This is a genomic window from Sphingomonas sp. BE123 (genome assembly GCF_031456015.1).
Taxonomy (GTDB): Bacteria; Pseudomonadota; Alphaproteobacteria; order Sphingomonadales; family Sphingomonadaceae; genus Sphingomonas.
In genome coordinates, this window is record NZ_JAVDTW010000002.1 from 1 (window position 1) to 110,248 (window position 110,248).

Below are 110,248 nucleotides of genomic sequence, written 5' to 3' on the forward strand. Positions count from 1 at the left end.
CGCACCGTCTAACCCCTTGTTCCGGGGCGAACCGTGCGCCTGGTTTTTGGTGACCAACAAAGCGTTCCGTCTGGAGCACCGCGTCGGTGGAGTGGCTTCTATGCCCGGCTTCGGATTCGGTCAACAGGGATTTTGCATTTTTATTGCGCTTTGCCTGAAAGTCGCGGAAATCTGCGGTTTACGGCGCATAAACCTGTCGCTGCTAGTGCCGTGGCATGACCGAATCAGCCGCCGAATCGCCCGAAACGGGCCGTGAATCGCTGCGGCGACAGGTCCGCAGCGCCGTGATCTGGCGATCGGGAACCCAGATTCTGGGACAGATCATTGCCTGGGGATCGACCTTTCTCGTCATCCGCCTGCTTGATCCCAGCGACTATGGCCTGTTCGCGATGACTCAGGTGGTGCTCGTGCTGCTCAACCTGCTCAACGGCTATGGCCTTGCCGGCGGGCTGATTCAGAAACCCGAAGTCGACGACCGCACGATCCGCCAGCTGTTCGGCATGCTGCTGCTGCTCAATTTCGGGCTCGGCGCGCTGCAGTTCGCCCTCGCCCCGCTGGCCGCGGCCTATTATCGCCAACCGATCGTCGCCGATCTGCTGCAGGTGCAGGCGCTGCTCTATATCTTTACCCCGTTCATTGCCTTTCCCTATGCGCTGCTGTCGCGCGCGATGGATTTTCGGCGTCAGGCACAGGTCAATCTGCTCTCCGCCGTCGCCGGCGCGCTCGCGGCCGTCGCCGGCGCCTATGCCGGGCTTGGCGTATGGACGCTCGTGCTCGCACCGATCGTGTTGTTCGGCACCCGCGCGATCGGCATGACCTGGGCAGCGGGCGCGCTGATCTGGCCGAGCTTCGACTTTCGCGGCGCCGGGGAAATTGCGCGCTTTGGCGGACTCATTGCCGCGGGTCAGTTCTTCTGGTTCCTGCAGAGCCAGTCGGATGTCTTCATCGCCGGGCGCAGTTTCGACCCGCACTGGCTCGGCATCTATACGACCAGCCTGTTCCTTGCGCAGATCCTGGTGTCGAAGTTCATTCCGGCCCTCAACGAAGTCGCCTTCTCAGCCTATGCGCGCATGCAGGACGATGCCACGGGCAGCGCAACCGCCTTTGCCCGTTCGGTCCGGCTGATCATGGTCGTTGCGATGCCCTTCTATCTCGGCCTCGCCGCGACGGCCGAGCCGCTGGTGCACGTCGCGTTGGGCGAAAAGTGGGTCGAGGCCGCGCCGATCGTCCAGATTCTCGCGCTCGCCATGCCGTGCATGACGCTTCAGGTCCTGTTCTCCCCGGCCACCGATGCGCGTGGACGGCCCGGGCTGGGCGCGCAGAATGCGGCGATCGGCGCGCTGCTGCTCCCCGCCGCCTTTCTGGTCGGGGTAGGCTGGGGCGTGACCGGGCTGGCCTGGGCGTGGGTGGCAATCTGGCCGCTGTTCCTGTTCGTCACCGCAGCGCGCAGCCTGCCCGTGCTCGGCCTGTCGTGGCGGGCGTGGAGCAATGCGGTTGCCCCGCCCGTATCGGCGGCGGTCGCGATGGCCCTGATCGTCGTGCTGGTCGACCGGGTGCTGCCGCAGCTCGCGCCGCTGCCGCAGCTGGCGCTGCTCACCCTTGCGGGCATCGCGGTGTACGCTGCGTGGCTGTGGATCTTCGCGCGCGGCACCGTGGACGATGCGATCGCGATGATCCGGCGCTAGGCCATCTGGATATAGGCGCGCATCTGGTCAGCCTCCGCCTCGATCTTCTCGATCCGGTATTTGACCAGATCGCCGATCGAGACAAAGCCGATCAGGCTGCCATCCTCGATCACGGGCAGGTGCCGGATCCGCCGCTGCGTCATCAGCGACAGCGCGGCCAGCACCGACTGGTCGCGCGTCACGCTGATCGCCGGCGCGGTCATGCCGCTGCGCACCGGCTGGTCGAGCGCCGCCGGCCCGGCGCGGTCGAGGCAGTGGATCACGTCGCGTTCGGAAAAGATGCCGACCACCCGGTCGCCCTCGACCACCGGCACCGCGCCGATTCGCTTCTCGGCGAGCAGGGCCACCGCATCGCGCACGGTGGCATCGCCACCGATCGTCACGACATCGCTCCCCTTGCCGCCCAGGATTGCCGCGATTGTCATCGCCAGACTCCTTCTTCGCGTTGAGGCGGTTGAGAGTCCCACGATTCGTCCCCAAATGAAAGGGCATGGAGCCGAATCTCGACAATCCCGATTATGCCCGCCTCGCCTGGCGCCGCTACCGCCGCATCTTCGGCTTTGTCGGCCTGTTGTCGCTGGGCTCCGCGATCGTCGCGGTGGTAGCGCTCTATCTGGCGGTGGGCGAGTTCCAGCTGCACGCGTCGATCGCGATGGCGATCGGCGTCGGGCTGTCGATCCTGCTTGGCGGTGCGCTGATGGGACTGGTATTTCTGAGCTCGGGCACCGGCCATGACGAGCGGTCGCGCGACGTGACGGGGCGGAAACCCGATTAACGCTGTCGCGGATCGGGGAGCCGGACCTGATAGGTCAGCGTCTGCGATCCATTGGCCGGCACCGTCACCGCCCACAGATTGAGCCCATCCTTCTTGCCCAGCTTGACGCTGGTCCCGCGCATCAGCGCCGGATCGATGTCGAACTCGCCCTCGAACCGAACCGGGAACGGGTTGGCGTTGCGCACGACGAGTTCAAGGTCATAGCGCTGCGGCTTGGGCCGCTGCTGCTTCAGTTCGACCGTGACATTGGCGGTCGCCGGAAACTCGATCTCGACCTCTTCGCCGATCGCCTTGTCGTCGGTACTCGATTCGTCGATCAGCAGCGACCGCTCGCCCTGCCGCTCGAACAGCGCAACCGGCCCGGCCGGGAGCGGCAGGCCCAGCCCGTCACTTTCCTTGTTGAGCGCGCGCACGATCAGTTGCGGGTCCGATGCGTCCGACAACCCGATCTCCGCCTGATACACGACGCGCACCGGCACCGCGTCCTTGGCCAGCATCGCCACCTGCTTCTGCGCCTTGGCGGCGACAGTGGTGCGGTCGGGAATGCGATAGGCCTTGAGATCGCCAAGGTCCTCCTGCTGCGCCATCCGGACACGCGCGCCAGTCACGACCACTTCAGCCGCCGCCATCGGCGCGGCCATCATCGGCGGCGGGGGTGGCGGCGCCGGCGGCGGGGGCGGTGGCGGCGGGACCGGCCCAGCCCCTTCGGGCAGATAGCAGCGGAATTCGAACGGATCGGCATCCTCGAACGGGTTTGCGGTCCGGCCCGTCGTCCGATTGACCTTGCCCGCCACCACCATCGTCTCGGCATTGGCGAAACTGGTCATGTCGGTGCTCGCCAGTGTGACCCATGCGAACAGGTCCGCGGTGCGCTGCCCAGCGCCAGTGCCGCCGCCGTCGCGCAGCGTGGCGACATAATTGGCCTGCCAGTCAAAACCCCAGGCGAGGTAGGACAGGGTGATCGTCGCGGTGCCACCCTGTGGCGATTCGGTCTCGACCGACAGCGTCGGCTTGGCCGACAGCCCCTCGGGCACGCCGTCATAGGCGATGGCATCCTCGGTCGGGCCGCAATTGAGCACCTCGATCCCGCGCTCGGTCTCGACGATCGCGGCGCCCGCCGGACCGGAGCGAATCACCGCCCGCTCCTCGACCGTCCTGCCATCGCGCGTCCGGCGCAGCGTCACCGGCCGGGCAAAGCCGCGCCGATAGAGGCTCCCCGCGGACAACAGATCGCCGTCGAGATTCTTCTCACGCACCCCGGCGGGCAGGCCGGTGACGATCGCGCTTTCGGGCAGGATGCCGGAGGCAACCCCTTCGAACCGGATCACCGCGCGGCCCGCCGGGATCTTGACCGTCCGCGTCTCGGTGATCAGCGCATAGCCGCCGAGCCAGTCGAGATCGATCTTCTCATCGGCATCGCGGTCGGGTGCGCGATAGATGGTGACGCCGACCGCATCGGGTCCAGCCGATGTCTGCACGCTTTGCGCATGCGCACCGCCGGCCCCGCCCAGCAGGGACGCAACGAGCAACAGGGCGGCACGCCGCACCGGCGCGCCTCAGTAACGCGTTTCGAAGGTCGCGGTCAGCACCGCCTCGCCATTGGCGGGGACGCTCACCTTCCACAGCGCTTCATCGGCGTTGATTCGCTCGCTTGCCTGGGTTTCCTCGAGGATCCGCGTATCCTTCCACCAGCTGTCGAGCCCGCCCTGCGACAGCTCGACCACCACCGGCTCGGCGCGGGCGTTGGTCAGCGTATAGACCATCGTCGTGCGCCACTTGTTCGATCCCGCGCGCTCGCGCGTCTGCACCACCGACTTGACCTTCACGTCGAACGCCTCGCCGGTCTTGATCGCCAGCCGCGACCCCATCGGGGTGTGGGGAATTGCATTCTCGCCGATGAACTGCGGCGCCCCGCGCGCGTCGCGCATATAGATGCGCACCGTCCCGGCGGGCAGCGCATCGCCAAGGCCGCCCTCCTTCGAGGACGAGAAGCGCAGCACCGTGTCGACACTGCGCGGCTGATCCTGCCGGCCAAGCCACGGGTTGCGATAGGCATAGGCCTTCGCCGCCGGCGCACCTGCCACATCGAGGAAGCTGACCTGCTTCTGCTGGCGCTGCGCGATCGTGGTGCGGCCGGGGATCGGATAGACATAGAAGTCGCCGATCCGCTCGCGGCCCGCCGTCTCGGTCCCCGGCACCATCACCGACCCCATGCCGCGCCCACCGCCGCCAACCGCGCCCGCGACCAGCAGCGTGTTGGCGTTGGTGTAGGTCGTGCCGCTGTTGTTGGTGAGCGTCAGCCAGCCTTGGACATCGATCTTGCCGGCCTTTTCGTCAAACAGCGCGACATAGTCGGACTTCCAGCCCATGCCATAGGTCAGGTAGCTCAGCGTCACCGGCCGCGATCCCGCCGCATCGGCATCCAGCGTCACCGACAGCGTCGGGCGCGCGCGCAACGATGGCGGCAGCGACGGGAAGATCACCCGGTCCTCCCTGCCCAGCACCTCGATCCGCCCGCCGATCTCGACCACGGTGCCGTCATTATAGGCGAGCACCTTGGCTGGCAGGTTCTGACCGTTGCGGACGACCGTGACCGTCTGGCCGACTGCCTTTTCCATCAGCGATTCGGGGGTGAGCAGGTCGAAATCGAAATTCTGTTCGACAATCGTGGCGCCGGGCGCCGCGATCGTCACGGTTTCGGGCCGGATCTGGCCGGACACATCGGGGAAGTCCTGCTTCGAGGTGCCGGCGGGCAGGCGCAGTTCACGCTTGTCCTGCACCAGCGCCAGATTGTTGTTATAGATGGTGACCGCCACCTCGCCCTGCGCCGATTGCGCAGCGGCAGGCGCCACCGCCAGCGGTCCCGACAGCGCGACTCCCGCCACAAGCGTCAAGCTCAACCGCCGCATCGCATCCCCTTTCGATCTGGTCGGTGCAGCATCGCCACCCGGCCCGCCATGTCAACGGTCAAGCTGCCCGCCAATGACAAAAGGCCGGCCCGTAAGCCACGGACCGGCCTTTGCTTTTGCTGGATCAGCGGACGAAGCGGGTCACTCCGCTGCGGCTGGTTCGCCTTCGTCCTTCTTGACGCGGCGGCGGCGCGGCTTGACCTCGACCACCTCGCCCTCGACGCCCAGTGCCGGCGGGAGGACCGCGGCGATATCGCCGCCATGGCCCGAATCGCTGCTCACATCGTCGCGGCGCGGACGGCCACGGCGCGGGCGGCGCTCTTCGGCCGGTGCCTCGTCCTCGTTCGCGGCGACCGGCGTTTCCTCGCCCTCGACGCCACGGGGCTGACGCTCGCGGCGCGTGTCGCGGTCGCGATTGTCGCGGCCTTCGCGATTGTCGCGGCCATCGCGCTCGCGGCGCGGGCGGCGATCGCCGCGCTCGCGATTGTCGCGATCGTTACGCATCTGACGCTCGGGCTGCTCGTCGCCCTCGTCGCCAGTCTCGCCGTCCTGGCCGCGCGCGCCCTCTTCGCCCTCGAACTCGTCCTCGTCGCCGTCGAACTCGTCGCGTTGGCGGCGCTGCTGCGGATTCTGTTCCTCGAAGCGCGAGCGCGTCTCGGCCAGTACGCGGAAATAGTGATCGGCGAACTGCAGGTAATATTCGGTATTCACCCGATCGCCCGCCATCTGCGCGTCGCGGGCCAGGTTCTTGTATTTCTCAAGCAGCTGCGCGGCATTGCCACGTGCGCGATTGTCGATGCGGTTGCCCGAATTGGGGTTGCCGCCGCCCTGCTGGCGCTGGCCTCCACGGCCGCGACGGCGACCGTTGTTCGCCTGACGATTGTTGATCAACGTCTGTGTGTCCTGTCCTTACTCAATCCGCCATCGGTCAAACAGCGATCCCGGATGCGTGTTACACCGCGCACCGTCACGGCCCTTCGGACCGAAACGGCTCCCGCATGGCTGCCGGACAATCAGCAGCGCACATGCCTTGATTTGGGTCGGCAAACCTTTTCAACGATTTAAGTTGCTGGTGCCTGCCCCGGGCTCATCCTTAGCCCGCGTGGCAACAATCTCCAAGCCTTATATTGGTGCAGCGCACCGATAGTTCAACTTTGCGGCATTTTGGCCGCGATCGCACGCGGGCGTCCGCCCAGATCATGGTGGAGGACCGGGTCGAGCCCCGCACCACGCATCAGCGCCGCCACGGACGCTGCTTGCGTCCAGCCGATCTCCAGCACCGCGATCCCGCCGGGCACGATCAGTCGCGGCAGGTCGGGGACGATCCGGCGATAATCGTCCAGCCCATCGGCGCCCGCAAACAGCGCCCCTGGCGGTTCATGGTCGCGCACCTCCGGCCCCAGTTCCTCGGAAACGCCGATATAAGGCGGGTTGCACAGGATCAGGTCGAACTGCCCATCGACGCCGGTAGCCCAGTCGCCGCGCCGCAGCTCGACCCGTTCCGCAATATTCAAAGTCCCAGCGTTGCGTCGCGCATAGTCGAGCGCAGTATCGGACGCATCGATCCCCAACCCATGCGCCTCTGGCCACTCGGCGAGTGCCGCCAGCAACAGCGTCCCCGGCCCCGTCCCCAGGTCCAGTACCCGCTTCGGCCCCGCCCTTCCCGCAAAATGCGCCACCGCCACCTCGATCAGCGTCTCGCTGTCCGCCCGCGGCACCAGCACGCCCGGCCCGACCCCGATCTCGACCGTCCAGAACCCCCGTGACCCCGTGATATAAGCAACCGGTTCGTGGTTCAGCCGCCGCGCGACCAACGCGTCGAAGCTGGCCGGAGCAGCGTCGTTCAAACGCTTGAGCAGCAAATCCTGATGCGACACGCCCAACGCATGCGCCATCAACAATTCGGCATCGAGCCGCGGGGTGGCGGACGCAATCCGCGCGGCGGCATCGGCAATCGCCGCTCTGACGGTCATAAGCTCCCCTTCAGGCGAGGCGCTTGAACTGGGCACCGTCATCCATCCAGCGCCGCCAGCCGCTCCGCCTCGTCCTCGGCCACCAGCGCGCCGATCAGCTCGTCCATCTCGCCCTCGAGAATTTCCGGCAACCGGTGGAGCGTCAGGTTGATGCGGTGGTCGGTCACCCGCCCCTGCGGGAAATTATAGGTGCGGATCCGCTCCGACCGGTCGCCCGACCCAACCATCGACTTGCGCGCGCCGGAGCGCTCGCTCGCCAGCCGCTCGCGCTCCAGTTCATACAGCCGCGTGCGCAGCACCTGCATCGCCTTGTCGCGGTTCTTGTGCTGGCTGCGCTGATCCTGCTGAATCACCACAAGGCCCGTCGGGATATGCGTCAGCCGCACCGCCGAATCGGTCGTGTTGACGTGCTGCCCGCCCGCGCCCGACGCGCGATAGATGTCGATGCGCAGATCCTCGTTGCGGATCTCGACATCGACCTCTTCCGCCTCGGGCAGCACCGCCACCGTCGCCGCCGAAGTGTGGATACGCCCGCCGCTCTCGGTCACCGGTACGCGCTGAACGCGATGCACGCCGCTTTCGAACTTGAGCTTGGCGAACACGCCCTTGCCAGCGACGCTCGCGACCACTTCCTTGTATCCACCCGCTTCGGAGGTGGAGGCGGAGATCAGCTCGACCTTCCACCCCTGCCGCTCGGCATAGCGGGTATACATGCGCAGCAGGTCACCGGCGAACAGCCCCGCCTCGTCCCCGCCGGTCCCGGCGCGGATTTCCAGCATCGCCGCGCGCTCGTCCGCCGCGTCGCGCGGCAGCAGCGACAGCGCGAGCGCATGTTCGGCCCGCCCCAGCGCGGCCTCGTTCGCGCGCAATTCCTCCGCCGCCATCGCGCGCAGCTCAGGGTCGGCCTCACGCGTCATCGCCGCCAGGCTCACCGCCTCGGCGCGCAGCCGCCGCACCTCACCCGCCGCCGCCGCGACCGGCTCCAGCTCGGCATATTCCTTGGACACCGCGACAAAGCGATCCGACGGCAGATCGCCGGTCGCCATCATCGCCGACAGTTCATCCCGCCGCGCCTCGATCTGCGCGATCCGCTCGGGGGAGATGCGGGTCATGCGATCTTGAGCCGCAACCCGATCTCGCGCCCGTACGCGAGGTCCTGCTTTTGTCCGTTCACGTCGAAGAGCTCGAAAATGGCTTCAGCTATTGCCAATTGCTGCTCGCCACCTAACACCCAACCGCTCCGGGTATTTCGCAAGCGCAGTTTAGCGCATTCGCCATCTTCGATGAGGTTTGCGTTGATCGCGAGTGCCGCAGTGGCATTCAGTTTGATGGCCTTATCGAACCGCTTCTTCACCGATCCGCTGGCGACGATCTCGGTGGCCAACCCTCGACGCCGAAGTTCTGCTAGGATGCGCTGACCCTGCGTAAGCAAATCATCGTCCTCAACAACGATAACCACCGACGGAGCCTCGAATTCGGGTGCCTCCAGCAGCATGCCCAACCGCTCGATCCCCGCAGCCCAGCCCACACCCGGCGTATCCGGCCCGCCCAGATTGCCGATCAGCCCGTCATAGCGCCCACCGGCCAGCACCGTGCCCTGCGCACCCAGCCGGTCGGTGACGAACTCGAACGCGGTGTGGCGGTAATAGTCCAGCCCGCGCACCAGCCGCGCATTGCGCGTCCACGCCACGCCCGCAGCGTCCAGCCCGCTGGCCACCGCCTCGAAAAACGCCCGCGCTTCGTCGGTCAGATAGGCATCGATATCCGGCGCCGAATCCGCGATCGGCCGGTCGCGCGGGTCTTTCGAATCCAGGATCCGCATCGGATTCTTCTCGAGCCGCGTCAGGCTGTCCTCGCTCAACTCCCCGCGATGCGCCTCGAAATGCGCGACCAGCGCCGCGCGCCACGCCTCGCGCGTCTCGGCATCGCCCAGCGTGTTGAGCTGCAACGTCACGCCCTCGGCGATCCCCAGCTCCTTGAGTAGCTGGTCGGCCATCGTCAGCAACTCGACATCGGCCTGCGGTTCCGCCGCGCCGATGATCTCGGCGTCGATCTGGTGGAACTGGCGATAGCGCCCCTTTTGCGGGCGTTCGTAACGGAAAAGCGGCCCATGCGTGGTCAGCTTGAGCGGCGCATATTGCTGCCACCCCTCGGTGATGTACGCCCGGCAAATCCCCGCGGTGAACTCCGGGCGCAGCGTCAGCAGCTCGTCGCCACGGTCCGGGAAGGTATACATTTCCTTCGACACCACGTCCGACGTCTCGCCCATCGACCGCGCAAAAACGTTCGTCGCCTCGAACACCGGCACCTGAACCTGCTGGAAGCAGTACAGCCGCCGCACATGCTCGAACGCCGCGACTACGCGGGCGAAGCGGCGCTGTTCGTCGCCAAAGATATCCTGCGTGCCGCGCACGCGCCTGGGGGTTTCGATCCGTGCCATTTGGGGCGGCTATCTATTGGCAGCGCGAGCGGAACGCCAGAGGCGGTTTCGCCGCCCCCGCCAATCCACTATAGGCGCGCGCCATGACCTCCACCCCCAAGACCTATCACGTCAAATCCTTCGGCTGTCAGATGAACGTCTATGACGGCGAACGCATGGCCGAGTTGATGGCGGCGCAGGGCATGACCGCCGCGGCCGACGCCGACAGCGCCGACCTGATCGTCCTCAACACCTGCCACATCCGCGAAAAGGCGACCGAGAAAGTCTATTCGGACATCGGCCGCGTCCGCAAGAACGCCCGCCTCGCTGATCGCGCCGCGCCGATGATCGCCGTCGCCGGCTGCGTCGCACAGGCCGAGGGCGAAGAGATCGCCCACCGCGCCAAGGTCGACATCGTCGTCGGGCCGCAAGCCTATCACAACCTCCCCGATCTGGTCGCCCAAGCCTCGGCCCAGGGCCGCGCGATCGACACCGACATGCCGGCCATCGCCAAGTTCGGCGCGCTCCCCGCCCGGCGCAAGACCGGGCCGACCGCGTTCCTGACGGTGCAGGAAGGGTGCGACAAATTCTGCACCTATTGCGTCGTGCCCTACACCCGCGGAGCCGAGGTCAGCCGCCCGTTCGACGCGATCGTCGACGAAGCCAAGTCGCTGGTCGACGCCGGCGCGCGCGAGATCACTTTGCTCGGCCAGAACGTCAATGCATGGGACGATGACGCCGGCACCGGCCTCCACGGCCTGATCACCGCGCTCGACAAGATCTCTGGGCTGGCGCGCATCCGCTACACCACCAGCCACCCCAACGACATGAAGGAAGGGCTGATCCGCGCGCATGCAGAGGTCGAAAAGCTGATGCCCTTCCTCCACCTCCCGGTGCAGGCGGGCAATGACCGCATCCTGAAGGCCATGAACCGCAGCCACAGCCGCGATTCCTATCTGCGCATCCTCGACCGCGTCCGCGCCGCCCGCCCCGACATCGCGCTGTCGGGCGACTTTATCGTCGGCTTCCCCGGCGAGACCGAGGCGGAGTTCGCCGATACGCTCAGCCTGGTCGATGCGGTCGGCTATGCCCAGTGCTTCAGCTTCAAATACTCCCCCCGCCCCGGCACCCCGGCGGCGGACATGGACGGCGCAGTACCGGAAGCGGTGATGGACGACCGCCTCCAGCGCCTGCAGGCCGCGCTCAATCGCGATCAGGCCGCGTTCAACGCCGCCAGCGTCGGCAAGATTTGCGACGTGCTGATCGAGCGCAAGGGCAAGCTGCCGGGGCAGATGCTCGGCAAATCGCCCTGGCTGCAATCGGTGCATCTCATCACCGACGCAGCGATCGGCGATCTGGTGACGGTGCGGATCGAAAGCGCCGGGCCGAATTCGCTGGCGGGCGTGGCGCTGTAAATTCCTCCCCGGCACGGGGAGGGGGACCGCGACGCGAAGCGGCGTGGTGGAGGGGGCCCGAGGCAAGGGACTCCCTTGTGCCGGGCCCCCTCCACCAGCCTGCGGCTGGTCCCCCTCCCCGTTCCGGGGAGGATTTGGGATGCCCATCTGGACACCGCCCATCCACTCAGCCACCTTCATCCGATGCACCTGACCTCGACCGCGCGCCTGTTCGCGCTCGCCGCCCCGCTCCTTCTCGCCACCACCGCGCTGGCTCAGCAGGCCCAGGACCCCGGCCCGAATGCCCCGGTTTCCTACGAACTCAGCTTCGACAATGCCGCGCAGCGTGAGGCGCGGATCGCGGCCACCTATCGCGATCTCAGGCCCGGCGCGGTCGAGTTCCGCATGGCGCGCTCCTCCCCCGGCCGCTACGCGATCCATGAATTCGCCAAGAACGTCTATTCGGTCTCGGCCAGGGACGGTGCGGGCCGCGATCTGAAGATCGACCGCAGCGATCCGTATAGCTGGCGCGTCAGCGGCCATGACGGCACCGTCACCTTTGCGTACACGCTGTACGGCGACCGCGGCGACGGCACCTACACCCAGATCGACCAGACCCACGCGCATCTCAACATGCCGGCAACGCTGATCTGGGCAGCCGGCTATGACGACCGCCCGATCCGCGTCACCTTCCGCCCCGCCGACCCGAAGTGGAAGATCGCGACCCAGCTCGCCCCGGTAACGGGCAGCGCCACGACCTTCTGGGCGCCGCACCTCCAATATCTCCTGGACAGCCCGACCGAGCTGTCCGACCATCATCTGCGCGAATGGACGATCAGCTCGGGCGGCAAGACCCAGACGATCCGCCTCGCCGTCCACAGCGCCGACACGCCCGAAACCATCGACGCCTATGCCGAAAAGGCGAAGAAGGTGGTCGCCGAACAGATCCGCATTTTCGGCACCGCGCCGGAGTTCGACTTCGGCACCTACACCTTCATCGCCGATTATGTGCCGCAGATCAGCGGCGACGGGATGGAGCATCGCAACTCCACCATCATCAGCCAGCCGCGCACGCTGGCAGCGGGGAATTTCGCCCAGCTCGGCACGCTCAGCCACGAATTCATTCATGCCTGGAATGTCGAGCGGTTGCGCCCGGCCGAGCTGGAACCGTTCGACTTCACCCAGGCCGATCCGACGCCGTCCTTGTGGTTCGCAGAGGGCTTCACCCAATATTACGGCCCGCTGGCGATCCGCCGCGCGGGTGAAATGCCGCTCGACGCCTATCTCGCCAGCCTTGGCGGGACGCTCGACTTCATCGTCAACAACTCCGCGCGCCGCTATGGCTCGCCCCAGGAAATGAGCCTGCGCGCACCCTTCGTCGACGCTGCCGCGTCGATCGACCCGGTGAACGAGCGTATTTTCGCCTCCTATTACCCCTATGGCGCGGTCGTCGCGCTCGCGCTCGACCTGACGCTGCGCCAGCGCGGCAGCGATCTCGACGCCTATATGCGCCACCTGTGGCAACGGCACGGCGCGGCACAGCGCAACTTCGCGCCGGTCAAACCCTACACCCCCGCCGATCTCGAAGCGGGCCTGGCCGAACTGACCCGCGACCCGGCCTTTGCGAAGCAGTTCTTCGACGCGCATATCCGCGGCAGCGCCCTGCCCGATTTCGCGCCGCTGCTCGCCCAGGCCGGACTCGTGCTGCGCCCGGCCGACGCCAGCCGCGCCTGGATCGGCGCGACCAACGTCACCGGCGGCGGTGACGAACCCGTCCGGCTCGGCGAAATCCCCGTCCCCGGCAGCCCGCTCTACGCCGCCGGCCTGACACGCGGCGACACGATCACCGCGCTCGACAGCCAGCAGATCGCCAGCCCCGCCGATTTCCGCGCCGCGCTCGCCGCGCTCAAGCCGGGCGAGCCAGTGACCATCGCCTTCACGACGCGCGCCGGGCCGGGCAGCGTCACGATCACTCCGGTTGCCGATCCCAGGCTGACGATCGTCACGCTGGAAAAAACGGGCGGCCGACCGACTGCGGCGCAGCTGGCCTTCCGCCGTGCATGGCTGGGCAACGACTAGGGCATCCAACTGTTGCCCGGCTGCGTCACCCCCGGCGTCAATCGGCATCGAGGGCAGCATTTCCGCTGTCCTACGCGCCCCGGCTCTGCCATTCTCGCACCACGACATGCGAAACGGAACCTCCGCGCTGCACACCGGTTCGGCCCATCATGGCCCGCTGTCGCCCCACCACGCGCATTTCTGTCAGCTTTGTCGGCCAATGCTGACCGCGATCGACGCGCAATATTGTGACATTCCAGCCAGCGAAAGGACAGCATGAGCCGCAAGCCAGTCCCAGCCCAGCAGGGTCAGCGCGCCCGGGTGGAGGTCAATTTCGATCGCCCCCAGCTGCTTCCACAACTGTTCGGCGAATATGACAGCAATATCCTCGCGCTTGAGGAGCGGCTCGGCGTCTATATCCACGCGCGCGGTCAGCGCGTGGTGATCGAAGGGAGCGCCGAGGCCGTCGCCCATGCTCGCGAAGTACTGATCGAACTGCACAGCCGCGTGATTCGGGGCGAGGCGATCGACACCGGGCTGATCGACGCGGTGATCGCGATGGCGACCGAACCGCTGCTGACCGGCATCGTCCGCGCCGAGCATGACGAGGGCACCGCACCTCCGATCATGATCCGCACGCGCAACAAGACGATCGTCCCGCGCTCGCTGACCCAGACGACCTATATGCGCGCGCTGATCTCGAACGACATCATCTTCGCGCTCGGCCCGGCGGGCACCGGCAAGACCTATCTGGCGGTGGCGCAGGCGGTGGCGCAGCTGATCACGGGATCGGTCAAGCGGCTGATCCTCTCCCGCCCCGCGGTCGAGGCGGGCGAGCGGCTCGGCTTCCTGCCCGGCGACATGAAGGACAAGGTCGATCCGTATCTGCGTCCGCTCTACGACGCGCTCTACGACTGCCTGCCGGCCGAACAGGTCGAGCGGCGGATCGCGAGCGGCGAGATCGAGATCGCCCCGATTGCCTTCATGCGCGGCCGCACCCTCGCCGACGCCTTCGTTATCCTGGACGAGGCGCAGAATACCACGCCGATGCAGATGAAGATGTTCCTCACCCGCTTCGGCCAGAACAGCCGCATGGTGGTGTGCGGCGACCCCAAGCAGACCGACCTGCCCGGCGGTCCCTCGGCAAGCGGCCTCAACGACGCGGTCAACAAGCTCGAGGGGATCGAGGGCATGGCGTTCGTCCGCTTCGGCATCGGGGACGTCGTCCGCCACCCGATCGTCGGCCGTATCGTCGACGCGTATGAGAACGAGCATGCTTGACGTTGCCGTCCAGACCGAACCCGGTTGGCCCGAACTCGACTGGGACATGATCGGCGCAAAGGCCGCTGCCGCGGCGGTGGCGCAGACGCCCTATGGCTATCTCACCACCAGCGACGCGGCGATCGAGATTGCAGTGCGTCTGACCGACGATGCCGAGGTGCATCAGCTCAACGCGCAATATCGGCAGAAGGACAAGCCGACCAACGTTCTCTCCTTTCCGATGATCGAGCCCGACCTGATCGAATCGCTGACCCAGAACAGCGACGATGGCGAGGTGATTCTGGGCGATATCATCCTTGCCCATGGGGTGTGCGCCCACGAGGCCGAGGAAAAGGGCTTCACGGTGGAGCAACACGCCACGCACCTGATTGTCCATGGGGTCCTGCATTTGCTAGGCTACGACCATCAGGGGGATTCCGAAGCCGAAGCGATGGAATCGATGGAGCGCGCAGCGCTGGCAACCTTGGGGATCCCTGACCCCTATCTGATACGCGAGGATTGAACTCTAGGATGGCGGACGGTTCCAGTAGCAACGGGAACGGCGACAGTAGCGGCGAAGGCGGGATATGGCGCGGCCTGCGGACCCTGCTGTTCGGCGGCGAGGGTGAGGAAACCCTGCGCGAGCGGATCGAGGACGCGATCGACGAGGCGGAGGAGGACTCCGACGGCAAGCAGGCCAAGGGCGACCTGTCCCCGCTCGAGCGCAAGATGCTCCGCAATCTGCTGCACTTCGGGGAGCGCGACGCCGGCGATGTCGGCGTTCCGCGCGCCGACATCATCGCGGTCGACGAAGCGACCAGCTTTGCCGAGCTTGTCCAGATTTTTGCCGAAGCGGGCCATAGCCGCCTGCCGGTCTATCGCGAGAAGCTCGACCGGGTGATCGGCATGATCCACGTCAAGGACGTGTTCGCCGTCCTTGCCGCCGGTGCCGGTCCGCCCGCCAAGATCACCGATTTGATGCGCCAGCCGCTCTACGTGCCGCAATCGATGGGAACGCTCGACCTGCTCGCGCAGATGCAGGCCAGCCGCACCCACCTTGCCATCGTTCTCGACGAGTATTCGGGGACTGACGGTCTGATCACGATCGAGGATCTGGTCGAGGAAATCGTCGGCGAGATCGACGATGAACATGACGATGCACCCGAAGCCCTGTGGGTGCCGCTCGAGACCGGTGGCTGGGACGCGGACGCCCGCGCCGAGCTGGAGGATGTGGCGGCGGCGATCGATCCGCGGCTGGGCGAGGTCGAAGAGGATATCGAGACGCTGGGCGGTCTCGCCTTCGTCCTGGCGGGCCATGTGCCGGAGGCGGGCGAATGCCTCAAACACCCCAGCGGCTGGACGCTCGAGGTGCTTGAGGCCGATGCGACCCGCGTCCGGCGCCTGCGCCTGCATCCGCCCGAAGAACTCGTCGAAGCTGAGGATTGACCATTGCGCCGCAAACTCCTGATCGCCGCCGCCGCCATCGCCGTCATCGGCGCAGGCACCTACTGGTTCGCCTCACGCCCCGATGTTGCGCAGTACAGCCTGGCGGAGACGAGCGGGGTGCGGCCCAAACTGGCCGATCCGCGCGCGCAGACGATCCCGACGGTCAAGATCGCCGATGCGGTCGGCTGGCCCGCCGGGGCCAAGCCGGTCGCCGCAAAGGGGCTGGCCGTCAACGCCTTTGCCGCCGGGCTCGATCACCCGCGCTGGCTCTACCGCCTGCCCAATGGCGATGTGCTGGTTGCCGAAAGCAATTCGCCGCCGCGTGAAGAGGGCGGCATCACCAACTGGGTGATGAAGCATCTGATGGGTCGCGCCGGCGCGGGCGGCGCTTCGGCAAACCGCATCACCCTGCTCCGCGATGCCGACGGCGATGGCGTGGCCGAAGCGCGGTCGGTGTTGCTGACCGCGGACAACGGGCTCGATTCGCCGTTCGGCATGGTGCTGGTCGGCGACATGCTTTACGTCGCCAATCACAATGCGCTGATCCGGTTTCCCTTCCGGCCCGGGGTGACCAAGATCACCGGCAAGGGCGAGAAGGTCGTCGACCTGCCCGGCGGCGGCAATCACTGGACCCGCGATGTGATCGCCGGACCTGAGGGCAAGCTGCTGGTCAGCGTGGGCTCCGCCTCGAACATCGCCGAGAAGGGGCTGGAGGTCGAAAAGAACCGCGCGACGATCCTGGAGGTCGATCCGCAGGCCAAGCGCTTCCGCGTCTATGCCGGGGGACTGCGCAATCCGATCGGGCTCGCGCTCCACCCCGATACGCAACGCCTGTGGACCGTGGTCAATGAACGCGACATGCTCGGCTCCGACGGCCCGCCCGACTATCTGACCCAGGTGACGATCGGGCAGTTCTTCGGCTGGCCGTGGAACTATTGGGGCGGCTATGTCGACAAGCGCGTCCAGCCGGAGCGCCCGGATCTGCGCGAGTATAGCGCGCGGCCAAGTTATTCGATGGGCCCGCACACCGCCCCGCTCGGGCTGACCTTCGCAACCGATGTCAGGCTCGGCGACAGCTTTGCCGAGGGCGCCTTTGTCGGCCTGCACGGGTCGTGGAACCGCGTGCCGGCGGCGGGCTACAAGGTCGTATTCGTTCCGTTCGGCGAGCGCGGATTGCCCGTTCCCGATGCCAAGCCGGTCGATGTGCTGACCGGCTTCCTCGACGCCGAGGGCAAGGCACAGGGCCGCCCGGTTGGGGTGACTGCAGACCGCACCGGCGCGCTGCTCGTGGCGGACGATGTCGGCAACACGATCTGGCGGGTCAGCGCCGCCGCGCCGCGCGCTCAATAGGCCGCGGCGAACTGGGCGGGAGGGGTGCGCCACGCCTGTTCCTGGCCAGGGGGACGCAACCCGCCCCACGCGTCACCCTGCGCCGCAACTGCATCGCGCGCACGGACTTCGGCGAGATGATCGGGGACGCCGCCGGGTCGGGCCAGCGGCATCATCCCGGTGACGGTGTAATGCCCTGCCACGGTTCCGGCGCACCCGCCCATCGCCGCAACGGCCAGCAGGGTAAAGGCAATGACGGGCCAGGGTCGCGGCATCACGGGGTCCTCCTCTTGCCCCGTTCAACCACGCCGCCGCGCGCCGGTTCCCTCAGCGCAGCAGCTTGGGCGCTTCGCGTTCCAGAATGTCGCGGACCTGACCGCTGAACAGCGACAGCATCATCGGCAACTCCACCACGGCATGAACATGCGTGTCGCCGACTTCCAGGCTGGTCGACACGCTCTGCCCCATCGCCGTCACGGTGAAATGCAGCGTATCGCCGTCCCAGCGCTCGCCGCTGGTCACGCCGCCGGGGAACAGCGATCCGATCTTGTCGACCCCTCCGGCAATGCGCTGGCGGGCTCCCTCGCGGCCGAGCGTGTGGGGGATGTCGACGGCAACCGGCTTCGCCATGGCAATTCCTTGTGTGAACGTGGAGCGCGATGATAGGCGCGACGCTTGTATCTGTCACGGTCAGGCCCGATAGCGGGCGGCGATGCCTGCCCTGCCCCGTCCCCGCCTGATCGCGCTGCTGACCGGCGCCGTTTCCGCCACCGCCTTTGCCCCGCTCGACTGGTGGGTGGTCGGGCTGGTGTGCTTCGCCATCCTGCTGCGGCTGACGCATGAAGCGCCCAGCCTGAAACAGGCGCTGTGGCGCGGCTGGCTGTTCGGGCTTGGCCATTTCACGGTCGGCAACAACTGGATCCAGCACGCCTTTACCTATCAGGACAAGATGCCGGCCGAGCTCGGCTATGTCGCGGTGATCCTGCTCTCGCTCTATCTCGCCATCTATCCGGCGCTGGCGATGGGGCTGGCCTGGCGCTTCGGGCAGGAACGCAAACTCGACCTCCCCTTCGTGCTGGTCGCGGGCGCGGCGTGGATCGTCGCCGAATATCTGCGCGGGGTGCTGTTCACCGGCTATCCGTGGAATCCGCTCGGGGTGATCTGGCTGCCGGTCCCCGGCGTGGCGCAGACGGCGAGCTGGGTCGGCACCTATGCGCTGTCGGGTCTGACGATCCTGGTCGCGGGCGCCCTGCTGCTGGCCAGCCAACGGCACTGGCGCTTTCCCGCCATAGTCGCGTTCACCGTCGCGCTTCTGGCGCTGAGCGGGATCGACCTTCAGGTGACGCGTCCGGCCAATGAACCGGTTCGTCCGATCGTCCGCGTGCTCCAGCCCAATGTCGGGCAGGAAACGGTGCTCGACGGCAGCTACGCGCAAAAGGCGCTGAGCGAGCTGATCCGACTGTCCAACGACACCGCCACCATCCTGCCCGGCGGGCCGGTTCCGCGCCTGATCGTCTGGCCCGAAGGCACCGTCGATTACTGGCTGGAGGAAGGCTATCCCGCCGCCTGGTACGCCAAGAACGATCCCCGCACCGTTCGCGCGATGATCGCGCAGACGCTGGGGCCAAGGGATATCGCGCTGGTCGGCGGCACCGGACTGTTGTTCAAGGGGGACGACAAACTCGACGCAGCGACCAATTCGGTGTTTGCGATCGATCCCAGCGGCGCGATTCTGGGCCGCTACGACAAGGCGCATCTTGTCCCCTATGGCGAATATCTGCCGATGCGCACGATCCTGCAGCCGCTCGGCCTGTCGCGGCTGGTGGCGGGCGAGATCGATTTCGAGCCCGGCCCGGGCCCGCAGACCATGACCGTCCCCGGCTTCGGCAAAGTGGGCATGCAGATCTGTTACGAGATCATCTTCTCCGGCCAGACGGTCGAATCCGCCAATCGGCCCGCCATTCTGTTCAATCCGTCGAACGACGCCTGGTTCGGTGCCTGGGGCCCGCCCCAGCATCTGGCGCAAGCACGGATGCGCGCGATCGAGGAAGGGCTGCCGATCCTGCGCGCCACCCCGACCGGTATCTCCGCGATCATCGACGCGCACGGCCGCATTGTCGCTGCGGCAGGCATGGGTGAGGCAAAGGCGATCGAGGCACCGATGCCCGACGCGCTGCCCCCGACGCTGTTCGCGCGGATCGGGAACCTGATGGCGGGACTCGTCGCGGCGCTGCTGCTCGCCATCGCCATTGCCTTCCGCCGCTTCGCTCGCTAGGGCGAGCGGCATATAAGGAAAGCTTTATATCAAGCCCATTTTCCCGTCAGGCATGGCAACGGCCTGACTTATTTTGAGGAAGACCATGCGTTCCACTTATCTCTTCACGTCCGAATCGGTTTCCGAAGGCCATCCGGACAAGGTTTCCGATCAGATTTCCGACGCGATCGTCGACCTGTTCCTGTCGAAGGACCCCGAAGCGCGCATCGCGTGCGAAACCCTGACGACCACCCAGCTGGTCGTGCTCGCCGGCGAAATCCGCTGCAAGGGCGTGTACGAAAACGGCGAATGGGCCCCGGGCGCGAAGGAAGAGATCGAGAAGACGGTCCGCGATACCGTCAAGCGCATCGGCTATGAGCAGGACGGCTTCCACTGGGAAACGCTGCGCTTCGAGAACAACCTGCATGGCCAGTCGGCGCACATCGCGCAGGGCGTCGATGCCGGTGAGAACAAGGACGAAGGCGCGGGCGACCAGGGCATCATGTTCGGCTATGCCGCGAACGACACCCCGGACCTGATGCCGGCGACGCTCGACTATAGCCACAAGATCCTGGAGCGCATGGCCGCCGACCGTCATTCGGGCGCGGCTCCGTTCCTGGAGCCGGACGCGAAGAGCCAGGTCACGCTGCGTTACGAAGGCAGCAAGGCCGTTGCCGCGACCGCAATCGTCGTCTCGACCCAGCACGCCAAGGGCTATGACCAGGGCGAAAAGGAAGCCGAGCTCAAGGCCTATGTGAAGAAGGTCGTTGCCGACGTGATCCCCGCCGAGCTGCTGAGCGACGCGACCGAATATCACATCAACCCGACCGGCAGCTTCGAAATCGGCGGCCCGGACGGCGACGCCGGCCTGACCGGGCGCAAGATCATCGTCGACACCTATGGCGGTGCAGCGCCGCACGGCGGCGGCGCGTTCAGCGGCAAGGACCCGACCAAGGTCGACCGTTCCGCGGCGTACATCACCCGCTACCTCGCCAAGAACATCGTCGCGGCGGGCCTCGCCCAGCGCTGCACGATCCAGCTGGCGTACGCGATCGGCGTGAGCAAGCCGCTGTCGCTCTATGTCGACACGCACGGCACCGGCACCGTCGGCGATGACAAGATCGAGGAAGCGATCGGCAAGATCGAAAAGCTTGGCGGCCTCACCCCGCGCGGCATCCGCACGCATCTCGGCCTCAACAAGCCGATCTATGCGCGCACCGCGGCCTATGGCCATTTCGGCCGCAAGCCCGAGGGCGATTTCTTCCCGTGGGAGCGCACCGATCTGGTCGAGGATCTGAAGGCCGCACTGGCCTGATCCTGCGAATCACGCAGTGAAGACAAAAGGGGCGATGGTCTTCGGACCGTCGCCCCTTTTTTCGTTTTGGGCTTGCGGCGCAGCGATTTGCGGTCAGGATCGGGGGAAATCTCTGGAGACGCAGCATGATCGTTCGGCTTGCCCTGTCCATCATGTTGCTGGCGTCTCCCGCACTCGCCCGCCAGGAGCCGGCCCCGATCGCCGCCCGCGACGGGCAGGCGTTCAAGCACAAGCATAGCGGGTTCAGCTTCCCGCCCACGCTGATCGGCCTCAACCGCTCCCAGGGTCTGGAGGTGGTGGCGCCGCAGCTCGATCTCTTCTTCCACTATCGCGCTGACGACGAGAGCGAGGAGATCTCGGTCTATGTCTACCGCATGACCTCCGGCTCGGTGCCGCTGTGGTTCGACGTGTCGCGCAGCGTGGTAGAGGCGCGCAAGGAAACCGGCAGCAAGGCCGCATGGGGCCCGCCTGCCGCATTCACCCCGCCCGGCCAGGCCAATGGCTCGGCGCTGCAATTGGGTTGGACGATCACCGGCAGCCGCCTGCGCAGCACCACGCTGACCCTGATTCCCATGGGCGAGTGGTTGGTAAAGATCCGCCATTCGTCAATGGCGCATGAGGTCGCCTCGCTCCAGCGCCGGACGGCGGAGGCGGTGGCGGCGCTGGGCTGGCCGAAGCGCATCGCGGCGGCGCCCGATGCTGCCGCGATCGTCGCCTGCACCGACACGCTCGTGCTGAGCGGCGAGGCCAAGCCGGTCAAGCAAAGCGGTGCGGGAACGCTGGTCGAAGCGCTGCTCGCGCAGATGGCGGGGAACCCGACCGACCGCAAGAAAGCCGCCAATCCGATGAAAGAGGCGCCACTGACATGGTGCGCCGATCGCATGGCGGACAGCCCCGTGGGCCTGTACCGGCCACAGGGAACGCGGGATCGCTATCTCCTGTCGCTGTCGGACTCGGGCATCGCAATCCGGGCGGAGCCGTCCGCCGCGTCGGCGCTGCTGGCCGATACGCAACAGCCGGCCTGGTCGGTGACCCTGCTCACCGCTGCAAAGGCGTATAATTTCGCGCGGCGCGACCGGCTTCCGCTGCCCGGTCAGATCGATGCGATCCTGAAGGAAAACCCCTTGTCCAGCGTCTCGACATGGGGAGACCGGCAGATCAGCCTCGACAGCGGGGCAATGAAATAGCACCGTCCACAGGCCCTACGCAAAAATCCCTAGCAGAGTTAACCATCGTGCGCGCGCCCGTTCTAGAAAGATCGGGTGGAGACGCTCATGCAGACAGTAACGACGCCGGCGCCGGCCAAGACCGAGCCTGATTTCAACCTGACCATGGCTTTCCAGCCCGTGTGGGACGCGCGGCTGGGCGAGGTCTACGCCTATGAGGCGCTCGTGCGCGGGCCGCAGGGCGAAGGCGCGCGCGAGGTGATCGACGCGATCCAGCCCGGAGACCGCTACGCCTTTGACCAGCAGTGCCGCGTGGCCGCGATCAAACAGGCTGTCGCTGCCGGGATCCTCAAGACCCCTGCGCTGCTGTCGATCAACTTCTTCCCCGACGTGATCACCGACCCCTTTGCCGACAGCGCACGGACGATGCGCGTCGCCAAGGAAACCGGCCTGCCGCCCGAACGGCTGATGTTCGAATTTGCCGAACATGACCGGCTTGACGGGTGCCGCATGGCCGAAACGATCGAAGCGCATCGCAAGATGCACATGCAAACCGCGTTCGACGATTTCGGCTCGGGCGATGTCGGCCTGGCGCTGCTCTCGCGCTTCACGCCCGACGCGATCAAGCTCGACCCCGTCCTGGTCCGCGGTCTGTCGTCAAGCTGGTCGCGGCGGCTGCTGGTCGAAAAGATGATCGAGATGGCGCGGTTGCGCGCGGTCCGGCTGATCGCCGAGGGCGTGGAAACGCGGGCCGATTACGACAAGCTGCTCGCGCTCGGTGTGCGCTACTTCCAGGGTTATTACATCGCCCATCCGCGCATCGGCGTGCTCGAACAGCCCCGCTTGCGGCCTGCCGCCTGAACCGCCCGCCCCTTGCCCAAGCGCGCGGCCTTCGCCAAGGGGCTGGCGATGAACGATCCGAGCACCATCCGCCGCCTCTATGGCCGCGCCAAGGGACATAAACTGCGCGCCGGCCAGCAGGCGCTGGTCGACGATGCCCTGCCGCGCGTCGCGGTGCCAGCCGAAGGCCCGCTCGATTCGCGCCGCCTGTTTGGCGACGACCGTCCGCTGGAGGTCGAGATCGGCTTCGGTGCTGGCGAGCATCTCGCCGGCCAGGCCGGGATGCGACCCGATCATGGCTTTGTCGGCTGCGAACCGTTCCTGAACGGCGTGGTCGGCGCGCTTGGCCATATTCGTGACGACGGGCTGAGCAATGTCCGGCTGCACATGGGCGACGCGCTCGACGTGATCGAGCGGCTGCCCGATGCCAGCCTCGATCGCGTCTATCTGCTGCACCCCGACCCGTGGCGCAAGGCGCGCCATGCCAAGCGCCGGATGGTCAATCACGGCCCGCTCGACCTGATCGCGGCCAAGCTCAAGCCAGGCGCTGAATTCCGGCTGGGCACCGACGATCCGACCTATTGCCGCTGGTCGATGATGGTCATGAACCAGCGGCGCGATTTCGTCTGGCAGGCGCGCGAGGCAAGGGATTTCCTGACCCGCCCCGACGACTGGCCCGAAACCCGCTACGAGCGCAAGGCGCGCCGCCAGGGGCATGAAGTGTGGTATTTCCGGTACCTGCGCGTGTGACCGGCATGGCTTGACCACCGCCCCCGGCTCGTGGCAGGGCACCTGCATCGCGCCAGACGCGATCCGGCCGGCATGGGCGGGTATAGCACAATGGTAGTGCAGCAGCCTTCCAAGCTGAATACGCGGGTTCGATTCCCGCTACCCGCTCCAGCCCGCCCCCTCGATCCGGCACATTTACCCCGATTGTGCAGTGCACTATGGTCAGGTGCGATTCGGGGGAATCAATCACATGGTCGACGCAGAGAAGTTCGTCCTGTCCTATGTCTGGCTGCTGGCGCTTGTGGCCGGTGGCGTGCTGGCGGCAGGGTTGATGTGGCGCGCGCGGGCGAAAACGGCGCGGCGCGAGCGACGACGGACGCGCAACATTGCGCGGCAGCGCACTTGGGATTGGCTGATGATGCGGCGCAATGTGAAGCGCCTGACTCATCACAGCGGCGGCGATCAACCCTGACGCAATCGGCAGGGGGTGGTGGAAGGGACTGGATTCGAACCAGTGTACGCTCACGCGGGCAGATTTACAGTCTGCTGCCTTTAACCACTCGGCCACCCTTCCATGCGGCACGCCGAAGCGAGTGCGCGCCAATGCCGAAGCGCGGCGGCGCTGTCAACGCCTTGCGCACGCGGGTTGTGACGCCTAGCGTAATTTCGTGAGCCAGAGGCCAAGACGCGGGCAGCGCCCCCAATCCGGATCGAACAGCAACCGCCCCCGTTTCTGGGGCCGCCACGCCGTGACCGCGGCGCTGGCCAATCCCGAACGCCGCGTGCGCAAGGTCTGGGGGACGCGGGAGGCGCTCGCCGCGCTCGACCTGCCGCCCGTCCTGCCGATCACCTATGCCGATGTCGCGGATCTGGCGCGGATGGTGCCGTCGGACGCGCCGCATCAGGGCATCGTGATCGAAGTCGATCCGCTCGAGGAAATCTGGCTGGGCGACCTGCTGGAGCAGGGTGCGAACGATCGCCGCCCGCTGCTGGTGCTCGACCACGTCACCGACCCGCACAATGTCGGCGCGATCCTGCGCTCGGCTGCGGCGTTCGATGCGCTCGGCATCGTGACTCAGGACCGGCACGCGCCGCCCGAATCGGGATCGCTGGCACGCGCCGCATCCGGAGCGCTGGAACTGGTCCCATGGGTGCGCGTGGTCAACCTTGCCCGCGCGCTGGACGAGATTGGCGAAGCCGGTTTCTGGCGCATCGGCCTTGCCGGCGAGGCGAGCGGCACGCTGGCCGAGGTGATGGGCGATACCCGCCCTGCGCTGGTGCTGGGCGCCGAGGGCGAAGGCATGCGGCACAATACTGCGGCGCATTGCGACGAGCTTGCCCGGCTGCCCATCTCGCCCCGGGTCGAGAGTCTCAACGTGTCCAACGCAGCCGCCATCGCGCTATACGCAGCTATCTCGCGCTGACCCGTCCGGTCGGCGTGCAACGGGGGGAGTAACGCCATGTTCGACCGGTTCAGAGGGTTTGCCCTTGCCATCATCGCGCCAGTGCTGCTGGTCGGCTGCGCGTTCAGTCCGGGCAAGTTCACGTCGACGCTGACCATCCTCGCCGACCGCAGCTTCACCTTCAGCTATCAGGGTGAGGTCATCGCCGTCGACATTGCGGGCCAGATGGCCAAGGGCATGGGTGACGCGTTCAAGGGCATGGGCGAGGACGACGAAGACGCGGCGGACGGGAAGCGCAAGAAGACCGCAGCCAGCCTGATCCGCGCTGGCTGGCAGGACGACGACGCGGCGATCGACGGTGACGATGCCGATGATGCCGCCGAGCGCGAAGCCAAGTTCAAGGCAATCGCCGAAGCCCTGACCAAGGAAGCCGGCTATCGATCGGTCACGTACAAGGGCGACGGCGTATTCGTCGTCGACTATCAGATCAGCGGCAAGCTGACCCATAACTTCCTGTGGCCCTATAATCTCGACGCGGAAGTCATCTTCCCCTTCGTCGTGATGGAATTGCGCGGGGCCGACATGGTGCGGGTGAAAGCGCCTGCATTCGGCGACAGCGAATCTCCGGGCAAGGGCAAGTCGGACGATGCCCGCAGCAAGCTCGACGGCACCTTCACCCTCGTCACCGACGGCGAACTGGTCAGCCAGAATAATGAGGACGGCGCCAAGCTCGACGGGACCCGCCGCACGGTGACGTGGAAGGCGAGCCCGCTGACCAAGGATGCGCCGATGGCCGTGGTGAAGGTCGCGCCGCGGCCCTGAGCGGCCGTTGCGGCGCCCGGCCGGTGCAGCCGCGCTGCACCGGCCTGCGCGATCAGTCCTCGGCCGCGATACGGACCTTCAGCCCGTCGAGCGCGCTGGTGAACTGCACCTGGCAGGACAGGCGCGAATAGGCGTTGCGATCGGACGAGCTGTCGAGCAGGTCGTTTTCGTCCTCGCTCATCGGCGGCAGTTTGTCCGCAAATTCCGGGTCGACATGGATGTGGCAGGTCGCGCACGAGCAGCAGCCGCCGCACAGGGCGAGCAGTTCGTCGAACCCATTGTCCCGGATCACTTCCATGACGCTCAGGCCCACCTCACCTTCGACTTCGCGTTCTTCTCCTGCGCGCGTGACGACGATAAGCTTGGCCATGATCTTCTCCTCCGTATTCCGCGCCCATGCCGGGGAACGGCGCAGCTTTCAAGGATTCGCAACATGGGGCTGACTGCCGAACAGCTGCGCGAGTCGCTGGATGCAATTGCAGCGCGCGAGCCGCTGATGGCCGCAGCCGTCGCGCGCGTCGGCTATCCCGAGCCGCGCATCCGCGCGCCGGGCTATGAAACCCTGTTGCGCACGATCGTCGGGCAACAGGTCAGCGTCGCGGCAGCGGCGTCGATCTGGGCCAAGCTGGCGGCAGGAATCGGCGACCTGACCCGGCCCGACATCGTTGCAGCCGCGCCCGACGACGCGCTCCGCGCCGCCGGCCTGTCGCGGCAAAAGGCGAGCTATGCCAAGAGCCTCGCCGAAGAAGTGGCGAGCGGGCGGCTCGACCTTGCGGCGTTGCCCGCCGATGATGAGGACGCGATTGCGCAGCTGGTGCGGGTCAAGGGAATCGGGCGCTGGTCGGCGGAAATCTACCTGTTGTTCGCCGAGGGCCGCCGCGACATCTGGCCCGCCGGCGATCTGGCGGTGCAGATCGAGGTCGGACGGATCATGGGCCATGCCGAACGCCCGTCGGAAAAACAGACCCGCGCGATCGCCGAAGCCTGGCGCCCGCACCGGGGTGCCGCCGCGATTCTCGCCTGGCACCATTACAAGGCCGATATGGCGGCGATCTAGGCGAGCTTGCCGCCCTCGACGTGCAGAACGCGGGGGCAGCGCGACAGCGTTTCGATGCGGTGCGCGACGATCAGGATCGCCGGGCGCGGCTCCAGCGCGGCGAGCCGGTCGAGCACCGCCGCCTCGCTCGCTGGATCGAGTGCAGCGGTGGCTTCGTCGAGAACCAGCAGGCGCGGACGGCGCAGAATCGCGCGCGCAATCGCCAGCCGCTGGCGTTCGCCGCCGGACAACAGCGCGCCGCGCTCACCGATGATCGTATCGAGCCCGCGGGGCATGGCGGCGACACGCTCGGCCGCACCAGCAATGCTCAGCGCCTCCATCAGCATCGCGTCATCGATGGTCGCATCGCCCCAGTCGAGATTGCGCCGCACCGTGTCGTGGAAGAGAAACGCGTCCTGCGGCACATAGCCGATCGCCTGCCCCCACCCGCCTGCCGCCAACCGCACTCCACCGACGGTGACGCGCCCGGACTGCGGAACCAGCAGGCCCGAAATCAGGTCGATCAGCGTCGTCTTGCCCCCGCCGGACGGCCCGGCAATGCCGACCAGCTCGCCCGGTTCGATCTGCAGCGATGCGTCGAGCAGCCCGGCGCCCGACGGGTGGGCATAGCTGACGCGATCCAGAACGACCGGACCGGGCGGCAGTGGCACGGCAGCCCCGCGCGCGATCCCGGCCCCGCCCAGATCGGCCAGCGCCGACCGCACCGCGCCATAGCTGGCGCCGAGATGGAGAAGCTGCTGCGACGCCTGCTGCAACTGCATCGCCAGCGGCGCCATGCGCGAAAAGATCAGCGCAAGCACGACCAACACGGTCGGCGGTACCTGCGCCAATACGCCACCCGCAAGCACCGCGGCGGCGGCAAAGGCGGTGCCGATCCCGAACCAGGTTCGCGCGGTCGATTGCGCGACGATGAAACCGCGTTGCTCGAGCGCCGCCGCGCGCTGGGCGGAATCGAATTCGCGGGCAAAGCCGCTGCTTGCGTCCTGTGCAGCTGACGCCTTGAGCCCGGCGAGGAACGATGTCGAGCTGCCCATCAATGCCCGATTCTTGTCGACCATGCGCGCGCCGAGTGCGGCGCTATTGCCGCTATGGCGGTTGACCAGCAGCGCCAGCAGGCCAAGTCCGCCAAGCGCCGCGAGCGCGAATAGCGGCGCGAGGGTGAGGGCGACGCCGAGCTGGATCACGATCATCGCGCCGGCCACGAGCGACTGTGCCATGAAATGCGCGGCGACCCCGATGCGGCCGATATCGGCGGTCAGCAGGCTGGTGATCCGCGCATGCTCCACCCCGGCCAGGCGTTCCCAGGGTGCCGCCGCCAGCGCGTTGACGACCTTGCTGCGCAGATCGAGCGTGTAGCCGGTCTGGACATCGAACAGTGCCAGGTCGCGGCGCCGCAACACCAATGCCCGCAGGATCATCACCAACACGAATGCACTGACCAGCACCACCAGCCGCGTGCGCGAATCGCTGCCCAGCCATTCGACCACCCACGCCATTCCGTCACCGGGGGCAACGATCAGTCCGATCAGCGGCACCAGCAGCGCGAGCCCGAGCCCCTCCAGCACTGCTCCCGCCGCCACCCATGCGACGGCGCCGGCGCCCCGGCGACCGGCCTGGCGGACCAGACTGGCAGCAAAAGCGACCGCCTGGGCGGTGGCGGACGCGGCGGTGGGCGGGGAGGCGGCGTTCATGCACGTGCTTGTGCCGCGCTTTGCACAAAGGGCAACCGACTTTGCGCGTGACGGGGTGGAATCGCGCGCGCTGCTGCGCCATGAGGGAGATCAGCGAAGGAGACCCGTACCGATGAAGACCCGCGCCGCCGTTGCATTCGAGGCCAAGAAGCCGCTCGAGATCGTCGAGCTGGACCTGGAGGGCCCCAAGGCCGGTGAGGTGCTGGTCGAGATCATGGCGACCGGCATCTGCCATACCGACGCCTATACGCTCGACGGGTTCGACAGCGAGGGCATCTTCCCGAGCGTGCTGGGCCATGAGGGCGCGGGGATCGTGCGCGAGGTCGGCGCGGGCGTGACCAGTGTCAAGCCGGGCGACCATGTCATCCCGCTCTACACCCCCGAATGCCGCCAGTGTAAGTCGTGCCTCAGCGGCAAGACCAATTTGTGCACCGCGATCCGCGCAACCCAGGGCAAGGGGCTGATGCCCGACGGCACCACGCGCTTCTCCTACAAGGGCCAGCCAATCTATCATTATATGGGCTGCTCGACCTTCTCGAACTTCACCGTCCTGCCCGAGATCGCGGTCGCCAAGATCCGCGAGGACGCACCGTTCCAGACCAGCTGCTATATCGGCTGCGGCGTCACCACCGGGGTCGGCGCGGTGATCAACACCGCCAAGGTGCAGGTCGGCGACAATGTCGTCGTATTCGGCCTTGGCGGCATCGGCCTCAACGTCATTCAGGGCGCGCGGCTCGCCGGGGCGAACCAGATCATCGGCGTCGACATCAACCCCGACCGCGAGGAATGGGGCCGCAAGTTCGGCATGACCGACTTCCTCAATTCGCGCGGCATGAGCCGTGAGGATGTCGTGGCGCGGATCGTGGCGATGACCGATGGCGGTGCGGATTACACCTTCGACGCGACCGGAAACACCGAAGTCATGCGGATCGCGCTCGAGGCATGCCACCGCGGCTGGGGCACCAGCATCATCATCGGCGTGGCCGAAGCCGGCAAGGAAATCGCCACCCGCCCGTTCCAGCTAGTCACCGGCCGCAACTGGCGCGGTACTGCGTTCGGCGGGGCCAAGGGCCGCACCGACGTGCCGAAGATCGTCGAGATGTACATGACCGGCAAGATCGAGATCGACCCGATGATCACCCATGTCATGGGGCTGGAAGAGATCAATACTGCGTTCGACCTGATGCATGCGGGGCAGAGCATCCGCAGCGTCGTCGTGTTCTGAAATCATAACAGGGGAGAGGAAACCATGTTCAGCCACATCATGCTCGGCGCGAACGACGTCGAAGCGTCCAAGGCATTTTATGACGCGACGCTGGGCGCGCTCGGTGCCCGCGCCGGGAGCGTCGATCCGAAGGGCCGCGCCTTCTACATGCACAATGGCGGCATCTTCATGCTGACCAAGCCGCTGGACGGGCAGCCCGCGTGCCACGCCAATGGCGGCACGGTCGGCTTTGCCGCCACCAGCCCGGAGATGGTCGATGCGTGGCATGCCGCCGGCCTCGCCCATGGCGGTACCGCGATCGAGGATCCGCCCGGAATCCGCGAGAACGCCTTCGGCGCGCTCTACCTCGCCTATCTGCGCGATCCGGCGGGGAACAAGGTCTGCGCGATGTATCGCGTGCCCAAGGAAGGCTGACGGCGCATGGGGATGGAGACGGTTTCGACCAACCGGGCGCACGGCGGTACACAGGGTGTCTATCGCCATGACTCGACCGCGACCGGGACGCCGATGACCTTTTCGGTCTTCATCCCCGACCATGCGCCGGGCGCACGCCTGCCGGTGTTGTGGTACCTTTCGGGCCTCACCTGCACCCACGCCAATGTGACCGAAAAGGGCGAGTACCGGGCCGCCTGCGCCGAGCATGGCATCATCTTCATCGCCCCCGACACCTCACCACGCGGCGATGCCGTGCCGGATGATGAAGCCTATGATTTCGGCAAGGGCGCGGGATTTTACGTCGATGCCACGCAAGCGCCCTGGGCGACCCATTACCGGATGCGGTCCTATATCGAGGATGAGCTGCCCGGGCTGATTCTGCGCGAATTTCCAATGGCAGACCTTGGCCGACAGGGCATTACCGGGCACTCGATGGGCGGGCACGGCGCCCTGACCATCGCGCTGCGCAATCCGGACCGCTTCCGTTCGGTCAGCGCATTCGCGCCGATCGCGTCGCCCCTCTCCTGTCCGTGGGGCGAAAAGGCGCTGAATGGGTATCTGGGCGCGGACGACCGCACCGCATGGCGCTCCTATGATGCCTGCGCGCTGATCGCGGACGGCGCCCGGTTGCCCGAACTGCTGGTCGACCAGGGCGACGCCGACACATTCCTCGACAATCAGCTCAAGCCCGCGCTGCTCGACGCCGCGTGTCGTGCGGCCGGCATTCCCCTCACCCTGCGGATGCAGCCTGGCTATGATCACAGCTATTATTTCATCTCGACCTTCATGCCCGACCATGTCGACTGGCACGCCGAACGGCTGAAGGCGTGACGCAGCGCTTCGACGCGGTCGTCATCGGGGCGGGCCATAACGGCCTGACCTGCGCCTTCTACCTTGCCCGCGCCGGTCTAAAGGTCTGCATCGTCGAACGCCGCGACATCGTCGGCGGCGCAGCGGTGACCGAAGAGTTCCACCCGGGCTTCCGCAATTCCACCGCCAGCTACACCGTCAGCCTGCTTCAGCCGCGGGTCATCGCCGACATGAAGCTGGTCGAGCGCGGCTATCGCGTGATCGAACGGCCGATCTCGAACTTCTTCCCGCTCGACGGCGATTATCTCAAGCTCGGTGGCGGTGTCGATCGGACGCGGGCGGAGTTTGCGCGCTTTTCAGCCCGCGATGCCGCCGCGCTCGACGGCTATGAGGCCGCGCTCGAGCGGGTCGCAAACCTGTTGCGCAACATGGCGCTGAAGGCACCGCCCAATGCCGGGGGTGGAATCGCCGCCCTGCTCGCAGCGGCGGCGCAGGGGCGAGCGGTCGCGTCGCTGCCGATCGAGGCGCAGCGCGATGCCCTCGCTCTGTTCGTCCAGTCCGCGCGCGAATTTCTCGACGGGTGGTTCGAAAATGACCACGTCAAGGCGGCCTTCGCGTTCGACTCGGTGGTCGGCAACTATGCCGGACCGTCGGCGCCGGGCTCGGCCTATGTCCTGCTGCACCACGTCTTCGGCGAGGTGAATGGCAAGAAGGGCGCATGGGGCCATCCGGTCGGCGGGATGGGCAGCATTACCCGGATGATGGGCGAGGCCGCCGCTCAGGCTGGCGTCGTGATCCGGCTGGAGTCCCCGGTCGAACGGGTACTCGTCGATGGCGGCCGCGCCGTCGGGGTCAAGCTGACCAGCGGCGAAGAGATTGCAGCGAAGACGGTCGTCGCCAATGTCGGCCCCGCCCTGCTGTTCCGCCAGATGGTCGATCCGAGCGACCTGCCGGAGGATTTCCGGCGACGCATCGCCGAGTTCAAAACCGGGTCGGGCAGCTTCCGGATGAACGTCGCGCTGTCACAACTGCCCGATTTCTCGGTGCTGCCCGGCACCGATGCCGAGCATCACCGCAGCGGCATCATCATCGCGCCGACGATGGACTATATGGACAAGGCGCATGAGGACGCGGTCCGTTACGGCTGGTCCAATGCGCCGGTGGTCGAAATGACCATCCCCTCGACCGTCGACGACAGCCTTGCACCGGCGGGATGCCACGTCGCCAGCCTGTTCTGCCAGCACTTCGCTCCGGTCCTGCCGCATGGGCGCAGCTGGGACGACGAGCGCGAAGCCGCTGCCGACGACATTATCGATACGGTCACGCAGCACGCCCCCAATTTCCGTGACTCGATCATCGCGCGCCAGATTCACGCGCCCACCGATCTGGAACGCAAATTCGGTCTGATCGACGGCGACATCTTCCATGGCCGCATGTCGCTCGACCAGCTCTGGGCCGCCCGCCCGGTACTCGGCCATGGCGATTATCGCGCGCCGGTTGCCGGCCTGTATCTCTGTGGTGCGGGCAGCCATCCGGGCGGCGGCGTCACCGGAGCGCCGGGCCACAATGCAGCGCGGGAGATTCTGAAGGACCGCAGCCTGTTCGGGCGGTTGCTCCGCCGCTGACGCGCCAGATCAGTCGAATACAGCCTCGTAGCGGACCGCGCCGGTACGCGGCTCCTGGCTGCGGGGGACGAGGAACAGGCACATCGGGCCGAATTCGGGATGCGACACCCAATAGGGTCCCTGCGCCAGTCGCGCACCCGCCGGACCGCGAAAGAACATCGAATAGGGCATGCGCCAGGCCGGCGAGGTCATGCGCGGCCAGGCGGCCTTGACCTCTTCCAGGATCAGCTGCTGCTGGACACCGCCGTCGTCCACGGTGAAGCCGTCGCCGATTGCCGCGCAGGCATCGCGCGAGCTTGGCAGCGATAGCGAAGGACGCAGCCCCGACATCAGCGACGTGCTCCGGGCAACGCAGGGCAAAGAAAGGGGACGCAGGCGATCACCCGAGAACTCCGTTAATGGTGAAGGCCCGGACTCACCCCTCCGGACAGCACGGAAGATATCGTGATCGGGTGCGAACCGGCAATGCGGGGATTTTGCGGATCGCGCGGTTAACCACGCGCCGGTGCGGCAGGCCGCGCGCCCCTTCCGCTTGCCCGCACGGCTTCCTAATTGTTCGCGATGACCGATGCCACGCTGCTGCCCGATCGCGCACTGATTCGCCTGTCCGGCGACGATGTCCGCGGCTTCCTTCAGGGACTGGTGACCCAGGATGTACAGCATCTTCAGACAGACGCGCCGCTTTGGGCCGGGCTGCTGACGCCACAGGGCAAGGCGCTGTTCGACTTCATCCTGTGGGCGGACGAAGCGGACATTCTGATCGACTGCGAGGCGGCGCAGCGCGACGCGCTCATTCGGCGGCTGTCGCTGTATCGGCTGCGGCGACCCATCACGATCGCTCCGGTGGACGGCTATGTCCATTGGGCACCGGCGGAAGGGCGCGGCGTCCCCGATCCGCGGCTCGCCGCGCTCGGCTGGCGGTGGCTGTCAGACGCGGCGGCCGCACCGGCGATCGACTGGACGGCGCATCGCCTGCGTCTCGGCGTCACCGAGGGGGTCGGGGAACTGGGGCAGGACAAGACGCTCTGGCTCGAATGCAACGCCGCCGAACTCAATGGCGTCAGCTTTACCAAGGGCTGCTATGTCGGCCAGGAGAATACCGCGCGGATGAACTGGCGCGCGAAGGTGAACCGGCGACTGGTGGTTGCGCCGCTGGGTGAAGCGGGCGAGCGCACCCGCGCCGTCTATCCCGAGCTCGACCTGATGGTCGAACACCGCCGGATCGATGCCTTGGGCGACGCCCTGATACCCGACTGGCTGGCCGCCGCGCTCGCCTCAGATCCCTGACCATTCGAGGCCGCCGGGGAGCGGCGCGCCGGCATAGTCCAGTTGAAGCACACGCCGTCGGCGTGGGATGACGGCTGCCTCGGATGCGTGAAGGATCGGTGTGGCATAGGCCCAGATATCACCCGCGCGTGCGGTACAGCGATGGACCCCGCACTGCGCGACCACCGATCCGATCCGATCCTCGCGAATCACGCCCATGCGATGCGAGCCCGGCGCGATCAACAACGGCGCGTTGTCGCGGGGAACGTCGTCGAGGTGAACGCGCAGCGTCACCATCCGCGCCAGTACCGCGAACGGCGGCGCGACATGGACCAGGCCGCTCTTGACCGTCCATGGACCGAACCCGGCCACGTCGACGCGCGCGCGGACATTGATCGTGCGGTCCTGATGCCATGCCAGCGACCAGTTGGTGGTGGCGGTCTTGTCGAACAGGATGGCGCGGACGGGGAGCACGCGCCTTCCCGCAACACGCTGCGCGCACTGCCCGATCGCGCTCGCCGCTCCGGTCAAGTCGGCAAGTGCCGGGATCGCATGCAGCCGCAAACCGGGGCGGTCAGTGGGGAGTGCGGCCAGCGCATGCTGGAGTGGATTGAGGATCGCGATAGCGGCGCCCGCGATGCGCTCGGCGCCGTGATCGGCGAAGCGCATCGGATCCTCCGGCGGCGGCGATTCGGTGCCCATCGGGCCTGGCGAGTCGTGCATTCACGAAACAGACCAGCCAGCTCGGTGCAAAGCAAGGCGTCCTGATGTCGCGACGCCAGCGCAAAGAAAAAGGGAGGCCGGTTTCCCGACCTCCCCAAATCTTGTCGATCCACAGAGTGGACCGCGCGGCTTACATGCCCGAACCCGGACCGTAAGTGATTTCCACGCGGCGGTTCTGCAGTTCGCGCACGCCGTCGGCGGTGTCGACGCGCGGACGGCTTTCACCGAACGCTTCCGTGCTGATCACGCCATCGGCAATGCCACGGCCCGACAGGTACGAACGGACCGACTCTGCACGACGCTGCGAGAGGCCGACGTTGTAGCTGGCTGCGCCCGAACGGTCAGCGTGACCGGCGAGCATGACCTGCGCGTTGCCGCAGCTCTGGTATGCCGAGATGGCGTTATCCAGGATGCCCGCTGCTTCCGGCGTGATGTCCGACTTGTCCCACTCGAAGAAGACAATGTAAGGCCCCGGGGTGCACGTCGCCACCGGCGGCGGCGGCGGAGGCGGCGGGGGAGGCGGCGGAGGCGGAGGCGGCGGCGGCGGCGGCGGAGGCGGCGGCGGAGCAGCCGGCTCACCGAAGTTGAAGGTCACGCCACCGAGCAGGCTGTGCGAACGGAAGCGACCGTCGAAGGTGCGACCGGTCACATCGACCAGGCGGACATTGTCCGCGTTGAAGAAGCGATACTTCAGCGACACGTCGATGTTGTCGCTGACCGGCTGGCGGAGACCCGCAATTGCCTGCCATGCGAAAACGGTGTCGGAGTCGTCGAGGAACGCGCCGCGGGTGGTGAGCGCATAGTCAGCCTTGACGCGCGCCACGCCCGCACCGCCGCCGACGAAGCCCTGCAGGCCATCGTCTTCACCGAAGTCGAGCATACCGTTGATCATGAAGCTGAGCGCCGAGGTGGTGCCACCAGCATAATCGAACCGGCCGCCAGCGATGTTCGCGAGAGCGCCGCTTGCGTTGTAGTACGGGGTCGAGACCGACGAACGATACGCATCAACCGACGCACGACGATAGCTGACTTCAGCTTCGGCACGGAAGCCGCCGAAATCGTAACCGATCGTGCCGCCGACGTCCCAGCCAGCTTCGCTATCGACGGTCGCGGCGGTTGCCACGGTGCCGATGTCATAATCGATGTCTTCGACGATCATCGCGCCGCCTTCGACGCCCACATACCACGCGTCGTCGCGTGCGAGGGCGGGCGTGGTGAGCGCGGTCGAAGCAAGTGCCAATGTTACGGCAAGCTTCCGCATCTTAATCCCCTTTCTTAGGTTGCCACTTCGGACAGCGCTAACCTCCTAACCTCTGGAAAGTTTCCGCGCAAGCGAACAAAATCCGGGGACTGTTGCCGGAACGTCACAGTTCGGTGGCAGCGATAAGCCCGTGCGCCCGCATTGCATCGAGGATCGCGACGATCGCGCTGCGTGCCTCGGAATCGGTCACGGTGCCACCCGTCGGCGCGGCGATCGCGGCGCCCCGATCGCCCAAGACCTGCACCCCGCCAATGTCGATCCGCGCGGCGGCGATCACCCCCGTCTGCCATGCGCCCGCGTGATAGCGCGCCGTCACCCCAAGGCTTTCCACCCACACGCACAGACCCGGGCGCGGCACTGCGAAGCGCCAGCCGCCATCGGTCCAGGTCGCGACCGCGCCGGGGTGATCTGCCCATGCGCCCGACGGTGCCGGACCGACGACCCATGCCGCGCCCGGAACCGGATCGGCCGGCGGCGTCTCGATCCCGATCGCGACCACGGCAGGGTGCAGCAGCGAATCGATCTGCGTGAGTGCCTCATTGTGGAACATCTCCTTTTGCGATTGCCCTGCATGCAGCAGGGGCAGCGCGAATCGGGCGGTCTCGGTCATGGCGTTACTCCATCGGGTCCAGGGTCAGGGTGGCGGGCGGTGACAGGCCCCGGTCGCCCGCCTGCCGCACTTCGAGTCGCGCCGCGCCGCGTCCTTCCAGAAACCAGTGCGGCGCCGTGCTGATCGCCTCGAAGCTGGCACCGGCAGGATCGGTCACGCGGATCTGATAGCGTTCCGCGCTCTCGCCCAACGGGGCGTCGGTGCCATCGAGCCAGTCCCAGCCCGCGCGGCTGCGTCGCGTCCAGTGCACCCATCGCCCGCCGTCGCCCGGCCGTACCGTCAGCGCTACCGGCGCGAGCGGCGCAGCCAGCCGCCCGGTGAGCGTCACGTCCGCCTCGACCGGCTCGGCATCGCCGACTCCGGTCGCCATGACCGTGAGCCGTGTTCCCGCGCCGCCGACCACCGGCACCAACGCGACTCCCGCCGGCTCGATCAGGACGAACCGATCGCCGGCCACCACGCTTCCGATCCGGTCCTCTGTCCCGCGCCGTCCGCGCCACAAATGTGTGAGCAACCACCGGCCCGCCCCCAGCGGCTCGGCGCGCGCGAACTGGATCAGCTCGTCGCCGATCATCGCCAGGTTGGCACCGCTATCCAGCGCGGCCGACGTCGCATCGTTCAGCGTGCCGGGGTCGGTGTCGAGATCGACCACCAGCTGCGACCTGCGATCCTCGATCAGTGCGCTCGCGGCGGCCGGGGGCACATGAACCCGCCCGATCACCGCCGGCGCCGCCGTCGTGCCGACCGGCTCCCAGCGCGCACCCGCGTCGCTGCTGACGGCGAGTGCGGCGCTGCGCCACCCCGCTGTCGATCCACCTGCGGCAATCGCGATTCGCGCGCGATCGCCGGACGGTTCGGAAATGTCGGGCAGCTCGAACACCGACAGGATCGTCGCACCGCGTCGCCGGTCGGGCGCCGGATGTACCCTGCCGGGGCTCGCCGGACGCGGGGCGGCTGGCCCCGCAATCGGGATCAGGGTCAGCGCGACCCCGTCGACGTCCAGCGTCGTCTCCGCAACGCGCCACAGCCCCGCCTCTCCCGCGACGGTGACCCGGCTGCCCGGCGCGATCGCCAGCCCCGTCCAGCCGGGTCGCAGGCTGCGCCGCGTCCGCCCGGCGGCAGCCCGCAGCAGCTCATCGGCAGCGATCGCCTTGGCGTCCGACGCGGGCAGCGCTGCGGGCAGGGCAATGCGCCGCTCGCCCGCCGCCCCGCTCGGCGACGTCGCGACCTGAACCCCCAGCTGATAATCGCGCGCGGGATCGTAATGGCTGATGGCAACGCGCTGCGGCACGCGGTCGGCGGCGTCGATCGTGCGCGCCGCACCCGCACCGGCATCCGGGTCGGCGACCGCCGTGGCGGCGCCAACGCCGCCAACCAGCCGCAGCCGTCCCGCCGCGATCGCGGGCCAGCAACCCGCCGCATCGATCAGCGGCGCCACCGCCCCGCGCAGGGTTTCGCCATAGGCCGAATAGCCGCCGATCGGGCGCGTCGCGTCCCCGGCACCGATCGCGCCTCCGCTCACCGCCTCGACAATCTGTCCGGCGGGGACCGGGCCGGCATCGGCGATCACCTCGAACGACAACGACGGGATCCGGTTGCCGAACGCCTCAAGCTCGAGCCCCTCGAACACGGCATAGGCGATGCCGCGATGCGCGGGCGTCAGCGCGAGCCCCTCGGCCGATGCGATCAATGGATCGGGCGGCTGATCGTCGCCGCCCAGGTGCAGGCGGAACCCGGTACGCTCCTTCCAGTCCCCCGCGGCACCGCGCAACAGCTTGCCATCCGCCCAGATGCGACCGATCGCGTGGATCGGACGCGCCGACAGCGCGACCGCGAACGATGCCGAGTAGCTGTAGCGCGTCACCGTCGGCTGTCCCTTGCCGCCATCGCGATGGCGCTGCTCGACCAGATCGCTCGCCCAGATCACCGTCCCGGCAACCCGCAAGGTGCCGAACAGCTTCGGCACCGGCGTACCATAGCTCGATGTCTGGACGCTCAATTCGGTCAGGCGCGGCCCCTCGCGGCCCTTGGGCTTGAACAGCAGCTCGCGGTCGATCACCTGCCCGGCCAGCGCGCCGATCAGCGATCCGACCGGCCCGAACAGGCCGCCGACCGTGGAAAGCACCAGCGTCGCCATCTCAATCCTCCCTTTGACGCCAGCGCGCCAGCGCGGGCCAGGGTGGATCCCCCGGCCGCTCGACCACCCGGCGCAGCGCCGCATCGGCGTGGATCACGCCCGCTTCGCTCGTCACGGCAAAATGCAGCTGCCCCGCCCCGGCATCGAACAGCACCAGATCGCCGGGCCGCGCATCGGTGACGCGCAGCAACCCCGTGCGGTCGACCGCATCGATCACCGCTGCCGGTCGCCCGCCGCGCAGCGCATAGCTGCGCGGCACGCCGACACCGAATGCCAGCCCGGCAAGCCCGACACAGTCGACGCCCAGTTCAACGCACCGACCATGCACCCGGAATCGCGACCCGATCGCGCCGCGCGCGCGCTCCAGCGGAGTCATTCGCCCGGATACCGCGTCAACAGGTCGATCCCGGGCAAATAGGGCTCGCCACGGAAATTCGCGGCGTTGCCGAACCGCCCGGCACAGGTCGCGATCGACTTGTCGCAGCCCTCGCGGATCTCCAGCATCGCGCCGGTCGCAGGAAAGCGCGGCGGCTGCCACAGCCGCACCGCGTTACCGGCCGAACGCGCCACCGCATCGCTCAGCCCGCTATTGCTCCCGGTCAGCCAGCATATGCGCCCGCCACCCCATCCGTCGGGCACCGGTTCGACCGTATCCAGGGTCAGGGTCGCACTTTCAGCTGCCACGACCCGCACGATTTGCCGTCGCGCCGCCATCGCCACGCGGCACCGTTTGTCGCCCAGCTCGGCGCGGCATTCGGGCGACGTCACCTCGACCGCCGGTGCATCCAGTGCTGCGGCCACCCCGCGCAGCTCTGCGCTCAACATGCCATCCCGCGTCTCGACCGCGCCGATCGTTCCATTGGCCAGCATGATCGGCTCTCGCGGTGCGGTCCAGTCGACCGCAAGCAGCGCGATCCGCGCGCCATCCCATCGCCCGGCGAGCAGATCGGCCTCGCTGATCGCCGCTCCGGTCAGCGCGCCGGTCACGTCCATGCTGTCGGCATCCAGCCCCGCCCCGCGCCGGATCGCCGACGGCGTCATCCCCGGCGCGGCGCGATAGTGGAACCCATCCACCGCCAGATCGCGGTCATGCGCGGTCAGCCCGATCGCCACCCCATCCCGCCGCTCGATCCGCCAGCAATAGGCGATCGTGGCGAGGGGCTCGTTCAGCCAGTGCGCCGTCATGCCTCACGCACCTCGACCAGGGGCACGCTCGGTGCCGCCCCCGCCATGAACGTCGCCCGGTTCACGCTCAGCGAGTCCTCGGCAAAGCGCACCGGCACATCGAACCGGAACCCCGCCGTCACCACCGCGCCATCGCCGGGCGGTTCGTCGAGCACGACCACGCCGCCTGCATCCACCGCAAATGCAGCCGTCTCGACTCCATCGACGGCCACGCGCACGCTCCCCGCCACCGGCCGGGTGATCCGCCGCGCGACATCGCCATAGGTCTTCACCAGCGCGAATGCCTGCCGCGCGCCATCGCCCTCGCCCAACAGCTGGTCCGTCGCTTCCGGTGCTCCGTCATCGTTCGAGCAATTGTCGAACGGATCGCGCAGCCGGAACGCGCGCGCCGGCCCCATCCGCGCCCGGAAAAAGTTCAGCAGCGCCCGGATATCAGCCTCGCTCCGCACCCCCGGCCCGACATCGTACCGCGTTCGCGCCTGCGCCCAGGCGGCGTTGCGCGCTTCATGCCCGCCCGCGCTCGTCAGGATCGCGGTCGACACCTCCGGCGCCGCCTCCGCCTCTCGCCCCAGCGCGATCGGGAACAGCACATCGTCGAACGCCTGCATCTCATCCTCCTGATCGAATGTGACAAAGCCGTCGCGGATCACCTGCGGCAGCGCCCAGATGAACGTTGCCGCGACGCCCCGCCGCCGCGCTGCATCCGCCGCCGCGGCGATCCCGCGCCACTGCTGCGCGTCCTCCGGGTTCAGCACGAACCCCGCGAAATAATGCTGCTTCTCAACCGGATAGCCCAGCCGCGCCTCCGCCAGCGCCACGCCGCGCGCGCTCGCCACCGCGTTGCCCGCCGCTGCCCAGTCATAATCCTCCAGCTGCAGCACATCGAACGCCGGGTACGCCCAACCGACCGGCAAGTTCGCCCGCATCGCTTCGGGCGCCACGCGATCCAGCACCGTCGGCAGATAGGCGAGCAGCAACAGCTCCGCCTCCGGAGCCGCGTCGCGTACCGCCGTTCCCAGCGCAGCGGTCGAAGCGGCCAGCAGCACCCCCGCCGCGTCCAGCACATCGGTGTCCGGATCGCCCCGCACATTCTGCTCCGCCGGATCGCCCAGCGCCGCCCGCGCCGCATCGTCATGGATGCACAGCCGACCATCGGCCATCACCCACCACCATGGCTCGCCGACCTGAAACTTGACCGCCAGCCCCGCGTCCAGCGCGATCCCGACAAACGCCGTCGCCACCGCCTGCAGATAGCCCATCGCCCCGGCATGCGCGGGCGACAGCAGCGTCGAGGGCGGTTCCCACCCGGTCAGCGCGGGGGATCCATCCGCCGCCCGCTGCTTCCAGTCGCCCCAGCAATGCGCGTCGAACAGCTCATAGGACAGCGACCAGATCACGCCGAACCCGAGCGCTTTCGCCCGCGCCGCAAAATCGGCATGCCACGCGGCACACGGCACATTCAGCGCCCCGCCGCTCAGGCTCGCATAATAGCCCCCTGACGCGGCCTCGAGCCGGAAATAATGGCTCATCCCGACATAATGGACGATGTCCCCGCGATACCCCAGCTGCAGCGCATTGCGCAACAGCCGCGCCGGGGTGATGTGATAGCTGTCGTCATAGCCCGAACAGATCGACAGCCCATGTTCGGGCACCACCACATCGCCGATCGCCAGCACCGCCCCCGGCCCCGCGACCGCGATCTCCGACAGCTCGACCCACCCCGCGGCCGGCACCGCCAGCGCCGCGTCCGCACCGCTATAGCCGGGCGGGACCAGGCTCACGAACATCCGGTCGACATCGCCCGCCCACACCGGATCGGCTTCATCCGGCAGCACGAACCCGCCCGCAACGCTGGCAAGGTCGAGGCTGACGACGCAATCCTCCGGCGTCCCCTCGGCATAGTTCCACAGTCGCACATACCAGGCGCGCGGAACCCCCGCCGCATCGCGCCCCTCGATCGTCAGCACCGGGCCATTGACCGCATCCAGCGGCATCACGCCTTCGGACCGCCAGCGAAAGCGCAACCGGCACCCGCGATAGTCGCGGCTCGTCTCATAGCCGAGCAGCGGGTGGTCATGCCGATCCACGCTCTCCCAGATCAGCCCCGCCAGATCGTCCTGCCGGTAAAACACCGCATCGACGCGCAAGGCATCCGGCGCGGTCGTCACCACGCTCGCCATCATCGGCCGCGGAAAATTGACGGTCCAGTAGGCCGGATCAAAGCGCGAGATTACCCCCGCCGCCTGCACCGTCCGCGCGGACGCCAGCCAATATGCCATATCCTTAGCCCCTCCCCTTCAGGGGAGGGGTTGGGGTGGGGCCGCGAAGTCTCACCGAGACCAACGCCCGCCACCCGCAACCCCTCACTCAACCCCCGCCAGCGCCGCCTTGACCGCTCGCGCCACCTGCCGCCCCGATTGCCGCAGCGCTCCGGCAGCCTCGCCGCCGCCCGGCGCGTTGATCGTGATTGCCACCCGCACCTCGCGCCCGCCGCCCTGCAGCGGCACCTCGACCCGCCCGCTGCTCGTCGGCACGAACAGCTCGGGCCCGCGCTCGCCGACGATATAGCCCCGCCCCGGCGCGACCGGTCCGCCCGTCGCGCGTCCGGGCAGGCCGAACAGGCTGCCGATCGCCGCGCCAAGTCCGCCACCACCGCCGCCACCACCGAACAGCGACGACAGTCCCGCGCGTACCGCTTCGGCCGCAATCTCGCTCAGGATCTGCGACGCCACCCGCTGCAGATCCTCGAACCCCAGTTTCCCCGTCCGCGCCGCCCGCAACAGCGCCTGCTCGACCCCGCGTCCGGCGCGGTCCGCCCCGGCCTGTAACGGCCCGTCGATCGCGGCACGCATTTCCGCCACATCGCGGGCAAAGCCCCGCGTGTCGGCGCGCACGCGCACCATCATCTCGTCCAGATCCTCACCCATCGGGAAACGCCTCCATCAGCTGTGCGATCGTGTCGCGATCGGGCGGCACGACGTTGTCGCCAGCCACCGCCCGCACCAGTGCCGCCAGCTCGGCCGGGGTCGCAGTCCAGAACAGCTCCGGCGCCCAGCCGAACGCCACCCCCGCCTGCCCGGCGAGCAGCGCGGCGCGCTCCGCGAACCTCATCGCCCGGCCAGGATCTGCCCGATCAGCACGCGCAGCGCCGGTGTCGCGGCGGCAAGTCCCCCCGCCGCGACCCCGTCGGCGAACGCCTCCCGGGTCAGCCCCTCGGGCCGCTCCTTCAGACAATGCCAGAACAGGGCGACCATCTCGCCCAGCGCCAGCCGCCCCTCGGCGGCACGTTCGACCAGCGCGAACAGCGGCCCCACTTCCTGCTCCGCCGCCACCAGCGCGGAAAAAGAGGGCCGCAGCACCAGCGCGACCCCCGCAACCCGCAGCATCGCCTCGCCCCGCGCCGGATTGGCACTCACGCCGACACCACCGGCCCGGAGCTCTCCAGGTTCAGCGTGTAGGACCGCTCCCCATTGAAATCCCCGGCATAGTCCAGTCGCGTGACCAGGAACCGCCCGGTCATCGTCTCGCCGCTCTCGAAGCTCAGCCGATAATCGTCGATCACCCCGCTCAGCGCATTGCCCCGGATCCGCGTTTCCGCCGCCGAGCCGGTAAACACCCCGGCCGCCGACACGCTCACCGATCGCACGCCGGCACCCGACAGCAGTTCGCGCCACGCGCCTGAATCCTTCGACGTGATCGCCACCGCCTCGCCATTCACGCTCAGCTGCGTCGTGCGCAGCCCCGCCACCGTCGCATAGGCGACCGGCGCGCCGCCATCGCCCACCTTCAACAGGAACGCGCTTCCCTTCTCCACCGCCATCACTGATCTCCCTCACTCGCCCGATTTCAGCATCCGCAACCGCCACTCGCTCGTCGCGCTCCAGCGTCCCTCGCCCTTGCGCTCGATCCGCCCGCGCAGCAGCACTCGGCTGGCGAGTTGCCACCCGCCCCCCATCGCGCGCGGCAGCCCTGTCATCGCCAGCTCGACCTCACCGGCCAGCCGCCGCAGCCGCGCCGGGCTCTCCCCGGCATCGTGCAGGCTCACCACGACCCGCGCCTCGCGCCCGGCCCTGTCCTTGGTGCCCCAGTCGCTCAGCAGCGCCTCGCCGATCACCGCATGCGGAGTCGCCGCGCGCACCGGCGGCGCATCGAATATTCCCGCCAGCTCCTCGGCGAGCGGGACATGCGCGTTCAGCGCCGCCTGGATCGCCTCGGCCAGCACCGCCGCCGCGCTCATCGCACCGCTCCTGCGCCCAACCGCATCACCCGCCACGGGCGCCACAGCGCCGTCACCGCTGCCGGCGGCGCGCCATCGCCATCCATGCGCAAATGTGCCGCCAGCCGCAAAATCCCGTGCCGCACCGGCTCGGGCACCGCGTTCCAGTCGCCAGCGCTGCCCGCGGTGTAGGTCACTGCGATGCGCCCGACGCCAGCGGCGCAGCGCACCCAGCCCCGCCCTGCCGCATCGATATCGATGCCATGGGTTTCCGGCGCCAGCGCGACGGTGCTGCCATCGGCTGTCACCGCCTGCACCGCCGTCACCGCCCGCACCGGCACGACGCTCAGCGCCTGCCACTCTGCGCGCGCCGCCAGCGTCTCGCGCAGCGTCCGTTCGAGCAGCGGCGCGCCGATGAACCGCTCGCACAGCTCGCTCGCAACGCGCAGCTGCGCGGCCAGCGCGGCATCGTCATCGACCCCGTCGATCCGCAGGAACGCGCGCAGCTCGGCCAGCGCCACCGGGGCCGCCACCGGCGGCACGATCGTCTCGACCATCACCGCCGCTCCACCCGGACGTCCAGCGAACGCGCGTCGCGCCGCCCGTCGCTCCACGTCACCTGGTTAGTCAGCCGATACACCATGCCTGGATGCCCGCCCTCGACGGTTGCAGCACAGCGCGATCCGCTCACCGCCTCCGCCACCACGGTCAGCCCGCCATCCTGCGCCGGCGCGACCGTCCAGCTGCTCGCGTTCAGCCCGGCTGCACCGGCAATCGCGGCCCAGTCGATCGCATAATCCAGCGCAGCCGCCGGATCCTTCAGGAAGATGCCCATCTCTCGCCCCCTCTTCAAAAAAATGAAGGGGCGGTCCGACAGGACCACCCCTCCACATTCCCCCCGGCCGGCGAAGCGTTCAGCTTGCCCGCGCCTCCGGCGGCACCGCCCGCGCGCGATAGTCCGGCTGGCGATCGCCAGCCGCCGCGCGGGCCGGGCGGGCCCGTGCGGGGTTCAGCGGTGCGCGACCCTGCGCCACCGCCTCGTCATCCGCGATGCCGGCACGCGCCACGCGCCGGTCGGATGCGGCCACCGCAGTGACGGCGCGCGGGGCCATCCACGCGGCATGCCCCCGCGCCGCTCGGCGCCCCGGCCCGGCGATCGGCCCGCCGGCAATCGCCCGTGCGCCGATCGCCGCGCGCATCAGCTCACCACCGCACGGTCGGTGACCCGGCGCCAGTCGGTCCCGTCGGAAAACACCGGTACCGCGCCACCGCTTTCATTGGTGCAGAACGCCATCGCGCCCGCGCCCACCGTCGCTGCATTCGGCAGTCCGGTGACGCTGTGGCTCGGCAATTTGGGCGGCTTGGCGAAATAGGCGACGTTGATCGTCGGATCGAACTCGACGAACAGGTTGCTGGCATTGCCGACCGAGCGATAGCTCTTCTCGATCTTCAGCTTGTCGCCATCGCTATTGTCATAGCCGATGGTAAAGCTGCCGCCGCCGCCATTGTTGGTAAAGCCCAGCAATGCATCGGACCCCGTGCCGTTGAGCACCTGCAGATCCAGCATCGCGCTGCCATTGGTGTTGTACACCACCTGCGTCAGCTTGCCGGTGACCGATCCTTGCGTGAACTGCGCGTTGAAATCGCCACCCGTGATCGTCGGGATATAGACGCGGATCGCCGTCCCGTTCGCCACCCCGCTGGTCAGGTTGAGGACAAAGCCGGCATTGTCGCCCGACGGCGTCGGCTGGGTCGGCGTCACCAGGTACAATGCCCCCCCGCCCAGGTGATGATTGTCGAACTGGTTGCGATAGGGCAGCGGCAGATAGGAAGTGCCCGCCGCATTCTGCTGCTGCGCGACCGCGCGATTGTTGGTGCCGAACAACAGCCACGGATGCGGCTTGCCGGTGCCATTGTCCTTCAGCTCGACCTCGTTGCCGACCGCCCCCAGTCGGATATTGATGCGGTCGTCGCCCATGCCGCTGGTAAAGCGGTAATTGTTCGCGCGCATCGTATAGTCTGCGCCGGCCCCGTCCCAGTCGCTGACCAGGTGCGGCACCGTCCCCGAAAACAGCCGATACTCGTTGTTCGGGTCGCTCGCCGGGAACATCGAGCTGTGAAACTCGACGATGAACGGATCGCTCGGCGCGCCCTGCGCGAACTTGCTCTCGATCCGATAGGATGCCGACGGCATCTCGGTATTCAGCGGGGCAAAGGCGTTGGTCTGGTTGAACCCCAGCGACAGGACGGTGTTGTAGTAACTGGGCTGGCTGGTCGGGCCGTTGGTCGCCAGCGATCCGTTCTGGATCAGGCGCAGATTGACCGCGTCATTGCCGCCCTGGCTGTTGGTCATGCCCGACACCGGCGCCTGCTGGTCGATCAGCAGCTGGCTGAAGATGCCGCTCTCCAGCACGGGCGGATCGAGCACCACCCCGTCGACATTCGCCATCGCGTTGAGGAAATCGCTCACCGTGCCCGTCGCATTGCCGGGCATCGCCTGCCACGCCGCGAACACGTCATGCGCCTGCACCGTCTCGTAGAATTCGGCGGCAACGGTCAGCGATACGGTCTTGGTCCCCGCCGGCAGATCGACGGCGCTGGTCCCGTCCGACGAGATGATCGGCTCCCGCACGATCGTCCCGCTGGTAAAGGTGCCGATGCCGACCTCGAACACGCTCGCATCCGCGGGCGCGCCGTCGATGGCATAGTAGAACCGGTCGCCTTCGCTCAGTACCGATGCAAAGCTGCGCGATCCGGTCACCGCGCCGCCCGGCGTGATCGCGCCGGTTCCGGTCGTCGTGGTCGTTTCCTCGACCAGGTCTGCGTAAATCAAATCAGCCATTTATGTGCTCCTGCGGAAGAATGTCGGAACTGGCCGGGGCGCCCGCTTCGCCCCGGCCCGACGGTATCAGGGGTGCAACGAACCGCAGAATCGCGATGGTGTCCAAGCTGAAAACCGCGTTTCGTCGCGCCGCATCAGGATGCGGCGAACTTGATCAGCTTGATCGCCTCGCTATTGGTCACCGCGCCGCCGACGCGCTTGGTGGCATAGAAGTGCACGAACGGCTTGTTGCTGTACGGATCGCGCAGGATCTGCGTCTCGCCGCGCTCGGCGATCAGATAGCCGGCCTTGAAATTGCCGAACGCGATCGACAGCGAATTGGCGGCGATGTCGGGCATGTCCTCGGCCTCGACTACCGGATAGCCCAGCAGCGTGGCCGGCTGTCCGGCGCTCAGCGACGGCTGCCACAGCAACGCGCCATCGCTCGTCTTGAACTTGCGGATGCGCGCCAGCGTCGCCGAATTCATGGCAAACACCGCCCCCTGCCGATAGGGCGGCCGCAGCGCCTGGACGAGGTCGATCAGCACCTCCTCCGGATTGGCCGCGAACGCGCCCGCCGCGCCCGAAAGGACATGCTGCAACGTCCCGAACGCGCGGACGTCATCGCCGGTCGCCGCCGTGGCATAGGTCAGGAACCCCTTGGGCTTGTTGGTCCCGTTGCCGTTGACGAACGCCGCCCCCTCGGCCCGCGCAAATTCGCGCGCAATCTCGTCGGCCAGCCACGCTTCGACATCGAACGCGCCGTCGTCGAGCATCGCCTGGCTCGCCGCCGGATTGGCGAACAGATCGCCCATCGGCGGCGCGATCTCGTTGAACACCGGCGTATCGGTCTCGTCGCGCGCCGCCGTCTCGCTTGCCCAGCCGGATTCGGTCCCGCCCGATGCGACCAGCTTGCGATACCCCGCGCTGCCCACCGTCACGACATTGGCGATGGCGCGGATCGGCGACATGCTCGCCAGCGTCGCATCGACCAGGGCGTCGATCTCGCGCGGCACGGCATAGCCGCCCTCGGCCCCGCTCGCCCCCGACAGCGCCTTCATCTCCAGCGCGCCGCTCCCGGAGCGCAAAAACCCCTCGAACGCCGCACCGGTCACGGACCGCGCCCCACTCAACATCGGCCGCGCCACCGGCACCCCAGCCGCTTCCACCGCCCCGAACGACTGTTCGAGGACATCCGCCTTCGTTTCCATAGTTTTCTCCATGCCAAGAAAATCCTCCCCGGCACGGGGAGGGGGACCATCGCAACGCGATGGTGGAGGGGGCCCGCGTCCGGCGAACCCCATCGTCTCAGAAAATCATCAAACAGAGCGTCCGACGCGCCGCCACGCGGGCCCATCCGCGATCCTGTATCGTTAGGACCGCAACGCACCGCCTGTCCGGGAATTCCAAATGTCCAAACGATCGAACAAAAGCTGGATGAGCGCCGGGTTCGACGCCTGGTCACTCGGCTGGGAATCCGCCGCCGTCATGGGGCTGCGCGCGACCAAGATCGCCCAGGGCGGTCCCGAAGCGCAGCGCGAAGCCGAACGCATGGTCTCCGAAAAATTGACCGCAGCGTACGAGCTGCAACTGGCGATGATGACCGGCGCACTCGGCATGAACCCGGCCACCACCACCCGCAAGGCGCTCGCCCACTATCGCCGCAAGGTCCGCGCCAACGCCCGCCGCCTCAGCTAATCGGCAGCCCCCACCGCATGCACCCGCGCATGGGTCTGCATCGGCCGCGCGACCAGGCTCACCTCGCACAGCTCGAGCTGCTCGATCTCGCGCCACCGCCCCTGCCGCGCCTTGACCGTGCGATACCCAAAGCTGAGGCCAGTTACCGCACCCTGCGCCACCAACGCCGCCAATTCGGGCGCATCGATCCGGCCCGTCACCCGCAACCCGCGCGCATCCTCGCCAATCGCCTCGATCACGCCCACCGGTCGCCCACGATGCTGCCACAGCAACGGCACCCGCCGCACCCGTTCCCCGAAGGCCCCCGCACGGATCACATCCCCACCCCGGTCCGGCACATCGAACACCGCGGCATAACCGGCGAAGCGTATAGCCCTGCCCCGGACTCGATCCGGGGTCACTTCCCCACGCCCCAGAACCCAAGCTTCACCGCCAGCCCCACGACCAGCAGCGCGAGCAGCATCCGCACGACCCATCCCGCCACCGCCTTCACCGCCGACCGCTTCGCATCGCGCCACGCCTCCAACAGCTCACGCAGCTCGCCCATGTCCTTGCCGGCATGCGGATCGTCGAGCCCCAGCCGCGCCAGCGCCCGGCTCGCGCCCAGCTCGCCCGCCTCCTCCGCCACCGCACGCAGCGTCGCCATGTCAGCCCCCTCGGCGGACCCCTGCGCGATCAGCTGCGCCAACAGCTTGCCGTCAACCGGCGCGCTCATGCGCCGATCCCCAGCATCGCGCGCTTCTCTTCGGTGGTCAGGAACTCCGCCGCGCTCACGCTGCGCCACAGCCGCTCGCGGTCCTCGGCCATCGCCGGCACCTTGTCGATCGCGACCCACAGCCGCGCGTCGGGAAACCATGGCGCCAGCCCCTGTGCCAGCTCGGTCAGGATCTTGTCCGCCAGCGGCAGGATCGTCATCCGCCACACCGCCTTGTTCGCCTCGCGATAATTCGCATAGCTATTGTCGCCGGGCAGGCCGATCAGCATCGGCGGCACCCCGAATGCCAGCGCGATCTCGCGCGCCGCCGCCGCCTTCAGCCCGACAAAGTCCATGTCCGCCGGGGTCAGGCTCATCGCCTGCCACTTCAGCCCGCCCTCGAGCAGCATCGGTCGCCCGGCATTGGCCGCGCCAGCAAAGCCTGCCTCCATCTCCCCCTTCAACCGCTCGAACTGCGTAGGGCTAAGCGCACTCCCGTCCCCCGGCTCGTACACCAGTGCCCCCGAAGGGCGCGCCGCATTGTCGAGCAGCGCCTTGTTCCACCGCGTCGCCGCATTGTGGATCGCGATCGCCCCCGACGCCGCGCCCAGGCAGCCCAGCCCATAATGATCGTCGACCGGGTGGAACGCCTTCAAATGCACGACCTGCGGCCGCCCCGCCGCATCCTCCGCCGCGATCATGGTCACGCTGCCCCCGACGCGGTAGCGATAGCCGACCGGCCATCCCCCGGCATCGGTCTCTACGCTCACCCGCTCGGGCCGCAGCGCGAACAGCTCCGCGACGCCCCCCGCGCTTGTCCCCAGCAACTGCACATAGGCATTGCCGTGCAACAGCAGCTGCGCCGCCAGCGTCGCGCCCAATTCCTGCCCCTGCGAACGCGCGGTCACCAGCTTCAGCAGCGCGGCATCGCTTGCCTCAACCGGAGCCCCCGCCACCCCCTCGGCCACGATCTTCACCGCCCGCTGCGCCACCGGATTGGCGGCATAGCCCGCCCGGACCTGCGCCTCGTAACTCTGCGGCCACTCGCCCAGCACCGCGCCCGCGCCCTGCCCACGCGCCAACACCGGACGCGAAGCATCGCGCCCGGACTTCCGCCCGAACCATTTCATAATTGATCTCCGCTAAAACTCCCCTCCCGCTAGCGGGAGGGGCTGGGGGAGGGCGCGCGCGTCTGCGCGCCTAAAAGGCTCTGTTACCGCTTCGTGCCGAACCAAATCACGTGGCGCGGCCCCTTGCCATTCTGCCGCGCCCGCACCTGCACCTCTTCCACCGCAAACCCCGCATCGCGCATCCGCCGCGTAAAGGCCGGGTCCGGCCCCGCCGACCACACCGCCAGAACGCCACCGGGCGCCAGCGCCGCGCGCGCCTTCTCCAGCCCGCGCATCGTGTACAGCCCGTCATTCGCGTCGCGCGTCAGCCCGTCCGGCCCATTGTCGACATCCAGCAGGATCGCCTCCCAGCTCCCCCGGCTGCGCGCAATCTCCGCGCCCACATCGCCCATCACCAGCTGCGTGCGCGGATCGTCCAGGCACCCGTCGGCCAGTTCCGCCATCGGCCCGCGCGCCCACTCGATAATGCCCGGCACCAGCTCGACCACGCACGCCCACCCCTTCGGCCCCAGCCGCTTGAGCGCCGCGCGCAGCGTGAACCCCATGCCATATCCGCCGATCAGCAGCCGCGCATTCGCCGGATCGCTCAGTCGGTCCAGCGTCATCTCCGCCAGCGCTTCTTCCGATCCGCTCATCCGACTCGACATCAGCTCGTTGCGCTCGAGCATGATGATGAAGTCACGCCCATGCCGCACCAGCCGCAACGGCTCCCCGCCCGGCACCTCGGCCACGCCGATCAGCTCTCTCGGGGTCATCCTATTCTCCTGTGCTTCGGTGCCAGCCCGCTCCCCCACCCGGCCACCCACGCCAGTATATCTTGATGGGTGGCCGGGTGGGGGAGCGGGCTGGCACCGCCATGGGCCGTCAGGCCCACGAAAACGCCAAAACACTCTCGCCCTCGAGCAAGCCCGAGGCATTGAACCGCCGCTCCGCAATCCGCCCGCGCCCCAGATGATCCACCGTCACCACCGTGCTGCACCGCGTGCCATAGACCGGGTTGCGGATGAACACCGGCGAATCCACCGGCTCGAACGGATCCGGCTCGTACCGCTCCGCCGCCCCCGCCGGCCGCTCGTCCGCCAGCACCGCGAACAGCGGCTCCAGCGCCGAACTCCCCGCCTCCAGCCAGGCGCGCAGCCCCATCTGCACCCGGATCGTCTTGGGCCACAGCGTATCGAACAACCCGTTCGACAGCCCATGCATCCCCGGGCTCAGCGGCCGCCGCACCGGATCGGGCCGGTTCGACAGATACAGCGGCCCGTCGCGATCCACCGCGATCAGGTTGAACGGATTATAGGCGTTCAGATCCTCCGGCTCATGCCCGGCCAGCATATCGGTCACCAGCGCCCCGCGCGACAGCTTGCCCGGATCGGCAACCTCACCCCGCACATTGGTCACCGCCGCCAGCCGCCCGGCCTCATTCACCGCCAGCCAGGTCCCCCCGGCCTCCAGATCGCGCCCACCGATCACCGGTCCCTTGGCCATCCAGCGCGCCAACGGCGCCGTCGCCCGCGCATGCCGCTCGTCACGGTTCCCCGCAGCGACCAACACCCAATTGGGATGCATCCCCCACGCCAACGCCAGCACGCACATGGTGCGGGCTTAGCGGGGGTGGCGGTCGACAGCTAGGGCGTATCGACATCGCTGACGGCAGGGACTCGAACCCGCAACCTCCGGTTTTGACCGGTGTTCCAGCCGATTGAGCTACGTCAGCAAGTACCAGCGTCGCGAATAGCGGTCCATCCGCAAACGACCCCAAAGCTGCCGTAGCGGCGGACTGACGTCACTAAGGCATTCGTGGCGCACGCTGCGACGGGCAATCCTTCATTCTGAGGACCATGCGATTAAACTCATTGGCCCTGCTGCTCGGCGACCAAAAGGTCACATATATGAAATGGATAGCGGCGCCTCGGAGTTGCCACCAGCTTACGCCTGCCACTCCTTGTTCAAAGTTTATCGCCTTGGCGACGAGCACATCTTGGTGCTCCCTTGCGAATTCCCCGCTGGCAATGCGGTCGCGATCCCTCGCGGCGAGACAGATCACGTCAGGACCGAGCCGGTCCAATGCTCGATCGACCCAAACGACGCCCGCTAGCGCGGATCCAGCACACGCCAGAACGAACAGGCCTCCGACTAGAACGAAGCGGCGCATAGCATCTCCCGATAGCGCTTATGTGCGAAGGAACGTCCGCTAACCACCCAATAGCTGACGGTTGAACCGTAATTGCGGCAATCGCTCATCATCGCCCAACCACCCTAAGTCCCCCGCACCCCCACCTCGCCCTTCCACCCGAACACCAGCTCCCACGCCGCCCATACCAGCGCATCCGCCCGATCCGGCGAGCGCCCCGGCCCCGCATACTCACCCCCGCGCACCAGCCCGCACAGCTCATCCTCCAGCGCCGCGAACGCCTGCGCATGCCGCACCTGCCGCCGCTCGTACAACGCCGCCACCGGCTCGGCCCGCGCCGCCTTGCCCCGGCTGGCATGGACCAGCCGCACCGGCATCGCCACCGCTGCCGCGCGCAGCACGCTTTCGACCATGTCGCCGCCCTGGTTCTTCTCCGCCACCACCCGGTCCGCGCCGTGCCGCGCCGCGCACGCCGCCACCGCCTGTGCCCAGCCTTCGGGCGACAGGCCGGCGACGCTCGCATCCTCCAGCACCGCAAGCCGCCCCAAGCCGTCCAAAGCCACCGCGACGATCCCGCACGCATCGCCCTCCGCGCTCGCCGGCGGATCGACCCCGACCACCACCCGCACCGGCTCGCCGACCGTGACCGCCCGCGCCGCCTCGATCATCGCGCGCGTCCACAGCGCGCCGGGCACATCGCTCAGCAATTCGCCGTCCAGCTCCTGCCGTCCCAGCCGCGTGCCGCCATATTCGGCCTCCATCGCCGCCACGAAGCTCGCGGGCAGGTGCGGATTGTCCCGCGTCGCCCCGCGCGTCTCGACACAGCTTGGCAGGGCCATCACCCGCCGCATCAGCCGCGTCGGCCGCGGCGTCGTCGTCACCAGCACGCGCGGCCGCGCGCCCAGCCGCAATCCCATCGTCAGATTGTCCCATGCCGCATCGCCCCGGCGTCCCCATTTGCCCAGCTCATCGGCCCAGGCGGCATGATGCTCCGGCCCGCGCAGCCCCTCGGGCGACTCCGCCGAATAGGCAAAGCCGATCGCGCCCGACGGCCAGTGCAGCTCGCGCGCGCTCGCCTTCCACACCGGTTGCCGGTCCGACCGCGCCGTCGCGATCAGCCCCGACTGCCCCTCGATCATCACCCGCCGCACTTCATCCAGACTCGCCCCGACCAGCGCAAAGCGCCCCTCGGGTTCATCCAGCGCCAGCTGATTGACCCATTCGCTCCCCGCGCGCGTCTTGCCGAATCCGCGTCCCGCACGGATCAGCCACACCCGCCAGTCGCCCGGCGGCACCAGCTGCCCGCCATGCGCCCACAGCGTCCACCGCGCGAGGAACTCGCGCCGCATCGCGCGCGGCATGCCGCGCACCGCCTCACCACGTTCGCGATCGGGCAGCGCGATCAGCCGGTCGATGATTTCGGTGACTGTTGCATCATTTGCCATCGGACATCGCCTTCGATTCCGGCGCATAATCGATCACCGTATCACCGGTCGGTGCGGGCGCATCGGTCCCGGCATCCTGTGTCGGCAACGCCATTTTGCCCGTCTCCAGCCGCGCCGCCCACTCCGCCTCGCGCGCGCGCCGCAGCTCGATCGCCTTGAGCCTCTTGAGCAGCATCGCGTCGGTGTCGTCCGCTTCGGCAAACTGCCGTTGCCTGCCGCCCCGGGACGGCTTCCCAGTGGCATTGCGCTGCTTGGTCAACAAGCCGATCGCCGTCTCAAGGTCTATGTCGACCCGATCCTCATCCGGCCCGATATCGATCTGGCCCCGGGTCTTCCCGGCCAGAACATGGCCGACCACCATGGTTTCCAGCATCTGATAGCCCAGCACCAGCGCCTCTGCCCATGCATCGGCAAAACCGGGATCGCGCCTGCGCAGGCGATAGACTGCGCTCTTCAGTACTCCGGCGACCTCCGCCGATCGTGCCACGTTGCATGTCGCCGCCAGGTGATCGAGAAATGCCTCACGCTTCGCCTTGGTCCAGCGAATGGCTCCATGTCGCGACATAACGCATCTCCCAAACGCAAATCGGGCCGACAGGCGTCGCCGCCCCGGCCCGACTTCACTCAATTTCCAATTGCCCGAAGATTGCGTTCAACGATCCGATCGCCGCGACTCGCAATTCTTCAGCGTTCCTGTTATGTACCGAATGAGCGTGACGATGTCAAGCACTTTGTTCCCATTTGGTTCGTGAAATCGCTCATCGCCGGTTCATCGCGCCTGTGCCATGCTCCACCTATGACCCACCGCCGCGCCCTGCTCGCCCCGCTGGCCCTGCTCGCCACCGCCCTTCCCGCCACCGCACAGGACGCGCCCCCGGCAGCGCCCGCTGCGCAAGAGGCCCGCATCCCGTTTCCGTCGCTGATCCGCGATTTCCGCGCCGACGGCCGCGACGCGATCTATCTGCGCGCCGGCCGTCAATGGTATCGCGGCACCTTCTTCGCCCCGTGCCAGGAACTCCCCTGGGCCTGGCAGATCGCCTTCAAACCCTCGGGCGGCGCGGGCGGCATCGACCGTTTCTCCAGCATCATCGTCCCCCGCGAAGGCGAATGCCGCTTGGCGTCTTTGGTCAAGATCGACGGCAAACCGCCGGAAAGCGCGAAAAAGCCGGCCAAGCCGAAGGGCTAGGCCTGTCAGCTGGAGCATTTGGCGCACGGGCCGAACCTTCTCGTCACCCCGGGCTTGACCCGGGGCCAGGCTTCGTCTGCCGCCAGTGCCGCGCCATGTCACAGATAGCGCGACGGCCGAACCGAACGCCTCGCACCAGATCCTCCTAGCCGAACACAAAAATCAGCAAGAATAGTATCGCGCCGACGCTGATAGCTGTCCGTGCCCGCTTGGAGGGGCTCTCCGACCGCGCGCCTGGCGGCAGTGGCAAACCGCCACTGTTTCGCCGCTGCAGTTCCTCGCGATGGATGCGCGCCAGCACAATCCCGGGGTCACCTTCGGGCTCCAGCCGACCAGGCCCCCCGTAGAGGAGCGGCACCTCGGTTACCAAGTCCCGCTCCAGACTTTTGGCGGCACGCGCGCGCCGTTCGAGGCTGGCCGTAAATTCCTCAGCGTTGCGGGGAGAGTCCATCACAACGTCGCCCTATGGGGCACTCGGTCCAACAGCCTGCATGGGTCCGGGATGCACATCAGCATGATGGCATCGATACGTCGCCCCGCTTATCAATCTGTGAATGCCGACCATGGTCGGGACCGGCCTACCCCCGCGCCGCCGCCCAGGCCGCGACCTCATCCTCGCGCCGCCGCACCACGCGCAGCGCGCCCGCAGCACCCGTCGCCGGGTCGATCGCGATCACCCCGTCCCATTCGAACGTCGCATTGCCTGCGATCGTCACTGCATCGCCGCCCGCCGGACCCTCGGCGCGCGCGCGCACGCGACCGCCGGGGTTGAATACCGTCAGCCATTCCCCGAACGGCAAGCGCCCGGTCAGCCCGGCGGCATGGGCCGACGCCGCCATCGCGCTCCCACAGGCATTGGTCAGCCCCACGCCGCGCTCGAACGTCTGCACGAACAAATCCGCGCCGCGCACCTCGACAAAGCTCACATTGGCCCGATCGACCAGCAGCTCCGGCCCCGCCTCGCACCACTGGCCCAGCGCGACCAGCTCATCGACGTCCACTTTGTCGACAAATGCGATCAGATGCGGGTTGGGCATTGCCAGCGCGGTGAAGGCGCGCGCGCTTGGCAGCCCCGGAATCACCGCCTCGACCACCGGCTCCGTGACCCGGATGCCCACCGCCGCCGGATCGGTGGCGACCGGCCCCACCGTCTCCCGCACGGTATAGACGCCCGGCGCCAGCTCCGTGTCGCGCGCGACCTGCGCCCCGCTCGCCTTCAACCGCACCCGCGCCGCGTCCAAGCCCAATGCCTCGAATCCGGCACGCGCCACGCACCGCAGCCCGTTCAGGCACGTCTCCGGTTCGGACCCATCGCTGTTGAATACGCGGAATCCAAAGTCGGACATCCCGTCCCCCGGCGTCAGCAACAGGATTCCGTCCGCCCCCACCGGCCCCGCCCGGTCGCTCAGCGCCTGCGCAATCCGTGCCCAGCGCGCATCGTCCAGCTCAAGATCGCAGGCATTGATCAGGGTGAAATCATTCCCCGACCCGTGACATTTGGTGAAGTGCAATTCCATGTCGCCACCACTACGCCAGCCCCGCGCGCGCGCAACAGCACTTCGTCTTGCCACCCGCAAACCCGCACTGGCGCAGGTCCGGGCAAGCTGCCACAAGGTCCGCGATGGACGGCATCCTGTTCCTCGCCGTGGTCGCACTCGGCATCGTCGCGATGGCGCAGGGTCAGCGGTTGCGCGCCCTCACGCGGCGGGTCGAGTGGCTCGAAAGCTCCCCCCGCGCACAGCCCCAGCCGACCCGCGCGGCGGAGCCCACTTCAGTTGCCGAAATCGCACCACCGCCACCGCCGCGCCCCGCCCCCGCTGCCATCACCGCGCCGGTCAAACGCGCCGAAGTCCCGCAGTCACCGCCAGCCCCCACGCCCGAGCCGAAACCCGACCGCCCCAGCCTCGAATCGCTGATCGGCGCGCGCCTCCCCGTGTGGATCGGCGCGGTCGCCCTGGTTGTCGCCGGCTTTTTCCTGGTCCGCCACGCCGTCGAGATCGGCCTGCTCACGCCCGGCGTCCGCACCATCCTCGCCGCCCTCTTTGCCGTGATCCTGGTCGGCGCGAGCGAGGCGGCCCGCCGCGTCCCCGCGCTCGCCGAAGACCCCCGCATCGGGCAGGCACTCGCCGGCGCGGGCATCGCCAGCAGCTACGCGACGCTCTACATCGCCGCTGCGCTCTATCACCTGATCGGCCCGCTTCCCGCCTTCATCCTGATGATCGGCGTCACCACGCTCGGCCTGTTCCTCGCGTTGCGTCACGGTCCGCCCACCGCCGTGCTGGCACTGGCCGGGGGCTTTGTCGCCCCGCTCGTCGCCGGGTATGACGCCGCCGGAATCGGCCCGCTGCTCGCTTATCTCGGCCTGTTCACTGCCGCGCTCTTCGGCCTGGCGATTCACCGCGGCTGGGGCTGGCTCGCGCTCGCTGCCACGCTGGTCGGCTTTGGCTGGATCAATTTCCTGCTGATCGCGCTGGAGTCAAGCCACCTCACCGGGCCTGCCGCCTTCGTCATCGCGCTGGCGCTCGCCGCCACCCTCGCCCTCCCGCGCGCTGGCGTCACCAACGCATGGCTGCGTAGCGCCCCGCTGGTCGCCGGCCTCGTTCAACTGCTGATCTTCGCGCCCGCGCTCACCTTCGACGGCTTTGCGTGGAGCTTCTACCTCGTCCTCGCCGCCGCTGCCCTGTTCCTCGCCGCGCGCGATCCGCGCCATCTGCCCGGCGCCCTCGCCGCGCTCGGCCTGTCGCTGGCACTGCTCATGGCCGCACTCATCGCGCCCGATCATGGCGCGACGTTCGTCGCGGCGCCGGTGCTGGCACTGCTCTTCGCGGCGCCCGGCCTTGCCCTGCTTGAGCGCGCGCGCAGCTGGGCGATCCTTGCACTCGGCGGAATCGTCGGCCCGGTCCTGCTCACCAACCTGCTGGAGCCAGCGCGCCTTGCGGACTGGCAGTGGGCCGCGCTCGAACTCGCCGCCGCCGCGCTCGCCGGTACCGTCAGCTGGCGCCGCCGCACCGCCACCGACCGCCACGACCCCGGCCTGATCGGCGGTGCACTCGCGGCAGCGATCCTGTTCGCAACCGCCCTGGGCCAGCTGGTGCCGTTCGCCTGGCTGGGCAGCATCTTCGCGCTCGCCACGCTCGGCGTCGGCCTGTGGGCGCGCCGCACCGGCGATCGCGCACTGCTCACGCTGCCCGCGCTCGGCATCGGCGCGATCCTGATCGCCGCAGCGCAGCCGCTGGCCAGTTACCTTGTGCTGCTTGCCAAATCGCTCGCTGGCGAACCGATCCTGGTCCCGTCCCTGCCGCATCTCGCCAACGCGGTCCGCGCGCTGCTCCCGCTGATCGCCGCCATCGCGCTGCTGAGCCCCGATTCGCGGCAGTTCGGCCGATTGCGCAACGCCGCGCTCGCCACTGCCGTCACCGCCGCACTGCTGCTGCTCTACCACCTCGCCAAGCTTCCGCTCGCCATCGGCAGCGACGCCCGGTTCGAAAGCCTCGGCTTCATCGAGCGCGCGGCGATCACGCACGCGCTGTTCGCGGCCGCCGTCGCGCTGCGTACCCGCCTCCCCGCCCTTGCACTGCCGCTGTTCGGGCTCGCGCTGGGGCGCCTGGTCTGGTTCGATCTGATCGTCCTCAACCCGGTCTTCGTCGCCCAACAGGTCACCTTCTTCCCGCTCGCGCTGCACCTCGCGCTCGCCGGTTTCTGGCTCCACCGCTTCCTGCCCCAGCCGCTGGCGACCCGCGCCGCCCTCGCCGCCGCGCTGCTCGCCACCCTCGCGGCCGTGCGTCAGGCCGCGCATGGCGGCATCGTCGCCGGCCCGATCGGCACCGGCGAGAACTACGGCTACTCCGCCGCCCTCCTGCTGCTCGCGCTGGCCGGACTCACCCTCGGCATCCGCTCCGCCAGCCGCGATCTGCGCCTCGCCGGCCTCGCGCTACTGACCTTCGTGACGATCAAGGTCTTTCTGGTCGACGCAGCAGCGCTCGACGGCTTGCTCCGCATCCTCTCCTTCCTCGGGCTGGGTATCGCGCTGATCGGAATTGGCTGGGTCTATCGCCGCTTCCTCGCCGCGCGACCGAAAGCGTCAGTGGCGGACGCCTGACCCGGGCGGCATCCTGGCCTCACACCAACAGGAGGCCCAGATGACCAAGATCGTCCATATCGTCGACCCCGCCGACACCGACATCGACGCCGCACGCGCCATCGCGCTGTCGGGCGAACTCGCCAGCTACGCCCGCGCCGCGCAGGACCCGCTGGCGATGGTCGAAGCCGCCAAGCTGCTCGCCGCCCTTCCCCGCGCCGTCTTCACCCCCGGCGCGACCACCGCCGCCGCGCTGTACGCCGAAGCGCGCCTGCTCGCGCGCAGCGATCCGGCGATGCTGGCCGAGATCGATGCGGTGCAATATGGCTATGCCCGCCCCACGCGCGGCACCTGCTATGCTGCCGACAGCTGGGTGGTCGGCTATCGCGGTAATGGCATCGGCCTGTCCGCAACGCCCGCACCGCAGGTACGGTTTCGGGTCGGGGCGCCGAACTGGGCCGCCCCCCAGCCCGTTCGGGTGGCCTGAGCGATGCGCGCGCTGCTTCACGCCATGGCCATCGCGCTCTCCCTCGCCGCGGTCCCGGTGCGCGGCGAAGAGCGGCCGCGCCCCGTCACGGGTGCCGAGATGCGCGCCGAGGCCCGCGCGCTCGCGGCCGGCGACCCGCGCCTGCTGGCCGAGGTCGAGGCGGCGGAGGCCGAATCGATGCGCGGCGTCCTGGGCGCCGGGCCCAGCTCGATCCGCCAGACCGTTCCGGCTGGTGCAACCTGGTCGCTGACCATCGCGCGCACCGCCGACGCCGCCGCGACCATCGCGGTTCGGCGCATCGGGGCCAGTCCCCTCGCGCTTACCATCTTCGACTCCGCTGGCCGCCCGCTCTGCACCGACAGTCACGCGGGCGCCTTGCTCACCTGCCGCATTCCGGCCGGCGCGGACCCGCTGGTCGCGCGGGTGGCCAATCGCGGGGCAGCGGCAACGGACATATTGCTGCTGATGAACTAGGCCGTCACGGCAGGCGGTAATGGTCCGCCAGCCGGTCGAGTGCCAGGGTCAGCACCAGCCGCCCCGCCCGCGCCGGCCATGCCAGCGCCTTTTCCGCCGCCGGCACGCTTTCCCCGGCGCAGATCACGCGCCACAGGATGTCCGCGAGGCCGCGCCCCGCCGCCGCGATTGCCGCATCGAAGCGCTGCTTGGCGGCAATCTGCGCTTCGGTCGGGTCAAGCCGGTCGCCGCGGCTGCTCCCGCGCGGGCCGCGCGGCGCAGCGTCCCACCGCATCGTCACCTGCGGACCCAGCGCCGCCATCTCGTAATCGTCCCGCAGCCGTTCCCCGGCCTCGAACTGGCGCGCATCGACCAGCTGGCGCGACCGCAGCCACGCCAGCGGCGATTCGGCATCGTTGACCGTGACCCGGCGCCCGGTTCGCCGCGCGGGCCGATGCCGCACCACATGACCGTCCTCGATCGTCCGCTCGACCAGTTCGCGCATCCGCACCTCCTCCATTGCTGCGAATCGGACTTGCCAGCACGGCACGGTTGTAGGAAAGACAATTAACCGCATCGGTTATATGGAGCCGTCGATGATCACTGCGATCCGCGAAGTGCGCCGCGCCAAGGGGCTGACGCTGGAGGAGGTCGCACAACGCTGCGTGCCGCCAACCACCGCACAGACGATCGGGCGGCTCGAAACCGGCACCCGCACCGTCTCGATCGTGTGGCTCAACCGCATCGCCGCCGCGCTGGGGGTCGATGCCGCCGATCTGGTGCGCTTGCCCGATCGTCCCGACATCCCGGTCGCAGCCAGTCTCGATTCCGCCGGCGCTCAGGCGCTTCGCCGTCCGGCCACGGTCGTTCCACCGCTGGCCGAGCCTGATCTGGTGGCCATCACCGTTACGGGCGGCATCGGCGATTATCGCGCGGGCGACGAAATCTGGTGCCGGCGCCTCGCCCCTGCCGCATTCGGCCAGGCGCTCAACCGCGACGTGCTGGTTCCGCGGCCCGCGGGCCGGTTCCTGTTCGGCCGGCTGATCGCGCATGAAGGCGGCGGTGGGCGGCTCAACCTGCTCCCGCTCGGTCCCGGCGCGCGGCAGCAGGTGGTTGCCGATCCGCCGTGGATCGGCTGTGCGGTGCGGCTGGTGCGCACGCTCTGACGCCCGCGTACTTTCCCGCATCTTGCACAGTCCGCGACGGCGGCGCATGCTCGGCCCCATCCTTTTAGGGGAGGGATGCCATGCGTTTTCTGACTGGAGTTGCACTTGCGCTCGTGGCCGCGTCGCCGGCGATGGCCGACGACTGGGATTTCGTGCTGATCAACAGCACCGGAAAGCCGATCAAGACGGTCGAGGTCGCGCCGTCGGGTACTACCGACTGGAAGTCGGGCCTGGAGGCCGAGGGCGAGCGGCGGCAGGCGGTGATCAATCCCGGCGCCCGCGCGACCGTGCGCCTCGACAAGCCGGCCGGCCAGTGCCGCTACGACATTCGCGCGACCTATGCCGATGCCAGCACCACAGTCTTTGCCGGCGCCAATATCTGCGACAACAGCTACATCACGGTGAAGCTGGTCGGCGGCAAGCCGGCCATCACCGCCAACTAGCTGCCGGCGGCGATTGACAGGCGGGGCGGTTAGGGCAAGCACGCGCACATCGCGCCCGGTGCGGGCGTTTGTTCGGAGTGTTTGTCGATGACCCCGTCTGTCGGACGCCGCGCCTTTGCTGCCGGCCTTGCTGCAACCGCCTTTGCCGGGCTGGCGCGCATTCCGGTGCTGGCACAGGCCCGCACCGCACCCGGCTATGGCGCGCTGCGCCCCGATCCGGCGGGGCTACTCGATCTGCCCGACGGGTTCACCTATCGGGTGATTTCCCAGCTTGGCGATCGCATGGACGACGGCTTTGTCGTCGGCGACCGCGCCGATGGGATGGGGTGCTTTGCGCTCGACCGGAACCGGGTCGTGCTGGTGCGCAATCACGAGTTACAGGTGCGCCATCAGGCGACCGGCCCGTTCCGCCACGGCCTGCCCGGCAGCATTCCCAGCTATGATCGCGACGCCGATGGCCGCCCCTTGCCCGGCGGAACCAGTACGCTGGTCTATAATCTCCGCTCGGGCCGGGTCGAACGACAGCATCTCAGCCTCGCCGGTACGATCCGCAACTGCGCCGGGGGCGTCACCCCCTGGGGCAGCTGGCTGACCTGCGAAGAGGACATGACCCGCGCCGGCAAGGGCGTCGGGCGCGACCATGGCTGGGTGTTCGAAGTCCCGGCGCGCCACCGCGGGCTCGTCGATCCGGTCCCGCTCACCGCGATGGGCCGGTTCAACCATGAAGCTGCGGCGGTCGATCCGCGCACCGGCATCGTCTATCTGACGGAAGATCGCGAGGACGGCCTGTTCTACCGTTTCCTGCCCGATCGCCCGGGCCAGCTGGCGCGCGGCGGGCGGCTGCAGGCGCTGGGCCTGCGCGATCGCCCTGCAGGCGGGGACACCGCGAACAAGGGCCGCCACGACATCACGCCCGGCGCGTGGAAGTCGGTCCGCTGGATCGATCTCGACGGCGTCGACGCGCCCGACGACGATCTGCGGCTGCGCGGCCATCGCGCCGGCGCCGCCCGCTTTGCCCGGGGTGAAGGGATCCACTGGGGTGAAGGCGAGACGTTTTTCTGCTGCACCTCGGGCGGGGCGAAGGGCCTTGGCCAGGTGATGCGCTATCGCCCGTCACCACACGAAGGTCAGGCGGGCGAAGCGGATCAACCGGGCATGCTGCAGCTGTTTGTCGAATCGGCCGATCCCGGCATGTTCAACTATGGCGACAATCTCACGGTCGCACCGAACGGCCATCTGATCGTGTGCGAGGATCAATATACCGACATTGTCGACAATTTCCTGCGCGGAATCACCCCGGACGGCGCGCTCTACCCCCTCGCCCGCTGCCGACTGCAAACCGAACTGGCCGGTGCCTGTTTCAGTCCGGATGGCACGACCCTGTTCGTCAACCTGTACAGCCCGGCCAAGACGCTGGCGATCACCGGACCCTGGGCTGACGTCCGAACTTGAGCCGGCACTAATGCGCGCCGCTTGTCACGCGTCGGCGCGCGCGCTAGGTCAATGTAACTTTATATCTTGAAGGATCCCTTCGTGACCGCTCGCCTGTTGCTTCTTGCTCCCCTGGTTCTCGCCACTGCCCCCGTATCCGCGGACGAAGGGATGTGGCTGCCGAGCCAGACCGAGGCGATCGGGCCCGGCATGCGCGCCGCCGGTCTTGAACTGGATCCAGCCACGCTGGGCGACCTCAACCGCGCGCCGCTCAACGCGATCGTCTCGCTCGGCGGCTGCTCCGCCGCGTTTCTCAGCGATCAGGGGCTGATCGCGACCAACCACCACTGCATCTACGGGTCGATCCAGTATAACAGCTCGGCCGAACGCAACTATCTGCGCGACGGCTTCCTCGCCCGCGGCCTGGGCGAGGAGCTGCCTGCAGCGCCCGGCAGCCGGGTCTATGTGATCGAGGATCTGCGCGACGTGACGCGCGCCGTGCTGAAGGGCGCAACCACGCTTTCCGGAGCGGCGCGCAGCGGGCGGATCGAAAGCAACCGCAAGGCCCTGATCGCCACATGCGAGAAGCAGCCCAACCGCCGCTGCGACGTGCGTGCCTATTTCGGCGGCAAGCATTATTTCCTGCAGCAACAGCTTGAGATCCAGGATGTCCGCCTGGTCTATGCCCCTGCTGGCGGGGTCGGCAATTTCGGTGGCGAGATCGACAATTGGCAGTGGCCGCGCCACACGGGAGACTTCGGTTTCTATCGCGCCTATGTCGCGCCGGACGGGTCGTCGGCGCCCTATTCCAAGGACAATGTCCCCTTCCGGCCCAAGGCGTGGCTGCCGGTGGCAAAACAGGGCCTGAAGGAGGGGGATTTCATCATGGTGGCGGGCTTCCCCGGCACCACCGAACGGCACCGCACCGCTGCCGAAACCCGCTTCTATTTCGAGACCCTCTACCCGCTTCAGCAGCGCCTGCTCGCTGACTATTCGGACGGGATCAAGGCCGCCACCGCCGCGTCGCCCGAACTGGCGATCCGCTACGCGTCGATCCTCAAGGGTACGGACAATTACAAGAAGAAGATCCTGGGCCAGCTCGCTGGCGCCGAGACGATCCGCCTGATCGAACGCAAGGAGGCCGATGAGGCCGCCTTCCGCGCCTGGGTCGATGCCGACGCGACCCGGCGTCAGCGCTGGGCGGGGGCGATCGCCGCGCTCGATCGCGCTGCGAGCGAGGCAAACGCCACCGCCGTCGACGGGCTGCGCCGCGCCCTGCTCAATCGCAGCCAGCTGTTCACCAGTGCGACGCGCGCCTATCGCTGGTCGCTTGAACGCGCCAAGCCCGACGCCCGGCGCGCGCCCGGTTATCAGGACCGCGATCGCCGCGCGACGGTCGACGCGCTGACCCAGGTCGAGCGTCGCTTCGATCCAGCGGTCGACCGCGCCCTGTTCGAACAGGCGCTTGCGGAATATCGCCAGCTCCCCGCGGCCGCGCGCAATCCGGGCTTCGACGCAGCGCTCGAACAGATCGGGCTCGACGCGCTCTACCGCGACACCCGGCTCGGCACGACCGCCGACCGCCTCGCGCTGCTCGACCAGTCGGCCGAGGCGCTCAAGGGCTCGTCCGATCCGTTCGTCCGGCTGGCGGTCGCCGCCTATCCCGATGCGGCCGCGCGCGAGGCGGCGGCGGACGCGCGCGCCGGCGATCTGCAGGCGGCACGCTCGGCCTATATGGAGGCGCGCATGGCCTATGCGGCGGCACAGGGCCGCACGCTCTATCCCGACGCCAACGGATCGCTGCGCTTCAGCTATGGTCAGGTCACCGCGAAGAAGCGCGACGGCATGGCCTGGTCCGCCTTCACCACCGCCGAAGGCATTGTCGAAAAGCAGACCGGCCGCGATCCGTTCAACGCGCCACAGCGGACGATCGACCTTATCAAGGCCCGCGACTACGGCCGCTACACCGCCCCCGAGCTGGGCACGTTGCCCGTCAACTATCTCGGCACGGTGGACATCACCAATGGCAATTCGGGATCCTCGACGCTGAATGCGCGCGGCGAATTTGTCGGGCTGGTGTTCGACGGCACGATCGAAGGGATCATCTCCGACTGGTGGTTCGATCCGGCGATCACGCGCTCGATCCATGTCGACAGCCGCTACATGCTGTGGACCATGGCCAAGGTCGACGGCGCCCAGCGGCTGCTCGACGAAATGGACGTGCGCTAGGCCGGCGCCCGGGCCGCCGACCGTGCCCGACCGCGCGTGCGGGCGGGCGGAGCGGTGGCCCGCGCGACCTGCTTCAGGCGGTCGCACAGCCAGGTCAGTCCGCGATCCATTGCGCGCGCGCTGTGATACTGCATCATCTCGCGCATCAGCGGCAGCGGGAAAGGCGCCTCACGGATCGCTAGTCCCAGCGCGGGCGCCAGCTCGTGTGCCAGACGTTCGTGCATCAAAGCCAGCCGCGTGGTCCCGGGCAGGATCCAGGGCACTTGCGAGAACGCCGCGCATACCACCTCGACCCGCCGCTGTTCGCTCAACCCGCGCAGATAATTGTCGATGAAGGTCCCGTCGCGCGACACGCTCGTCGCGACATGCCCGCTGGAAAAATAGGTCTCACTGTCCAGCGGGCGCTGCATTGCGGGGTTGCTGGCACATCCGACCACGACATGCCGCTCTTCGAACAGCAACTCGCGGGGATGCACGGGGCTTAGAAACTGTTCGGGCGAGATCAGCAGGTCGATCTCGCCATCGTCGAGCATCGCGAGAATGTCGGACCGTGGCAGGTTGATCTCGATCTGGATGTGCGGCGCTTCGCTGTGCAACTGGCGCAGTGCCGGACCGATCAGCACGGTGGTGATGTAATCCGACGCGACGATGCGGAACCGCCGCTGCGATTGTGCCGGATCGAAGCGGGTTCCGCTCGCCAGGATCGCGCGCATATTGCGCAACGCCGCCGCGATGTCGGGCGCCAGCGACAGCGCCGCCGGGGTCGGCACCATGCGCTTGCCATGCTGCACCAGAATCTCGTCCGCCAGCGCCTCGCGCAGCCGCTTGAGCGCCGCGCTCATCGCCGATTGCGTGAGGTTGAGCCGCTCGGCCGCCCGGGTCACGCTGCGCTCTTCCATCAACATGTCGAACGCGATCAACAGGTTGAGATCGAAATGGTCCAGCCGCATGCATCAATTCCATTTGTGCGAATGCATAGAAACAATTCATTATGATAATTGATCAGTTTTGACCATCCTCAATGAAGAGATGCGCACGCCAAGATGCGCGACTGGGAGGTTGTCTGATGAAAAAATTGCTTCTTGCGGGCAGCGCGATTCTCGCCGCCCCCCTTTATCCCGCTTTTGCCCAGGAGGCGCCGCCAGCGCCCCAGGCCGACGCCGCGAGCGAGAGCGGGGAAGGTCTGCAGGACATCGTCATCACCGCGCAGCGCCGCTCTGAATCGCTGCAGCGCGCTGCGGTTGCCGTGACCGCCGTGACCGGCGACGACCTCGCCCAGTCGGGGATCACCGAAACCGCCAATCTCGGCAAGCTTGTCCCCTCGCTGGTGGTTCAGCCGACCGGCGGCACGACCAGCTTCTTCCTGCGCGGTGTCGGCACCAACTCACAGAACTCCTTCTCGGAGAACGCCGTCGCGTTCAACTTCAACGGCGTCTATGTCGGCCGCCCGACCGCGCCTGCCGGCGTCTTCTATGATCTCGAGCGGGTCGAGGTGGTCAAGGGCCCGCAGGGTACGCTTTATGGCCGCAACGCCACTGGCGGCGCGATCAACGTGCTGCCCAAAAAGCCGGTGCTGGGCGATTTCGGCGGCGAAGCGCTGCTCGAATATGGCAATTACGACAGCAAGAAGGGCTTCCTCGCGCTGAACGTGCCGATCGGCGACACGGTCGCACTGCGCGTCGCCGGACAGATCGTCGACCGCGACGGCTATATCTCCGACGGCTATGACGACGACAAGGGCGAAGCGGTACGCGCGTCGCTGCTGATCGAACCGTCCGACCGCTGGTCGATGACCCTGGTTGCCGACTATTACAACCAGCATGGCAAGGGTGGCGGCGCAGTGCTGTTGCCTGAGGCGCGTTACACCGTGCCTGCGCTGGAGGACCGCGTCAGCGTGTCCGATCCGCGCGCGCATGCCGCGATCCGCCAGCTCGCTTCGACCCTGTTCGCCCCGCCCTTCTGCGGCGGCCCGGGCAACTTCGTGAACAGCGGCTGCGTCGCGCTGCCTGGCACGGATGGCTTTCTCGACAATGAATTCGTCGGGGTGAGCGTGACGATCGTCGGCGATCTCGGCTTCGGAACGCTGACCGTGCTCCCTGCCTGGCGCCGGTCGGACGTCAAGTTCCGCACCTATCTGCCGGGCTTCGCCGGCGATATCACCGACCTCGCCGAACAGACCTCGATTGAAGTGCGGCTCGCTTCGAACGAGGATGGCCGGCTGCGCTATGTCGTGGGCGGCTTCTATTTCGGTGAGAACCAGGCGACCGAGAATTTCTTCCGCCAGGGCAATATCTCGACCACCCGCTTCACCCCGCGCCTCAATACCGAGAGCGTCGCGGCGTTCGGCCAGCTGACCTTCGACCTCAGCGACAGCCTGCGTCTTGTCGCAGGTGGCCGGTACACGCGCGAGGACAAGAAGCAGTTGACCTCGACCGCGTCGGGCGGCCTGCCCGGCCCGATCAATCCGCCGCTGAGCGTCCCGTTCACCGGAGACCTGAGCTTCGAGAAATTCACCTGGAAGGCGGGCGTCGAGTTCGACGCGGGCCCGGCATCGCTGGTCTATGCCAATGTCGCGACCGGCTTCAAGGCGGGCGGCTTCTTCGTCGCGCAGCCGCCGAACAACACGTTCCGCCCGGAATCGCTCACTGCCTATACCTTCGGCGCGAAGAACCGCTTCCTTGACAACAAGCTCCAGCTGAACTTCGAAGCCTTCTACTGGGATTACAAGGACCAGCAGGTCACCTATGTCGGCGGCATTCCGACCGGCAGCGGCGTGTTCTCGCAGGGGTCGATCACGGTCAATGCGGGCAAGTCGCACATCTATGGCGCCGAGCTCGAAGCGCGCTTCGCGCCCAGCCGCAACGACCTGTTCAACCTCAACGTCCAGTATCTCAAGGGCAAGTATGACAGCCTGCAGACGGCGAATTTCTCGCCAACCGGCGCGCCGGTGACGACGGGCTGCACCACCCTGGGCAGCCGCGCGGCCAATCCGGGGATCAACAACGCCCGCTTCTACGACATCGACTGTTCGGGCAAGCCGACGGTCAACTCGCCCGAATGGGCGATCAATGTCGGCTATGAGCGGACGTTCGAGCTGACCGGCGACCTCGACTTCATCGCCGGCGCGCGCGCGAATATCGAGAGCAGCCGCTTCATGAACTCCAACTACCGCCCTGAGGAAAAGCAGGACGGGTTCGTGATGGCCGACGCCTTTGTCACGCTGCGCAGCCAGCAGGGGTGGAGCGTCACCGGCTTCGTCAACAACCTGACCGACGAGGAGGTGCTGGCACGTGCGGGCACCCGCCCGATCCTCGACTTCCCGGTCGGCACGCTGCGTCCGCCGCGTACCTATGGTGTCCGCGTCGGGTTCGACTTCTGATGCGCGCGTTGCTTCTGGGGCTGGCGGTGGCGGCGGCACTCGCGGCAGCGTCCGCGACTGCGCAGCAAGCGCCGCCCCAGGGCGATGCGTTCATCACCCTGGGCACGATGGGCGGGCCGGTGGCGAGCCGCGACCGGTCCCAACCCGCCAATGCACTGGTGCATGACGGCCGCGTCTATCTGGTCGATGCCGGCGACGGCGCGGTCCAGCAGCTGACCAAGGCGGGATACCAGCTGCCCCGCGTGCGCGCGGTGTTCCTGAGCCACCTCCACACCGACCATACCGGCGGCCTGTCGGCGGTGCTGGGGCTGCGCAACCAGACCAATGTGGCAGAGAAGCTGACCGTCTATGGCCCGCCGGGCACGCGCGAGCTGGTCGCGGGGATGGTCGCATCGATGCAGCCGGCGGCGAAGGTCGGCTATGGCATTCCCGGGCAGCCCTGGGCGCCGCCAGCCGATACCGTGACCGTGATCGAACTGACCGATGGTGACAGGATGGTGGTCGACGGCATGACCGTCACCGCTGCGCAGAACAGCCATTACGACTTCGCGCCCGGCAGCGTCGAGGACCGGAACTACAAGTCGCTGTCGCTGCGCTTCGACCTGCCCGGGCGGTCGATCGTCTATACCGGCGATACCGGGCCGAGCGCGGCGGTGGAGAAGCTGGCCAAGGGCGCGGACCTGCTGGTCAGCGAGATGATCGACATGGCCGCGACGATGGCGACGGTCGCGCGCAATTCGCCGAACATGCTGGCCCCGGCCAAGCAGAAGCTGGAGCAGCATCTGTCGACCCATCACCTGACACCCGAAGCGGTCGGCGACCTTGCCGCGCGCGCCGGGGTCAAGGCGGTGGTCATCACCCACTTCGCCGGCGGCACCCCCGATCCGGTCCGCACGCAAGGCTATATCGCCCAGGTCCGCGCCCGCTTTGCCGGGCCGATCACGCTCGCCAACGACCTCGACCGTTTCTGAGAGAGCAGACATGAATTCCGGTAACATTCTCGTCATCGGCGGCGGCATTGGCGGCCTGACCGCCGCGATCGCGCTGCGCGCCAAGGGCTTTGACGTCACGGTGATCGAACGCGATCCCGACTGGTCGGTCTACGGCGTCGGCATCATCCAGCAATCGAACGTGATCCGTGCGATGGCGCAGCTCGGGCTGATCGACGAATATGTCGCCTCGGGAGTCGGGTTCGACGCGGTCGAGATTTTTACGCCCACCGGCGTCAAGGTCGCGCGCGTTCCGACCCCGCGTCTGGTCGACGGCTATCCCGCCAATATGGGGATCAGCCGCCCCGCGCTGCACAAGATTCTGGGCGACCGCACGATTGCCAGCGGCGCGAAGGTGCTGCTCGGCGTGACCGCGACCGAACTGAACGACGATGGCGCCGGCGTCAATGTCACGCTGTCCAATGGCGAACAGGCGCGGTTCGACCTCGTCATCGGTGCGGACGGCGTCTATTCGCAGACGCGCGCGATGCTGTTCCCCGAGCTGGCGGGGCCGCAATTCACCGGGCAAGCGGTGTGGCGCTACAACCTGCCCCGCCCGGCCGATCTCGACGCGCTGCAGGCGTATAACGGGCCGACCGGGGTCGGGCTGGTGCCGATCTCCGAAACCCTGATGTACATCTATGTGACGACGCCCGAGCCGGACAATCCGCGCTACCCGCGTGCGGGGCTGGCGGCGACCATGCGGTCGAAGATGGCGAATTGCGCGCCCTATATTCGCGAGCTTTCCGATCTGGTCACCGACGACGATGGCGTGGTCTACCGCCCGCTCGAAGGCATGCTGGTCGAGGGCGCGTGGCATCGCGGGCGGATCGCTTTGCTCGGCGACGCGGTGCATGCCACCACCCCGCATCTCGGACAGGGCGCGGGCATGGCGATCGAGGACAGTCTGGTGCTGGCCGAGGAACTGGCCCGGCACGACGATGTCGAGACTGCACTGACCGCCTATCGCAACCGCCGCTTCGACCGCTGCGCCTATATCGTCCGCTCCAGCCTGGCGATCTGCATGGGCCAGATCGGCAAGGGGCCACCGGTCGATAACGCCAAGGCGACGCACGAGATGTTCCAGGTCGTCGCGGAACCGATCTGAGGGGAATGACATGACCCAGCACGCGACGACCCGCCATGGCGTGATCCTGATGCTCACCGCGGTGATGCCGACCATGGCGATCATCGCGCTGGTACCGGTACTCCCGCTGCTGATGCGCGAATTTGCCGGCGTTCCGGGTGCGGCAGTGCTGGTACCGATGGCGCTGACGATTCCGGCGCTGTGCGTGGCGCTGTTTTCGCCGGTCGCCGGGTGGCTGTCGGACAAGCTGGGTCGCAAGCGGCTGCTGATCGCGGCGCTGGTCGGCTATGCCGAGTTCGGGCTGCTACCGCTGCTGCTCGATGATCTGCGCATGATCCTCGCCGCACGCGTTGCGCTGGGGGTGACCGAGGCGATCATCATGACGGTCGCGACCGCGCTGGTCGGCGATTATTTCACCGGCGAGCGGCGCGAACGCTGGGTGTCGATCCAGATCGCGACCGCCAGCGTCAGCGCGATCGTGCTGATCGCGGCGGGCGGCGCGCTGGGCGAGGCACTGGGGTCGCGCGGGCCGTTCTGGCTGTATCTGCTGGCGCTGCCGGTCGCGCTCGCCGCCGCGCTCATCCTGTTCGAGCCGGCCAAGACGGTTGCGACTGCACCCGCTGCGGCGGGCAAGGCGCAGGGGATTGCACTGCTGGTCGCGATCACCTTCGGCATCGGCATGCTGTTCTACACGCTGATCGTCCAGCTCGGTCCGGTGATCGAGGCGACCGGGGTGACCTCCCCTGCCACGATCGGGCTTGCCGGAGCCGCCGCCAATCTGGGCGTGATGGCGGGGTCGATGCTGTTCGGGCGGCTCAAGGGCTGGTCGGGCGAGACCTTGCTGTCGATTGGACTGCCGCTGGTTGCGCTCGGCTATGTCGGGATCGGCCTGTCGAGCAGCTTCGCGCTCACCGCCGCGTGCGCCGTGGTCATCTCGATCGGCAATGGCCTGATGCTCCCGACGATGCTCGCCTGGGTGCTGCGGCGCCTGCCGCCCGAAACGCGCGGGCGCGGAACCGGCGTGTGGACCGGCTCCTTCTTCCTTGCCCAGTTCGTCGCACCGATTGTCGCGGTCGCGCTGTCGGGCGTGCTCGGCGGCCTGTCGGGCGTCTTCCTCTTCTATGCCGCGGCAGCAGCGATCGGCGCGGGTGTCGCGCTGCTGCGTCGCGGCGCTGCCACTCAAGGAGCATGACCATGACCAAGCCAGTTCGCCGCGTCGTTACCGGCCACGACGCCAGCGGCCGCGCGATCATCCAGGAGGATGGCGCCGCGCCGCGCGTGCAGCAGATCGGCGGGCCGTCGGGTCCGATGTTCCACGAAATCTGGAACACGCAGTCGACCCCGGCGCTGCTCGACGCCGCATCGGGCGAGCCGCATGAGGACGGCATCAAGCTCGCCCCGCCCAAGGGCGGCACCCGCATCCGCGTGCTCGACATCCCGCCCGAAAGCGACGAGATCCGCACCATGTCGCCCGAAGAGGCGCAGGCGCATTTCGCCGAGGTCGGCGCCGGCGACGCTTCGGCACATTCTGGCGCAGGCAGCCGCCACGCGCTGATGCACCGCACCGAGACGATCGATTATGGCATCGTGCTGGAGGGCGAACTGGTCCTGATCATGGACGAGGGCGAGACGACCGTGCGCGCCGGCGACATCGTGATCCAGCGTGGTACCAACCATGGCTGGTCGAACCGGTCGAACGCCAATTGCCGGATCGCCTTCATCCTGATCGACGGCGAATTCGCGCCCGAGCTGAAGCAGTAATGTTGCTGGCGATCACCGGCGCGGCGGGGTTCGTCGGCCGGGCGGTCGTGCGGCAGCTCGCCGCGCTGCATCCCGAAGTTGACCTGTTGCTCGCCGACCGGGAGGTGGCCGGATTCGACGGTCATGAGACGCTTGCGGGCGACTTGACCGACCCGGCGGTGATTGCCGCGCTGACGGCGCCGCGCGTCGATGCGGTGCTGCATCTGGCCGCGCTGCCGGGCGGCGCGGCCGAGCGCGATCCCGAAGCATCGCGGGCGATCAACCTCGATGTCCCGCTGGCGCTGATCGCGGCAATGCGCGGGCGACGGCTGGTGATCGCCGGGTCGATTGCCGTGTTCGGCGGCGCGCTGCCCGATCCGGTGGACGACGCGACCGTCCCTGCGCCGGCCAGCGTCTATGGCACGCACAAGCGCATGGTCGAGCTCGCCTTTGCCGATGCGGTGCGGCGCGACGCGGTGAGCGGCTTTGCGCTGCGCCTGCCCGGCATCGTTGCGCGGCCTGCCGCAGCGGGCGGGTTCGGATCGGCCTTTCTCAGCGACATTTTTCACACGGCACTGGCCGGCACCCCGCTGCGTGTGCCGGTGGCAGCGGACGCCAGCAGCTGGCTGATGTCGGTGCGCTGTTGCGCCGCCAATCTGGTCGCCGCGGCGCTCGGCGAACGCACGGCGCAGGCGGCGGTGACGCTTCCAGCGCTGCGCGTGACGATCGGCGATCTGGTGGCGGAACTGGCGCGCCATGGCGATGTGTCGGGGATTCGGTTCGACGAAGTCCCGGCGACGCGCGCAACCTTTGGCAGCTATCCCGGCCTGGCCACCCCGCGCGCCGATGCACTTGGCTTCCGGCATGACGGCAGCCTGACGCAGCTGGTGGAGACGGTCCTTGCCGACCTCTGACCCCCTCGCCGCCTTCCGGCTTGACGGGCGTACCGCGCTGATCACCGGGCCGGTGCGCGGGATCGGGCTGGCGATTGCGCGGCTGTTCGCGGATGCGGGCGCGCGGCTGGCACTCGCGGATATCGACGCGGTGGCGTGCGATGCGCTGGCGCAAGAGCTGGGCAGCATCTCCATCCCGACCGATGTCGGCGACGCATCGGCGATCGCGCACCTGGCGGAGCAGGCCGCGGCGCGGACCGGCGGAATCGACATCCTCGTCTGCAACGCCGGAATCGCGGGATCGGCATCGCCGATGCACGCGCTGGACGAGGCGGAACGGGAGCGGCTCTATGCGATCAACCTGCTCCACCCGCTGCGCCTGACCGGGCATATCGCCCCGGCAATGGCGGCGCGCGGTCGGGGCAGCATCGTGCTGCTGTCTAGCATCGGCGGGCTGCGCGGCAATGCGATGCTGGGGCATTATGGAATGACCAAGGCGGCGCTGGCGCAGCTGGCGCGCAACCTCGCGGTCGAATGGGGACCATCCGGCGTTCGTGCCAACGCCATCGCGCCGGGGCTGATCGAGACCGACTGGACGGGCGCGATCCTGTCGAGCCCGGAGCGCGCCGCGCGCCGGCTGGGGATGACCCCGCTACGCCGCGCCGGATCGCCGGACGAGGTCGCGGCGACCGCGCTCTACCTCGCCAGCGATGCGGGTGGCTTCACCACCGGGCAGACGATCGTGGTTGATGGCGGGACGCTGATCTCGGACGGGAGTTAAGCCACACTCCCCTCCCTGGAAGGGAGGGGGCGGGGGTGCGCGCGCGCGTCTGCGCGCCGAAAGACTCAATCAGGCGCCCCGCCAAAATAGTGGCCGTCGAGGCATCGAGCCTCGCTGGCCACTAAATCCACCCCTTGCCCCTCCCTTTCAGGGAGGGGAGTTCAAAGGAGACGTGCTACCCCTTCACCACAAGCTGATCGATCGCGCCGAAGGGCGACGCGCCCTCCCCTGCCCGCATCGCGACACGGCTGCCGAAGGACAGGAACGGCGTCTGCGGCGCACCATGAGCGATCATCTCGATCGCGCGGCGTTCGGACAGGCAGGTCGATCCGACCGTCTCATGCTCCGCGTTGGACACGGTGCCCGAACCGATGATCGTGCCGGCGGGCAGCGACCGCGTGCGCGCGGCGTGTGCGATCAGCTCGTGAAAGCCATAGCCCATTGCCGCGCCATTGGGGCTGCCGAACCACTTCCCATCGACCTCGACCGTCAGCGGGAGGTGCACGCGACCATCGCGCCAGGCGTCGCCCAGCGCATCGGGGGTCACCGCGAACGGCGCGACGCTGCATGCGGGCTTGGCCTGCACCCAGCCAAAGCCGGTCTTCATCTCGGGGATCGCAATCGCGCGCAGCGACCAGTCGTTGATCAGCACCACCAGCCGGACATAAGCCAGCGCTTCATCGACCGAACAGCCCATCGGCACATCGTCGGTGATAACGCCGAACTCGCCCTCGAAATCGATGCCGTCGGCTTCGCTGGGCAGCGGGACATCGGCGGTCGGGGCGATGAATTCGTGGCTCATGCCCTGATACATCAGCGGCAGATCGGTCTCGATCGGCGCATGGCCAAAGGCGAGCTGCATCAGCGCGCCGTGATTGGCGAAGGCCGATCCGTCGAGCCATTGCCACGCGCGCGGGAGCGGCGCGGCAAAATCGTCCGGCTGGACCGCCTCGCCGCTCTCCGCGGCCTCGCCCGCGGCGGTCAGCGCATCCTGCGCCGGATCCCAATCGTCGAGCGCGGCCTGAAGCGTCGCATAGCCCGCAACCGGCGCAACCCGCGCGCCGTCACGGCTGACCGCGACCAGCGTCCCGTCGCGCCCGCCGCGCCGCAATGTGGCGAGGCGCATCAGGACAGCTTCCCGCCCAGCGTGTCGGCGAACCAGTCGGCGATATAGTCGCGGCCAAAGCTCATATTGTCGGCCCCGACATGCTCGACCCCGCCCTCACGGTCGGTGAACAGCTTCAATTCGCGGCGCGGCGAGTTGATCAGCTGGTCATAGCAATCCTGCGCGTAATCGACGCTGATCTGGCGATCCTTCGCGCCATGGGTGACGAGGAACGGCACGCGCACTCCGCCCATATGGCCGTTGAGGTTCATGTCCTGCGCCTTGGCGAGGAAGTCGTCCATGTCCTTGGCCCCGAACGCCCAGATCACGTGCGCCCAATAATGCGGGACGGGGTTCTCGCCTTCGCGCTTGAGGCGCTTCTGCTGCACTTCGGCCCAATTGTGATTGGCCCCCCAGCATGCACCGCTGGCGAAACGCGGTTCATAGGCGACTGCGCGCGGGGCGAAATGACCGCCGAGCGAGATGCCGGTCATGCCGATGCGCTTGGGATCGACATCAGGCTGGGTTTCCAGCCAGTCGATCGCCTTGCTCGCCCAATTCTCGCTATGCGGGTCGACGGGCAGGTTCTGCAGGCGCAGTGCCTCGCCGGTGCCCGGCTGATCGACGCACAGGGTCGAGATGCCGCGCTTGGCGAGCGCCTCGGGCAGGCGCGACCAGTAGAGCAGCTCCTTGCAGCTATCGAGGCCGTTGCAATAGACCACCACCGGATGCGGCCCCGGCCCTTCGGCGCGGGTGTAGAGCGCGGGCATCGTGCCGGTCGTCAGCGGGATTTCGACCCGCTCGCGGTTGATCGAGCCGAGCCGGGTCGAGCGCGCGAAGGTGTCGAGTGCGCGGGCATAGGTCTCCTCGCGCCCCGGATGACCATGCCCCTGCATCCGCTCGGCGACGAGCAGATAGAGCGACGCGCGCTCGAGCTTGTCGGAGGCGGAGAAGCCGCGACCGGCAGCCTCGTCCTCATCCGCCAGGCCGATCAGCTTGTCACCCATCTCGACCCATTTGGCCATGAATTGCGGGGTGCCGGCGTCCGAACCCGACGCGGCGGCGTCGCGGATCGGCTGGCACATATCGACGATCTCGCCGATGCGTCCGCCGCTTTCCAGCGCGATCGCGACCGACAGGTTCCAGATGTAATTCGGGAAATATTCGAACAATGCCATGACTTAAGCCTCCGCTGCCCGGAACAGGCCGGCATCGGCCTCGGGATGCGGCATGGTCTGCGGGCCGCCGACGCCGACGCCCCACTGATCCATGATCTGCGGTCCGGGGACATGCACCTTGTCGACATGGGTCTCGAAATCGACCTCCTCCAGCTCCGACGTATATTCGACCGCAAAGCCGCTCGGCGTGGTGAAGTAGCTGAAGGTGTTGTTGCCCGCCGTGTGCCGCCCCGGGCCCCAGCGGATATCGGTGCCCTTTTTGCGCAGCCGGCTGATGCCGCGCATCATGTCGTCCACCGTCAGCATGTCATAGGCGACATGGTTGAGACAGGCGGGTCCGGGCAGGATCGCGATACGGTGATGCGCGCTGTTGCAGCGAAGGAAGCACATGAAGTCGCCCAGCCAGTCGCTGACGCGGAAACCGAGGACATCGACGAAGAACTTCACCATCGCCTGATGATCGGGCGAGTGCAGCACGATATGGCTGATCTTCTGCGGCACGCCGTCCCAGCGCTGCATCTCGCGGCTCGGCCCGCGCGCGACGTCGCTCGAAATCTCGAAGGGTAGGCCGTCGGGCGAGAAGAAGCGGAAGCCATAGCCGCCGCCTGGCGCGGTCAGATCGCGCGGCGCGTGGATGATCTGGCACCCTGCCGCTTCCACCTTGGCATGGAGCGCATCGACATCGGCACGGCTGTCGGCCGCCAGCGCGATCACGTCGATCCGCTTGGTATCCGCCGCGCGCAGCCGGACGACATGATGCTCGTCATGCCCCTGCGCCTTGAAATAGCGCATCCCGTCGTCGGACGGGACCGGCTCCAGCCCCCACACATCTGCGTAAAAGGCGCGCTCTTCCTCGATCGCCGTGACGGCATATCCGACATAGCGAATTTCGCTGACTCTGCTCATCCATCCTGCTCCGCATTTGGTTGCGCATGACCTAGCGCCCGTCGTGCACATTGAAAAACTTATAGTTCTGATGCATTTTAATTGATCTCAATGATGGATTGGCGATGCGCTTCAAGGGACTGGACCTCAACCTGATCGTCGCGTTCGACGCGCTGATGAGCGACCGCAGCGTCTCGCGTGCGGCACAGCGGCTGAACCTCAGCCAGCCGGCGATGAGCAACGCCCTCGCCCGGCTGCGCAGCTATTTCGGGGACGAATTGCTGATCGCGCGCAACAAGCGGATGTATCCCACGCCCTTCGCCGAAACGCTGCTGCCCCAGGTGCGCCAGGCGCTGGAAACGATGGAGGGGGTGATCGCAACCTCGCGGCATTTCGATCCCGCGACGACCAACCGGACCTTCCGGATCATGACGTCGGACTATATCGCGACATCGATCCTGTTCCCGATCGTCACCCGCCTGTCTGCCACCGCACCGGGCGTGAGGATCGAACTGCTGCTGCCCAGCCCGCGCCGGATCGAACTGCTCGAAAGCGGCGGGATCGACCTGCTGATCACGCTGCAGGAATATGTCACGCCCGAACTGCCCTCGGAGCGATTGTTCGAGGACGAATACCGGCTGGTCGGGCGCGCGGGGCATCCGGCGCTGACCGCTCAGCCGACACTGGCGGCAATGCTCGACCATGATCATGTCCATGTCGCGATCGGCGACGAACGGCTGCCAAGCTTCGGCGACGCTTATCTCGATCGCATGGGGATCCAGCGTCGTGTCGCGATGATCGCACCCAATTTCGGGATGCTGCCCTGGTTGCTTCAGGACACCGACTGGCTCGCGCTGATCCAGGGGCGGCTGGCGGCACAGATGGCGCGCAACTTCCCGCTGGTCGCGGTCGCCCCGCCGCTGCCGATCCCGCCTTTGGTCGAGATGGCGCAATATCATGTCACGCGCAGCAACGATCCCGGCCTGCGCTGGCTGATCGACCTGATCCGCAGCTCCACGGGATAAATTCGCGGATATGATGCTTGCACATCCGTGAAACCTTGCCATCACCAGCGGTGTAACAAGGGAGATGGTGATGATCGCGACGACGCATGTGGGCAGCCTTCCGCGCGGTGAAGACCTGACGCCACTTTTGCTCGCCCGCGACAAGGGCGAGCCCTATGACGCGGCGCAGTTCGACACGCTGGTGCAGGCGGCGGTCGCTGCCGCCGTGGCGCAACAGATCGCGTGCGGGGTCAGCATCGTCAGCGACGGCGAACTGGGGAAGGTCGGCTATTCGACCTATATGATCGAGCGGCTGGAAGGGTTTGGCGGGCATATCGACCGGCGCCCGGCCGCCGACCTCGCCGCGCATCCGGGGCTCGCGCGCAAGCTTTCGGCGATCATGGGGTCCCAGGAATTCACCCGCGCATCGTGCATCGGCCCGGTGCGACTGCGCACGCTCGACCCGCTGCAAGACGATATCCGCCGCTTCCGCCACGCGCTCGACAAAGCGGGCGGCAATGTGCGCGGGTTCATGAATGCCGCCTCACCCGGACTGATCACCGCGTTTCAGGTCAACCGCCACTATCCCTCGCATGGGGCGTATCTCGCCGATCTGGTCGATGCGATGCGCCCGGAATATGAGGCGATTGTCGCTGCCGGGTTCGACCTTCAGCTCGACTGCCCCGACCTTGCCATGTCGCGGCACACCGGTTTTCAGGACCAGAGCGACGCCGAATTCCTCGCGACCGCCGCCGCCAATGTCGAAGCGCTCAACGCCGCCACCGCCAACATCCCGGCCGAGCGGATGCGAATGCATATCTGCTGGGGCAATTATGAAGGGCCGCATGATTGCGACATCGCGCTGGAAAAGGTGATCGACACCGTCATCGCCGCGCGCCCGGCAACCATCCTGTTCGAGGCGGCGAACCCGCGCCACGAGCATGAATGGACGGTATGGCGCGACGCGGCGCTGCCCGACGACAAGCTGCTGGCGCCCGGCCTGATCGATACCTGTTCCAACTATGTCGAGCATCCCGAACTGATCGCGCAGCGGATCGAGCGCTATGCCCGCATCGTCGGCAAGGACCGGGTGATCGCCAGCACCGATTGCGGCTTCGGCACCTTTGCCGGCTATGGCAAGATCGATCCGCAAGTGACATGGAAGAAGCTGCGCGCGCTGCGGGAAGGCGCCGACATCGCGGATGCGCGGCTGTGAGCCCGGAGGCGATCCGCGCGATCGAGCAGGATTGCGCCAGGCTGGTCGCGCGCTACGCCAATCTCAACGATGCCGCGCGCTGGACGGAAGTGGCGGACCTTTATGCCGAGGATGGCCGGATGTGCCGCCCGACCGCGCCCGATGACTGGATCGTGGGGCGCCCGGCGATCCTCGCGGCATTTCTCGCCCGCCCGGCGCGCACGACGCGGCATGTCTGCTCCAATATCGTCATCGACGTGATCGACGCGGATCACGCGATCGGCGAGTCGGCGATGCTGCTGTTCACCGCAGACGGCCCGCCCAAGGTCGGCAGCTTCCACGACCGCTTTGTCCGCACCGATGCCGGATGGCGGTTTGCCGAGCGCCGGGGTACGCTGACCTTCTGAACAGCGGGACCTTCATGCACAAAGCCACCCAGCCGCCGGTCAAGTCCGCGATGCGGACGCTCGACATCATCGAATATGTCGTCGGCAACCCGTCCGGGGTCGCCGCGCAGGATATCGCCGCCGCGCTGCAGATCCCGGTCAGCAGCCTGTCCTATCTGCTCGCCACCCTGTGCGAGCGGACCTATTTGCGGCGCGACGGGCGACGCTATCACGCCGGTGCCGGCCTGGAGCGCCTGCGCATGCCCGCCAGCGCCCTGTCGATCGAGGATCGCGTCGCGCCGCAGGTGCGCGCACTGCGCCGGGCACTCAACGAAACCACGTCCTTCTTCACCGCGACCGACTGGGAGATCGAGGCGCGGGTGACCGAGACCGCGGACCAGGCGTTGCGATACGCCGTCAGCGTCGGGGCGCGCGCGCCGCTGCATTGTATGGCCGCGGGCAAGGCGATCCTGTCGACCTTCGACGATGCCATGCTGGCGCGCTATTTCGCCGAAGCGCCGCGACCGCTGTTCACCCCCTATACCATCACCGACGAAGCGGTGCTGCGGCAACAGGTCGCTGCGGTGCGCGACACCGGGTTCGCCTTTACCAATGACGAATATACACCCGGCGTATGCGGGATCGCGCGGGTGGTGCGGATCGACGGAGCCGCGGCCGGCGCGCTCGCCGTTGCGTTGCCGCGGCTGCGCTACACGCAGGAAGTCCGGGCTCAGATCATCGAACGCCTGACTGCCGTCTGTGCCGCGATCGAAGCTGGGGCGTAGCGGGGCGAGTCGACAACTATCCTCCCCCGCAAGGGGGAGGTGGCGCCGAAGGCGACGGAGGGGGAGGACGGCTGCGAACTATCGCCTCTTGCCGATACCCTTCCTCCCCCTCCGTCAGCTGCGCTGACACCTCCCCCTTGCGGGGGAGGATTGAGTCGATCAGCTGCGCGTACGCCAGCCTTCGGCGTAGGAATCGCGCGCAACTTCCGAATAGGGAACCGGGGCGACGGTTGCCTTGATCTCGACCTGCACATGGCGTTCGACGGTCGGCTTGCGCGTGCCGCCATCGGGCTCGCCCCACACGAACGTCACTTCGGTGCCGGGTTCTGCCACATCGGCGTCGACCATCGCGAGCGTCAGGAAGCGGCCTTCATTGGCGGTGTAGCCGATCCAGGTCGAGATGCCGACCGGGCGGCCGTCCTTCAGCACCGCGTCATAGGGATGCATCGCATAGACCGCGCTGGGGAAGTCGATGAACTTCGCCCGCTCGCCCTTTTGCAGCATCGAGCTCATCACGCGCAGCACGTCCTGCGTGTCGAGTGCCAGCGTCACCTTGCGCCGATGCGGCTGGTCCTTCATCCGCTCCAGCGCTTCGCGGCCGATAAAGTCATGGTCGAACTTGACCATATGCCCGTAACCCAGATCCCACGGGGTCACATAATAATCCTCGATCCGCTCGGACACGAAGCTGCCGCCGAGCGATGCACCTGCCTCATAGGATTTGGCCGAAAGCCAGGCGCGATACTCGGCCAGCGACTCGCCGGTGTAGATCGCCGGCAGCGGCGAGGGGATCCACCCCGACTCCAGCGTGTTCGACGCATAGGTACGTCCGCCGCACAGGGTCAGGCCGAACTCCTTGCCCGCCTCGATCAGCGCGTTGCGGACGGTGTCGTAATCCTGCCACGGTCCGAACAGCTCGTAACCCGGCTGGCCGACCATGCCGTGGCGCAGCGCGCGCACTTCGACGCCCGCGATCATGATCGGGGCCATGTGGAAGAATTTGAGCTCGGGCGGGGTCGCGCCCATCGCCCGTTCGAGCACCGCCATCGCGTTCGGCCCCTGCAGCTGGAAGCGATAGTTGCGGCGCATGTCCTTGTCGGGCCGCGCCGCGGTGCGCTCGTCGCGTTCGACCGTCACGTCCCACTTGCCCGATGCGGCGTGGAATTCGACCCATTCGATCGACGGCGCGCGGCCGACCAGTTCGAACGTGTTTTCAGCCAGATAGAACAGGATCACGTCGCCGATGACATAGCCGTCGGGCGTGACCGGCGCGAACTGCTTGGCGCGGTTGGGGGCAAAGCCCTTGAAGCTGTTCGGCGCCAGATAGTGGAGCATCTCGAACGCATCCGGTCCGGTGACCAGCAGATCGACCATGTGAAAGCTCTGGTTGAACAGGACACAGCTGTTGGCCCAGGCATGCTGCTCGTCACGCCAGTTCGAATATTCGGCCGGAACGCCGGGATAGGCATTGGGCCCGACCTGCTGGTTGCGCAGGAAATCGACGATATTGTCCTGCGCGTCGAGCAGGTGCTGCAGTGTCGTGTCGGTCATGGTCATGCCTCTCCTAAGGGTCTGGTCGGGGCGGGGGCGGCCTGGACCGGTCGGTCCAGCCACTCCGCGATCACGGTGTTGAAGGGGTCGGGCTGTTCCGCAGGCGCCATGTGGCCCGCGCCCGGAATGACGTGCAGCTGCGCACCGGATATGCGCGCGGCGATCGCGCGATGCTGGTCGGGCGGGGACCATTGGTCCTCCGCGCCAACCACCACGGCGACGGGAATGGTCAGCGTCTGCAGTATCGGACCGGTATCGGGCCGGTGCAGCAAGGCTTGCGTCTGCGCCTCGAACACCGTCTGGCCAGCGCGCAGGCACATCGTCCGCAGCGCGTCCATCAGCGCGGCGTCATCACGCGCCGCCGCGCCGAGCATCCCCGGCAGCCAGGCATCGACCAGCGCCGCAAAGCCGCTCCGCCGCCCCAGGTCGCGCAGCGCATAGCGGCTCTCGGCCTCGCCCGCACGCACGCCATGCACCCCCATATCGGCGAGCATCAGCCGGGTCACCCGTGCCGGCGCGCGTGCCGCCACCTCCAGTGCAACGCGCGCGCCCATCGAATGGCCGATCAGTGCAAAGCGTGGCGGTGCCATCGTCAGGACATGGCGCGCCATCGCGTCAATCCGGTCGGTGCCGCCATAATGATCGTTGACCGCCTGCGCCTGCGGAAAGGCTGAAAGCGTCGCCGCGAACATCGTCGCGTCGCACATCAGCCCAGGCAGGATCAGTAGCTCGTCCGGCACGCGCCCCTCATTACATATATATGAGTTATTCGCCTATGCGAATTTTAATCACTGCGCTAGATGGCAAACGCCCGCTGCGGCGGGCGCTGCCCTGTCGACCGAGGACGTCTGTGCCCGTTTCCCAGATCCACCCCAATTGGTCGCGCCCCGCTCACTCAGCGGTCGACGGCTATTCGATCGAGATCACCGCGCGTGAGGCCGATACGCTGACCGCGCTGGCGCCGCGCATCCCCGCGGCGACGCCGGTAGCGATTGCCTTTCTGCCCGGCGAGCGGCGCGACGATCGCGTTCGCGCGGCCGGTGCGGTGCGCCAGTCGGGGTTCGAACCCATGCCGCATTTCTCCGCCCGCCGGCTCGATTCGGCGGCCGAGTTCGAGGCCTATCTGGCGGCGGTGGTGGCACAGGCGGGGGTACGCCGTTGCTTCGTCGTCGCCGGCGATCCGCCAACCCCTGCCGGCCCCTTTACCGACAGCATGGCGCTGATCGCGACCGGCGCCTTCGAACGCGCCGGCATCCGCGCGATCGGCCTGGGCGGCCATCCGGAGGGGCATCCCAATATGAGCGAGGTCGAGTGCTTCGCGGTGCTCGCCGCCAAATGCCGCGAGGTCGAGCGGCGCGGCATGGCGCCGCTGATCGTTACCCAGTTCGGCTTCGATGCCGAGGCGGTCGTCCGCTGGCTGGCGGCGTTGCGCGCTCATGGCATTCACGCGCCGGTGCGGATCGGCGTGCCAGGCCCGGCCGGCATCAGGACGCTGATGCGCTTTGCTGCCCTGTGCGGCGTCGGTGCCTCGACCGCAGTGCTGCGCAAATACGGCCTGTCGCTCGGCAATCTGCTCGGCTCGGCCGGACCGGACCGCTTCGTTGCGACGCTGACCGCCGCCCTGACCGCCGCGCATGGTCCGGTGCGGCTGCATTTCTATCCCTTTGGCGGGCTTGCACGCACGCTCGACTGGATCGACACCTATGCCCGTATGACAGGACAGGAGCCATGATGCCGACGACCGAAACCTGCACCATCACCCTTCACTGCACCGACCGGCGCGGCATCGTCGCCGCCGTGGCCGGCTTCCTGACCGAGTCCGAGTGCAACATCGTCGAGTCGCAGCAGTTCAACGACGCCATCACCGGCGGCTTTTTCATGCGCACAGTGTTCGATGCCCCGGCCGCCGCAATCGCCGCGATCGAGCAGGGCTTTGGCGCCCTTGCCGCGCAGTGGGAGATGGACTGGAAATTCCGCGTCAATGCGCGCCCCACCCGCGTCCTGCTGCTGGTGTCGAAGTTCGACCATTGTCTGGGCGACCTGCTCTATCGCCGCCGGATCGGGGAGTTGAAGATGGATGTGGTCGGCATCGTTTCCAACCATCCCCGCGCCGCGCTCGCCACTTCGATGATCGGCGACATCCCCTATCACCACCTGCCGATCACGCCGGACACCAAACCGGCGCAGGAGGCGGCGATCAAGGCCATCGTGACAGAGACCGGCGCCGAGCTGGTCGTGCTCGCGCGCTACATGCAGATCCTGTCGGACGACCTCGCGGCCTTTCTGTCAGGGCGCTGCATCAACATCCATCACAGCTTCCTGCCCGGATTCAAGGGCGCCAAGCCCTATCACCAGGCCTATCAGCGCGGGGTCAAGATGATTGGGGCAACCGCCCATTACGTCACCGCCGACCTCGACGAGGGGCCAATCATCCATCAGGATGTCGAAGCGATTTCGCATGCCGACACGCCTGACGACCTGATCCGCAAGGGCCGCGACATCGAACGCCGCGTGCTCGCCGCGGCGGTGCATTATCACCTGGAGGACCGGGTGCTGCTGAACGGCGCCCGCACGGTCGTGTTCAAGGCCTGATCCAGGCGTTGATCCATGCAGGGCTGGGCGGAAGCGGATGGTGCCCGGGGACGGAATCGAACCGCCGACACTGCGATTTTCAGTCGCATGCTCTACCAACTGAGCTACCCGGGCACGGGATGAAGGCGCGCTCTTAGTCGCGTGATCTGTCGCTGTCCAGCCCGCTTTGCATTTCTTCTGGCGCCGCCGCGCGCCCGGGGATGCGATAGCCCTCCCCCAGCCATTGCAGCAGGTCGCGGTCCTTGCAGCCGCGGCTGCAGAACGGCTTGAATTCGGGTACGGGCTTGGCGCCGCAGATCGGGCAATCGGTCTTCATGTCACGTCCACAAAACGGGTGCGCCCGCCGGTGCGGCGGTGCAGCTGCGCGATCCAGTCGGGCTCTCGCTCGATCCGGCGCAGCAGCGGCGCGGGCAGGATATGGGTATCGGGCGCGGGCGGGGGAAGGCGCTCCAACCGGCGCAGCTCGGCGCGCAGCGCCGCACCCACGGGGTCGGCGGCGATCAGTTCGGGCAGCGACATGCGCGTCTTGCGCCGCACGATCTGAAGAAAGCCGAAGCCGTTCATCGCGGTCCGCTCGAACGGTTGCGGCAGCGCGGCGTCGATTGCCTCGCCCACCGCATTGCGTTCATGCTTATTGGCCAGCGTCGGGAAATCGACCCCGACCGATCCGGCGATGTCGAGCCGCTCCATCGCCGCCGCGACCGCATGCGCGGCGTCGATCGACAACGGCCCCAGCGGGGGCCCGCCATCGACATCGAACAGGTTCATCGCCGGGGTGAGCGAGAGCAGCAGCGCACCGCTGGCAAAGCGGATCTCGCCGGTCCGCGCCTCCTCCAGCACTTCGGACCAGCCCGCTTCCTCGAGCGCATCCGACTCATGCGGGTGGCAGTGGCGCACCGGCAGGCCAGTCGCGGTGATGCGTGCGAGCAGGTCGGGGCCAGGCGCCGGCGCGGTGTCAGGGGCAGGAACCGCCTTGGGCAGCTTGACCCGACCGCGTTCGGCGACCGCTTCGCGAACGATGCGGACGGGGAAGGACGCCCCCTGTGTGATCCCCTTGGGCAGCGGGTCGCACAGCGCCTCACCGCCATCGGGCAGCGCGACCTTGCCGGTGCTGCGGTCGATCAGCCTGGCGATCGCGATCGTGTCGGCGCGAAGGCCCGGCAGTTCGATCCGCGCCTTGCGGATCGTGCCGCGTGCGACCAGCGCCGCGCGGTTCTCGCCAATCCCGGCCTCGTACAGCCATTCAGCCAAGGGGGTAGCCTGCATGCTCCAGCAAGGCACGCGTGTCATAGAGCGGCAGCCCGACCACCCCGGAATGGGTGCCGGAGATAAACCGCACGAACGCCTCGGCGCGGCCCTGGATGGCGTAGCCGCCGGCTTTGCCCAGCCCCTCGCCGCACGCGATGTAGCGGTCGATCTCGGCCTCGCTCAGCCGCTTGAACGCGACCACCGTGTCCGACAGGCGCACACGCGCGCGGCCGTCAAGCCCGATCAGGCACGCCGCCGACAGGCAATGGTGGCGCCGCCCGGACAGCTTGGTCAGCAGGTCGCGCTGCACATCCTCGGTCTCGGCGGGCGGCAGGATGCGGCGGCCAAGCGCGATCGTGGTGTCGCCAGCCAGCACGATTTCGTCTTCGGCTCGCGCGACCGCGCGCGCCTTTGCCTCGGCCAGCCGCAGTGCATAGACGCGCGGCAGCTCGGCCTTGAGCGGATTCTCGTCGATATCGGGCGCCGCCACGCGATCCGGCACGACGCCGATCCGCGCCAGCAGATCGCGGCGGCGCGGCGAGGTGGAGGCAAGCACGAGCCGCATCGGCCCGGCCTTATTTGAAGCGATAGGTGATGCGGCCCTTGGTCAGGTCATAGGGCGTCAGTTCGACGAGCACTTCGTCGCCCACCAGCACACGGATGCGGTTCTTGCGCATCTTGCCGGCGGTGTGGCCGAGAATCTCATGGTCATTCTCGAGCTTCACACGGAACATCGCGTTGGGGAGGAGCTCCACAACGCGGCCGCGCATTTCAAGCAGTTCTTCCTTGGCCAAACAAACCTCTTGGGAGCGGATCAGAAAAGTCGCGGTGCCTTACTCCCCCTGAGCAGAAAAGGAAAGCTCCTCGCAAAAGTCGCCCGGAGTAGACCAGCGCTGCCCGCGCAGCGCCCGCCGCCCAGTTCGGGGTATGTTGATTGCCGGCGGCGGCAGAGCGCGGGCCGGTGCCGGTTCATCAGGGCGAAAACGGGCCACAAACGCCCGCGCAACCGACGGTTTCGCTTTCCTCGCTTGATGCGCCGCACCCTTGCCCCCAAATGGGCGCCATGCTGATCGAAACCGAACTGACGCCCAACCCGGCGACGCTCAAATTCCTGCCCGGCCGCACCGTGATGGACAGCGGCACGCGCGATTTCGCCACACCCGAAGAGGCAGAGGTATCGCCGTTGGCCGATGCGCTGTTCCGGCTGGGCGACGTGACCGGGGTGTTCTTCGGACGCGACTTCATCTCGGTCACCGCCGCGCCCGGTGTCGACTGGTCGGGGCTCAAGCCCGATGTGCTCGGCATCCTGCTCGACCATTTCAGCGCCGACATGCCGCTGTTCCGTCAGGGCAGCGCGGGCTTCAGCGTGCCGCCGCCCGAAGCGGACTTCGCCGATAATCCCGAGGACGCCGACATCGTCGCGCAGATCAAGGACCTCATCGAAACGCGCGTGCGCCCGGCCGTTGCCAATGACGGCGGCGACATCGTCTATCGCGGGTTCGACAAGGGCAAGGTGTTCCTGCAGATGCAGGGCGCGTGCGCCGGCTGCCCTTCATCGACCGCCACGCTCAAGAACGGGATCGAACAATTGCTCAAATATTATGTCCCCGAAGTCACCGAAGTGCGCGCCGTCTGATGGCCAGCCCGATCGACGACGCCGCGCTCGACACGCTGTTCCGCACCGCGCGCACCTATAACGGCTATCTGCCCGGCGCAGTGACCCAGGCGGATGTCGAGGCGATTTACGACATGCTGAAAATGGGGCCGACCTCGGCCAACCAGCAGCCCGCGCGCTTTGTCTGGTGCCTGTCGCAGGAGTCGCGCGACACGCTCGCCGACTGCGCGACCGGCAGCAATCCCGACAAGATCCGCGCCGCGCCGGCGGCGGTCGTGATCGGCATGGACCTCGATTTCCACGAAGAGCTGCCCTGGCTGTTCCCGCATACCGACGCCAAGAGCTGGTTCGAGGGGCCTCAGGAAAAGCGCCGCGACAGCGCGTTCCGCAACGGCTCGCTGCAGGGCGGCTATTTCATCATGGCGGCGCGCGCGCTGGGCTGGGACACCGGGCCGATGTCGGGCTTCGACGCAGCCAAGGTCGAGGCAGCGTTCTTTGCCGACCAGCCGTCGGTGCGGGTCAATTTCATCTCGACCCTGGGCAAGGGTGACCCGGCCAGCATCTTCGGTCGCTCGCCGCGCCCGGACTTCGGGAAGTTCAACAAGATTGGCTAGAACGCTCGTCATCGAGACTGCCACCGCCGCCTGTTCGGTCGCATTGATCGACAGCGGCGCGCTGATCGCCGAAAGCCATGCCGAGGTCGGGCGCGGCCATGCCGAACGGCTCGTGCCGATGATCGCGGAGCTGCCCGATGGCGGGCGCGCTGACGCAATCCTGGTCGATTGCGGCCCGGGCAGCTTCACCGGCATCCGCGTCGGCATCGCTGCGGCACGCGGACTTGGCTTTGGCTGGGGCGTCCCGGTCCATGGCCTTTCCTCGCTGCCCCTGGTCGCAGCGGGCGCCTTCGCGCGCAATCCGGGTAGCGACGCGCTGGCGGTGGTGCTGGAAGGTGGGCATGGTGAGGTGTTCATGGCCGCCTATGACCGCCAGTTCGCGCAGATCGCGCCCTTTGCGTCGCTCAAGCCCGATGCCGCGCTGGCGCAGCTTGGGGGGCGGATTGCGGTCGGCAATGGCGTGCGGCACCTTGCCGCGCTGGACGACAGCCTCGACCTTCGCGAGGCATTGCCGCGCGCGGCCGATGCACGCCTGCTTCCCGCCGCGCTGACCGCCCTGCCGCCGCGCCCGATCTATGGCCGCGCGCCGGACGCCAAGCCCAAGGCGGCATGAGCACGGCCCCCTGTCCGATCGACCTGGTGTCTGCCAGCGCTGCCGATCTGGCCACGATCGGCGCGATCATGACCGACGCCTTCGATCCGCGCTTCGGTGAAGCCTGGACCCCCAGCCAGTGCCTCGGCATGCTGTCCTTGCCCGGCGTGTGGCTGACGATCGCGCAGGTCGCCGGGAAACCGGCAGGCTTTTCACTGGCCCGAACCGTGCTTGACGAAGGCGAGTTGCTGCTGCTCGCGACACGCCCCGCCATGCGCCGACGCGGAATCGGCGGGGCCTTGCTGCGCGCGGTGGTCGATGAAGCGCGGATGCGTGGCGCCGGCATGATCCACCTTGAGGTACGCGCGAACAACGAGGCGGTCGCGCTTTACCGTGCGGAAGGTTTCGAAAAGATCGGCGAACGGCGCGGCTACTATCGAGGAAATGACGGCAAGATATTCGACGCGCACACATTTTCGAAAAGTCTCGACTGAACTGCGCGAAAATCCGCTAGAATGGCTTGCAAAGCCGGCTGCGGAACGGGATAGCCGGCGCGATTGCCGCCAGATCTTGGCGCCATCGTGTCAACGTGAAAGGACGAACATGGACACCCAGAACGACATGCATGAAACGCTGGTCACCCTGACCGCGGATATTGTTGCGGCGCATGTCAGCAACAATAGCGTCGCGGTGTCCGATCTTCCGCTGCTCATCGCCAATGTGCATGGCGCGCTCGCCAATCTTGGCGGCAGCAAGCCCGAGCCCGAAGCGAAGAAGCAGGAGCCGGCAGTGTCGATCCGCGCGTCGATCAAGCCCGACTACATCGTCTGCCTCGAAGACGGCAAGAAGCTCAAGATGCTGAAGCGGCACCTGATGACGCATTACCAGATGACGCCGGACGACTATCGCGCGAAGTGGAACCTGCCGGCCGACTATCCGATGGTCGCACCCAATTACGCCGAACAGCGCCGCAGCCTCGCCAAGAAGATCGGCCTCGGCACCAAGCGCCGCAAGCGCTGAACCCTGCCTGCCGGGTGCGCGGTGCGCATCCGGCATCGGCGCGATCCGGCGCGGCTTCCCCTTTTCCCGCGCGCCGCTTGACGCTACATCAGCCTCATGAACCGCAAGATCGATCTCGAAGCGCTGTGCCAGGAAAAGGGGCTGCGCATCACCGAACAGCGCAAGGTGATCGCGCGCGTCCTGTCCGAAGCGGACGACCATCCCGATGTGGAGAAGGTCTATGCCCGCGCATCGGCGATCGATCCCGGCATTTCCATCGCCACCGTCTACCGCACCGTCCGCCTGTTCGAAGAGGCCGGCATCCTCGACCGCCACGATTTCGGCGACGGTCGCGCGCGCTACGAACCCTCGCCCGAGGCGCATCACGACCATCTGATCGATGTCGAAACGGGCAAGGTGATCGAGTTTGTCGATCCCGAGCTGGAATTGCTGCAGAAGCAGATTGCCGAACGGCTCGGCTTCCGCCTGGTCGATCACCGCATGGAACTGTACGGCGTCGCTCTCGAGCGCAAGCCCTGAGGCAATGACCGACGGCGTCGATCCGCGGCGCCGCGACGCCGCCCTTGGGCTGCCCACCCCGCTGACCCGTGCGGAACGCGCGCGCTTCTGGCGCCGGGTCGCGCTATTGCTGCTCGCCGTGCTCACGCATGTGCCGGCGCATTATCTGTGGCGGCTGTTCCGCCTCCCCTCGCCCTGGCCACGCTGGTTCCTCGGCCGCGCCGCGCGCATCGCCGGCGCGCGCGTGGAGATTGTCGGGACGCCGCTGCGTCGCGATGTCTTCTATGTCGCGAACCATCTGTCCTGGGTCGACATTCTCGCGCTTGGTGGAGCGAGCGGAACCGCCTTCGTCGCCAAGGCGGAGATCGGCGCCTCCCCGATCGTGGGCTGGCTCGCCGGACTCAATCGCACCGTCTATGTGAAGCGTGAGAACCGCATGGGCGTGGCGGAGCAGATCAACGCCCTGCGCGATGCGCTCGCCGACAATTGGGCAATCACCATCTTTCCGGAAGGGACGACCACCGACGGGCGATCGCTGCTCCCCTTCAAGACGCCGATGCTGCGCGTGCTCGAACCGCCTCCGCCCGGCGTGATGGTTCAGCCGGTCCTGCTGGACTATGGCGCGGTGGGCGAGGAGATCGGCTGGATCGGCGAAGAGGGCGGCATCAACAATGCGCGTCGGGTGCTGGCGCGACAGGGCAGCTTCCCGCTGCGCATCCTGTATCTCGAACCGTTCGACCCGCACGAATTTCCGGGCCGCAAGGCGATCGCGGCCGAGAGCCGGCGGCGGATCGAGGATGCGCTGGTCGCTGCGCTCGACGGCCCGCTGCGCCCCTTTGCCTGGACCGTCGCGCCGGTGAACTATGTCGCGACCGCGCCTCAGGCGGGCGACGCCGGCTGAGCCTCAGCGCCGCCGGCGCTGCACCTTCTGCACCACCGGCTCCATCGGCGCGAACACCACGCCTTCGGGCGAGACCGACTGCCCGATCCGCTCGGGCCGGACCACGTCGTTGCTCGATGTGACCATGTCATAGTCACCCGTGCGGAATGCTGCCGGGTCGGCACGCAGGAACGGCGGCTCGGCCCGCCGCGCGACCTGTTCCACCGGCAGGCGCGGGGCGCCGCGGCGGACGCGCGGGTCGACAATCTCGTAATTCACCACCGATACCGTCGTGCCCAGCGCGGTGATGTCGAACAGCCGCCGGGCGAATTCGCGGGGAAAGCGGATGCAGCCATGCGAAGCGGGATAGCCGGGCAACTGCCCGGCATGCAGCGCGATGCCGGTCCAGGTCAGCCGCTGCATGAACGGCATCGGCGCGTTGCTGTATAGATTTGAACGGTGATGCACCCGCTTCTGCAGGATCGTGAACTCGCCCGTCGGCGTCGTCTTGCCCGGCTTGCCGGTCGACACGGTCGAGGCCGCGATCAGCACGCCGTCGCGATAGACATAGGCAACCTGGCCGGGCAGGCTGATCAGGATCGACACGCCCGCCGCGCTGCCGGCCGGCTGCAATGCCGCGTCCTCGATCCAGGTCCACTGGCCGTTGCGCAGCAGAACCTCTTCGGCGCCGTCCGACGGCACCTGCTGCGCCAGCGCCGGCGCTGCCGCGCATAGCGCAAGGGCCAGTGCTACCGCCCGCATTGTCCGCGCTCCCGCAGACTTCATGTGCACACTCCATTCGTTCCGCGGGCGACTGCTCCACAATTTATGGTTAACGCCGGTTTGGGCAAGGGGTGCCACGCCGATTGCGCGGGTGCAAAGCGAAAAGCGCGCAATGCCCGATTCGGCACAAGCGGCGATAGTCCGCGCCGTGCCTGCGGCGAACCGACGCGGAACTGTGGAGTCACTTAGGACGAATCGGTCGCGACCTTTGCTATAGTCACGCTTCGAGACGCGACATTTGTGGGGGCACAGAGGACGCTATGGACCGTTTGACCAAAGCTGCGGCGACCCGCCGTGCCTTTCTGAAGACCGCCGGGATGGTGGCCGGCACCGGGCTGCTCGCCGGCTGTGCCGCCCGCAGTGTCACCACCGCCGCGCTGCCCGCCCCGGCCGCACCGCTTCCGCCGCCGCCCGTCGCAACCCCGCTGCCGGCAGCCCCGCGTACCGTCGCCAGTGCACCGCGCGGGATCCGTCCCGAATTGTTCGAACGCGCCGCCGCCGCGCTGCAGCGCCACTCCAGCCGGATCCGCCAGCAGGACCGGATTGCGATCGCCGATTTCTCGCTCCCCTCCTCGCGCCTGCGCTTTCATTTTGTCGACATGGAAAGCGGCGCCACCCGCGCCATGCTGGTGTCGCACGGCATCGGGTCGGACCCGGGCCACACCGGCATGCTTCAGCGCTTCTCGAACGAGGTCGGGTCGGAAGCGACCTGCGAAGGCGCGTTCCTCGCGGCCAATTACTATGTCGGCAAGCACCAGCTATCGCAGCGGCTGATCGGGCTCGACCCCACCAACTACAACGCGCTCGACCGCGCGATCGTGATCCACGGTGCGTGGTATTCGAACCCCGACATGATCGCCAAGCACGGCAAGCTCGGCCGCAGCCAGGGCTGTTTCGCGGTGGGTGAACGCGATCTCGACACGCTGTTCGCGATGCTGGGCGAAGGCCGGATGATCTACGCGACCAAGGTGTAAGTGGCGCGGGGCGCAGGGCTGCGCTACCACCCGCTCATGAAGGGCAAACACCGCTTTTACTCGATCCACGCGCAGGGTTTCGTGCGCGTCGGCGCCTGTACCCCCAGCGCGAGCGCGGGCGATATCGCCGCGAACACCGCGTCGCACATCGCGTTGGCGAAACGGGGCGATGCCGCGGGGGCGGATCTGCTGCTCTTCCCCGAACTCGGCATTACCGGATATGCGATCGACGATCTGCATCTGCAGGATGCGGTGTTGCGCGCCACGGCGCAAGGGCTGGCTGACCTGATCGCCGCGAGCGCGAAGCTCAAGCCGGTGCTGCTCGTCGGCGCCGCGCTGGAACGGAACGGCCGGCTGTATAACTGCGCGGTGGTGATCGCGCGCGGGCGCGTGCTGGGCGTGGTGCCGAAAAGCTATTTCCCCAATTACCGCGAATATTATGAGAAGCGCTGGTTCGCGTCGGGCATCGGCCTGTCGGGCACCGTCGAGATTGCCGGGCAGACCGCGCCGTTCGGCACCGACCTGGTCTTCGCTGCCAGCGACCTCCCCGATTTCACCTTCCATGCCGAGATTTGCGAGGATTTCTGGGGACCGCTGCCGCCGTCGACCTTCGGCGCGATGGCCGGGGCGCTGATCCTGTGCAATCTGTCCGCCAGCAACATCGTCATCGGCAAGGCGCGCGAGCGGGCAATGCTGTGCGCTGCGCAATCCAGCCGCACCGCGTCGGCCTATGTCTTCTCCGCCTCCGGGCCGGGAGAAAGCACCACCGACCTCGCCTGGGACGGGCAGAGCCTGATCTATGAGCTGGGCGAACTGCTTGCCGCATCGGGGCGGTTCGACCTCGACGACGAGCTGATCACCGCCGATATCGATGTCGCGCGGCTGCGGCAGGAGCGGATGCGGTTCGGCACGTTCAACGACAACGCCGCCGCCGCCGGTCATCCTGAGCAACGCTTTCGCCGCATCGCGTTCGACCATGCGCCGGGCTTCGACGATATCGGGCTGCATCGCGCGATCCGCCGCTTTCCGTTCGTGCCCAACACACCCGCAAAGCTGGACGAGGATTGCTACGAAGCCTTCAACATCCAGGTCGAGGGGCTGCGCAAGCGCATGGTCGCGACCGGCAACGGCAAGATCATCATCGGCATTTCGGGCGGGCTCGATTCGACCCATGCGCTGATCGTCGCGGCCAAGGCGATGGACCGGCTGGGGCGACCGCGCAGCGACATTCTGGGCTTCACCATGCCCGGCTTTGCGACTGGCGAGGGGAGCAAGGGCAATGCGTGGGCGCTGATGAAGGCGCTCGGCATCACCGCCGAAGAAATCGATATCCGCCCCGCCGCGCGCCAGCTGCTGACCGACATGGGTCATCCCTATGCCGATGGCGAGCCAGTCTACGATATCACCTTCGAGAATGTTCAGGCGGGCCTTCGCACCGACTATCTGTTCCGCCTTGCCAACCAGCGCGGCGGGTTCGTGCTCGGCACCGGCGACCTGTCGGAGCTGGCGCTGGGCTGGTGCACCTATGGCGTTGGCGACCAGATGTCGCATTATGCGGTCAATGCCGGCGTGCCCAAGACGCTGATCCAGTTCCTGATCCGCTGGTGCGTCGCGACCAACCAGTTCGACGCGCAGACCGACACGGTGCTCGAGGCGATCCTCGCGCAGGAAATCTCGCCAGAGCTGGTCCCCGCCGACGCCAGCGGCGCGATGCAGAGCACCGAGGCAAAGATCGGACCCTACGCGCTCAACGATTTCTTCGTCCATCATGTCGTGCGCCACGGCCTTGCCCCGTCGAAGATCGCGTTTCTGGCGTGGCATGCGTGGAAGGATGCGGAAGCGGGCGAATGGCCGCTGGGCGTGCCACCCCACCAGCGCGTCGCCTATGACCTCGCCACGATCCGCCACTGGCTGGAGAAATTCCTGATCCGCTTCTTTGCGCAGAGCCAGTTCAAGCGCAGCGCGATTCCGAACGGACCGAAGGTCTCGGCGGGCGGCGCGCTGTCCCCGCGCGGCGACTGGCGCGCACCATCGGACGGGGTGGCGGGGCCGTGGCTGGACGAGCTTGAGGCGAACGTGCCGAAGGGATAACCCTCCCGCGTCGCCCCGGGCTTGACCCGGGGCTGGGCTGCCTTCGACGTCTCAGAAGAAGCCCTGTCCCGGGTCAAGCCCGGGACGACGAAGGGTTAGGTGGCGAGCCGCTCCAGCCCCGCAATCGTGTCAGCCTCGTGCGCAGGCTTATCCGTTCGGATCCGCGAAATCCGCGGGAATCGCATCGCGAGCCCCGATTTGTGCCGCTTCGACGCATGGATCGAATCGAACGCGACCTCCAGCACCAGCGTCTTCTCCACCTCCCGCACCGGCCCGAACCGCGCGGTCGTGTGGTTGCGCACGAAGCGGTCGAGCCATTTCAGCTCTTCGTCGGTGAATCCGAAATAGGCCTTCCCCACCGGCAGCAATTCGCCATCCTCAGTCCATGCGCCAAAGGTGTAATCGGAATAGAAGGATGACCGCTTGCCGCTCCCACGCTGAGCATACATCAGCACGCAATCGGCGGTGAGCGGATCGCGCTTCCATTTGTACCACAGGCCGACGCGGCGCCCGGCGACATAGGGCGAATCGCGCCGCTTGAGCATCACCCCCTCGATCGCCGCGTCGCGGGCACCAGCGCGCAATTCCTCCAGCGCGGCGAAATCCTCCGCATCGATCAACGCCGAGACATCGAACCGGTCGGGGTCGAGCGGTGCGGCATAGGCCTCCAGCCGCTTGCGGCGCGTATGCCAGGGCAATTCGCGCAAATCCTCAAGCCCGTCGAACAACAGGTCGTAGAGTCGCACGAACGCCGGAAACTCCGCCAGCGTCTTGGCCGAAACCACTTTCCGCCCGAGCCGCTGTTGCAGCGCATTGAAGCTCCCCGCCTCGCCCCCCTGCGCCTCGCCGCGCACCAGCAATTCGCCGTCGAGCACACCCGGCGTCGCGAAGGCCGAAGCAACATCGGGGAAGCTTCCGGTGATGTCGTCCCCGGCCCGGCTGTACAGCCGCGTCTCGCCGGTCACATGGACGATCTGGACGCGGATGCCGTCCCATTTCCACTCGGCCGCATAATCCTTCAGATCGACCTGCGTCTCCTCAAGCGGGTGGGCGAGCATGAACGGGCGGAACACCGGCACATCGGTCGTGCTCGGCTGCGGCCCGCGCCCCTCGCCCCAGTCGAACAGCGGCGCATAGGGCGGCGTCAGGCCGTGCCACACCTCCTCCACCGCATCGACATCGACCCCGAACGCCTCGGCGAACGCGGTCTTGGCGAGCCGCGCCGACACCCCGACGCGCAGGCCCCCGGTGGCGAGCTTGAGCAGCGCATAGCGTTCGTCCGCCGCGAGCCGGTCGAGCATCGCGCCGAGCGCGGCGGGGGCATCGGAGCGCGACAGGCTGGCAAGCCGATCGATCACCGCGCCCAGTGTCAGCGGCTCGGCTTCGGGCGGCGGCACCGCAGGCTCAGGCCAGATCAGCGCCACCGTCTCGGCGGTGTCGCCGACGAAATCGCGGCTCAGCTGGAACAGCACCGGGTCGACCCGCTCGCTCACCAATGCGCGGATCACGGCAGGCTTGACCGCGGGCAGGTCGAGCGTGCCGGTCAGCGCCGCCAGCCCCCAGCCGCGATCCGGGTCGGGCGTCTCGCGCAGCCACGCACCGATCAGGCGCAGCTTCGCATTGCGCGAGCGCGTGTAGATCAGTCGATCGAGCAGGTCGGCAAAGGCACGCATGGGCGCTCAACATGGTGCGTCGCCGGGGGTTCCGCCAAGCCCTCTCGCGTCGCCCCCGGGTTCACGCTAGCGTCAATCCACCGGAAAAGGTCGGCCCGCGATTCGCGCGTGCCGTGGGAGGGAATGTTTCGATGAAGACCCTGTTGCTCGCCGTTGCGCTGTCGGCCCTGCCGCTCGCCCCCGCATCCTTCGCGCAGGACAGCGCGGCAACCGCCGCCGCCCCTGCTGCCGTGGCTGCGAAGTACAATCTCGACACGCCGATCCAGGACATTGTCGCCAATCCGGCGGCCAAGGCTGCGTTCGACGCCGCGCTGCCCGGCGTGTCGACCCACGAAAGCTATGAGATGTTCAAGGGCATGAGCCTCAACCAGCTCAAGGCCTATGCTGCCGACCAGCTCACGCCCGAAGTCCTGACCAAGGTCGAGGCTGCGCTGGCTGCGGTCAAGTGATCCGGCGCCGCGCGCTTCGGCCGACGGGCCGGAGCGCGCGGCCCGACAAGCCCCGGCGGCGCCAACCGGCTGCCGGCGCTATTCCTCGCTCGCGATGCTGAGCGAACGGGTGACGCGATAGTCGATCACCGCCACCACGAAAAACACCACTGCCTGCCGCGCCCGGGTCCACCAGCCGGTACGCGCGCGATGCAGCGCGCGGGTGACCTCCAGCGATCGCGCCACCTCGGCATCGACATAGGCGCGGACATGCGCGGCAAAGGCCGGGTCCTCGATCCGCAGCATCACCTCAAGGTTGAGGAACAGGCTGCGCATGTCGAAATTCGCCGATCCGATCTGCACCTGATCGTCGATCACGAACAGCTTCGTGTGCAGCTTGCTCGGCAGATATTCGAAGATCCGGACCCCGCGCCGCAGCAGCCCGCGATAGGTGAAGCGCGCCGCGTCCAGCGTCATGTGATTGTCGGTGATCGATGGCACGACCACCCGCACGCTGCCGCCGCGCCGCGCCGCGCGCCCGAGCCGCAGCAGCATGGCGGGGCTGGGAAAGAAATAAGCGGCCAGAATATCGATCGAGCGCGCTGCCTTGAGGTCGCGGCGCACCGCGCGTGCCCATGGCGACAGGCGCCGCGTCGGTCCGCCAAGCAGCCAGCGCAACTGCCCCTCGGGCTCGCTCCAGCGCTTGAGCGCGCGGCGCAGCGTGCGCAGCGGCGCGCGCGGTCGCAGCGTCCAGCGCCACAGTGCGTCGAAATAGCCGGTCAGCCGCGCCGCCGCCTCGCCCTCGACCAGCAACCCCAGGTCGCGCCATCCGTCGCTGCCCGGCGCACCGAAATAATCGTCCTGGATGTTGAACCCGCCGACGATGATCCGCGCCGCCGCCGTCTCGCCATCGGCCAGCGCGATTTTCTGGTGATTGCGCAGCAGATAGCGCCGCCCCCAGCGCGGCACGAAAAAGCACACCTTGCCTCCGGCCGCGCGCAGCGGGGCAAAGAAATCGCGGGTATAGGCCGGGTCGCTGCCCAGGCCGTCGACGATCAGCGTGACGTCGACCCCACGCGCAACCGCGGCGATCATCGCATCGCGCACGCGCACGCCGACGGCATCGTCGCTGTAGATATAATAAAGTAGGCGCAGCGAGGTCCGCGCCTGCGCGATCAGGTCGAGCAGCGCTTCGAGCCGGCGCGGCCCGGTGTCGAGCAACGTCAGGCGGTTGCCCGCGATCGCGAACACCGGTTGCGGCGGCGGCTCGGGCGGCAGGCCGGCGCCAAGCCCGGCAGGCGGATCGGTGCGCTGCTCCATGCGTGGGGGGATGGCATGAAAGCCGGGCCGAACGCCAGCCCGCCGCACGACGCCGATTTCCTTGACTCAGCCGCCGCTGCAGCCTAGATGGCCGCCTTTCCTGTATCTCTGCCCAAAGGAAGCGTTCCATGGCGCGCGTCACTGTCGAGGATTGCGTCGACAAGGTTTCGAACCGTTTCGATCTCGTGCTGCTGGCGGCCCAGCGGGCGCGTCAGATTTCCGGCGGCGCTGAGCTGACCATCGATCGCGACCGCGACAAGAACCCGGTCGTCGCGCTGCGCGAGATTGCCGAAGAGACGATCCGTCCCGACAATCTTGAAGAAGCGCTGGTCGGCAGCCTGCAGCGCGTGCAGATCGACGATGAGGAAGCACCCGATGAGGTCGGCAGCCTCGCCGCATCGGCCGAAGCGCTCCGCCTCACCGCCGCTGCGCCGCCCCGCAACCAGAATCTGGGCGCCGATTACGACGGCTGATCCGTCGCGCATCCGCCGGTAATTCAGCATGGGCCGCAGCTCCCCCGGGAGCGGCGGCCTTTCTGATTCCGGGCGCAATCGGCTCCAATGTGGCGGAAGCGCCGCTTCGCACTTGATCGCTGCGCCACCGAGTCGGACACTGAAGCGTCCGAATCGGGGGGAATTCGATGACGACGGGCCTGACAGTGCTGGACGTCATCGATGCCGTCGCGCGTGAAGCGATGCTGTTCGCCGCGATCGGCTTTCTCATCGGCGGGCTCGACGACCTGCTGGTCGACCTTGCCTATGGCTATGCGCAGCTGCGGCGCCGGCTGCGCGGGGAGCTGCCCCGCCCGCTCGACGCGCCCCTGCCGCCGATGGCGGTGTTCATCCCGGCGTGGGACGAAGCCGCCGTGATCGGCGCGATGCTCCGCGCCACCCTCGCCCGCTTCGGCGCTGCCCCCTATCGCCTCTATGTCGGCACCTATCCCAATGACCGGGCAACGATCGCCGCGGTCGCCGAAGTCGCCGACGCCGATCCGCGCGTCCGTCTGGTCATCGGCCCGACCCCCGGTCCGACGACCAAGGCCGATTGCCTCAACGCGCTGTGGCGCGCGCTGCTGCGCGACGAGGCGGCGGGTGAGCCCTGCACCGCCGTGATCCTCCACGATGCCGAGGACCTGGTGCATCCGGGCGAGCTGGCGCTCTATGCCGCGTGGCTGCGCGACCATGACGCGGTGCAGCTTCCCGTCTGCCCCTTGCCCGACGCGCGCTCGCCGCTGATTGCCGGCCATTATCTGGACGAATTTGCGGAGAGCCACGGAAAGTCGCTGGTGGTGCGCGAACTGGTCGGCGCCGCCCTGCCCTTTGCCGGTGTCGGCTGCGCCATCCGGCGGGACATGCTCGGGCGCATCGCCGACCTGCGCGCCGGCCAGCCGTTCGACGCCGCCAGCCTGACCGAGGATTATGAGCTCGGCCTGACCGTGAGCGCGCTGGGCGGGCGCAGTCGCTTCGTGCGCGCGCGGGCCGAGGATGGCAGCCTGATCGCCGTGCGCGCCTATTTCCCCGCAACCCTGCCCGCCGCAGTTCGGCAAAAGGCGCGCTGGCTCACGGGAATCGCGCTGGCGGGGTGGGATCGCGTCGGCTGGCAGCGCGGGGGCAGCCTGCGCGAACACTGGATGCGCATGCGCGATCGCCGCGCGACGCTGGCGATCCCGGTGCTCGCCATTGCCTATTTCGCGCTGCTTGCCTGGGGCGCTTCGCTTGCCGGGCATGTCCTCGCTGCCAGTACCCTCCCCATGCCCGAGGGGGCCGTTGCCCTGCTGCTCGCGGTCAACGCCGCAATGCTGGCATGGCGGGTCGCACTGCGCATTGCCTTCAGCTGGGCCGCCGCCGGGCCGCTCCAGGCCGCGCTTGCGGTGCCGCGCGTGCTGGTTGCGAATCTGGTCGCGCTGCTCGCCGCGCGCCGGGCGCTAACCTTGTACTGGCCGATGCTGGGCGGCGCTGCGGCGCGCTGGGACAAGACCGACCACCGTTTTCCGACCGGCGCCGGGGACGGCAGTTGAGCGCGCTGGCCGTCCCGGGACGCGGCCGGCCGCTGCGCTTTCTCGCCATGGTCGCGCTCGGCTGGATCGTCCTGCGTCTGATCCTGCTGTGGCCGGCGGGCGGCGATCTCGCGGACGCGGTGCGCGCGACCTTTCCGCTCCCCGTCACCGCGCGCAGCGAAACTGCCCCAGTGCCGGCACAGCCCATGCCGCGCCCGGCCGCCCCGGCGCACATGGCAGGATTGCCTCACCCGGCGCCCGACCGCGCAGCCGTCCCGCCCCCGGGCTCGCCATCGACCTTTGCGCTGCTCGGACTGATCAGCTTCGGCCCTGCCGAGCCGCACGAAGCCATGCCGGCGCATCCTCCGTCCGACCGTCCGGTCACGCGCGCCCGCATCCCGGCGCCACCCGCATTGCTGGCGCGCAGCGAGTCCGGCGACCGGTGGCAGGGCAGCGCATGGCTGGTCACCCGCCGCGGCGCCGGGCCGGGCGGCGCCATGCTTGGCGGCGATCAGACGGGCGTTCGGCTCGCCCGCAGCCTCGACCGGCACGGCCGGCTGCTGGCCTATGCCCGGGCCAGCGCGGCGCTCGGCGCAACCGGGCGCGAAGTCGCGCTTGGCGTCGAATGGCGCCCGTGGCGCGCGCCGCTGCGTTTCATGGCCGAACAGCGCGTCGCGCTCGACGGCGGCCGCTCCGGCCCGGCCCTCGGCCTGGTCACCGGCGTCGACCGGGTCGACCTGCCCTTCCACTTCGCGCTCGAAGCCTATGGCCAGGCCGGAATGGTGCTGCGCGACGATCTGTCGGGCTATGCCGATGGCGCGGTCCGTGTCACCCGGGATGTTGCGCGGGCGGGCGCGGTACGCATCGCGCTCGGCGCGGGCGCGTGGGGCGCGGTCCAGCAGGACGCGGCGCGGTTCGACGTCGGCCCCAGCGCGGTCACCACCCTGCCGGTCGCGGGCGGAACCTGGCGGCTCGCGCTCGACTGGCGCGCGCGCGTGGCGGGCGATGCGCGGCCCGGGTCCGGACCCGCGCTGTCGCTGGGCGCGGATTTCTGACCGCGTTGCCTTCCGCCACCTGCCACGACGCGCTAGGCAGGATCGCGCATGGATCTGTACCTTCCCATTGCCGGCCTGTCGGTCAACGCGCTGGTCATCATCCTGCTCGGGCTAGGGGTCGGGCTGCTGTCCGGCATGTTCGGCGTGGGCGGCGGGTTCCTCACCACCCCGCTGCTGATCGTCTACGGCATTCCGCCCACCGTCGCGGCGGCGTCGGCGGCCAGCCAGGTAACCGGGGCGAGCGTATCAGGCGTGTTCGCCCATTTCCGCCGCAACGGGGTCGACCTGCACATGGCGTGGGTGCTGATCGGCGGCGGGGTGCTGGGATCGGGTGCGGGTGCGGTGCTGTTCCGCCTGCTTCAGGCAAGCGGCCAGATCGATACGGTGATCGCGCTGCTCTATGTCGCCATGCTCGGTTCGATCGGGTGGCTGATGCTGTCCGAATCGCTGGGCGCGATTCGCGCAACGCGGACCGGCGCTGCCCCGCGCGCGCGGCGGCGGCGCCATCATCCGATGGTCGCAGCGCTGCCGCTGCGCTGGCGCTTCTACCGCTCCGGCCTCTACATCTCGCCGCTCGCGCCGCTGCTGCTCGGCTTTGCCACCGGCATCCTGACCATGTTGCTCGGGGTCGGTGGCGGCTTCATCCTGATCCCGGCGATGCTCTATCTGCTCGGCATGCCCGCGCAGGTCGTGGTCGGCACCTCGCTGTTCCAGATCCTGTTCGTCAGCGCGGCGGCGACGATGGTCCATTCGGTCACGACCAAGGCGGTCGACATCGTGCTCGCCGGTCTGCTGCTGCTCGGCTCGGTGGTCGGCGCCCAGCTCGGCGCGCGCTTCGCCGCGCGGACCCGACCCGAATATCTCCGGCTGGTCCTTGGCGCGATGGTTCTGGTCGTCGCGCTGCGCATGCTGATCGGGCTCGCCTGGCGACCCGACGAACTCTACTCGGTCCAGCTCGGATGAGGCTCGGTGCCGTCCTGCTCGCGCTCGCCGCGCCGCTCCTGCTCGGTCAGGCCAAGCCGGTGCTTGTCCCCGACGTGTCACAGCGCGAGATCGAGATCATCTACTCCTTCACCGGGGCCGAACTGCTGCTGTTCGGCGCCATCATTCAGCCGGGCAGCGCCGCCCCGCCCAGCGCTGCCGCGCCGATCGATATCGTGGTGGTGGTCAAGGGACCGACCGAATCGGTGCTGGTGCGCGAGAAACAGCGTGTCGCCGGAATCTGGGTCAATGCCGAACGCACGCGCTATCGCTCCGCGCCTTCCTTCTACGCGCTTGCCTCGACCCGGCCGATCGACCGCATCGTCGATTCGCGCACCCGCGCCATTTACGAACTGGGCCTCGACAGCCTGCAGCTCTCCCCCGCATCGGGCGCCGCCCCCGCGGTGCAGTCGCGTTTCGACGCGGGCCTGGTCGACCTCAAGCGGCGGGACGGCCTGTATTACGAGGCGCCGGGCGCGGTCGAGATCAGCCAGAATGTGCTCTATCGCGGCCGCGTCCAGATCCCGGCGCGCGTCCCGGTCGGGCGCTTCACCGCCGAAACCTTCCTGATTCGCGACGGCCGGGTGATCGCGGCAGCGGTGCGCGAGATCGATATCCGCAAATCCGGTTTCGAGCGCTGGGTCGCGCGTGCGGCGGAGCGCAATTCGATCCTCTACGGGATCGCCGCGGTGCTGCTGTCGATCGGCTTTGGCTGGGCGGCGGGCGTGATCTTCCGGCGGTTCTGAGCGCGGCGACCCTGCCCGGCCGCATGGCGCGTCGCGGAGGCGCGAACAAAACGTCCCGCTACCAACCACTTCTTTACCCCCCTTGCGTAGAAACACGCTGTTTTTCAGGGGGAGCAGCACCGCGTGATGAGCGAAGATCTGGGCGGCCAACCGTTCGACCGTATCCGCCCGGCTTCGGAGGCGTGCGATTCGCCCCGTGCCACGGCCATGCCCGGAATTGGCGCCGTGTCCGCAATCGGCGGCGCGTCGAGCGAAGTGGTGTTCGATCCCGAAGCGCTCGAAGCGCTCGCCACCAGTGCCGATCCTGCCATTGCCGGTGCCGGCACGGTCGGCAGCCAGATCAAGCTGCGCGCCGGCGGCAGCTGGCTGATCGCCAATGTCCGCGCACTGCGGCTCGACCCGCGCGGCGATCACGTCATTGCCCAGGTCGATTTCCTGGGCGAGGGTGACGAGGAAAAGCTGACCGGCAAGCTGTACCGCTTTCGCCGCGGCGTCACCCGCTATCCGGTCCCCGGCACCCCGGTGTTCCCGGTCTCGACCGCCGACCTCAAGCAGATCTACGCCGCCGAAGATCGCGCGCATATCGAGGTCGGCAATGTCTATCCGACCAGGGACATTCGCGCCGCGCTCTACATCGATTCGATGCTGGGCAAGCATTTCGCGCTGCTCGGATCGACCGGTACCGGCAAATCGACCGCCGCCGCATTGATCCTGCACCGCATCTGCGAGCTCGCGCCGCAGGGCCATATCGTGATGATCGACCCGCACGGCGAATATTCCGCCGCGTTCAAGTCCAATGGCGCGCTGTTCGATGTGTCGAACCTCGCCATGCCGTACTGGCTGATGAACTTCGAGGAACATTGCGAAGTGTTCCTGACGACCGAAGGATCGGACCGTCAGGTCGATGCCGACATCCTCGCGCGCTGCATCCTGATGGCGAAGCAGAAGAACCGGCTCGCCGCCGAATTCGGCAAGCTGACGGTCGACGCGCCGATCCCTTATCTCCTGTCGGACCTCACCCAGATCCTGCAGCTCGAAATGGGCAAGATGGACAAGGCGACCGACACCGCCCCCTATCTGCGCCTCAAGGGCAAGATCGACGAGATCAAGGCCGACCCGCGCTACGCCTTCATGTTCAGCGGCATGCTGGTGTCGGACACGATGGCCAGCTTCATCGCCCGCATCTTCCGCCTGCCCGGCGACGGCAAGCCGATCTCGATCATCGACGTCTCCGGCGTGCCGAGCGAGATCACCAGCGTCGTCGTCGCGGTGCTCAGCCGGATGGTGTTCGACTATGCGATCTGGTCACGCGGCGAGGCGCAGCGCCCGATCCTGCTGGTGTGCGAAGAGGCGCACCGCTACGTCCCCAACGAACGCAATGCCGACGGATCGTCGGTCGGCCGCATCCTCAGCCGCATCGCCAAGGAAGGCCGCAAATATGGCGTGTCGCTCGGCCTGATCACGCAGCGCCCGTCGGACCTGGCCGAAGGCGTGCTGTCGCAATGCGGCACGATCATTTCGATGCGCCTCAACAACGACCGCGACCAGGCATTTGTGCGCGCGGCCATGCCCGAAGGCGCGCGCGGCTTTCTCGACGCGATTCCGGCGCTGCGCAACCGTGAGTGCATCATGGTCGGCGAAGGCGTCGCCACCCCGGTCCGCGTCGCGTTCGACGCGCTCGAGGAGACCAAGCGCCCGGCATCGGGCGATCCGCTCTTTTCCGAACTGTGGCGGCACATGGGGGGCGAGGACCAGATCCTCGACCGCACCATCCGGCGCTGGCGGGCACAGGGGCGCTAAGCGTCATCCATGGTGTAACGGCTTCGCTCCCGAGCGGGGCGAAGCGCCTGCGGCTCAGTCCGCGCGCGCGGTGTCGCCGCCGGCCTGGTCGCCCGCAGCCGGCTTGGCGCGCGTTCCTCCGACCGGAACGGCCAGCAGTTGCGACAGCTTCGCCTTGAACGCGCGCAGGTCGTTCCCGCCCAGTTGCTGGACGACCGAGAAGGATACCGAACGCGGGTTGATCGCGACGCCGTTGCGATAGAGTTCGTAATGCAGATGCGGCCCGGTCGAGATGCCGGTCGAGCCGACATAGCCGATCACCTGCCCGCGGCTGACGCGCTGGCCGCCGCGCACCGCGATGCGGCTCATATGGCCATAGCCGGTGCCCATGCCGCCGCTATGGTTAAGCCGCACGAAATTGCCATAGCCGCCATTGCGCCCGGCGAACGCGACCACGCCGTCATTGGCCGCGCGGATCGGGGCGCCATGCGGGGCGGCAATGTCGAGCCCCTTGTGCATCCGCGTGAAGCGCAGCACCGGGTGGCGCCGCAACCCGAAACCGGAGCTGATCCGGCCCGATGCGGGCATCGCCATCGTGCCCTTGCGCTCGCCCTTGCCGGCGCCGTCGAACCACGAAACCTTGCCGTCTTCTTCCCAGCGGACCAGCTGAAGCTTGCCCGACCCGCCACCGGCAAGGCCGGCATAGAGAAGGTTGCCGAGCTGGACTTCACCGGTCGCGGCGCGCGCCTGTTCGACGATGATGTCGAACTCCGCGTCCGATCCGACCCGGCTGATCGGCATCCGCGTCGCGATCGATCGGATATAGGCCTCGACCGCGCGCGCCGGCGCACCGGCGGCGCGTGCCGAGCGGTACAGGCTCTCGCCCACCCGGCCGCGGATGCGCAGCGGGGTGTGGTCGACCGCGATCGGAATTTCGTTGAGCGCCAGCCCCGCCTGGGTCCGCACCAGCTCGAGGCTGAGGTCGAAGCGCGCGCGAAAGGCGAGCTTTTCGAGCGGGCGCGGCTGCGACTTGTCGGTGCGCCGGCCCAGCGTCAGGTCGAGCTGCGTGCCCGACTTGAGGTCGCCAAGCGGCATCGCCCCGGAAATCAGGCTGGCCGCCTGAACCGCCTCGCTTTGCCCGACGCCGGCGCGCGCCAGCGCCGCCTGCAGCCCGCTGCCCGACCCCAGGGTCAGGCTGTGCTGGATGATCGGGCGTTCGGGCGTGTCGGTCAGGTTGGTGACCAGCCGGTTCGCCGCCATCCGGGTGCCGGTGACACCGCCCTTGTCGAGCGGCGCGATCGCCTGCGCGCGCATCAGGTCGGCGCCGGCGGCATGGGCGCTGGGCACGCTGCCATAGATTGGCCGTTCGAACCCCGGCGACAACAGGATCACCCCGGTGCACAGCGCGGCACAGGTTGCTGCGCCGCGAAACCATTCGCGGCTGCCGATGCGCGACCCCAGATCGGGGACCAGCTCGAAATCGGGATAGCGCTCGCGAAAACGCTCGATCAGCCCGGGCCTGCGAGTCGCGACGCCACGACCGAACGAGAGCGCGGCAGCGCCTCCGGCCTGGTCCAGTCCATGATCGCTGCGCAGAAACAAGGCGCGCTGCCCCCACCCAATCGACAAAAAGATCCGCCGCTCCCCCGGCGTTGGTCGGGACGGTTGTGGATCGTATAGGCTAAAGTCAAATTAAGCAGTGCGCCGCGCCGCGATTCTTGCGGCGAGTCGTGCCGGGGTGCGGACAGGGCGTGATGTTAACCAGAATCGATCCGACGCCATGTACCTGCGCGCTTGCACTGCTGGCGACTCGGGCCGATCTAACGCCATCATGACCCGTTTCGCGAACAGCCCCGTCACTGCGGTGCTCGGCCCCACCAATACCGGCAAGACGCATCTCGCGATCGAGCGGATGGCGGCGCATTCCAGCGGGATCATCGGCTTCCCGCTGCGGCTGCTGGCACGCGAAGTCTATGACCGCATGGTCGCGATGAAGGGGCCGAAGGAAGTGGCGCTGGTCACGGGGGAAGAGCGCATCGTCCCGCCCGGCGCGCGCTGGTTCCTGTGCACCGCCGAAAGCATGCCGCTCGACCGGGAGGTCAGCTTCGTCGCGCTCGACGAAGGACAGCTCGGCGCGGATCCCGAACGCGGCCATGTCTTTACCGATCGCATCCTGCGCGCGCGCGGACGCGACTCGACGATGATCCTGGGTTCGGATTCGCTGCGCCCGGTCCTGCGCAAACTCGTGCCGGATGCGGAGATCATCACCCGGCCGCGTTTTTCGACGCTCAGCTATGCCGGTGCGAAGAAGCTCTCGCGCCTGCCCAAACGCTCCGCCATCGTCGCGTTCAGTGCTGAGGAAGTCTATGCCGTGGCCGAAGCGCTGCGGCGGCTGCGCGGCGGCGCGGCGGTGGTGATGGGCGCGCTCAGCCCGCGTACCCGCAATGCCCAGGTCGCGATGTTCCAGGCGGGCGAGGTCGATTATCTCGTCGCGACCGACGCGATCGGCATGGGGCTCAACCTCGATGTCCAGCATGTCGCCTTTGCCAGTCTCAACAAGTTCGACGGTCGCCGCCAGCGCCGCCTGACCATCGCCGAAATGGCGCAGATCGCCGGGCGCGCGGGCCGTCACCAGCGCGATGGCAGCTTTGGCGCGCTGGTCGAGGAGGGTCCGGGCGCCTTCACGCCCGAGGAGATCGCCGCGATCGAGGGGCACCATGTCCCCGCGCTCGACTATCTCTACTGGCGCGAGGGCGAGCCGGATCTGTCCAGCATCGACGCGCTGATCGCCAGCCTCGAGGCCAAGCCCGACCTGCCAATGCTGCGCGCCGCGCCCGAAGCGACCGACCTGATGGTGCTCAAGCGTCTCGCCGGCGAGGATTGGGTACGCGATCGCGTCCGCGCGCCGCGCGCGGTTGCGCGGCTCTGGGCCGCTTGCGGTCTGCCCGATTTCCGCAAGCTCGGCGTCGATCCGCATGCCCGCTTCGTATCGCGCGTCTTCCGCCATCTCAGCGAGGGTCGCGGCCATATCCCGCACACTTGGTTCGCCGACGAACTGGCCCGGCTCGACCGGGTCGATGGCGATGTCGAAAGTATCGCCGGGCGCATCGCCGCCGCGCGCAGCTGGGCCTATATCGCGCACCGCGCCGACTGGCTGGAAGACCCCGCCCACTGGGCCGACCGCACCCGCGCGCTCGAGGAGCGCTTGTCCGACGCGTTGCACGCCAGCCTGACTCAGCGCTTCGTCGACAAGCGCACCACCGTGCTGCTGCGCCAGATCGGCGCGGGCGCGGCGCATCTGCCGGTAGTGATCGGGCCCGAGGGCGAGGTGACGGTCGAAGACCATGTCCTCGGCCAGTTGCAGGGCTTTCACTTTGCCGTCGCGCCCGATGCGCGGGCGGCGGACAAGCGCATGCTGCTCGCCGCCGCCGAAAAGGGCCTTGCCCCCGAATTGCGCCGCCGCGCTGCGGCACTGGCGCAGGCGCCCGATGACACCCTGACCCAGCAGGGCGAGGAGATATGCTGGCGCGGGGTGCGCGTCGCGCACTGCGTCGCCACCGCCAACCCGCTGCGCCCGACGATCCGGCTGTGCCGCACGCTCGACCGGCTCGACCCGCACGAACGCAACGCGGTACAGGCGCGGATCGCCGCCTGGTTCGATGCCCGGATCGCGGCGGACCTGCCCGACCTTGCCGCACTCGATGCGCTCAGCCGCGATGCCAGCGCGGGCAGCCGCGTGCGCGCGCTGGCCGGGTTGCTGGTGCAGGCGGGCGGGCTGATGCCGCGCCGGGCGGCCGGCGCATTGGTCGAGGCGCTCGATCCCGCCGACCGCAAATGGCTGCGCAAGGCCGGGCTCGTCATCGGCACGCTCGACCTGTTCATGCCCGGCCTGCTCAAGCCGCGTGCCGCCGCCGCGCGCCGGGCGCTGCTCGGGCTGGGCGAAGGACCGGCGGAGGGGGCGAGCGTGCTGGCACGCGGTGCGCCGGGCGCCGCGCTCGACCATGGCTATCGCCCGCTCGGGCAGCAGGCAGTGCGCGTCGATCTCGCCGAACGCATTGCGCGCTCGGCGCATGATGCACGCCAGCGCGGCGAACGGGGCGGCCGGGCGCCCTTTGCCCCCGATCCGGCGCTTGCCACATCGATGGGGCTGACCGCCGACACGCTGTCGCGGCTGATGGCCCAGCTCGGCTTTCAGGCGGTGCGGACTCCGCCCGGCCAGCCGCAGCGCTGGGCATGGAAAGGGTTGACGCCGCTCGCCCGGCCCAAGCCGCCGCCCCGCGACACGCCGATGGGCCGCGCCTTCGCCCTTGCGCAGGGCGCGCGCGATGACTGAACGACCCGGCACGATCCGGGTCGACCGCTTCCTGTGGTTCGCGCGACTGGTCAAGACGCGCAGCGCGGCGCAGGACATGGCCGAAGCGGGCACGCTGCGCATCGATGGCCGGCGGATCGAGCGCAGCTCGGCCGTTGTCCGGATCGGCTCGATCCTCGCCTTTCCGCTGCGCGGTCAGGTGCGCGTGCTGCGGGTCGAGGCGCTGCCCCAGCGCCGCGGTCCAGCCAGCGAGGCGGCGACGCTGTACCAGGAACTGCTTCCCGGCGGGCACGCCCCGGCGCCCTGCGAAGATTGAGAACGTCTCGCATAAAGCGCGTCTTGATTGACGCGCCGGGGCTGCGGGCATAGCAGAAACGCGATTGTCACCGCCCATAGGGGGCGCTTGAGGGGCCGAACCTGCCATGACCTACGTCGTCACCGACGCCTGCATCCGCTGCAAATATATGGACTGCGTCGAGGTGTGCCCGGTCGACTGCTTCTATGAGGGCGAGAATATGCTCGTCATCAACCCCAGCGAGTGCATCGACTGCGGCGTGTGCGAGCCCGAATGCCCGGCCGAGGCGATCCTGCCGGATACCGAGAGCGGCCTGGAACAATGGCTTGAGCTCAACAACACCTTCTCCGCGCAATGGCCCAACGTCACGCGCAAGGCCGACCAGACG

116 protein-coding genes and 4 tRNA genes (1 of these 120 cut by a window edge) are annotated in these 110,248 nt (G+C 67.9%); 65 read left to right on the forward strand and 55 right to left on the reverse strand.

Annotated elements, in window-relative coordinates:
• Window positions 1-256: hypothetical protein (locus tag J2Y54_RS08050; protein WP_310038516.1), on the forward strand; the 256-nt coding region annotated here is incomplete at its 5' end.
• On the forward strand, window positions 216-1,685 hold the full coding sequence (locus J2Y54_RS08055) for a lipopolysaccharide biosynthesis protein (RefSeq protein WP_310038517.1): 1,470 nt from the start codon (window positions 216-218) through the stop codon (window positions 1,683-1,685). The genes J2Y54_RS08050 and J2Y54_RS08055, both read left to right, overlap by 41 nt.
• Here J2Y54_RS08055 and J2Y54_RS08060 read toward each other — a convergent pair.
• On the reverse strand, window positions 1,682-2,110 hold the full coding sequence (locus tag J2Y54_RS08060) for a CBS domain-containing protein (protein ID WP_310038518.1): 429 nt from the start codon (window positions 2,108-2,110) through the stop codon (window positions 1,682-1,684). The two genes, J2Y54_RS08055 and J2Y54_RS08060, sit on opposite strands and share 4 nt — an antisense overlap.
• A gap of 65 nt (window positions 2,111-2,175) precedes the next feature.
• Between J2Y54_RS08060 and J2Y54_RS08065 the strand changes: the two genes are divergently transcribed.
• The gene (locus J2Y54_RS08065) at window positions 2,176-2,460 is read left to right on the forward strand and encodes a hypothetical protein (RefSeq protein WP_310038519.1); all 285 of its coding nucleotides are present in this window, start codon (window positions 2,176-2,178) and stop codon (window positions 2,458-2,460) included.
• On the opposite strand, the gene J2Y54_RS08070 is transcribed toward J2Y54_RS08065, so the two are convergent.
• The 6 genes from J2Y54_RS08070 to hisS all read right to left on the reverse strand — a co-directional run bounded on the left by J2Y54_RS08070 (window position 2,457) and on the right by hisS (window position 9,782).
• The gene (locus J2Y54_RS08070; RefSeq protein ID WP_310038520.1) at window positions 2,457-4,007 is read right to left on the reverse strand and encodes a hypothetical protein; all 1,551 of its coding nucleotides are present in this window, start codon (window positions 4,005-4,007) and stop codon (window positions 2,457-2,459) included. The genes J2Y54_RS08065 and J2Y54_RS08070 overlap by 4 nt on opposite strands.
• A 9-nt stretch (window positions 4,008-4,016) precedes the next feature.
• Complete coding sequence (locus tag J2Y54_RS08075; RefSeq protein ID WP_310038521.1) at window positions 4,017-5,369, reverse strand: DUF4139 domain-containing protein; 1,353 nt, start codon at window positions 5,367-5,369, stop codon at window positions 4,017-4,019.
• A gap of 141 nt (window positions 5,370-5,510) precedes the next feature.
• Complete coding sequence (locus J2Y54_RS08080; RefSeq protein WP_310038522.1) at window positions 5,511-6,260, reverse strand: DUF4167 domain-containing protein; 750 nt, start codon at window positions 6,258-6,260, stop codon at window positions 5,511-5,513.
• A gap of 257 nt (window positions 6,261-6,517) precedes the next feature.
• Complete coding sequence (prmC, locus tag J2Y54_RS08085) at window positions 6,518-7,342, reverse strand: peptide chain release factor N(5)-glutamine methyltransferase (protein ID WP_310038523.1); 825 nt, start codon at window positions 7,340-7,342, stop codon at window positions 6,518-6,520.
• 38 nt (window positions 7,343-7,380) lie between these two features.
• The gene (gene prfA, locus J2Y54_RS08090) at window positions 7,381-8,454 is read right to left on the reverse strand and encodes a peptide chain release factor 1 (RefSeq protein WP_310038524.1); all 1,074 of its coding nucleotides are present in this window, start codon (window positions 8,452-8,454) and stop codon (window positions 7,381-7,383) included.
• A complete protein-coding gene (hisS, locus tag J2Y54_RS08095; RefSeq protein WP_310038526.1) occupies window positions 8,451-9,782 on the reverse strand; it encodes a histidine--tRNA ligase in 1,332 nt (443 codons plus the stop codon). The genes prfA and hisS overlap by 4 nt, the downstream gene beginning before the upstream one ends.
• Window positions 9,783-9,865: 83 nt before the next feature.
• On the opposite strand from hisS, the gene miaB reads away from it, so the two are divergent.
• The 6 genes from miaB (at window position 9,866) to J2Y54_RS08125 (ending at window position 17,269) form a co-directional block, all read left to right on the forward strand.
• Window positions 9,866-11,176, forward strand: coding sequence for a tRNA (N6-isopentenyl adenosine(37)-C2)-methylthiotransferase MiaB (miaB, locus tag J2Y54_RS08100; protein WP_310038528.1), 1,311 nt, complete (start codon window positions 9,866-9,868; stop codon window positions 11,174-11,176).
• Between the two features lie 183 nt (window positions 11,177-11,359).
• Complete coding sequence (locus J2Y54_RS08105) at window positions 11,360-13,234, forward strand: PDZ domain-containing protein (protein WP_310038530.1); 1,875 nt, start codon at window positions 11,360-11,362, stop codon at window positions 13,232-13,234.
• A gap of 255 nt (window positions 13,235-13,489) precedes the next feature.
• Window positions 13,490-14,494, forward strand: a complete 1,005-nt coding sequence (locus J2Y54_RS08110) for a PhoH family protein (RefSeq protein WP_310038532.1) — start codon at window positions 13,490-13,492, stop codon at window positions 14,492-14,494.
• On the forward strand, window positions 14,487-14,996 hold the full coding sequence (gene ybeY / locus J2Y54_RS08115; RefSeq protein ID WP_310038533.1) for an rRNA maturation RNase YbeY: 510 nt from the start codon (window positions 14,487-14,489) through the stop codon (window positions 14,994-14,996). Before J2Y54_RS08110 ends, ybeY begins: the two co-directional genes overlap by 8 nt.
• Window positions 14,997-15,004: 8 nt before the next feature.
• The gene (locus tag J2Y54_RS08120) at window positions 15,005-15,919 is read left to right on the forward strand and encodes a hemolysin family protein (RefSeq protein ID WP_310038534.1); all 915 of its coding nucleotides are present in this window, start codon (window positions 15,005-15,007) and stop codon (window positions 15,917-15,919) included.
• A 3-nt stretch (window positions 15,920-15,922) separates the two neighbouring features.
• Window positions 15,923-17,269 carry a sorbosone dehydrogenase family protein gene (locus J2Y54_RS08125; protein ID WP_310038536.1) on the forward strand — a complete coding sequence of 449 codons (1,347 nt, stop codon included), beginning with the start codon at window positions 15,923-15,925 and terminating at the stop codon, window positions 17,267-17,269.
• Here the strand turns inward: J2Y54_RS08125 and J2Y54_RS08130 are convergent.
• The gene (locus J2Y54_RS08130; RefSeq protein ID WP_310038538.1) at window positions 17,263-17,523 is read right to left on the reverse strand and encodes a hypothetical protein; all 261 of its coding nucleotides are present in this window, start codon (window positions 17,521-17,523) and stop codon (window positions 17,263-17,265) included. The genes J2Y54_RS08125 and J2Y54_RS08130 overlap by 7 nt on opposite strands.
• A gap of 52 nt (window positions 17,524-17,575) precedes the next feature.
• A complete protein-coding gene (locus J2Y54_RS08135) occupies window positions 17,576-17,878 on the reverse strand; it encodes a polyhydroxyalkanoic acid system family protein (protein WP_310038541.1) in 303 nt (100 codons plus the stop codon).
• Window positions 17,879-17,960: 82 nt separating this feature from the next.
• On the opposite strand from J2Y54_RS08135, the gene lnt reads away from it, so the two are divergent.
• The 7 genes from lnt to J2Y54_RS08170 all read left to right on the forward strand — a co-directional run bounded on the left by lnt (window position 17,961) and on the right by J2Y54_RS08170 (window position 24,024).
• Entirely contained in the window at window positions 17,961-19,523 is a 1,563-nt protein-coding gene (gene lnt / locus J2Y54_RS08140; protein WP_310038543.1) for an apolipoprotein N-acyltransferase, read from the forward strand.
• Between the two features lie 85 nt (window positions 19,524-19,608).
• On the forward strand, window positions 19,609-20,817 hold the full coding sequence (metK, locus tag J2Y54_RS08145) for a methionine adenosyltransferase (RefSeq protein ID WP_310038544.1): 1,209 nt from the start codon (window positions 19,609-19,611) through the stop codon (window positions 20,815-20,817).
• A gap of 125 nt (window positions 20,818-20,942) precedes the next feature.
• The gene (locus tag J2Y54_RS08150) at window positions 20,943-22,004 is read left to right on the forward strand and encodes a hypothetical protein (protein WP_310038546.1); all 1,062 of its coding nucleotides are present in this window, start codon (window positions 20,943-20,945) and stop codon (window positions 22,002-22,004) included.
• Window positions 22,005-22,091: 87 nt separating this feature from the next.
• Window positions 22,092-22,844, forward strand: coding sequence for an EAL domain-containing protein (locus J2Y54_RS08155; protein ID WP_310038549.1), 753 nt, complete (start codon window positions 22,092-22,094; stop codon window positions 22,842-22,844).
• A gap of 48 nt (window positions 22,845-22,892) precedes the next feature.
• Entirely contained in the window at window positions 22,893-23,573 is a 681-nt protein-coding gene (locus J2Y54_RS08160; RefSeq protein ID WP_310038551.1) for a tRNA (guanine(46)-N(7))-methyltransferase TrmB, read from the forward strand.
• Window positions 23,574-23,649: 76 nt separating this feature from the next.
• Window positions 23,650-23,723: transfer RNA gene (locus J2Y54_RS08165), tRNA-Gly, on the forward strand.
• Between the two features lie 79 nt (window positions 23,724-23,802).
• Window positions 23,803-24,024 carry a hypothetical protein gene (locus J2Y54_RS08170; protein WP_310038553.1) on the forward strand — a complete coding sequence of 74 codons (222 nt, stop codon included), beginning with the start codon at window positions 23,803-23,805 and terminating at the stop codon, window positions 24,022-24,024.
• 16 nt (window positions 24,025-24,040) lie between these two features.
• Here the strand turns inward: J2Y54_RS08170 and J2Y54_RS08175 are convergent.
• Window positions 24,041-24,126: transfer RNA gene (locus J2Y54_RS08175), tRNA-Tyr, on the reverse strand.
• Window positions 24,127-24,220: 94 nt separating this feature from the next.
• Here J2Y54_RS08175 and rlmB point away from each other — a divergent pair.
• Together rlmB and J2Y54_RS08185 are read left to right on the forward strand one after the other, a co-directional pair.
• On the forward strand, window positions 24,221-24,976 hold the full coding sequence (gene rlmB, locus J2Y54_RS08180; protein ID WP_310038555.1) for a 23S rRNA (guanosine(2251)-2'-O)-methyltransferase RlmB: 756 nt from the start codon (window positions 24,221-24,223) through the stop codon (window positions 24,974-24,976).
• Window positions 24,977-25,012: 36 nt separating this feature from the next.
• Window positions 25,013-25,777, forward strand: coding sequence for a hypothetical protein (locus J2Y54_RS08185; protein WP_310038556.1), 765 nt, complete (start codon window positions 25,013-25,015; stop codon window positions 25,775-25,777).
• A gap of 52 nt (window positions 25,778-25,829) precedes the next feature.
• Here J2Y54_RS08185 and J2Y54_RS08190 read toward each other — a convergent pair whose 3' ends face one another.
• On the reverse strand, window positions 25,830-26,147 hold the full coding sequence (locus tag J2Y54_RS08190) for a 2Fe-2S iron-sulfur cluster-binding protein (protein ID WP_310038559.1): 318 nt from the start codon (window positions 26,145-26,147) through the stop codon (window positions 25,830-25,832).
• Between the two features lie 63 nt (window positions 26,148-26,210).
• Between J2Y54_RS08190 and J2Y54_RS08195 the strand changes: the two genes are divergently transcribed.
• A complete protein-coding gene (locus J2Y54_RS08195) occupies window positions 26,211-26,834 on the forward strand; it encodes a DNA-3-methyladenine glycosylase 2 family protein (RefSeq protein WP_310038560.1) in 624 nt (207 codons plus the stop codon).
• On the opposite strand, the gene J2Y54_RS08200 is transcribed toward J2Y54_RS08195, so the two are convergent.
• Window positions 26,831-28,525 carry an ABC transporter ATP-binding protein gene (locus tag J2Y54_RS08200; protein WP_310038561.1) on the reverse strand — a complete coding sequence of 565 codons (1,695 nt, stop codon included), beginning with the start codon at window positions 28,523-28,525 and terminating at the stop codon, window positions 26,831-26,833. The two genes, J2Y54_RS08195 and J2Y54_RS08200, sit on opposite strands and share 4 nt — an antisense overlap.
• A gap of 112 nt (window positions 28,526-28,637) precedes the next feature.
• Here J2Y54_RS08200 and J2Y54_RS08205 point away from each other — a divergent pair, with 112 nt between their 5' ends.
• From J2Y54_RS08205 to J2Y54_RS08220, 4 genes are read left to right on the forward strand one after another with little or no spacing between them, the layout of a single operon-like run.
• A complete protein-coding gene (locus J2Y54_RS08205) occupies window positions 28,638-29,750 on the forward strand; it encodes an S-(hydroxymethyl)glutathione dehydrogenase/class III alcohol dehydrogenase (protein WP_310038563.1) in 1,113 nt (370 codons plus the stop codon).
• A 24-nt stretch (window positions 29,751-29,774) separates the two neighbouring features.
• Window positions 29,775-30,164: a VOC family protein gene (locus J2Y54_RS08210; protein WP_310038567.1), complete on the forward strand. Its 390-nt coding sequence runs from the start codon at window positions 29,775-29,777 to the stop codon at window positions 30,162-30,164.
• A 6-nt stretch (window positions 30,165-30,170) separates the two neighbouring features.
• A complete protein-coding gene (fghA, locus tag J2Y54_RS08215) occupies window positions 30,171-31,016 on the forward strand; it encodes an S-formylglutathione hydrolase (RefSeq protein WP_310038570.1) in 846 nt (281 codons plus the stop codon).
• On the forward strand, window positions 31,013-32,620 hold the full coding sequence (locus J2Y54_RS08220) for an NAD(P)/FAD-dependent oxidoreductase (protein WP_310038573.1): 1,608 nt from the start codon (window positions 31,013-31,015) through the stop codon (window positions 32,618-32,620). The genes fghA and J2Y54_RS08220 overlap by 4 nt, the downstream gene beginning before the upstream one ends.
• Window positions 32,621-32,629: 9 nt before the next feature.
• Here the strand turns inward: J2Y54_RS08220 and J2Y54_RS08225 are convergent, their stop codons facing one another.
• Window positions 32,630-32,950 (reverse strand): DUF6916 family protein, encoded by a 321-nt coding sequence (locus J2Y54_RS08225; protein ID WP_310038575.1) that lies wholly within the window; start codon window positions 32,948-32,950, stop codon window positions 32,630-32,632.
• A gap of 231 nt (window positions 32,951-33,181) precedes the next feature.
• On the opposite strand from J2Y54_RS08225, the gene J2Y54_RS08230 reads away from it, so the two are divergent.
• Window positions 33,182-33,907, forward strand: coding sequence for a folate-binding protein (locus J2Y54_RS08230; protein ID WP_310038577.1), 726 nt, complete (start codon window positions 33,182-33,184; stop codon window positions 33,905-33,907).
• Here J2Y54_RS08230 and J2Y54_RS08235 read toward each other — a convergent pair.
• The 17 genes from J2Y54_RS08235 to J2Y54_RS08315 all read right to left on the reverse strand — a co-directional run bounded on the left by J2Y54_RS08235 (window position 33,896) and on the right by J2Y54_RS08315 (window position 48,050).
• On the reverse strand, window positions 33,896-34,609 hold the full coding sequence (locus J2Y54_RS08235) for a phytanoyl-CoA dioxygenase family protein (RefSeq protein WP_310038578.1): 714 nt from the start codon (window positions 34,607-34,609) through the stop codon (window positions 33,896-33,898). The two genes, J2Y54_RS08230 and J2Y54_RS08235, sit on opposite strands and share 12 nt — an antisense overlap.
• A 130-nt stretch (window positions 34,610-34,739) precedes the next feature.
• Complete coding sequence (locus J2Y54_RS08240) at window positions 34,740-35,870, reverse strand: OmpA family protein (protein WP_310038579.1); 1,131 nt, start codon at window positions 35,868-35,870, stop codon at window positions 34,740-34,742.
• Window positions 35,871-35,973: 103 nt separating this feature from the next.
• A complete protein-coding gene (locus J2Y54_RS08245) occupies window positions 35,974-36,480 on the reverse strand; it encodes a DUF2793 domain-containing protein (RefSeq protein ID WP_310038580.1) in 507 nt (168 codons plus the stop codon).
• Between the two features lie 4 nt (window positions 36,481-36,484).
• Window positions 36,485-38,617, reverse strand: a complete 2,133-nt coding sequence (locus tag J2Y54_RS08250; protein ID WP_310038581.1) for a phage tail protein — start codon at window positions 38,615-38,617, stop codon at window positions 36,485-36,487.
• A gap of 1 nt (window position 38,618) precedes the next feature.
• Complete coding sequence (locus J2Y54_RS08255) at window positions 38,619-38,993, reverse strand: peptidoglycan endopeptidase (protein WP_310038583.1); 375 nt, start codon at window positions 38,991-38,993, stop codon at window positions 38,619-38,621.
• Window positions 38,990-39,802, reverse strand: a complete 813-nt coding sequence (locus tag J2Y54_RS08260; protein ID WP_310038586.1) for a DUF2163 domain-containing protein — start codon at window positions 39,800-39,802, stop codon at window positions 38,990-38,992. The genes J2Y54_RS08255 and J2Y54_RS08260 overlap by 4 nt, the downstream gene beginning before the upstream one ends.
• On the reverse strand, window positions 39,799-42,081 hold the full coding sequence (locus tag J2Y54_RS08265; RefSeq protein ID WP_310038589.1) for a DUF2460 domain-containing protein: 2,283 nt from the start codon (window positions 42,079-42,081) through the stop codon (window positions 39,799-39,801). Before J2Y54_RS08265 ends, J2Y54_RS08260 begins: the two co-directional genes overlap by 4 nt.
• An 84-nt stretch (window positions 42,082-42,165) precedes the next feature.
• Window positions 42,166-42,729: a tail tape measure protein gene (locus tag J2Y54_RS08270; protein WP_310038591.1), complete on the reverse strand. Its 564-nt coding sequence runs from the start codon at window positions 42,727-42,729 to the stop codon at window positions 42,166-42,168.
• The gene (locus tag J2Y54_RS08275) at window positions 42,722-42,913 is read right to left on the reverse strand and encodes a phage tail assembly chaperone (RefSeq protein WP_310038592.1); all 192 of its coding nucleotides are present in this window, start codon (window positions 42,911-42,913) and stop codon (window positions 42,722-42,724) included. The genes J2Y54_RS08270 and J2Y54_RS08275 overlap by 8 nt, the downstream gene beginning before the upstream one ends.
• Window positions 42,910-43,188, reverse strand: coding sequence for a GTA-gp10 family protein (locus tag J2Y54_RS08280; protein WP_310041245.1), 279 nt, complete (start codon window positions 43,186-43,188; stop codon window positions 42,910-42,912). The genes J2Y54_RS08275 and J2Y54_RS08280 overlap by 4 nt, the downstream gene beginning before the upstream one ends.
• A 26-nt stretch (window positions 43,189-43,214) precedes the next feature.
• Window positions 43,215-43,622 carry a phage major tail protein, TP901-1 family gene (locus J2Y54_RS08285; protein ID WP_066660359.1) on the reverse strand — a complete coding sequence of 136 codons (408 nt, stop codon included), beginning with the start codon at window positions 43,620-43,622 and terminating at the stop codon, window positions 43,215-43,217.
• Window positions 43,623-43,634: 12 nt separating this feature from the next.
• Window positions 43,635-44,039, reverse strand: coding sequence for a DUF3168 domain-containing protein (locus tag J2Y54_RS08290; RefSeq protein ID WP_310038593.1), 405 nt, complete (start codon window positions 44,037-44,039; stop codon window positions 43,635-43,637).
• Window positions 44,036-44,575 carry a hypothetical protein gene (locus J2Y54_RS08295; RefSeq protein ID WP_310038594.1) on the reverse strand — a complete coding sequence of 180 codons (540 nt, stop codon included), beginning with the start codon at window positions 44,573-44,575 and terminating at the stop codon, window positions 44,036-44,038. The genes J2Y54_RS08290 and J2Y54_RS08295 overlap by 4 nt, the downstream gene beginning before the upstream one ends.
• Complete coding sequence (locus J2Y54_RS08300) at window positions 44,575-44,853, reverse strand: hypothetical protein (RefSeq protein ID WP_310038595.1); 279 nt, start codon at window positions 44,851-44,853, stop codon at window positions 44,575-44,577. The genes J2Y54_RS08295 and J2Y54_RS08300 overlap by 1 nt, the downstream gene beginning before the upstream one ends.
• Window positions 44,854-44,932: 79 nt before the next feature.
• The gene (locus J2Y54_RS08305) at window positions 44,933-45,217 is read right to left on the reverse strand and encodes a hypothetical protein (RefSeq protein ID WP_310038596.1); all 285 of its coding nucleotides are present in this window, start codon (window positions 45,215-45,217) and stop codon (window positions 44,933-44,935) included.
• The gene (locus tag J2Y54_RS08310; RefSeq protein WP_310038597.1) at window positions 45,217-46,860 is read right to left on the reverse strand and encodes a hypothetical protein; all 1,644 of its coding nucleotides are present in this window, start codon (window positions 46,858-46,860) and stop codon (window positions 45,217-45,219) included. Before J2Y54_RS08310 ends, J2Y54_RS08305 begins: the two co-directional genes overlap by 1 nt.
• Before the next feature lie 134 nt (window positions 46,861-46,994).
• Window positions 46,995-48,050: a phage major capsid protein gene (locus J2Y54_RS08315; RefSeq protein WP_310038599.1), complete on the reverse strand. Its 1,056-nt coding sequence runs from the start codon at window positions 48,048-48,050 to the stop codon at window positions 46,995-46,997.
• Window positions 48,051-48,249: 199 nt separating this feature from the next.
• On the opposite strand from J2Y54_RS08315, the gene J2Y54_RS08320 reads away from it, so the two are divergent.
• Window positions 48,250-48,537, forward strand: a complete 288-nt coding sequence (locus tag J2Y54_RS08320) for a hypothetical protein (protein WP_310038601.1) — start codon at window positions 48,250-48,252, stop codon at window positions 48,535-48,537.
• On the opposite strand, the gene J2Y54_RS08325 is transcribed toward J2Y54_RS08320, so the two are convergent.
• From J2Y54_RS08325 to J2Y54_RS08360, 8 genes are all read right to left on the reverse strand, one after another.
• The gene (locus J2Y54_RS08325; protein WP_310038603.1) at window positions 48,534-48,938 is read right to left on the reverse strand and encodes an HK97 family phage prohead protease; all 405 of its coding nucleotides are present in this window, start codon (window positions 48,936-48,938) and stop codon (window positions 48,534-48,536) included. The genes J2Y54_RS08320 and J2Y54_RS08325 overlap by 4 nt on opposite strands.
• Entirely contained in the window at window positions 48,935-49,252 is a 318-nt protein-coding gene (locus J2Y54_RS08330) for a DUF6127 family protein (protein WP_310038604.1), read from the reverse strand. The genes J2Y54_RS08325 and J2Y54_RS08330 overlap by 4 nt, the downstream gene beginning before the upstream one ends.
• Complete coding sequence (locus tag J2Y54_RS08335; RefSeq protein WP_310038607.1) at window positions 49,249-50,361, reverse strand: phage portal protein; 1,113 nt, start codon at window positions 50,359-50,361, stop codon at window positions 49,249-49,251. The genes J2Y54_RS08330 and J2Y54_RS08335 overlap by 4 nt, the downstream gene beginning before the upstream one ends.
• Window positions 50,362-50,444: 83 nt before the next feature.
• The gene (locus tag J2Y54_RS08340; protein WP_310038609.1) at window positions 50,445-51,116 is read right to left on the reverse strand and encodes a spermidine synthase; all 672 of its coding nucleotides are present in this window, start codon (window positions 51,114-51,116) and stop codon (window positions 50,445-50,447) included.
• Window positions 51,117-51,225: 109 nt separating this feature from the next.
• Window positions 51,226-51,954, reverse strand: coding sequence for an NRDE family protein (locus J2Y54_RS08345; protein ID WP_310038610.1), 729 nt, complete (start codon window positions 51,952-51,954; stop codon window positions 51,226-51,228).
• 49 nt (window positions 51,955-52,003) lie between these two features.
• Window positions 52,004-52,075: transfer RNA gene (locus tag J2Y54_RS08350), tRNA-OTHER, on the reverse strand.
• Between the two features lie 542 nt (window positions 52,076-52,617).
• A complete protein-coding gene (locus tag J2Y54_RS08355) occupies window positions 52,618-53,937 on the reverse strand; it encodes a terminase large subunit domain-containing protein (RefSeq protein ID WP_310038611.1) in 1,320 nt (439 codons plus the stop codon).
• Complete coding sequence (locus J2Y54_RS08360; protein ID WP_310038612.1) at window positions 53,927-54,502, reverse strand: hypothetical protein; 576 nt, start codon at window positions 54,500-54,502, stop codon at window positions 53,927-53,929. Before J2Y54_RS08360 ends, J2Y54_RS08355 begins: the two co-directional genes overlap by 11 nt.
• A gap of 231 nt (window positions 54,503-54,733) precedes the next feature.
• Here J2Y54_RS08360 and J2Y54_RS08365 point away from each other — a divergent pair, with 231 nt between their 5' ends.
• Window positions 54,734-55,123: a DUF6491 family protein gene (locus J2Y54_RS08365; RefSeq protein WP_310038613.1), complete on the forward strand. Its 390-nt coding sequence runs from the start codon at window positions 54,734-54,736 to the stop codon at window positions 55,121-55,123.
• 578 nt (window positions 55,124-55,701) lie between these two features.
• On the opposite strand, the gene dapF is transcribed toward J2Y54_RS08365, so the two are convergent.
• Window positions 55,702-56,640: a diaminopimelate epimerase gene (dapF, locus tag J2Y54_RS08370; RefSeq protein ID WP_310038616.1), complete on the reverse strand. Its 939-nt coding sequence runs from the start codon at window positions 56,638-56,640 to the stop codon at window positions 55,702-55,704.
• 104 nt (window positions 56,641-56,744) lie between these two features.
• Here dapF and J2Y54_RS08375 point away from each other — a divergent pair, with 104 nt between their 5' ends.
• From J2Y54_RS08375 to J2Y54_RS08385, 3 genes are read left to right on the forward strand one after another with little or no spacing between them, the layout of a single operon-like run.
• Window positions 56,745-59,222 (forward strand): DUF2339 domain-containing protein, encoded by a 2,478-nt coding sequence (locus tag J2Y54_RS08375; protein ID WP_310038619.1) that lies wholly within the window; start codon window positions 56,745-56,747, stop codon window positions 59,220-59,222.
• Between the two features lie 40 nt (window positions 59,223-59,262).
• Complete coding sequence (locus J2Y54_RS08380; protein WP_310038620.1) at window positions 59,263-59,688, forward strand: hypothetical protein; 426 nt, start codon at window positions 59,263-59,265, stop codon at window positions 59,686-59,688.
• A gap of 3 nt (window positions 59,689-59,691) precedes the next feature.
• A complete protein-coding gene (locus tag J2Y54_RS08385; RefSeq protein WP_310038621.1) occupies window positions 59,692-60,162 on the forward strand; it encodes a hypothetical protein in 471 nt (156 codons plus the stop codon).
• Between the two features lie 4 nt (window positions 60,163-60,166).
• On the opposite strand, the gene J2Y54_RS08390 is transcribed toward J2Y54_RS08385, so the two are convergent.
• Window positions 60,167-60,646, reverse strand: coding sequence for a DUF6456 domain-containing protein (locus tag J2Y54_RS08390; protein WP_310038624.1), 480 nt, complete (start codon window positions 60,644-60,646; stop codon window positions 60,167-60,169).
• Window positions 60,647-60,737: 91 nt separating this feature from the next.
• On the opposite strand from J2Y54_RS08390, the gene J2Y54_RS08395 reads away from it, so the two are divergent.
• The 4 genes from J2Y54_RS08395 (at window position 60,738) to J2Y54_RS08410 (ending at window position 65,410) form a co-directional block, all read left to right on the forward strand.
• Complete coding sequence (locus tag J2Y54_RS08395) at window positions 60,738-61,307, forward strand: helix-turn-helix transcriptional regulator (protein WP_310038626.1); 570 nt, start codon at window positions 60,738-60,740, stop codon at window positions 61,305-61,307.
• Between the two features lie 80 nt (window positions 61,308-61,387).
• A complete protein-coding gene (locus J2Y54_RS08400) occupies window positions 61,388-61,750 on the forward strand; it encodes a hypothetical protein (RefSeq protein WP_310038627.1) in 363 nt (120 codons plus the stop codon).
• Window positions 61,751-61,837: 87 nt separating this feature from the next.
• Window positions 61,838-63,202 carry an alkaline phosphatase PhoX gene (locus J2Y54_RS08405; RefSeq protein ID WP_310038628.1) on the forward strand — a complete coding sequence of 455 codons (1,365 nt, stop codon included), beginning with the start codon at window positions 61,838-61,840 and terminating at the stop codon, window positions 63,200-63,202.
• An 81-nt stretch (window positions 63,203-63,283) separates the two neighbouring features.
• Window positions 63,284-65,410: a S46 family peptidase gene (locus J2Y54_RS08410; RefSeq protein WP_310038630.1), complete on the forward strand. Its 2,127-nt coding sequence runs from the start codon at window positions 63,284-63,286 to the stop codon at window positions 65,408-65,410.
• Here J2Y54_RS08410 and J2Y54_RS08415 read toward each other — a convergent pair.
• Window positions 65,407-66,360 carry a LysR family transcriptional regulator gene (locus J2Y54_RS08415; RefSeq protein ID WP_310038633.1) on the reverse strand — a complete coding sequence of 318 codons (954 nt, stop codon included), beginning with the start codon at window positions 66,358-66,360 and terminating at the stop codon, window positions 65,407-65,409. The genes J2Y54_RS08410 and J2Y54_RS08415 overlap by 4 nt on opposite strands.
• Before the next feature lie 116 nt (window positions 66,361-66,476).
• On the opposite strand from J2Y54_RS08415, the gene J2Y54_RS08420 reads away from it, so the two are divergent.
• Genes J2Y54_RS08420 through J2Y54_RS08450 form a run of 7 tightly spaced genes read left to right on the forward strand, consistent with a single transcriptional unit; the run spans window position 66,477 to window position 74,279 of the window.
• A complete protein-coding gene (locus J2Y54_RS08420) occupies window positions 66,477-68,789 on the forward strand; it encodes a TonB-dependent receptor domain-containing protein (RefSeq protein WP_310038635.1) in 2,313 nt (770 codons plus the stop codon).
• Complete coding sequence (locus J2Y54_RS08425; protein ID WP_310038638.1) at window positions 68,789-69,760, forward strand: MBL fold metallo-hydrolase; 972 nt, start codon at window positions 68,789-68,791, stop codon at window positions 69,758-69,760. The genes J2Y54_RS08420 and J2Y54_RS08425 overlap by 1 nt, the downstream gene beginning before the upstream one ends.
• A 10-nt stretch (window positions 69,761-69,770) precedes the next feature.
• Window positions 69,771-70,886, forward strand: coding sequence for an FAD-dependent oxidoreductase (locus tag J2Y54_RS08430; protein ID WP_310038641.1), 1,116 nt, complete (start codon window positions 69,771-69,773; stop codon window positions 70,884-70,886).
• 10 nt (window positions 70,887-70,896) lie between these two features.
• The gene (locus J2Y54_RS08435; protein WP_310038643.1) at window positions 70,897-72,057 is read left to right on the forward strand and encodes an MFS transporter; all 1,161 of its coding nucleotides are present in this window, start codon (window positions 70,897-70,899) and stop codon (window positions 72,055-72,057) included.
• Between the two features lie 2 nt (window positions 72,058-72,059).
• On the forward strand, window positions 72,060-72,626 hold the full coding sequence (locus J2Y54_RS08440) for a cupin domain-containing protein (RefSeq protein WP_310038644.1): 567 nt from the start codon (window positions 72,060-72,062) through the stop codon (window positions 72,624-72,626).
• Window positions 72,626-73,519: an NAD-dependent epimerase/dehydratase family protein gene (locus J2Y54_RS08445; protein WP_310038645.1), complete on the forward strand. Its 894-nt coding sequence runs from the start codon at window positions 72,626-72,628 to the stop codon at window positions 73,517-73,519. The genes J2Y54_RS08440 and J2Y54_RS08445 overlap by 1 nt, the downstream gene beginning before the upstream one ends.
• The gene (locus J2Y54_RS08450) at window positions 73,506-74,279 is read left to right on the forward strand and encodes a glucose 1-dehydrogenase (RefSeq protein ID WP_310038647.1); all 774 of its coding nucleotides are present in this window, start codon (window positions 73,506-73,508) and stop codon (window positions 74,277-74,279) included. The genes J2Y54_RS08445 and J2Y54_RS08450 overlap by 14 nt, the downstream gene beginning before the upstream one ends.
• Window positions 74,280-74,454: 175 nt before the next feature.
• Here the strand turns inward: J2Y54_RS08450 and J2Y54_RS08455 are convergent, their stop codons facing one another.
• Genes J2Y54_RS08455 through J2Y54_RS08465 form a run of 3 tightly spaced genes read right to left on the reverse strand, consistent with a single transcriptional unit; the run spans window position 74,455 to window position 77,468 of the window.
• Window positions 74,455-75,405 carry a fumarylacetoacetate hydrolase family protein gene (locus J2Y54_RS08455; protein WP_310038650.1) on the reverse strand — a complete coding sequence of 317 codons (951 nt, stop codon included), beginning with the start codon at window positions 75,403-75,405 and terminating at the stop codon, window positions 74,455-74,457.
• Entirely contained in the window at window positions 75,405-76,562 is a 1,158-nt protein-coding gene (locus J2Y54_RS08460; RefSeq protein ID WP_310038653.1) for an alpha/beta fold hydrolase, read from the reverse strand. The genes J2Y54_RS08455 and J2Y54_RS08460 overlap by 1 nt, the downstream gene beginning before the upstream one ends.
• A 3-nt stretch (window positions 76,563-76,565) precedes the next feature.
• A complete protein-coding gene (locus tag J2Y54_RS08465; RefSeq protein ID WP_310038655.1) occupies window positions 76,566-77,468 on the reverse strand; it encodes a VOC family protein in 903 nt (300 codons plus the stop codon).
• A 104-nt stretch (window positions 77,469-77,572) separates the two neighbouring features.
• Between J2Y54_RS08465 and J2Y54_RS08470 the strand changes: the two genes are divergently transcribed.
• The 4 genes from J2Y54_RS08470 to J2Y54_RS08485 all read left to right on the forward strand — a co-directional run bounded on the left by J2Y54_RS08470 (window position 77,573) and on the right by J2Y54_RS08485 (window position 80,817).
• Entirely contained in the window at window positions 77,573-78,472 is a 900-nt protein-coding gene (locus tag J2Y54_RS08470; protein ID WP_310038657.1) for a LysR family transcriptional regulator, read from the forward strand.
• Window positions 78,473-78,539: 67 nt separating this feature from the next.
• Window positions 78,540-79,667, forward strand: coding sequence for a cobalamin-independent methionine synthase II family protein (locus J2Y54_RS08475; protein ID WP_310041247.1), 1,128 nt, complete (start codon window positions 78,540-78,542; stop codon window positions 79,665-79,667).
• Window positions 79,664-80,053 (forward strand): nuclear transport factor 2 family protein, encoded by a 390-nt coding sequence (locus J2Y54_RS08480; RefSeq protein WP_310038660.1) that lies wholly within the window; start codon window positions 79,664-79,666, stop codon window positions 80,051-80,053. Before J2Y54_RS08475 ends, J2Y54_RS08480 begins: the two co-directional genes overlap by 4 nt.
• 14 nt (window positions 80,054-80,067) lie before the next feature.
• The gene (locus J2Y54_RS08485; RefSeq protein ID WP_310038662.1) at window positions 80,068-80,817 is read left to right on the forward strand and encodes an IclR family transcriptional regulator C-terminal domain-containing protein; all 750 of its coding nucleotides are present in this window, start codon (window positions 80,068-80,070) and stop codon (window positions 80,815-80,817) included.
• A gap of 159 nt (window positions 80,818-80,976) precedes the next feature.
• Here the strand turns inward: J2Y54_RS08485 and desA are convergent, their stop codons facing one another.
• Both desA and J2Y54_RS08495 read right to left on the reverse strand, forming a co-directional pair.
• On the reverse strand, window positions 80,977-82,368 hold the full coding sequence (gene desA / locus J2Y54_RS08490) for a syringate O-demethylase (protein WP_310038665.1): 1,392 nt from the start codon (window positions 82,366-82,368) through the stop codon (window positions 80,977-80,979).
• 2 nt (window positions 82,369-82,370) lie between these two features.
• A complete protein-coding gene (locus J2Y54_RS08495) occupies window positions 82,371-83,108 on the reverse strand; it encodes an alpha/beta fold hydrolase (protein ID WP_310038667.1) in 738 nt (245 codons plus the stop codon).
• Between the two features lie 110 nt (window positions 83,109-83,218).
• Between J2Y54_RS08495 and J2Y54_RS08500 the strand changes: the two genes are divergently transcribed.
• Together J2Y54_RS08500 and purU are read left to right on the forward strand one after the other, a co-directional pair.
• The gene (locus J2Y54_RS08500; RefSeq protein ID WP_310038669.1) at window positions 83,219-84,100 is read left to right on the forward strand and encodes a methylenetetrahydrofolate reductase; all 882 of its coding nucleotides are present in this window, start codon (window positions 83,219-83,221) and stop codon (window positions 84,098-84,100) included.
• On the forward strand, window positions 84,100-84,960 hold the full coding sequence (gene purU, locus J2Y54_RS08505; protein WP_310038672.1) for a formyltetrahydrofolate deformylase: 861 nt from the start codon (window positions 84,100-84,102) through the stop codon (window positions 84,958-84,960). The genes J2Y54_RS08500 and purU overlap by 1 nt, the downstream gene beginning before the upstream one ends.
• A gap of 38 nt (window positions 84,961-84,998) precedes the next feature.
• Here purU and J2Y54_RS08510 read toward each other — a convergent pair.
• From J2Y54_RS08510 to infA, 5 genes are all read right to left on the reverse strand, one after another.
• A tRNA-Phe gene (locus tag J2Y54_RS08510) sits at window positions 84,999-85,074 on the reverse strand.
• A 19-nt stretch (window positions 85,075-85,093) separates the two neighbouring features.
• A complete protein-coding gene (locus tag J2Y54_RS08515; RefSeq protein WP_310038675.1) occupies window positions 85,094-85,276 on the reverse strand; it encodes a DNA gyrase inhibitor YacG in 183 nt (60 codons plus the stop codon).
• Complete coding sequence (locus tag J2Y54_RS08520; protein ID WP_310038678.1) at window positions 85,273-86,211, reverse strand: ribonuclease; 939 nt, start codon at window positions 86,209-86,211, stop codon at window positions 85,273-85,275. The genes J2Y54_RS08515 and J2Y54_RS08520 overlap by 4 nt, the downstream gene beginning before the upstream one ends.
• A complete protein-coding gene (locus J2Y54_RS08525; RefSeq protein ID WP_310038681.1) occupies window positions 86,204-86,773 on the reverse strand; it encodes a nucleoside triphosphate pyrophosphatase in 570 nt (189 codons plus the stop codon). The genes J2Y54_RS08520 and J2Y54_RS08525 overlap by 8 nt, the downstream gene beginning before the upstream one ends.
• A 10-nt stretch (window positions 86,774-86,783) precedes the next feature.
• Complete coding sequence (infA, locus tag J2Y54_RS08530; RefSeq protein WP_033923152.1) at window positions 86,784-87,002, reverse strand: translation initiation factor IF-1; 219 nt, start codon at window positions 87,000-87,002, stop codon at window positions 86,784-86,786.
• 269 nt (window positions 87,003-87,271) lie between these two features.
• Between infA and J2Y54_RS08535 the strand changes: the two genes are divergently transcribed.
• The 7 genes from J2Y54_RS08535 (at window position 87,272) to J2Y54_RS08565 (ending at window position 91,448) form a co-directional block, all read left to right on the forward strand.
• On the forward strand, window positions 87,272-87,844 hold the full coding sequence (locus tag J2Y54_RS08535; RefSeq protein ID WP_310038684.1) for a NifU family protein: 573 nt from the start codon (window positions 87,272-87,274) through the stop codon (window positions 87,842-87,844).
• A complete protein-coding gene (locus J2Y54_RS08540) occupies window positions 87,844-88,437 on the forward strand; it encodes a malonic semialdehyde reductase (protein WP_310038685.1) in 594 nt (197 codons plus the stop codon). Before J2Y54_RS08535 ends, J2Y54_RS08540 begins: the two co-directional genes overlap by 1 nt.
• Window positions 88,430-89,050 carry a tRNA (adenosine(37)-N6)-threonylcarbamoyltransferase complex dimerization subunit type 1 TsaB gene (gene tsaB / locus J2Y54_RS08545; RefSeq protein WP_310038687.1) on the forward strand — a complete coding sequence of 207 codons (621 nt, stop codon included), beginning with the start codon at window positions 88,430-88,432 and terminating at the stop codon, window positions 89,048-89,050. The genes J2Y54_RS08540 and tsaB overlap by 8 nt, the downstream gene beginning before the upstream one ends.
• The gene (locus tag J2Y54_RS08550) at window positions 89,047-89,523 is read left to right on the forward strand and encodes a GNAT family N-acetyltransferase (protein WP_310038689.1); all 477 of its coding nucleotides are present in this window, start codon (window positions 89,047-89,049) and stop codon (window positions 89,521-89,523) included. The genes tsaB and J2Y54_RS08550 overlap by 4 nt, the downstream gene beginning before the upstream one ends.
• Before the next feature lie 109 nt (window positions 89,524-89,632).
• Entirely contained in the window at window positions 89,633-90,049 is a 417-nt protein-coding gene (locus J2Y54_RS08555; RefSeq protein WP_310038691.1) for a MucR family transcriptional regulator, read from the forward strand.
• 96 nt (window positions 90,050-90,145) lie between these two features.
• On the forward strand, window positions 90,146-90,568 hold the full coding sequence (locus tag J2Y54_RS08560) for a Fur family transcriptional regulator (protein WP_310038693.1): 423 nt from the start codon (window positions 90,146-90,148) through the stop codon (window positions 90,566-90,568).
• 4 nt (window positions 90,569-90,572) lie between these two features.
• Window positions 90,573-91,448 (forward strand): lysophospholipid acyltransferase family protein, encoded by an 876-nt coding sequence (locus J2Y54_RS08565; RefSeq protein ID WP_310038695.1) that lies wholly within the window; start codon window positions 90,573-90,575, stop codon window positions 91,446-91,448.
• 3 nt (window positions 91,449-91,451) lie between these two features.
• Here J2Y54_RS08565 and J2Y54_RS08570 read toward each other — a convergent pair whose 3' ends face one another.
• Complete coding sequence (locus tag J2Y54_RS08570; RefSeq protein WP_310038697.1) at window positions 91,452-92,213, reverse strand: L,D-transpeptidase family protein; 762 nt, start codon at window positions 92,211-92,213, stop codon at window positions 91,452-91,454.
• A 257-nt stretch (window positions 92,214-92,470) separates the two neighbouring features.
• Between J2Y54_RS08570 and J2Y54_RS08575 the strand changes: the two genes are divergently transcribed.
• Window positions 92,471-93,184, forward strand: coding sequence for a murein L,D-transpeptidase catalytic domain family protein (locus J2Y54_RS08575; RefSeq protein WP_310038698.1), 714 nt, complete (start codon window positions 92,471-92,473; stop codon window positions 93,182-93,184).
• 36 nt (window positions 93,185-93,220) lie between these two features.
• Complete coding sequence (locus tag J2Y54_RS08580) at window positions 93,221-95,275, forward strand: NAD(+) synthase (protein ID WP_310038700.1); 2,055 nt, start codon at window positions 93,221-93,223, stop codon at window positions 95,273-95,275.
• Window positions 95,276-95,370: 95 nt separating this feature from the next.
• Here J2Y54_RS08580 and J2Y54_RS08585 read toward each other — a convergent pair whose 3' ends face one another.
• Window positions 95,371-96,948, reverse strand: coding sequence for a cisplatin damage response ATP-dependent DNA ligase (locus J2Y54_RS08585; protein WP_310038703.1), 1,578 nt, complete (start codon window positions 96,946-96,948; stop codon window positions 95,371-95,373).
• A 131-nt stretch (window positions 96,949-97,079) separates the two neighbouring features.
• Here J2Y54_RS08585 and J2Y54_RS08590 point away from each other — a divergent pair, with 131 nt between their 5' ends.
• Window positions 97,080-97,397 carry a hypothetical protein gene (locus tag J2Y54_RS08590; protein ID WP_310038707.1) on the forward strand — a complete coding sequence of 106 codons (318 nt, stop codon included), beginning with the start codon at window positions 97,080-97,082 and terminating at the stop codon, window positions 97,395-97,397.
• 78 nt (window positions 97,398-97,475) lie between these two features.
• Here the strand turns inward: J2Y54_RS08590 and J2Y54_RS08595 are convergent, their stop codons facing one another.
• Window positions 97,476-98,696 (reverse strand): phosphatidylserine/phosphatidylglycerophosphate/cardiolipin synthase family protein, encoded by a 1,221-nt coding sequence (locus tag J2Y54_RS08595; RefSeq protein WP_310038710.1) that lies wholly within the window; start codon window positions 98,694-98,696, stop codon window positions 97,476-97,478.
• 128 nt (window positions 98,697-98,824) lie between these two features.
• Here J2Y54_RS08595 and rpoZ point away from each other — a divergent pair, with 128 nt between their 5' ends.
• The 6 genes from rpoZ (at window position 98,825) to J2Y54_RS08625 (ending at window position 105,274) form a co-directional block, all read left to right on the forward strand.
• On the forward strand, window positions 98,825-99,169 hold the full coding sequence (gene rpoZ / locus J2Y54_RS08600; protein WP_310038713.1) for a DNA-directed RNA polymerase subunit omega: 345 nt from the start codon (window positions 98,825-98,827) through the stop codon (window positions 99,167-99,169).
• Window positions 99,170-99,336: 167 nt separating this feature from the next.
• A complete protein-coding gene (locus J2Y54_RS08605; RefSeq protein WP_310038715.1) occupies window positions 99,337-100,713 on the forward strand; it encodes a glycosyl transferase family protein in 1,377 nt (458 codons plus the stop codon).
• Complete coding sequence (locus J2Y54_RS08610) at window positions 100,710-101,747, forward strand: hypothetical protein (RefSeq protein ID WP_310038718.1); 1,038 nt, start codon at window positions 100,710-100,712, stop codon at window positions 101,745-101,747. Before J2Y54_RS08605 ends, J2Y54_RS08610 begins: the two co-directional genes overlap by 4 nt.
• A 48-nt stretch (window positions 101,748-101,795) precedes the next feature.
• Window positions 101,796-102,710, forward strand: a complete 915-nt coding sequence (locus tag J2Y54_RS08615) for a sulfite exporter TauE/SafE family protein (protein WP_310038720.1) — start codon at window positions 101,796-101,798, stop codon at window positions 102,708-102,710.
• Window positions 102,707-103,474, forward strand: coding sequence for a TIGR02186 family protein (locus tag J2Y54_RS08620; protein ID WP_310038723.1), 768 nt, complete (start codon window positions 102,707-102,709; stop codon window positions 103,472-103,474). Before J2Y54_RS08615 ends, J2Y54_RS08620 begins: the two co-directional genes overlap by 4 nt.
• Window positions 103,475-103,681: 207 nt before the next feature.
• A complete protein-coding gene (locus J2Y54_RS08625; protein WP_310041249.1) occupies window positions 103,682-105,274 on the forward strand; it encodes a helicase HerA domain-containing protein in 1,593 nt (530 codons plus the stop codon).
• Between the two features lie 54 nt (window positions 105,275-105,328).
• Here the strand turns inward: J2Y54_RS08625 and J2Y54_RS08630 are convergent, their stop codons facing one another.
• A complete protein-coding gene (locus tag J2Y54_RS08630) occupies window positions 105,329-106,882 on the reverse strand; it encodes a M23 family metallopeptidase (RefSeq protein WP_310038725.1) in 1,554 nt (517 codons plus the stop codon).
• A 202-nt stretch (window positions 106,883-107,084) separates the two neighbouring features.
• Here J2Y54_RS08630 and J2Y54_RS08635 point away from each other — a divergent pair, with 202 nt between their 5' ends.
• The 3 genes from J2Y54_RS08635 to fdxA form a co-directional block, all read left to right on the forward strand.
• Window positions 107,085-109,586 (forward strand): helicase-related protein, encoded by a 2,502-nt coding sequence (locus J2Y54_RS08635; RefSeq protein WP_310038728.1) that lies wholly within the window; start codon window positions 107,085-107,087, stop codon window positions 109,584-109,586.
• Window positions 109,579-109,881, forward strand: coding sequence for an RNA-binding S4 domain-containing protein (locus tag J2Y54_RS08640; protein WP_310038730.1), 303 nt, complete (start codon window positions 109,579-109,581; stop codon window positions 109,879-109,881). The genes J2Y54_RS08635 and J2Y54_RS08640 overlap by 8 nt, the downstream gene beginning before the upstream one ends.
• 106 nt (window positions 109,882-109,987) lie before the next feature.
• Window positions 109,988-110,248 carry the 5' portion of a ferredoxin FdxA gene (gene fdxA / locus J2Y54_RS08645; RefSeq protein WP_066661540.1) on the forward strand. The gene runs 81 nt beyond the window's last position, so only the first 261 of its 342 coding nucleotides appear in the window; it begins with the start codon at window positions 109,988-109,990; the stop codon falls past the right edge of the window.

Bases quoted from the DNA above. Each gene is read 5' to 3' on its own strand.
- J2Y54_RS08485 (WP_310038662.1), top strand. From the start codon at position 80,068: ATGCACAAAGCCACCCAGCCGCCGGTCAAGTCCGCGATGCGGACGCTC.
- J2Y54_RS08385 (WP_310038621.1), top strand. From the start codon at position 59,692: ATGCGCGCGCTGCTTCACGCCATGGCCATCGCGCTCTCCCTCGCCGCG.
- J2Y54_RS08195 (WP_310038560.1), top strand. From the start codon at position 26,211: ATGGGGCTGACTGCCGAACAGCTGCGCGAGTCGCTGGATGCAATTGCA.
- J2Y54_RS08205 (WP_310038563.1), top strand. From the start codon at position 28,638: ATGAAGACCCGCGCCGCCGTTGCATTCGAGGCCAAGAAGCCGCTCGAG.
- J2Y54_RS08620 (WP_310038723.1), top strand. From the start codon at position 102,707: ATGAGGCTCGGTGCCGTCCTGCTCGCGCTCGCCGCGCCGCTCCTGCTC.
- J2Y54_RS08380 (WP_310038620.1), top strand. From the start codon at position 59,263: ATGACCAAGATCGTCCATATCGTCGACCCCGCCGACACCGACATCGAC.
- J2Y54_RS08605 (WP_310038715.1), top strand. From the start codon at position 99,337: ATGACGACGGGCCTGACAGTGCTGGACGTCATCGATGCCGTCGCGCGT.
- J2Y54_RS08400 (WP_310038627.1), top strand. From the start codon at position 61,388: ATGCGTTTTCTGACTGGAGTTGCACTTGCGCTCGTGGCCGCGTCGCCG.
- J2Y54_RS08075 (WP_310038521.1), bottom strand. From the start codon at position 5,369: ATGCGGCGGTTGAGCTTGACGCTTGTGGCGGGAGTCGCGCTGTCGGGA.
- J2Y54_RS08460 (WP_310038653.1), bottom strand. From the start codon at position 76,562: ATGGCATTGTTCGAATATTTCCCGAATTACATCTGGAACCTGTCGGTC.
- J2Y54_RS08470 (WP_310038657.1), top strand. From the start codon at position 77,573: ATGCGCTTCAAGGGACTGGACCTCAACCTGATCGTCGCGTTCGACGCG.
- J2Y54_RS08300 (WP_310038595.1), bottom strand. From the start codon at position 44,853: ATGGGCATCTTCCTGAAGGATCCGGCGGCTGCGCTGGATTATGCGATC.
- J2Y54_RS08130 (WP_310038538.1), bottom strand. From the start codon at position 17,523: ATGCCGCGACCCTGGCCCGTCATTGCCTTTACCCTGCTGGCCGTTGCG.
- J2Y54_RS08315 (WP_310038599.1), bottom strand. From the start codon at position 48,050: ATGGAAACGAAGGCGGATGTCCTCGAACAGTCGTTCGGGGCGGTGGAA.
- J2Y54_RS08155 (WP_310038549.1), top strand. From the start codon at position 22,092: ATGCAGACAGTAACGACGCCGGCGCCGGCCAAGACCGAGCCTGATTTC.
- J2Y54_RS08360 (WP_310038612.1), bottom strand. From the start codon at position 54,502: ATGTCGCGACATGGAGCCATTCGCTGGACCAAGGCGAAGCGTGAGGCA.
- J2Y54_RS08390 (WP_310038624.1), bottom strand. From the start codon at position 60,646: ATGCGCGAACTGGTCGAGCGGACGATCGAGGACGGTCATGTGGTGCGG.
- J2Y54_RS08340 (WP_310038609.1), bottom strand. From the start codon at position 51,116: ATGACCCCGAGAGAGCTGATCGGCGTGGCCGAGGTGCCGGGCGGGGAG.
- J2Y54_RS08555 (WP_310038691.1), top strand. From the start codon at position 89,633: ATGGACACCCAGAACGACATGCATGAAACGCTGGTCACCCTGACCGCG.
- purU (WP_310038672.1), top strand. From the start codon at position 84,100: ATGCCGACGACCGAAACCTGCACCATCACCCTTCACTGCACCGACCGG.
- J2Y54_RS08120 (WP_310038534.1), top strand. From the start codon at position 15,005: ATGGCGGACGGTTCCAGTAGCAACGGGAACGGCGACAGTAGCGGCGAA.
- J2Y54_RS08270 (WP_310038591.1), bottom strand. From the start codon at position 42,729: ATGGGTGAGGATCTGGACGAGATGATGGTGCGCGTGCGCGCCGACACG.
- J2Y54_RS08375 (WP_310038619.1), top strand. From the start codon at position 56,745: ATGGACGGCATCCTGTTCCTCGCCGTGGTCGCACTCGGCATCGTCGCG.
- J2Y54_RS08260 (WP_310038586.1), bottom strand. From the start codon at position 39,802: ATGACGGCGCACTGGCTGAACGAGCCCCTCGCCACGATCGCCTATTGC.
- J2Y54_RS08640 (WP_310038730.1), top strand. From the start codon at position 109,579: ATGACTGAACGACCCGGCACGATCCGGGTCGACCGCTTCCTGTGGTTC.
- J2Y54_RS08420 (WP_310038635.1), top strand. From the start codon at position 66,477: ATGAAAAAATTGCTTCTTGCGGGCAGCGCGATTCTCGCCGCCCCCCTT.
- prfA (WP_310038524.1), bottom strand. From the start codon at position 8,454: ATGACCCGCATCTCCCCCGAGCGGATCGCGCAGATCGAGGCGCGGCGG.
- J2Y54_RS08235 (WP_310038578.1), bottom strand. From the start codon at position 34,609: ATGCACGACTCGCCAGGCCCGATGGGCACCGAATCGCCGCCGCCGGAG.
- J2Y54_RS08305 (WP_310038596.1), bottom strand. From the start codon at position 45,217: ATGCGCGCGGCGATCGGCGCACGGGCGATTGCCGGCGGGCCGATCGCC.
- J2Y54_RS08415 (WP_310038633.1), bottom strand. From the start codon at position 66,360: ATGCGGCTGGACCATTTCGATCTCAACCTGTTGATCGCGTTCGACATG.
- J2Y54_RS08065 (WP_310038519.1), top strand. From the start codon at position 2,176: ATGGAGCCGAATCTCGACAATCCCGATTATGCCCGCCTCGCCTGGCGC.
- J2Y54_RS08135 (WP_310038541.1), bottom strand. From the start codon at position 17,878: ATGGCGAAGCCGGTTGCCGTCGACATCCCCCACACGCTCGGCCGCGAG.
- J2Y54_RS08335 (WP_310038607.1), bottom strand. From the start codon at position 50,361: ATGAAATGGTTCGGGCGGAAGTCCGGGCGCGATGCTTCGCGTCCGGTG.
- metK (WP_310038544.1), top strand. From the start codon at position 19,609: ATGCGTTCCACTTATCTCTTCACGTCCGAATCGGTTTCCGAAGGCCAT.
- J2Y54_RS08210 (WP_310038567.1), top strand. From the start codon at position 29,775: ATGTTCAGCCACATCATGCTCGGCGCGAACGACGTCGAAGCGTCCAAG.
- J2Y54_RS08060 (WP_310038518.1), bottom strand. From the start codon at position 2,110: ATGACAATCGCGGCAATCCTGGGCGGCAAGGGGAGCGATGTCGTGACG.
- J2Y54_RS08560 (WP_310038693.1), top strand. From the start codon at position 90,146: ATGAACCGCAAGATCGATCTCGAAGCGCTGTGCCAGGAAAAGGGGCTG.
- miaB (WP_310038528.1), top strand. From the start codon at position 9,866: ATGACCTCCACCCCCAAGACCTATCACGTCAAATCCTTCGGCTGTCAG.
- J2Y54_RS08580 (WP_310038700.1), top strand. From the start codon at position 93,221: ATGAAGGGCAAACACCGCTTTTACTCGATCCACGCGCAGGGTTTCGTG.
- dapF (WP_310038616.1), bottom strand. From the start codon at position 56,640: ATGGAATTGCACTTCACCAAATGTCACGGGTCGGGGAATGATTTCACC.
- J2Y54_RS08275 (WP_310038592.1), bottom strand. From the start codon at position 42,913: ATGAGGTTCGCGGAGCGCGCCGCGCTGCTCGCCGGGCAGGCGGGGGTG.
- lnt (WP_310038543.1), top strand. From the start codon at position 17,961: ATGCCTGCCCTGCCCCGTCCCCGCCTGATCGCGCTGCTGACCGGCGCC.
- J2Y54_RS08550 (WP_310038689.1), top strand. From the start codon at position 89,047: ATGAGCACGGCCCCCTGTCCGATCGACCTGGTGTCTGCCAGCGCTGCC.
- J2Y54_RS08295 (WP_310038594.1), bottom strand. From the start codon at position 44,575: ATGGTCGAGACGATCGTGCCGCCGGTGGCGGCCCCGGTGGCGCTGGCC.
- hisS (WP_310038526.1), bottom strand. From the start codon at position 9,782: ATGGCACGGATCGAAACCCCCAGGCGCGTGCGCGGCACGCAGGATATC.
- J2Y54_RS08465 (WP_310038655.1), bottom strand. From the start codon at position 77,468: ATGAGCAGAGTCAGCGAAATTCGCTATGTCGGATATGCCGTCACGGCG.
- J2Y54_RS08525 (WP_310038681.1), bottom strand. From the start codon at position 86,773: ATGCGGCTCGTGCTTGCCTCCACCTCGCCGCGCCGCCGCGATCTGCTG.
- J2Y54_RS08635 (WP_310038728.1), top strand. From the start codon at position 107,085: ATGACCCGTTTCGCGAACAGCCCCGTCACTGCGGTGCTCGGCCCCACC.
- J2Y54_RS08615 (WP_310038720.1), top strand. From the start codon at position 101,796: ATGGATCTGTACCTTCCCATTGCCGGCCTGTCGGTCAACGCGCTGGTC.
- J2Y54_RS08575 (WP_310038698.1), top strand. From the start codon at position 92,471: ATGGACCGTTTGACCAAAGCTGCGGCGACCCGCCGTGCCTTTCTGAAG.
- rpoZ (WP_310038713.1), top strand. From the start codon at position 98,825: ATGGCGCGCGTCACTGTCGAGGATTGCGTCGACAAGGTTTCGAACCGT.
- J2Y54_RS08245 (WP_310038580.1), bottom strand. From the start codon at position 36,480: ATGACCGAGACCGCCCGATTCGCGCTGCCCCTGCTGCATGCAGGGCAA.
- J2Y54_RS08535 (WP_310038684.1), top strand. From the start codon at position 87,272: ATGCTGATCGAAACCGAACTGACGCCCAACCCGGCGACGCTCAAATTC.
- J2Y54_RS08055 (WP_310038517.1), top strand. From the start codon at position 216: ATGACCGAATCAGCCGCCGAATCGCCCGAAACGGGCCGTGAATCGCTG.
- ybeY (WP_310038533.1), top strand. From the start codon at position 14,487: ATGCTTGACGTTGCCGTCCAGACCGAACCCGGTTGGCCCGAACTCGAC.
- J2Y54_RS08425 (WP_310038638.1), top strand. From the start codon at position 68,789: ATGCGCGCGTTGCTTCTGGGGCTGGCGGTGGCGGCGGCACTCGCGGCA.
- J2Y54_RS08250 (WP_310038581.1), bottom strand. From the start codon at position 38,617: ATGGCGACGCTGGTGCTTTCCACGGTCGGCGGCCTGTTCGGGCCGGTC.
- J2Y54_RS08170 (WP_310038553.1), top strand. From the start codon at position 23,803: ATGGTCGACGCAGAGAAGTTCGTCCTGTCCTATGTCTGGCTGCTGGCG.
- J2Y54_RS08345 (WP_310038610.1), bottom strand. From the start codon at position 51,954: ATGTGCGTGCTGGCGTTGGCGTGGGGGATGCATCCCAATTGGGTGTTG.
- J2Y54_RS08280 (WP_310041245.1), bottom strand. From the start codon at position 43,188: ATGCTGCGGGTTGCGGGGGTCGCGCTGGTGCTGCGGCCCTCTTTTTCC.
- J2Y54_RS08290 (WP_310038593.1), bottom strand. From the start codon at position 44,039: ATGAGCGCGGCGGCGGTGCTGGCCGAGGCGATCCAGGCGGCGCTGAAC.
- J2Y54_RS08160 (WP_310038551.1), top strand. From the start codon at position 22,893: ATGAACGATCCGAGCACCATCCGCCGCCTCTATGGCCGCGCCAAGGGA.
- desA (WP_310038665.1), bottom strand. From the start codon at position 82,368: ATGACCGACACGACACTGCAGCACCTGCTCGACGCGCAGGACAATATC.
- J2Y54_RS08190 (WP_310038559.1), bottom strand. From the start codon at position 26,147: ATGGCCAAGCTTATCGTCGTCACGCGCGCAGGAGAAGAACGCGAAGTC.
- J2Y54_RS08540 (WP_310038685.1), top strand. From the start codon at position 87,844: ATGGCCAGCCCGATCGACGACGCCGCGCTCGACACGCTGTTCCGCACC.
- J2Y54_RS08440 (WP_310038644.1), top strand. From the start codon at position 72,060: ATGACCAAGCCAGTTCGCCGCGTCGTTACCGGCCACGACGCCAGCGGC.
- J2Y54_RS08265 (WP_310038589.1), bottom strand. From the start codon at position 42,081: ATGGCATATTGGCTGGCGTCCGCGCGGACGGTGCAGGCGGCGGGGGTA.
- J2Y54_RS08590 (WP_310038707.1), top strand. From the start codon at position 97,080: ATGAAGACCCTGTTGCTCGCCGTTGCGCTGTCGGCCCTGCCGCTCGCC.
- J2Y54_RS08395 (WP_310038626.1), top strand. From the start codon at position 60,738: ATGATCACTGCGATCCGCGAAGTGCGCCGCGCCAAGGGGCTGACGCTG.
- J2Y54_RS08200 (WP_310038561.1), bottom strand. From the start codon at position 28,525: ATGAACGCCGCCTCCCCGCCCACCGCCGCGTCCGCCACCGCCCAGGCG.
- J2Y54_RS08230 (WP_310038577.1), top strand. From the start codon at position 33,182: ATGACCGATGCCACGCTGCTGCCCGATCGCGCACTGATTCGCCTGTCC.
- J2Y54_RS08150 (WP_310038546.1), top strand. From the start codon at position 20,943: ATGATCGTTCGGCTTGCCCTGTCCATCATGTTGCTGGCGTCTCCCGCA.
- J2Y54_RS08225 (WP_310038575.1), bottom strand. From the start codon at position 32,950: ATGTCGGGGCTGCGTCCTTCGCTATCGCTGCCAAGCTCGCGCGATGCC.
- J2Y54_RS08455 (WP_310038650.1), bottom strand. From the start codon at position 75,405: ATGCGCCTCGCCACATTGCGGCGCGGCGGGCGCGACGGGACGCTGGTC.
- J2Y54_RS08585 (WP_310038703.1), bottom strand. From the start codon at position 96,948: ATGCGTGCCTTTGCCGACCTGCTCGATCGACTGATCTACACGCGCTCG.
- J2Y54_RS08240 (WP_310038579.1), bottom strand. From the start codon at position 35,870: ATGCGGAAGCTTGCCGTAACATTGGCACTTGCTTCGACCGCGCTCACC.
- J2Y54_RS08435 (WP_310038643.1), top strand. From the start codon at position 70,897: ATGACCCAGCACGCGACGACCCGCCATGGCGTGATCCTGATGCTCACC.
- J2Y54_RS08355 (WP_310038611.1), bottom strand. From the start codon at position 53,937: ATGGCAAATGATGCAACAGTCACCGAAATCATCGACCGGCTGATCGCG.
- J2Y54_RS08255 (WP_310038583.1), bottom strand. From the start codon at position 38,993: ATGACTCCGCTGGAGCGCGCGCGCGGCGCGATCGGGTCGCGATTCCGG.
- J2Y54_RS08515 (WP_310038675.1), bottom strand. From the start codon at position 85,276: ATGAAGACCGATTGCCCGATCTGCGGCGCCAAGCCCGTACCCGAATTC.
- fghA (WP_310038570.1), top strand. From the start codon at position 30,171: ATGGGGATGGAGACGGTTTCGACCAACCGGGCGCACGGCGGTACACAG.
- J2Y54_RS08320 (WP_310038601.1), top strand. From the start codon at position 48,250: ATGTCCAAACGATCGAACAAAAGCTGGATGAGCGCCGGGTTCGACGCC.
- J2Y54_RS08285 (WP_066660359.1), bottom strand. From the start codon at position 43,622: ATGGCGGTGGAGAAGGGAAGCGCGTTCCTGTTGAAGGTGGGCGATGGC.
- J2Y54_RS08365 (WP_310038613.1), top strand. From the start codon at position 54,734: ATGACCCACCGCCGCGCCCTGCTCGCCCCGCTGGCCCTGCTCGCCACC.
- J2Y54_RS08625 (WP_310041249.1), top strand. From the start codon at position 103,682: ATGCCCGGAATTGGCGCCGTGTCCGCAATCGGCGGCGCGTCGAGCGAA.
- prmC (WP_310038523.1), bottom strand. From the start codon at position 7,342: ATGACCGTCAGAGCGGCGATTGCCGATGCCGCCGCGCGGATTGCGTCC.
- J2Y54_RS08445 (WP_310038645.1), top strand. From the start codon at position 72,626: ATGTTGCTGGCGATCACCGGCGCGGCGGGGTTCGTCGGCCGGGCGGTC.
- J2Y54_RS08185 (WP_310038556.1), top strand. From the start codon at position 25,013: ATGTTCGACCGGTTCAGAGGGTTTGCCCTTGCCATCATCGCGCCAGTG.
- J2Y54_RS08330 (WP_310038604.1), bottom strand. From the start codon at position 49,252: ATGAGCGCGCCGGTTGACGGCAAGCTGTTGGCGCAGCTGATCGCGCAG.
- J2Y54_RS08570 (WP_310038697.1), bottom strand. From the start codon at position 92,213: ATGAAGTCTGCGGGAGCGCGGACAATGCGGGCGGTAGCACTGGCCCTT.
- J2Y54_RS08110 (WP_310038532.1), top strand. From the start codon at position 13,490: ATGAGCCGCAAGCCAGTCCCAGCCCAGCAGGGTCAGCGCGCCCGGGTG.
- J2Y54_RS08405 (WP_310038628.1), top strand. From the start codon at position 61,838: ATGACCCCGTCTGTCGGACGCCGCGCCTTTGCTGCCGGCCTTGCTGCA.
- J2Y54_RS08310 (WP_310038597.1), bottom strand. From the start codon at position 46,860: ATGGCTGATTTGATTTACGCAGACCTGGTCGAGGAAACGACCACGACG.
- J2Y54_RS08595 (WP_310038710.1), bottom strand. From the start codon at position 98,696: ATGGAGCAGCGCACCGATCCGCCTGCCGGGCTTGGCGCCGGCCTGCCG.
- J2Y54_RS08565 (WP_310038695.1), top strand. From the start codon at position 90,573: ATGACCGACGGCGTCGATCCGCGGCGCCGCGACGCCGCCCTTGGGCTG.
- J2Y54_RS08430 (WP_310038641.1), top strand. From the start codon at position 69,771: ATGAATTCCGGTAACATTCTCGTCATCGGCGGCGGCATTGGCGGCCTG.
- J2Y54_RS08105 (WP_310038530.1), top strand. From the start codon at position 11,360: ATGCACCTGACCTCGACCGCGCGCCTGTTCGCGCTCGCCGCCCCGCTC.